Annotated in this window: 102 protein-coding genes and 1 tRNA gene (1 of these 103 only partly in view); 57 read left to right on the top strand and 46 right to left on the bottom strand. The window is 31.7% G+C overall.

What is annotated here, in order from left to right:
• The 7 genes from B2741_RS05600 to B2741_RS05570 form a co-directional block, all read right to left on the bottom strand.
• Window positions 1-2,426, bottom strand: the start of a protein-coding gene (locus B2741_RS05600; RefSeq protein ID WP_291136207.1) for a PAS domain S-box protein. Its footprint begins 2,524 nt before the window's first position; the window shows 2,426 of its 4,950 coding nt (coding positions 1-2,426); it begins with the start codon at window positions 2,424-2,426; the stop codon falls past the left edge of the window.
• A 158-nt stretch (window positions 2,427-2,584) separates the two neighbouring features.
• Window positions 2,585-2,971 carry a response regulator gene (locus tag B2741_RS05595; protein ID WP_291136205.1) on the bottom strand — a complete coding sequence of 129 codons (387 nt, stop codon included), beginning with the start codon at window positions 2,969-2,971 and terminating at the stop codon, window positions 2,585-2,587.
• A 15-nt stretch (window positions 2,972-2,986) separates the two neighbouring features.
• Entirely contained in the window at window positions 2,987-3,946 is a 960-nt protein-coding gene (locus B2741_RS05590; RefSeq protein WP_291136203.1) for a response regulator, read from the bottom strand.
• Between the two features lies 1 nt (window position 3,947).
• On the bottom strand, window positions 3,948-4,373 hold the full coding sequence (locus B2741_RS05585) for a response regulator (RefSeq protein WP_291136201.1): 426 nt from the start codon (window positions 4,371-4,373) through the stop codon (window positions 3,948-3,950).
• Window positions 4,374-4,518: 145 nt separating this feature from the next.
• Window positions 4,519-5,433, bottom strand: a complete 915-nt coding sequence (locus tag B2741_RS05580; RefSeq protein ID WP_291136199.1) for a sensor histidine kinase — start codon at window positions 5,431-5,433, stop codon at window positions 4,519-4,521.
• Between the two features lie 4 nt (window positions 5,434-5,437).
• Entirely contained in the window at window positions 5,438-7,042 is a 1,605-nt protein-coding gene (locus B2741_RS05575) for an ATP-binding protein (protein WP_291136197.1), read from the bottom strand.
• A complete protein-coding gene (locus tag B2741_RS05570) occupies window positions 7,039-11,031 on the bottom strand; it encodes a PAS domain-containing protein (protein ID WP_291136195.1) in 3,993 nt (1,330 codons plus the stop codon). Before B2741_RS05570 ends, B2741_RS05575 begins: the two co-directional genes overlap by 4 nt.
• Window positions 11,032-11,312: 281 nt before the next feature.
• Between B2741_RS05570 and B2741_RS05565 the strand changes: the two genes are divergently transcribed.
• From B2741_RS05565 to B2741_RS05535, 7 genes are all read left to right on the top strand, one after another.
• Window positions 11,313-15,317 carry a gliding motility-associated C-terminal domain-containing protein gene (locus tag B2741_RS05565; protein ID WP_291136193.1) on the top strand — a complete coding sequence of 1,335 codons (4,005 nt, stop codon included), beginning with the start codon at window positions 11,313-11,315 and terminating at the stop codon, window positions 15,315-15,317.
• A 131-nt stretch (window positions 15,318-15,448) separates the two neighbouring features.
• Window positions 15,449-16,381, top strand: a complete 933-nt coding sequence (locus tag B2741_RS05560; RefSeq protein WP_291136191.1) for a PorP/SprF family type IX secretion system membrane protein — start codon at window positions 15,449-15,451, stop codon at window positions 16,379-16,381.
• 12 nt (window positions 16,382-16,393) lie between these two features.
• Window positions 16,394-18,322 (top strand): OmpA family protein, encoded by a 1,929-nt coding sequence (locus B2741_RS05555; protein WP_291136189.1) that lies wholly within the window; start codon window positions 16,394-16,396, stop codon window positions 18,320-18,322.
• Window positions 18,323-18,350: 28 nt separating this feature from the next.
• A complete protein-coding gene (locus tag B2741_RS05550; RefSeq protein WP_291136187.1) occupies window positions 18,351-19,550 on the top strand; it encodes a sensor histidine kinase in 1,200 nt (399 codons plus the stop codon).
• Between the two features lie 57 nt (window positions 19,551-19,607).
• On the top strand, window positions 19,608-20,363 hold the full coding sequence (locus B2741_RS05545; RefSeq protein ID WP_291136185.1) for a LytR/AlgR family response regulator transcription factor: 756 nt from the start codon (window positions 19,608-19,610) through the stop codon (window positions 20,361-20,363).
• A 5-nt stretch (window positions 20,364-20,368) separates the two neighbouring features.
• Entirely contained in the window at window positions 20,369-20,761 is a 393-nt protein-coding gene (locus tag B2741_RS05540; protein WP_291136183.1) for a response regulator, read from the top strand.
• Window positions 20,762-20,829: 68 nt separating this feature from the next.
• Window positions 20,830-21,942, top strand: a complete 1,113-nt coding sequence (locus tag B2741_RS05535) for a glycosyltransferase (RefSeq protein ID WP_291136181.1) — start codon at window positions 20,830-20,832, stop codon at window positions 21,940-21,942.
• On the opposite strand, the gene B2741_RS13090 is transcribed toward B2741_RS05535, so the two are convergent.
• From B2741_RS13090 to B2741_RS05515, 5 genes are all read right to left on the bottom strand, one after another.
• Window positions 21,934-22,131, bottom strand: a complete 198-nt coding sequence (locus B2741_RS13090; RefSeq protein ID WP_414655302.1) for a DapH/DapD/GlmU-related protein — start codon at window positions 22,129-22,131, stop codon at window positions 21,934-21,936. The genes B2741_RS05535 and B2741_RS13090 overlap by 9 nt on opposite strands.
• Window positions 22,132-22,420: 289 nt before the next feature.
• Complete coding sequence (locus B2741_RS05525; protein ID WP_291136177.1) at window positions 22,421-22,966, bottom strand: acyltransferase; 546 nt, start codon at window positions 22,964-22,966, stop codon at window positions 22,421-22,423.
• A complete protein-coding gene (locus tag B2741_RS13085) occupies window positions 22,966-23,352 on the bottom strand; it encodes a GtrA family protein (RefSeq protein ID WP_414655301.1) in 387 nt (128 codons plus the stop codon). Before B2741_RS13085 ends, B2741_RS05525 begins: the two co-directional genes overlap by 1 nt.
• Window positions 23,333-24,295, bottom strand: coding sequence for a glycosyltransferase family 2 protein (locus tag B2741_RS05520; protein ID WP_291136175.1), 963 nt, complete (start codon window positions 24,293-24,295; stop codon window positions 23,333-23,335). The genes B2741_RS13085 and B2741_RS05520 overlap by 20 nt, the downstream gene beginning before the upstream one ends.
• A gap of 1 nt (window position 24,296) precedes the next feature.
• Window positions 24,297-25,445: a hypothetical protein gene (locus tag B2741_RS05515; protein ID WP_291136173.1), complete on the bottom strand. Its 1,149-nt coding sequence runs from the start codon at window positions 25,443-25,445 to the stop codon at window positions 24,297-24,299.
• Window positions 25,446-25,533: 88 nt separating this feature from the next.
• Here B2741_RS05515 and B2741_RS05510 point away from each other — a divergent pair, with 88 nt between their 5' ends.
• The 4 genes from B2741_RS05510 (at window position 25,534) to B2741_RS05495 (ending at window position 30,547) form a co-directional block, all read left to right on the top strand.
• Window positions 25,534-26,670, top strand: a complete 1,137-nt coding sequence (locus tag B2741_RS05510; RefSeq protein ID WP_349680400.1) for a glycosyltransferase — start codon at window positions 25,534-25,536, stop codon at window positions 26,668-26,670.
• Window positions 26,660-28,006, top strand: coding sequence for an O-antigen ligase family protein (locus B2741_RS05505; protein ID WP_291136169.1), 1,347 nt, complete (start codon window positions 26,660-26,662; stop codon window positions 28,004-28,006). Before B2741_RS05510 ends, B2741_RS05505 begins: the two co-directional genes overlap by 11 nt.
• Window positions 27,981-28,991, top strand: coding sequence for a glycosyltransferase family 4 protein (locus tag B2741_RS05500; protein WP_291136167.1), 1,011 nt, complete (start codon window positions 27,981-27,983; stop codon window positions 28,989-28,991). The genes B2741_RS05505 and B2741_RS05500 overlap by 26 nt, the downstream gene beginning before the upstream one ends.
• A gap of 173 nt (window positions 28,992-29,164) precedes the next feature.
• Entirely contained in the window at window positions 29,165-30,547 is a 1,383-nt protein-coding gene (locus B2741_RS05495; protein WP_291136165.1) for a sugar transferase, read from the top strand.
• Window positions 30,548-30,662: 115 nt separating this feature from the next.
• Here B2741_RS05495 and B2741_RS05490 read toward each other — a convergent pair whose 3' ends face one another.
• A complete protein-coding gene (locus B2741_RS05490) occupies window positions 30,663-31,784 on the bottom strand; it encodes a DUF4105 domain-containing protein (protein WP_291136163.1) in 1,122 nt (373 codons plus the stop codon).
• A gap of 289 nt (window positions 31,785-32,073) precedes the next feature.
• Complete coding sequence (locus B2741_RS05485) at window positions 32,074-33,063, bottom strand: PorV/PorQ family protein (protein WP_291136457.1); 990 nt, start codon at window positions 33,061-33,063, stop codon at window positions 32,074-32,076.
• Between the two features lie 268 nt (window positions 33,064-33,331).
• On the opposite strand from B2741_RS05485, the gene B2741_RS05480 reads away from it, so the two are divergent.
• Both B2741_RS05480 and B2741_RS05475 read left to right on the top strand, forming a co-directional pair.
• The gene (locus tag B2741_RS05480; protein WP_291136161.1) at window positions 33,332-34,075 is read left to right on the top strand and encodes a CDP-alcohol phosphatidyltransferase family protein; all 744 of its coding nucleotides are present in this window, start codon (window positions 33,332-33,334) and stop codon (window positions 34,073-34,075) included.
• Entirely contained in the window at window positions 34,075-34,926 is an 852-nt protein-coding gene (locus B2741_RS05475; protein WP_291136159.1) for a glycoside hydrolase family 25 protein, read from the top strand. Before B2741_RS05480 ends, B2741_RS05475 begins: the two co-directional genes overlap by 1 nt.
• Window positions 34,927-35,168: 242 nt before the next feature.
• Here B2741_RS05475 and lptB read toward each other — a convergent pair whose 3' ends face one another.
• The 4 genes from lptB to B2741_RS05455 all read right to left on the bottom strand — a co-directional run bounded on the left by lptB (window position 35,169) and on the right by B2741_RS05455 (window position 38,193).
• Complete coding sequence (gene lptB, locus B2741_RS05470; RefSeq protein ID WP_008254279.1) at window positions 35,169-35,966, bottom strand: LPS export ABC transporter ATP-binding protein; 798 nt, start codon at window positions 35,964-35,966, stop codon at window positions 35,169-35,171.
• An 86-nt stretch (window positions 35,967-36,052) separates the two neighbouring features.
• On the bottom strand, window positions 36,053-36,403 hold the full coding sequence (locus B2741_RS05465; protein ID WP_291136156.1) for a carboxymuconolactone decarboxylase family protein: 351 nt from the start codon (window positions 36,401-36,403) through the stop codon (window positions 36,053-36,055).
• Window positions 36,404-36,406: 3 nt separating this feature from the next.
• On the bottom strand, window positions 36,407-37,228 hold the full coding sequence (tatC, locus tag B2741_RS05460; protein ID WP_291136154.1) for a twin-arginine translocase subunit TatC: 822 nt from the start codon (window positions 37,226-37,228) through the stop codon (window positions 36,407-36,409).
• Window positions 37,228-38,193 carry a KpsF/GutQ family sugar-phosphate isomerase gene (locus B2741_RS05455; RefSeq protein WP_291136152.1) on the bottom strand — a complete coding sequence of 322 codons (966 nt, stop codon included), beginning with the start codon at window positions 38,191-38,193 and terminating at the stop codon, window positions 37,228-37,230. Before B2741_RS05455 ends, tatC begins: the two co-directional genes overlap by 1 nt.
• An 85-nt stretch (window positions 38,194-38,278) precedes the next feature.
• Between B2741_RS05455 and recQ the strand changes: the two genes are divergently transcribed.
• A complete protein-coding gene (recQ, locus tag B2741_RS05450; RefSeq protein ID WP_291136150.1) occupies window positions 38,279-40,474 on the top strand; it encodes a DNA helicase RecQ in 2,196 nt (731 codons plus the stop codon).
• A 100-nt stretch (window positions 40,475-40,574) separates the two neighbouring features.
• On the opposite strand, the gene B2741_RS05445 is transcribed toward recQ, so the two are convergent.
• Window positions 40,575-40,937, bottom strand: coding sequence for a DUF983 domain-containing protein (locus tag B2741_RS05445; protein ID WP_291136148.1), 363 nt, complete (start codon window positions 40,935-40,937; stop codon window positions 40,575-40,577).
• A gap of 89 nt (window positions 40,938-41,026) precedes the next feature.
• On the opposite strand from B2741_RS05445, the gene B2741_RS05440 reads away from it, so the two are divergent.
• Window positions 41,027-41,893, top strand: a complete 867-nt coding sequence (locus B2741_RS05440) for an AraC family transcriptional regulator (RefSeq protein WP_291136146.1) — start codon at window positions 41,027-41,029, stop codon at window positions 41,891-41,893.
• Here B2741_RS05440 and B2741_RS05435 read toward each other — a convergent pair.
• Window positions 41,890-42,129, bottom strand: a complete 240-nt coding sequence (locus tag B2741_RS05435) for a hypothetical protein (protein ID WP_291136144.1) — start codon at window positions 42,127-42,129, stop codon at window positions 41,890-41,892. The two genes, B2741_RS05440 and B2741_RS05435, sit on opposite strands and share 4 nt — an antisense overlap.
• A 57-nt stretch (window positions 42,130-42,186) precedes the next feature.
• Between B2741_RS05435 and B2741_RS05430 the strand changes: the two genes are divergently transcribed.
• The gene (locus B2741_RS05430) at window positions 42,187-43,233 is read left to right on the top strand and encodes a DUF2891 domain-containing protein (RefSeq protein WP_291136142.1); all 1,047 of its coding nucleotides are present in this window, start codon (window positions 42,187-42,189) and stop codon (window positions 43,231-43,233) included.
• A 47-nt stretch (window positions 43,234-43,280) separates the two neighbouring features.
• Entirely contained in the window at window positions 43,281-44,843 is a 1,563-nt protein-coding gene (locus B2741_RS05425; RefSeq protein WP_291136140.1) for an NAD(P)/FAD-dependent oxidoreductase, read from the top strand.
• 4 nt (window positions 44,844-44,847) lie between these two features.
• On the opposite strand, the gene B2741_RS05420 is transcribed toward B2741_RS05425, so the two are convergent.
• Both B2741_RS05420 and B2741_RS05415 read right to left on the bottom strand, forming a co-directional pair.
• Complete coding sequence (locus B2741_RS05420; protein ID WP_291136138.1) at window positions 44,848-45,726, bottom strand: phospholipase A; 879 nt, start codon at window positions 45,724-45,726, stop codon at window positions 44,848-44,850.
• Window positions 45,727-45,823: 97 nt separating this feature from the next.
• Window positions 45,824-46,270, bottom strand: coding sequence for a cold-shock protein (locus tag B2741_RS05415; RefSeq protein WP_133609769.1), 447 nt, complete (start codon window positions 46,268-46,270; stop codon window positions 45,824-45,826).
• A gap of 299 nt (window positions 46,271-46,569) precedes the next feature.
• Here B2741_RS05415 and idi point away from each other — a divergent pair, with 299 nt between their 5' ends.
• The 6 genes from idi to B2741_RS05385 all read left to right on the top strand — a co-directional run bounded on the left by idi (window position 46,570) and on the right by B2741_RS05385 (window position 49,531).
• Window positions 46,570-47,097 carry an isopentenyl-diphosphate Delta-isomerase gene (gene idi, locus B2741_RS05410; protein WP_291136136.1) on the top strand — a complete coding sequence of 176 codons (528 nt, stop codon included), beginning with the start codon at window positions 46,570-46,572 and terminating at the stop codon, window positions 47,095-47,097.
• A gap of 50 nt (window positions 47,098-47,147) precedes the next feature.
• Window positions 47,148-47,558 (top strand): 6-pyruvoyl trahydropterin synthase family protein, encoded by a 411-nt coding sequence (locus B2741_RS05405; protein WP_262318779.1) that lies wholly within the window; start codon window positions 47,148-47,150, stop codon window positions 47,556-47,558.
• 2 nt (window positions 47,559-47,560) lie between these two features.
• Entirely contained in the window at window positions 47,561-48,013 is a 453-nt protein-coding gene (locus B2741_RS05400; RefSeq protein ID WP_291136134.1) for a peroxiredoxin, read from the top strand.
• 74 nt (window positions 48,014-48,087) lie between these two features.
• The gene (locus B2741_RS05395; protein ID WP_414655300.1) at window positions 48,088-49,053 is read left to right on the top strand and encodes a type I phosphomannose isomerase catalytic subunit; all 966 of its coding nucleotides are present in this window, start codon (window positions 48,088-48,090) and stop codon (window positions 49,051-49,053) included.
• Between the two features lie 57 nt (window positions 49,054-49,110).
• Window positions 49,111-49,380 carry a hypothetical protein gene (locus B2741_RS05390; protein WP_291136130.1) on the top strand — a complete coding sequence of 90 codons (270 nt, stop codon included), beginning with the start codon at window positions 49,111-49,113 and terminating at the stop codon, window positions 49,378-49,380.
• A gap of 77 nt (window positions 49,381-49,457) precedes the next feature.
• A tRNA-Thr gene (locus B2741_RS05385) sits at window positions 49,458-49,531 on the top strand.
• A 40-nt stretch (window positions 49,532-49,571) separates the two neighbouring features.
• Here B2741_RS05385 and B2741_RS05380 read toward each other — a convergent pair.
• The 7 genes from B2741_RS05380 to B2741_RS05350 form a co-directional block, all read right to left on the bottom strand.
• Complete coding sequence (locus B2741_RS05380; RefSeq protein WP_291136128.1) at window positions 49,572-49,973, bottom strand: hypothetical protein; 402 nt, start codon at window positions 49,971-49,973, stop codon at window positions 49,572-49,574.
• Between the two features lie 80 nt (window positions 49,974-50,053).
• Window positions 50,054-50,779 (bottom strand): DUF4369 domain-containing protein, encoded by a 726-nt coding sequence (locus tag B2741_RS05375; protein ID WP_291136126.1) that lies wholly within the window; start codon window positions 50,777-50,779, stop codon window positions 50,054-50,056.
• Between the two features lie 155 nt (window positions 50,780-50,934).
• Window positions 50,935-52,794 carry a peptidase M61 gene (locus B2741_RS05370; RefSeq protein WP_291136124.1) on the bottom strand — a complete coding sequence of 620 codons (1,860 nt, stop codon included), beginning with the start codon at window positions 52,792-52,794 and terminating at the stop codon, window positions 50,935-50,937.
• Window positions 52,795-52,920: 126 nt separating this feature from the next.
• The gene (locus tag B2741_RS05365) at window positions 52,921-53,202 is read right to left on the bottom strand and encodes a TIGR03643 family protein (protein WP_111566856.1); all 282 of its coding nucleotides are present in this window, start codon (window positions 53,200-53,202) and stop codon (window positions 52,921-52,923) included.
• Window positions 53,203-53,340: 138 nt separating this feature from the next.
• Entirely contained in the window at window positions 53,341-53,943 is a 603-nt protein-coding gene (locus B2741_RS05360) for an alpha-ketoglutarate-dependent dioxygenase AlkB family protein (protein ID WP_291136122.1), read from the bottom strand.
• A 50-nt stretch (window positions 53,944-53,993) separates the two neighbouring features.
• Window positions 53,994-54,719 (bottom strand): aquaporin Z, encoded by a 726-nt coding sequence (gene aqpZ, locus B2741_RS05355; protein ID WP_291136120.1) that lies wholly within the window; start codon window positions 54,717-54,719, stop codon window positions 53,994-53,996.
• Between the two features lie 111 nt (window positions 54,720-54,830).
• A complete protein-coding gene (locus B2741_RS05350; protein WP_291136118.1) occupies window positions 54,831-55,739 on the bottom strand; it encodes an EamA family transporter in 909 nt (302 codons plus the stop codon).
• A 160-nt stretch (window positions 55,740-55,899) separates the two neighbouring features.
• Here B2741_RS05350 and B2741_RS05345 point away from each other — a divergent pair, with 160 nt between their 5' ends.
• Both B2741_RS05345 and B2741_RS05340 read left to right on the top strand, forming a co-directional pair.
• Window positions 55,900-56,496, top strand: coding sequence for a murein L,D-transpeptidase catalytic domain-containing protein (locus B2741_RS05345; protein WP_291136117.1), 597 nt, complete (start codon window positions 55,900-55,902; stop codon window positions 56,494-56,496).
• A 58-nt stretch (window positions 56,497-56,554) separates the two neighbouring features.
• Window positions 56,555-58,654 (top strand): TonB-dependent receptor domain-containing protein, encoded by a 2,100-nt coding sequence (locus tag B2741_RS05340; protein ID WP_291136116.1) that lies wholly within the window; start codon window positions 56,555-56,557, stop codon window positions 58,652-58,654.
• A gap of 90 nt (window positions 58,655-58,744) precedes the next feature.
• Here the strand turns inward: B2741_RS05340 and B2741_RS05335 are convergent, their stop codons facing one another.
• The 6 genes from B2741_RS05335 to htpG form a co-directional block, all read right to left on the bottom strand.
• Window positions 58,745-59,563, bottom strand: a complete 819-nt coding sequence (locus B2741_RS05335) for a hypothetical protein (protein ID WP_291136114.1) — start codon at window positions 59,561-59,563, stop codon at window positions 58,745-58,747.
• A 64-nt stretch (window positions 59,564-59,627) separates the two neighbouring features.
• Complete coding sequence (locus B2741_RS05330) at window positions 59,628-60,026, bottom strand: DUF2721 domain-containing protein (RefSeq protein WP_291136112.1); 399 nt, start codon at window positions 60,024-60,026, stop codon at window positions 59,628-59,630.
• 2 nt (window positions 60,027-60,028) lie between these two features.
• Window positions 60,029-60,955: a hypothetical protein gene (locus B2741_RS05325; RefSeq protein WP_291136110.1), complete on the bottom strand. Its 927-nt coding sequence runs from the start codon at window positions 60,953-60,955 to the stop codon at window positions 60,029-60,031.
• The gene (locus B2741_RS05320) at window positions 60,955-61,392 is read right to left on the bottom strand and encodes an SRPBCC domain-containing protein (RefSeq protein WP_291136108.1); all 438 of its coding nucleotides are present in this window, start codon (window positions 61,390-61,392) and stop codon (window positions 60,955-60,957) included. Before B2741_RS05320 ends, B2741_RS05325 begins: the two co-directional genes overlap by 1 nt.
• Before the next feature lie 92 nt (window positions 61,393-61,484).
• A complete protein-coding gene (locus tag B2741_RS05315; protein WP_291136106.1) occupies window positions 61,485-61,685 on the bottom strand; it encodes a hypothetical protein in 201 nt (66 codons plus the stop codon).
• Window positions 61,686-61,767: 82 nt separating this feature from the next.
• Window positions 61,768-63,654 (bottom strand): molecular chaperone HtpG, encoded by a 1,887-nt coding sequence (htpG, locus tag B2741_RS05310; protein WP_291136104.1) that lies wholly within the window; start codon window positions 63,652-63,654, stop codon window positions 61,768-61,770.
• A 171-nt stretch (window positions 63,655-63,825) separates the two neighbouring features.
• Here htpG and B2741_RS05305 point away from each other — a divergent pair, with 171 nt between their 5' ends.
• Window positions 63,826-64,302, top strand: coding sequence for a lipocalin family protein (locus B2741_RS05305; RefSeq protein ID WP_291136102.1), 477 nt, complete (start codon window positions 63,826-63,828; stop codon window positions 64,300-64,302).
• Window positions 64,303-64,308: 6 nt separating this feature from the next.
• Complete coding sequence (locus B2741_RS05300) at window positions 64,309-65,004, top strand: OmpA family protein (RefSeq protein ID WP_291136100.1); 696 nt, start codon at window positions 64,309-64,311, stop codon at window positions 65,002-65,004.
• A gap of 85 nt (window positions 65,005-65,089) precedes the next feature.
• Here the strand turns inward: B2741_RS05300 and B2741_RS05295 are convergent, their stop codons facing one another.
• Window positions 65,090-65,692 (bottom strand): hypothetical protein, encoded by a 603-nt coding sequence (locus B2741_RS05295; protein ID WP_291136098.1) that lies wholly within the window; start codon window positions 65,690-65,692, stop codon window positions 65,090-65,092.
• A 115-nt stretch (window positions 65,693-65,807) separates the two neighbouring features.
• On the opposite strand from B2741_RS05295, the gene B2741_RS05290 reads away from it, so the two are divergent.
• A complete protein-coding gene (locus B2741_RS05290; protein ID WP_291136096.1) occupies window positions 65,808-66,728 on the top strand; it encodes an ABC transporter ATP-binding protein in 921 nt (306 codons plus the stop codon).
• 54 nt (window positions 66,729-66,782) lie between these two features.
• Here the strand turns inward: B2741_RS05290 and B2741_RS05285 are convergent, their stop codons facing one another.
• Window positions 66,783-69,197 carry a prolyl oligopeptidase family serine peptidase gene (locus tag B2741_RS05285; RefSeq protein ID WP_291136094.1) on the bottom strand — a complete coding sequence of 805 codons (2,415 nt, stop codon included), beginning with the start codon at window positions 69,195-69,197 and terminating at the stop codon, window positions 66,783-66,785.
• Between the two features lie 131 nt (window positions 69,198-69,328).
• Here B2741_RS05285 and B2741_RS05280 point away from each other — a divergent pair, with 131 nt between their 5' ends.
• Together B2741_RS05280 and B2741_RS05275 are read left to right on the top strand one after the other, a co-directional pair.
• Window positions 69,329-69,661: a YegP family protein gene (locus tag B2741_RS05280; protein ID WP_291136092.1), complete on the top strand. Its 333-nt coding sequence runs from the start codon at window positions 69,329-69,331 to the stop codon at window positions 69,659-69,661.
• A gap of 116 nt (window positions 69,662-69,777) precedes the next feature.
• Window positions 69,778-70,785, top strand: a complete 1,008-nt coding sequence (locus tag B2741_RS05275) for a 3-oxoacyl-ACP synthase III family protein (protein ID WP_291136090.1) — start codon at window positions 69,778-69,780, stop codon at window positions 70,783-70,785.
• A 125-nt stretch (window positions 70,786-70,910) separates the two neighbouring features.
• On the opposite strand, the gene B2741_RS05270 is transcribed toward B2741_RS05275, so the two are convergent.
• Complete coding sequence (locus tag B2741_RS05270; RefSeq protein ID WP_291136088.1) at window positions 70,911-73,310, bottom strand: outer membrane beta-barrel family protein; 2,400 nt, start codon at window positions 73,308-73,310, stop codon at window positions 70,911-70,913.
• 180 nt (window positions 73,311-73,490) lie between these two features.
• Here B2741_RS05270 and argS point away from each other — a divergent pair, with 180 nt between their 5' ends.
• The 16 genes from argS (at window position 73,491) to B2741_RS05190 (ending at window position 90,956) form a co-directional block, all read left to right on the top strand.
• Window positions 73,491-75,269, top strand: a complete 1,779-nt coding sequence (gene argS, locus B2741_RS05265) for an arginine--tRNA ligase (protein WP_291136086.1) — start codon at window positions 73,491-73,493, stop codon at window positions 75,267-75,269.
• A gap of 65 nt (window positions 75,270-75,334) precedes the next feature.
• Window positions 75,335-76,786: a hypothetical protein gene (locus B2741_RS05260; protein WP_291136084.1), complete on the top strand. Its 1,452-nt coding sequence runs from the start codon at window positions 75,335-75,337 to the stop codon at window positions 76,784-76,786.
• On the top strand, window positions 76,776-78,200 hold the full coding sequence (locus tag B2741_RS05255) for a GDSL-type esterase/lipase family protein (protein ID WP_291136082.1): 1,425 nt from the start codon (window positions 76,776-76,778) through the stop codon (window positions 78,198-78,200). Before B2741_RS05260 ends, B2741_RS05255 begins: the two co-directional genes overlap by 11 nt.
• Window positions 78,200-79,714 carry an MBOAT family O-acyltransferase gene (locus tag B2741_RS05250; protein WP_291136080.1) on the top strand — a complete coding sequence of 505 codons (1,515 nt, stop codon included), beginning with the start codon at window positions 78,200-78,202 and terminating at the stop codon, window positions 79,712-79,714. The genes B2741_RS05255 and B2741_RS05250 overlap by 1 nt, the downstream gene beginning before the upstream one ends.
• 58 nt (window positions 79,715-79,772) lie before the next feature.
• Window positions 79,773-79,976 carry a hypothetical protein gene (locus tag B2741_RS05245; RefSeq protein ID WP_291136078.1) on the top strand — a complete coding sequence of 68 codons (204 nt, stop codon included), beginning with the start codon at window positions 79,773-79,775 and terminating at the stop codon, window positions 79,974-79,976.
• 130 nt (window positions 79,977-80,106) lie between these two features.
• Complete coding sequence (locus tag B2741_RS05240) at window positions 80,107-80,355, top strand: hypothetical protein (protein ID WP_291136076.1); 249 nt, start codon at window positions 80,107-80,109, stop codon at window positions 80,353-80,355.
• 62 nt (window positions 80,356-80,417) lie between these two features.
• Entirely contained in the window at window positions 80,418-82,016 is a 1,599-nt protein-coding gene (locus B2741_RS05235) for a hypothetical protein (protein ID WP_291136074.1), read from the top strand.
• 109 nt (window positions 82,017-82,125) lie between these two features.
• Window positions 82,126-82,332, top strand: a complete 207-nt coding sequence (locus tag B2741_RS05230; protein ID WP_291136072.1) for a hypothetical protein — start codon at window positions 82,126-82,128, stop codon at window positions 82,330-82,332.
• Between the two features lie 116 nt (window positions 82,333-82,448).
• Window positions 82,449-83,909: an NAD(P)/FAD-dependent oxidoreductase gene (locus tag B2741_RS05225; RefSeq protein ID WP_291136070.1), complete on the top strand. Its 1,461-nt coding sequence runs from the start codon at window positions 82,449-82,451 to the stop codon at window positions 83,907-83,909.
• 11 nt (window positions 83,910-83,920) lie between these two features.
• The gene (locus B2741_RS05220; protein WP_255471468.1) at window positions 83,921-84,052 is read left to right on the top strand and encodes a hypothetical protein; all 132 of its coding nucleotides are present in this window, start codon (window positions 83,921-83,923) and stop codon (window positions 84,050-84,052) included.
• 172 nt (window positions 84,053-84,224) lie between these two features.
• Entirely contained in the window at window positions 84,225-85,532 is a 1,308-nt protein-coding gene (locus B2741_RS05215) for a TolC family protein (RefSeq protein WP_291136067.1), read from the top strand.
• Between the two features lie 52 nt (window positions 85,533-85,584).
• On the top strand, window positions 85,585-86,667 hold the full coding sequence (locus B2741_RS05210) for an efflux RND transporter periplasmic adaptor subunit (protein WP_291136065.1): 1,083 nt from the start codon (window positions 85,585-85,587) through the stop codon (window positions 86,665-86,667).
• Window positions 86,668-86,713: 46 nt separating this feature from the next.
• Entirely contained in the window at window positions 86,714-89,911 is a 3,198-nt protein-coding gene (locus tag B2741_RS05205; RefSeq protein WP_291136063.1) for an efflux RND transporter permease subunit, read from the top strand.
• 44 nt (window positions 89,912-89,955) lie between these two features.
• The gene (locus B2741_RS05200; protein WP_291136061.1) at window positions 89,956-90,261 is read left to right on the top strand and encodes a hypothetical protein; all 306 of its coding nucleotides are present in this window, start codon (window positions 89,956-89,958) and stop codon (window positions 90,259-90,261) included.
• A gap of 11 nt (window positions 90,262-90,272) precedes the next feature.
• On the top strand, window positions 90,273-90,461 hold the full coding sequence (locus B2741_RS05195) for a YgaP family membrane protein (protein ID WP_262318732.1): 189 nt from the start codon (window positions 90,273-90,275) through the stop codon (window positions 90,459-90,461).
• 48 nt (window positions 90,462-90,509) lie between these two features.
• On the top strand, window positions 90,510-90,956 hold the full coding sequence (locus tag B2741_RS05190; protein WP_291136059.1) for a hypothetical protein: 447 nt from the start codon (window positions 90,510-90,512) through the stop codon (window positions 90,954-90,956).
• A gap of 62 nt (window positions 90,957-91,018) precedes the next feature.
• On the opposite strand, the gene B2741_RS05185 is transcribed toward B2741_RS05190, so the two are convergent.
• The gene (locus tag B2741_RS05185) at window positions 91,019-91,321 is read right to left on the bottom strand and encodes a YbjQ family protein (protein ID WP_008254165.1); all 303 of its coding nucleotides are present in this window, start codon (window positions 91,319-91,321) and stop codon (window positions 91,019-91,021) included.
• Window positions 91,322-91,529: 208 nt separating this feature from the next.
• On the opposite strand from B2741_RS05185, the gene ffh reads away from it, so the two are divergent.
• Both ffh and B2741_RS05175 read left to right on the top strand, forming a co-directional pair.
• On the top strand, window positions 91,530-92,876 hold the full coding sequence (ffh, locus tag B2741_RS05180) for a signal recognition particle protein (RefSeq protein WP_291136056.1): 1,347 nt from the start codon (window positions 91,530-91,532) through the stop codon (window positions 92,874-92,876).
• Window positions 92,877-92,994: 118 nt separating this feature from the next.
• Complete coding sequence (locus B2741_RS05175; RefSeq protein WP_262318730.1) at window positions 92,995-93,876, top strand: bifunctional 5,10-methylenetetrahydrofolate dehydrogenase/5,10-methenyltetrahydrofolate cyclohydrolase; 882 nt, start codon at window positions 92,995-92,997, stop codon at window positions 93,874-93,876.
• 47 nt (window positions 93,877-93,923) lie between these two features.
• Here the strand turns inward: B2741_RS05175 and B2741_RS05170 are convergent, their stop codons facing one another.
• Window positions 93,924-94,130 (bottom strand): hypothetical protein, encoded by a 207-nt coding sequence (locus B2741_RS05170; protein WP_290822632.1) that lies wholly within the window; start codon window positions 94,128-94,130, stop codon window positions 93,924-93,926.
• A gap of 51 nt (window positions 94,131-94,181) precedes the next feature.
• The gene (locus B2741_RS05165; RefSeq protein WP_291136054.1) at window positions 94,182-95,777 is read right to left on the bottom strand and encodes a peptide chain release factor 3; all 1,596 of its coding nucleotides are present in this window, start codon (window positions 95,775-95,777) and stop codon (window positions 94,182-94,184) included.
• Window positions 95,778-95,903: 126 nt separating this feature from the next.
• On the opposite strand from B2741_RS05165, the gene B2741_RS05160 reads away from it, so the two are divergent.
• From B2741_RS05160 to B2741_RS05125, 8 genes are all read left to right on the top strand, one after another.
• Entirely contained in the window at window positions 95,904-97,865 is a 1,962-nt protein-coding gene (locus B2741_RS05160) for a peptidylprolyl isomerase (RefSeq protein ID WP_291136052.1), read from the top strand.
• Window positions 97,866-98,717, top strand: a complete 852-nt coding sequence (locus B2741_RS05155) for a hypothetical protein (protein WP_291136050.1) — start codon at window positions 97,866-97,868, stop codon at window positions 98,715-98,717.
• The gene (locus tag B2741_RS05150) at window positions 98,701-100,056 is read left to right on the top strand and encodes a peptidylprolyl isomerase (RefSeq protein WP_291136049.1); all 1,356 of its coding nucleotides are present in this window, start codon (window positions 98,701-98,703) and stop codon (window positions 100,054-100,056) included. Before B2741_RS05155 ends, B2741_RS05150 begins: the two co-directional genes overlap by 17 nt.
• 95 nt (window positions 100,057-100,151) lie before the next feature.
• Complete coding sequence (locus B2741_RS05145) at window positions 100,152-101,105, top strand: AAA family ATPase (protein WP_262318019.1); 954 nt, start codon at window positions 100,152-100,154, stop codon at window positions 101,103-101,105.
• 39 nt (window positions 101,106-101,144) lie between these two features.
• On the top strand, window positions 101,145-102,254 hold the full coding sequence (locus B2741_RS05140) for an acyltransferase family protein (protein WP_291136048.1): 1,110 nt from the start codon (window positions 101,145-101,147) through the stop codon (window positions 102,252-102,254).
• Window positions 102,255-102,533: 279 nt separating this feature from the next.
• Entirely contained in the window at window positions 102,534-105,305 is a 2,772-nt protein-coding gene (locus B2741_RS05135; RefSeq protein WP_291136454.1) for a bifunctional aconitate hydratase 2/2-methylisocitrate dehydratase, read from the top strand.
• Window positions 105,306-105,427: 122 nt separating this feature from the next.
• Entirely contained in the window at window positions 105,428-107,692 is a 2,265-nt protein-coding gene (locus tag B2741_RS05130; protein ID WP_291136047.1) for an aconitate hydratase, read from the top strand.
• 188 nt (window positions 107,693-107,880) lie between these two features.
• Window positions 107,881-108,930, top strand: coding sequence for a peptidoglycan endopeptidase (locus B2741_RS05125; RefSeq protein WP_291136046.1), 1,050 nt, complete (start codon window positions 107,881-107,883; stop codon window positions 108,928-108,930).
• 54 nt (window positions 108,931-108,984) lie between these two features.
• On the opposite strand, the gene B2741_RS05120 is transcribed toward B2741_RS05125, so the two are convergent.
• From B2741_RS05120 to B2741_RS05100, 5 genes are all read right to left on the bottom strand, one after another.
• Window positions 108,985-109,221 (bottom strand): YdcH family protein, encoded by a 237-nt coding sequence (locus tag B2741_RS05120; RefSeq protein WP_291136044.1) that lies wholly within the window; start codon window positions 109,219-109,221, stop codon window positions 108,985-108,987.
• Window positions 109,222-109,300: 79 nt separating this feature from the next.
• Complete coding sequence (locus tag B2741_RS05115) at window positions 109,301-109,675, bottom strand: hypothetical protein (protein ID WP_291136042.1); 375 nt, start codon at window positions 109,673-109,675, stop codon at window positions 109,301-109,303.
• Between the two features lie 3 nt (window positions 109,676-109,678).
• Window positions 109,679-110,983 (bottom strand): 30S ribosomal protein S12 methylthiotransferase RimO, encoded by a 1,305-nt coding sequence (rimO, locus tag B2741_RS05110; RefSeq protein ID WP_291136040.1) that lies wholly within the window; start codon window positions 110,981-110,983, stop codon window positions 109,679-109,681.
• Window positions 110,984-111,181: 198 nt separating this feature from the next.
• Window positions 111,182-112,657, bottom strand: a complete 1,476-nt coding sequence (locus B2741_RS05105; protein WP_291136038.1) for an OmpP1/FadL family transporter — start codon at window positions 112,655-112,657, stop codon at window positions 111,182-111,184.
• An 18-nt stretch (window positions 112,658-112,675) separates the two neighbouring features.
• Window positions 112,676-113,662: a hypothetical protein gene (locus B2741_RS05100; RefSeq protein ID WP_291136036.1), complete on the bottom strand. Its 987-nt coding sequence runs from the start codon at window positions 113,660-113,662 to the stop codon at window positions 112,676-112,678.
• A 99-nt stretch (window positions 113,663-113,761) separates the two neighbouring features.
• Between B2741_RS05100 and proS the strand changes: the two genes are divergently transcribed.
• On the top strand, window positions 113,762-115,240 hold the full coding sequence (gene proS, locus B2741_RS05095) for a proline--tRNA ligase (RefSeq protein ID WP_291136034.1): 1,479 nt from the start codon (window positions 113,762-113,764) through the stop codon (window positions 115,238-115,240).
• Window positions 115,241-115,343 lie beyond the last annotated feature (103 nt).

The following is a 115,343-nucleotide window of genomic DNA, read 5'->3' as shown; positions in this document are numbered from 1 at the left end:
ACGTTTCTTATTTCTTCACGATTATCTGGATATATTAAGTATTGATATACTACACCAGGAATGTTGTCTGATAGATTTTGTAATCGGGCTTCGGCTTCTTTACGGTCGGTAATGTCTTGAAAACTACCTGTGAATTTTATGCACTTTTCTTCAATGTATTCTGGGTTTGCTATAACTCTAATCCATCTTTCTTTTTTGTTTTTAGTTATGATGATGGCTTCGTAATCTAAATAAGTTCCGTTGGCAATGCTATTGTTAATAAGCTCTGTAACATGTTCTTTATGTTCTTCTTTGTAAAATTCTATTGCTTTTGATATATCAGGAATAAAGGTATTAGGATTCGTTTCATGTAATTGATGAACTTCTTCAGACCAAAAGAGTTTATTTTCTAAAAGATCATAGTCCCAACCCCCAACTTTTGCAAGTTTACGAGTTTGTCTGTTAATTTCACGTAGTTTCTTCTCTTCAGTGATGTTTTTTGCGGTTGCATAAATAAGCCCTTCATCTTCAGATGAAGTAGATGTCCAGCTTAGCCAAATTACTTTTCCACTTTTAGTTATATATCTATTTTCGAAGCTAAACGTAATTTGTCCTTTAGTAATATTTACTAATTCATTTTTAGAAATTTTTTTGTCTTCGGGATGTAAAAAAACATCAAAAGGCTGATAAAGGATTTCTTCTTCTGTATACTCCAACATTTCACAACCGCCTTTATTTATTTTTAAAAATCTTCCATGAAAGTCTGTTATACATAGTATATCTGGAATGGTGTCGTACAAGCGGCGAAGGTCGTTTTCTAGTTTTTTACGGTTAATTTCTGATCCGATAAATTGCTCAAAGTGTTCAAATAGTTTGTAATATTTATTTAGTGCGTTTATTCCATTTTGAGTAGTTACTAATAACACACCTACCATTTGATTATTAAATATTAGTGGAATTCCAGCAGTGTTTTTAATTTTCGATTTTTCTGAACCCACAATGAGTTCAAAATCATCTTTATCACAAATATCTTCCCAAATTAATATTTTTCTTTCACTCCAAACAGCACCTTGTAATCCTCTGTCAAGTTCACAAGTTTTAAATGTATTAGTTGATTTATAAGAGTTAGTTGCATTTGAAGAATTTGATTTTTTAGCAATTAATTGCAATTGTGTTTTCTCAATATTAGGTAACCAAAGTTCTACAAAATCAAAGTAGCCAAATTCGGCTATTGTTTGACACAGTAAATTTGAAGTGGACGTTAAATCTTTTTCTGTTGAAAAGTTTAGACTTATTTTACTTAACAGTTCTTTTTCAAGTTCCTTGTTTTTTTGTTCCGTTACGTCTCTTTGTATAGCTATCCAATGTGTATAGGTACCTTTTTCATCGGCAACAGGTGAAACGGTAAAATTATTCCAAAACTCCTCTCCATTTTTTTTGTAGTTTAAGATAGTAATTTCACAGGATTCCCATTTCATTAAGGCATTGTTTAATTTTTTTAGTTCATTTTTGTCAGTATTAGGTCCTTGAAGAAATTTTGTTGTTTTACCGATTGTTTCAGAAGCCATATAGCCCGTCATTTCTGTAAAAGCATTATTTACATATATGATTTTAGGTCCAGACTGATCAAAAGGTTCAATTTCTGTAATTACAACACTATCCTTAGTATTTGTTATGACACTACTAAGTAATTTTAATTGGTGCTCTTCTTTTTTTTGTTTGGTAATATCTCTTGAGTTTGCAACTATTCCTTTAACTGCTGGATTGTCTAACATATTAGTTAGTACTGTTTCTATCCAGCGCCATTCATTTTTACCATCTTTAAATCTGAAAGGTTCAACAATTATTTTTTTTTCAGTAGTTATTCGCTGAATGTAACTAGTTGCCTTTTCAATATCATCTGGGTGAATAAAGTCAAAAATGGTATTTCCTTGAAACTCTTCTGGTGTAATTCCTAATATTGCGGTTGTGGTTGGGCTGGTGTAGCTATATCTACCATTGGTGTCAATTATGCTAATCATATCTCCACCTTCTTGTACTAATGCTTTAAATCGTTGTTTGCTTTGATATATTTGTTCTTCTTGTTCAATTCTTTTGGTAATGTCTTGACAAACAATAAGTATGCACTTACGATTATTAAAATCTAATTTATGTCCGTTAATTTCCATTTGGATTAGAGAACCGTTCTTTTTTTGATGGGTAAAAATGCCAAAGTAGATGTTTCCATTTTGGTTTTTTATGGTTGCAAGAGCATTAATAAGGTTTTCTATTTCTTGAGACGGTCTAATGTCTTTTATTGTTAGCTTAAGAAATTCTTCTCTGGAATATCCATAGTGTTCAATAGCAGCAATGTTTACATCTAGAATTTGAAGTGTTTGATAGTCGTATATCCACGATGGTAGTGGATTTAGATTAAAAAGATTAGAGTTTACAAGTTCTTGACTCATCATTAATTGCTTTTATATTGAACTGAAATTTCGAATTCTTAAATTAACAAATAATTTATTGATAATCAATTGTTTAATTTGAATTTTATTAAGATTTAGCTCAGAAAGTATTGTAGGTGAGTTTTGTTGAGATTTTTGGGGTATTTCTCTTTTTTTGTTTATAGTTTGTTCTTTTCTTTAATTTCTATTAAGACTTCTTTGCAAATGGGTTTAGATAAGTATTTTTTAATTAGTGGAAATTGCGTAGCTTTTTCCATATCTGCTTTATTTATTGATGATGTGAGTAAATAAATTGTTGTATTTTGCGATGTAATAAAAGGTTCAACTTTGCTTAGAAATTCCCAACCATTCATTTCGGGCATATTAATGTCTAGAAATATAACATATTTTTCATTTTTATGATATTCTTTTTCTAAATAATTAAAGGCGTCTTTACCATTGCTGAATGTTTCAATTTCTTGAGAAATAGCAATAAGTTCTAAATTCTTTTTTAGAATTATTATTGAAATCGGATCGTCATCTATTATGAAAATATATTTTTTCATAGGCAAGATTTTTAGTTACATATTATGTGTTTTATTTACTATTTCATTGATACTATTTTCTAATTCTATTACAGATTGGTTAAGGTGAAACAACAGTTCTTTGTCTTTTACTGATTCGGTTTCATTTATTAATTTTATCAAGCCTAAAATATTTGTAAGTGGCGCTCTTACTACGTGAGATTGAATCCAAGCAATATCTCTTAATTTTGTGTTTTGACTTTCAATTTCCTCTAGATGTTCAATGTTTTTTGTTATATCGTTACTTACAATAATAATAGCTTCTTTTCCATTATGTACGATTTTATTGTATTTAACTTCTGTTATGATTGAATCTCTATTCTTTTTAAAATGTTTTTGAGTTATAATGGTTTCATGATTATTAAAATCAATAGCATTTTCATTAAAAATGGTTCTAATGGGTTCATTAATTAACTCTTCTTTTTTAAAGCCATAAAGTTCTTCACAAGCTTTATTAATATCTATTATGAAATTTGTATCTGAGTCTATTACAAAAATAGGTTGTGGACTTAGTTGAAATAAATCGTTATATAATTGTTCAGATTCTTTAATTTTTATAATATTTTTAAAGCGTTCAATGTTGTAAACTAGGCTTTTGTATAATATGGCACTATTAATTTCATCTTTTAAAAGATAGTCAGAGGCACCAAGAGCTATTGCTTTCAATGCGAATGAAAAATCAGAATATCCTGTTAGTACCACAACAGGTATTTTGTTTGATATTTTTAAAACTTCTTCTACTAATTCAGTTCCACTTTTGTCTGGTAATGAGAGGTCCAAAAAAATTATATCACAATTATCAAGACTTTCATTTGTTTGTTTAAATTCGCTAAATCTTTCAAAATGCTTTATTGTAGGCAGTTTTATTTTTTCACTTAAATATTCTTCTAAAAGGAAAAAATCGCCTAAATTGTCTTCAATGACTATTATGTTATACTTTTTTTCGTCTACAATCATATCATTTTTTAGATGGTAGTTTACATATTTTAAACCAATAATTACTTAAAGTATTAATGGTTTCAAAGAAATCATTAATATCTGCTGGTTTTGTTATAAAACAATTTGCCTGGCTTTCATAAGTTAAGTTTATGTCGCTAATAGCTGAGGACGTAGTTAACATTACAACTGGTATATGTTTAGTTTTTTCGTTCTCTTTAATTAATTTTAAAACTTCATGACCATTTAATAGTGGTAAGTTAATATCTAAAAGAATGAGGTTAGGAAGTTCCGAATCATCTTGCTGATTAAACAAAATGTTGATGGCTTCTTTTCCATTTCTGGCTACCAGAATATCTGTTTTAAAATCGCATTCTTCAAATGCTTCTGTAGTAAGTACAATGTCTCCTTCATTGTCTTCTACTAATAAAATTTGATTTTTTCTCATTAGGGGTAGTAGTTTTGTGTTGTTTGTTTGTCATAAAGATACTTTAATTTTTTTAAAATATATTATAAATCTGACAAATTTCAATTAACACGATTTTCGAAGAGATTAAAATAATAATTTTAAAGTGTTTATAATTGTACTTTTTTTATGTTTTTTTTGGTAACGTAAAGGAGAATGTGCTGCCTTTATTTATAATAGAATCTATTTTTATTTTTCCTCCTAATATTTCAATTGCTTTTTTTGTTATTGGTAAACCAGCGCCAGTGCCTTGATTTTTAATGTTAAAGTTAATTCGTTGAAAGAGTTCAAATATTTTTTCGTGATATTCGGATTCAATCCCTATTCCATTATCTGTGCATATAAATACCCAATGGTCAAATTCTTCTTTAAAAGTAATTGTTAAAAGTAATTTTTCTTCCTGTTTTTTAAATTTTATAGCGTTTTCAATTAAGTTTTTAAAAATTAAATAAATTAAATTTTCATCTGTTTTAATAGTTGGTAAGTTTGAAAAAGTAACATTATAATTTTCATACTTATATTCAGTTATTATTTTTTCTAAAATAACATTCAAATCAACAGTAGAAATAATAATGTTTTTACCAATTTTCGAGTATTCTTGTAGATTCAAAATACTTTTCCTCATATAATAAGCACCTTCAATTGCAAACTTTATATAGCTATATCCTTGTTCATCAATACTATGCTTGTATTTCTTTTCCAAATTAGTCAAAAAACTGATGATAATTCGATTTGGCTCCTGAAGGTTGTGAGAAGCTAAAAAGAAATAATTTTCTAGCTCTTTATTTGTTTTTTCTAGTTCAAAAGACTTCTCTTTAAGTTCACTCATCTTTTGACGAATAGCTGTGTTGTGTTTTTTTAATAAAATATACAATAAAATTCCCGTCGAAATCACAAAAAATGTTCCTTTTATGTTTTGAAAATTTGTAATTTTTTCTTGGGTATTTTTCTCAATGAATAAAAGCACAAAATGGTCACTTAAGAATATCCATAATATCCCAATAACTATATATAGCAATGTTATCTTAAGTTCTGATTTCATGTTTTTATTCTTTTGGCAAAGTAAAATAGAAAGTACTACCTATGTTTATTTCAGATTCTACCCAAATTCTTCCGTTTAAATTTTCAACTATTTTTTTTACAATTGCTAATCCCATACCGCTACCTTTATCTTCTTCTCTTATATGTAGTCTTTGGAATAAAATAAATATTTTTTCAAGATATTCATTTTCAATTCCAATACCGTTGTCTTCTACTGCAATAGTTATGGTTTTTTCTGTTTCATCAACTACTTTTATGTTTACAATTGGAGTTGTGTTTTCTTTGGCATACTTGAAAGCATTACTTATTAAGTTTTGAAAAATTTGTTGAATAGGAGAGCGAAAAGAATGTATGGTAGGTAAATTTTCGTAGTTTATTTTTCCTTTTTCATTTTCCATTTTATAAAATATTTCAATTTCTTGTATTATTTTATTTAAATCGATACTTTCTTTTTTATCATTGTATTTTCCAACTCTAGAGAATTCTAATATATCAAGAATTATATTCTTCATTCTTTTTGCTCCATCAACAGCAAAAAATATGTATTTTTTTCCTTTTTCATCGATTACATCATTGTATTTTTTTTCTAACTGTGTTAAAAAACTCGTTATCATTCGCAAGGGTTCTTGTAAATCATGCGAGATAATGTAGGCAAAATATTCTAATTCTTTGTTTACTTTAGTTAACTCATTAGCTCTATTTTCTAATTCTAAATTTAATTTTTCTAAATCTGCTGTTTTTTTATCTACTAAAATTTCTAGTTTTAGCGGGTCTTCTGCAAGTTTTCTGAGGTATAAAGCGATTATTACGCTTAAAACGATACCGTAAATTAGAAACTCGATGGATCTATTTAAATATTTGGGTTCTTTTAATTTCACATACAAGTACCAATCTCCTGCAGGTAAAAAGGATTTATGAATAATTCCTTTGTTGAAATCAGCATCGTTTTTAAAAAATTTAGGTCCGTTTAAACCGCCATTTTTTTGTACAATTTGATATTCAAAGTTTGAAGTTGTTCCAAAGTCGTTTATGTGAATTGCTTTTAAAAAAGTGTCAGTCTTAATGATAACAGCAGAAAATCCCCAAAATTTACCATTTTTGTAAATAGGCTCTCTACCTACAATGCCCATGCCTCCTTGAATTAGCTGCAATGGTCCTTCAAAAAATATTTTGTTTTTTGTAATTGCATCTTCTGCTGCTTTTTTGTGAAGGCTGTCAGTACTAAGATTATAGCCAATAGTTTTTTCATTACCATTTAAAGGATATGTTTTTACAATTTTAAATCCTTTTACTAATTGAACAGCATCAATGTATCTGTTTTTCTCTATTAGACTTTTTGCAACGGCCCCAAATTCTTGATCTTCTAAGTTTTTTTCCGCAATAAAACTAATTACTTTAACTACGTTTGAACTATAGTTTATAGTGCTTTCTAGTTGGTTTTTTAACTTAAATGATTCTTCTTTAACTTTTATGAGCTCATTTGCATACTCATTGTTGTAAATTCTGTAGGTTAAGAATATACTAATGATAAGTAGTATGAAAAAGGATATTATGGCAAGTTGATTTGGCCAATAATCTAAACATTTATTTATTCTTCTTAGTAGGTTCATTTTTTAGGTAATGTAAAATGAAACGTTGAGCCTTTGTTTACTTCAGATTCAACCCAGATAGTTCCATTTAGGTTTTCTATTAATTTTTTTACTATGGCTAGACCAACGCCGTTGCCACCATATTCATTTTTTGTATGGAGTCTTTGAAAGATAACAAATATTTTTTCTAAATATTCTTTTTCCATTCCAATTCCATTGTCTTTTATGCTAAACAGCCAATTTTTATCATGTTCAGTAGCATCTATACTTATATTTGGGGGATTATTTTCATTTTGATATTTTAAAGCATTTCCTATAAGGTTATGAAAAATTTGGATTAAAGGTATTTTATATGAAATAATGACAGGCAAATTAGCATACAGAATTGTAGCTTTTGTTTCTTTTATTTTTTGATTATTCATTTTACATGCTTCATCAATTATTTTGTTTAAATCTATGCTTTCTTTTTCTTCTTCATTTTTTCCTATTTTTGAGTATTCTAATATGTCTAAAATTATATTTCGCATTCTGTAAGCACCATCAACAGCAAAATCGATGTATTGTTTTCCTTTTGCATCTAAGATATTATGGTATTTTTTTTCAAGTTGACTTAAAAAACTGGTTACCATTCGTAAAGGTTCTTGTAAGTCGTGAGAAGCAATATAAGCAAATTGTTCTAATTCTTGATTAGATTTAATCAATGCTTTGGTTTGAATTTGTAATTTTTTATTTAAAATTCTTAAAGAATCTTCTTGTTCTTTTCTATGTGTTATATCTTGAAGAGCTCCAACAATTCTAATCGCTTTACCTAGTTCATCTCTAATGATTACACCATTATTTACAATATAGGCGTAATTTCCGTCTGCTTTTTTATACCAATATTCTTTTTTCCAATCTTGTTTTTTAGGGTTGTTGATTGCTTTCACAAGAGAGTTAATAACATCGTCTGCTTCGTCCTCTTTGACTCTTGATTTTATTAAGTCTAAAATGTTGCTATTAAATATATAACTAGGCACTTTGTGTCCAAATGTTTTAAAGAATCCTTCACCTCTATAAAGAGTGTTTTTCTCTAAATTCCAATCCCAAATAGCATCGCTAGTAGCAGCAGTTGATTTTTCAAAACGATCGTTAGAAGCTTTTAAAGCATCTTCATGTTTTTTTGTGCTTGTTATGTCTTTATAGTAGATAGATAAACCGCTTTTCGATGGAGACGCTGTTATATCTAGCCATATTTTTAATTCTTCAAAATAATCTTGAAAATTAATTGCTTTTTGAGTTTCAAATGCTTCTTTGTAATTTTTCTCATAAATAGTTCCTAAGAGTTGTGGAAATACTTCCCAGAAAATTTTTCCAATTATTTCTTCCCTTTTCATGTTAACTATAATCTCCGATTTTTTATTCCAATAGTTAACTCTCCAATTTTTATCTAGCGAAATAAAAGCATCATCAATACTTTCTAGAATGTCGTTTTTTTCTTCAAGCGATTTTTTTAAAGCCAAACTAGTAGTTTTTCTTTGAATAGTAGTGGCTAAATTAAATATTATGTTTGATAGGAATGTTATTTCGCTAATTGTCCAAACACGTTCGTTGTAGCAATCGTCAAAGCCAATAAACCCATGAAGGCGATTATTTATGATTATGGGTAAAACTAAAAATGATTTAATATTTTGTTCGCTTACGTTTTTTTTAAGTTTTCCATCTGGTAATTGAGATGTAATTGCAGAAATTAATTCCCCATTCATTAAAGGATTGAAAAAATCTGTAAATTCTTCAATCGGAACATTTTGTAGTTTGGGATTTTCAATTTGAGAGTCAGCTTTATTTTTTGACCACTCAATTTTTTGACTACATGTTGCGCCATTATTATCGCCATTTTCATCTATTTCAAAATAATATACACGGTCTACATTTATAGTTTTTCCTGCAATTTGAAATACATTAATTAGTGACTCGTGCCAATCGTCTGAATAAATTAATTCGGTAATTACATTTGTAATAGAGGATAAGTAAATGTTTTTTTGAGCTAAATCTAATTCGTTACTTTTTTGAATCGTGATATTTTGAATACTGCCTAAAATTTTAGCTTCTTTGTTTGGCTTGTTAAATTCTGCTTTACCAATGCATCTTACCCATTTGAGGTTGTTAGAGGTAATGATTCTAAATTCTGTATCAAAATTTTCTCCGAATTTTATAAGGTTGAGAAATAATTTTTTTGTTTTCTTTTGGTCTTCTTTATGTGTGAAGTTTAATAAAAATTCTAAATTAATTTTTGCATCATCTTCTAATTCTAGAATATCTCTAACTACTTTCGAGAGAAAAAAATAAGGATTTTTATAATTGTTATTATATTCCCAACTTCCAATTTCTGCTAACTTTGCGGTTTCGTTAAAAAGGTGTTGTAATTCAATCATATCAGTTATGTTTCTTCCATAAGCGAATGACGATTTTTCATCTCCAAAAACTTCAGAAGAACTCCATGCTATCCATTTATATTCTCCTTTTTTTGTTCTATATCTGTTTGTAAAATTGTTAGCTCTTCTTAATCCAGAAATAGTTTCAGTATATTCAGTTTCTGTTTGTTTTAAATCATCAGGATGTAAAAAGTAAGTAAATTTGTTTTCTGTTAATTCTTTTTTAGAAAAACCTAATAGCTCGCAAAAAGCAGGATTAACTTTAGTAAAATACCCATTTGAATTTGCAGTTGCAATAATATCGGGAGCACTTTCAAACATTAATAAGTGCGTTTCTTCTTGTGTTTTTCGGGCTATTTCAGAGCCTAAAAATTCACTTAACGATAAGTAAGGCTCTATTTTTAACTGATCAAGAGTTAAGTCTTCTTTAGAAAAGAATATTAAACTCCCAATGAATTCATCATTGTTAAATAATGGGATTCCGAGTAATGAATTTACACCAATTTTTTTAGCACTAGGAGCTCTTAATAATTTCTCTTCAATTTCTTTTCCTCTCCAAAGTTGATGCTTTCTAGTTTTCCATATTATTCCCGGAAGTCCAACACCTTTTGCAAATTCAGTTTGTTTTTTTGTTTTAGAATAAAATTCTTCAACATTTTTATTTTTAGAATTCCATTTTTTTAGTTGTATACTGCTTTTACATGAGTTTAAAAGCCAAATTTCAGTTGTTAAAAAATCGTCATAAAGTGTTAGATAATTTAATATGTCATTTAAAATTTCATCTATTTTTTTATTTGCTTTGAACAATAGTGAGATTTGATTTTGTACTTTTTTTTGAATTTCAATTACTTTTTTTGAGGAAGTGTCTCTAAGAAGTCCAATCATCTTTATTGGTTTTCCTTCATTATTTCTAATTAAAATTGCATTTTCCTCTACGTAAGCATAGGAATTATCTTTTCTTTTGAATCTAAACTCTTTAGTCCATTGATTTTTCTTAGGGTCGTTTAAAAACAAGTCCCATTCATTTTTGTGTCTTTCGTTGTCTATTGGATGCATCAATTTTGACCAATCCATTAATTTAAACTTTATATTAGTAAAGTCGTACCCAAAAACTCTTTTAAAACCTTCACCCCAACTAAATAAATCGTTTAAAATGTCCCATTCATAAATAACGTCATTAGAAATTTTGTTTAGCAACTCAAATTTTTCACTGGTTTCAATAAATTCAGTAATGTCTTGAAAAACACCCACTATTTTGATAGGTTCTTGATTTTCATCTTTAATTACTTTACCTGAGGAAATAATGTGCTTAATTTTATTATTTTGAGTTATAAATCTCTTTTTAACTCGATATTCTATTCCCTCTTCAATTGCAAGTGTCATTTTTTGCAAGGCCAGTTCTCTGTCTTCTGGGTGAATAACTTCTAGTCCAATACTTATGTTTAACTCATTGTCTGTGGGTTCCATTTCTAATATACGAAATACTCCTTTAGACCAATATAACTTATTTGTAACAAGGTTTAATTCCCAACTTCCAGTTTTTGCAACAAATTCTGTTTGCTCTACTATTTCTTCGATATAATTCTGCTTTTCTAACATAATGTTAAGGGGTAAAAAGGTCTTTGAGTTATCAATAAGTTGATAGGTGAGAAGTTTTGGGTTTTGTAAATTTACGAAAAAAAGTTTTACAAAAAACAAGTGTTTTAGTGAATATGTGGTTATTGTAAGTGTTTGTATATCAAAGTATTTTTGGATATGGTTACTTATTTTACACTTATTAATAAAATCATTACAGTTATTACTTCTACTTAGGGAATCATAAAATGTTGAAGGACTTTTGTTTGAGTTCTAAGCTAAGTTTTTCCCTAAAATGTAGAATTATGAGAAAGTTAATGTTTGTAAAATTGTATGAAGTTGAAGTATATACTTTTTTTATTTTATTTTTATTTTGTTCAAATATAAGCAATGCACAATGTGTAAATGGTTCAATAAGACCAGCAGATAGTTTTACTTATACCTTATGGTCGCCTAGATGTTTAAATGGAACAGATGGTGAAATTAGATTGTCAAATATATCAAGTACTGCTGGTACAAATGATTTTACAAATCAAGGATATCAAGTTCGAATTTTAAGTGGACCAGGTGGAGCCAGAAATTTTCCAGTTTCTTTAAATGCAAGTACTTACACCATCACAGATTTAGCAGCAGGAACCTACATTGTAGATATTATTGATCAATGTGGAGGAAATAGCTCTGACAAGACTATTGTTGTTCCTAATGGTTTAAATAATACTACAATTGTATCAACCTCAATTGTACATGTTGATAGAAAAACAGGAACTACTTCTACTGCTTGTGGTGATATTTTAAAGTTTAGAATAAAAACTTCTTCTGGAACTACAAGTGGAAGTGTTACCTATAATTTCACAAATACATTAGGACAAAGTATTACTGTAGTAAATACAATACCACAGTCAGCGGTTTCAAATATTAGAAATTTTCTAACAGATTTTGAATTACCAATTTCATTTTTTAATAATACTGATATTACTTATTCTGCTTACAATGATTGTGGTTCTGTAAGAGGAGGAAGTTTAAGTTTGCCAACTGTTCAAGAATTGTTTTTTGATACTCCAAGAATTCAAACTTTTCCAGATCCTTCAAATCCTTGTACTGTTGGATATGATGTAAAGATATTTAGAAACAATTTAGTAAATCCTGTTTATGTTGAAGTTGAAGATGTAAATAATCCAGGACAGCCTGTTGTAAATATTTTTGGAAATACAATAATAGGTCATCACGTTGATTTGTCTCACTACAATAGTGTGTCTCAAGGAGCTTCAATGGCAATTAGTTTGGGGTTGAGATATGGAGTAAGTTATAAAATCACACTTACTGATGCATGTGGTTTTACAACTCAAAAAGAAATCAGACAAGATATTGCCTCTTTTCAACCTGAGATTGCTTGTACTACTTCTGCACGTGATGGTTCTGTTTTCTTTGATGATGTTTGTTTCTTGAATTTTAATGAAATGCAAGTTTCAAGTATGGCTACTGGACCCTTAACAATTACAGTTAATTCTGGACCATCAAATTACAGTACACAGTTTGATTCTGGAGTTTCAATTAATTCAAATCAAATTCAATATCCTTTTTCAATGGAGTTAAATAATCCGTTTGTTGCAAGTTTGTTAGCAAAAGATGGAGCAAAATCTTTTCCACCGGGTAATTATAATTTTACTGTAACAGATGCATGTGGTAAAACAAAAACATTTGATTTTGAAGCTAATTGCACACGAAGTACAGAAATGTCTTATGAATTAGGTAATTGTGGCGAAGTTCAATCTACCGTTTTGGTTTCTATGAGGGTCCCAACAGGGCTACAAGGAACTTTTGTAGCTATTTATAACTCGGATGGGACTATTCTTAATTCTGGTAGAATAAATAGTGGAGCTCCGTTCTTTTTTACTAGTGTTGCTGGTGGAACTATTAATTTTCAGGCGCCTATCAATGAAGATTATATTATTCGTTTCGGGGGAGTTACTGGTTTAAATAATAAAGTGCAACCTGTTCAATTTGGTGGTGTAAATGGGTTAACTAGATTAACAGATGGTTTTTTATATGAGTATGCTTTCAATACAACAATACAAACTTTCACTTTTGAATCTATAATAGCATGTGAAACCACAGTAAATATGGTAGCTACAGGAGGAAGAGCCCCTTATACTTACGCTTTGTATAATGATAATGGGAACCAACAAATTCATAATTACCAAAGTTCTTCTGTTTTTAGTGGGTTACAAGCAGGAAGTACTTATTTAGCTAAAACTATGGATGCTTGTGGTCGCGAGTTTGCTCAGTCTTTTTATGTATACAATGCTCCAAATCCTACTGTTTCAATAGCAAGTAGTGTGGGCTGTAATGGAACATTAGCTTCTGTTTTAATGTCTAATTTACCTAATCAATGGAAAATTCAAGAAATAGTATCAGGAACACAATATCAAGGAACTACATCAACTTTTTTGATTGACAATTTAAGTGTTGGAACCTACCAATTCATTTGTACCGATTTAACTACTCAATGCGCTAATCAACAGCAAATAGCAGTGGAAATTACAGCACCAACGTGTCCAGTAGCCAGTGATGATATTTTAGTTTATGCTCCTAATACAGAAGTTACTATTAACGCTTATCAAAATGATAATGCAGGAGCTGCCGTTAACCCAACAAGAATTCGATTTTTAGAACCTGTTAATGCTCTAAATAAAGAGTATTGTTTAGAAACTAATTTGATAGCATTTGATATGCCAAATGAAGGAAGATGGAGTATTGATATTATTTCTGGATTGATTCGATTTGTGCCTCAGGCTACTTTTTTTGGAAATCCTACAAGTGTAACTTATTTTATTAGAGATTATAATGAAAATATAAGCAATGAGGCTACAATAAGTTTTGACTTGTTGCCAGTTACACAATCTGATTTGTCAAATTATGTAATAGGCGAGTCGGTTACGATGAATTTAATCCAAAATGATACTATTGGTGATGTTGTAAATCCTAATACTATTGAATTTACAAATCCAACTGCACCTAATACAATAGTTAATGTTAGTGGAGCATCAATCTTAATGCAGGTTCCAGGTGAAGGTGTTTGGAATTTAAGTACAGTTAATGGTGAAGTGTCATTTACTCCAGAAGCTACTTTTACAGGAACTCCATCAATTCAATCGTACAGAGTTCAAGATTTTCAAGGTAATTGGTCTAATGTTTCCGACATTCAGTTAAGTTATAATTGTGTAGTAGATGTTGTTTGCCCTGTTTTTATAGATGAAATTGTTTCTTGTGCCTCAGAAATTCCTTCAGCTACTCAATTAGCCATAGCAGAATTTGAACAATTAGGAATCCATCCAGGAGAGATTATTGGCGAAGAGTGTAGTGATGTAGTTATTACCGCTTCAAATACTGGAGATACAGGTTGTGGAGGCGTTGTTGTAAGAACCTATACAATTACTTTTTATGATCCTCAAAATCGTGCAAATCAAGCTGTTTTAAATAGTTTTACTTGTAATCAAACTTTCTTAATTCAAGATAATGAGAACCCAACAATCCTTACTCAAATTCCAAGTAGTTTAACTTTGGCTTCAATAGACTTATTACCTACTTATACATTAGAAGCTACAGATAATTGTACTTCAGCAGTTGCAATAAGTTATGAAGAAGAGGTGATTTCAGGAACTTGTAGTTCTAATTCAGAAATTATTAGATATTGGCTGGCTACAGATTCTTGTGGAAATGTTGCAGAGTTGATTCAGCATGTGTATATTCAAGATACAACAATTCCGGAGTTTACATCATCTTTAGAAGCTGTAATTTATTCAGATTGTGAAAATTTACCAAGCGTTCCAGAAGTTGTTGCTGTAGATAATTCGAATACGGTTTCTATTACTTACGAAGAAACTCAAGAAGCAGGAGATTGTACAAGTCAATCAAAGATTTTTAGAAAATGGACAGCAATTGACGCTTGCGGAAACATTGCTTATCTGAATCAAGAAGTGGTGTTAAATTGTGGTGTAAAAATTTACAACGCTTTAACTCCAAATGGCGATGGTAAAAACGATTTCCTTTATTTAGAAGGAATTGAATGTTACCCAAACAACAAAGTGGAAATTTTTAACCGCTATGGTGCTAAAGTTTATGAAACTTCTAGCTACGATAATGTTACAAATGTTTTCAAAGGAGCTTCAGATAGTTCGATTAACGTATCAAATGGAGCATTACCTCAAGGAACTTATTTTTATGTGATTTCATACGATTACATTATTAACAATATAAACGATTTAAAAAACGTACAAAAAACAGGATACTTATATATAGCATCCAATTAGGCATTCATTTTATGGATATTTTGGGGAAGCTTATTACTCTGAAAGGAGTTTCTATAACTCCTTTCTGGTAGTAAGTATCAACTTTACCCAAATATTATAAAATTCTCATCATTAAATCCCCTAAATATAAAATGAGAAAGTTAATTCAAATTCTGGTAGCAACTCCAATGTTGTTGCTGTTTACTGCAGAGTCTGTGTTTTCACAACAAGACCCTCAGTTTACCAATTACATGTACAACACTACTGTTATTAATCCTGCTTATGCAGGTACTAGAGATGCTTTGAGTGTTTTAGCTTTGTACAGAACACAGTGGGTAGGATTGGACGGCGCTCCAATTACTGCCGCTGCAACGGTTCATTCTCCCATGACTAATTCTAATTTAGGATGGGGTTTGTCGATTATAAATGACGAAATTGGTCCTTCAGTTGAGCAAACACTTTCAGCCGATTTTTCTTATCGTATTACATTTGCTAATTTGTCTAATTTGTCTTTTGGATTCAAAGCTACAGCAAATCTATTGAATGTTGATTATTCAAAGTTAAGTATTTATGACCCTACTGATCCTGACTTGCAAAATAATGTGGATAATCGATTTTCTCCTAATTTTGGAGCAGGATTTTACTGGTATTCTGATCAATATTATTTAGGTCTTTCTGTGCCTAATTTCCTAGAAACTAAGCATTATGATGATAATACAAGGTCGTCAAGCACTAAAGAGAGTATGCATTACTATTTTATGGGAGGTTATGTTTTTGATTTTAGTGATACAGTAAAATTTAAGCCTGCTTTTTTAACTAAAATTGTTTCTGGTACTCCATTACAAGTTGATGTAACAGCTAATTTTTTGTTCTATGACAAGTTAACAGCTGGTGCCGCCTATCGAATTAATGGTTCAGTAAGTGCTTTGGCTGGTTTTCAAATTTCTGACACTGTTTTTGTAGGATATTCTTATGATATGGAGGCTACTAAATTGGCAAATTACAATTCGGGTTCTCATGAATTCTTTTTGCGTTTTGAAGTGTTTAAATCAGAATCAAAGATTTTTTCTCCTAGATTCTTTTAAAAAATGTGTAGTATGAAAAATCTCTTTACTTATTTTGTTTTCATGCTTTGTTTTATTGGATTTTCACAAGAAAAAAAGTTAAAAGAAGCAAATGACGCCTATGAAAAATTGGGTTATATGAATGCTATTTCCATTTTTATTCAAATAGATAAAAACGGATATGGTTCTCCTGATATTTATAAGAAAATAGCCGATTCGTATTACTTTAATGCAAATTATGTTGAGGCAAATATTTGGTATGAAAAATTAATAAAGTCAACAAAAAATATTGATTTTGAATATTATTATCGCTATTCTCAAACACTTAAAACGGTACCTGATATAGAAAAATCTAATTATTTTTTTGCTATATTTTCTAGATTAAAACAAGCTGATTCTCGAGGGCAACAATATGAAAGTAATTCCAATTACCTAGAGCAACTTTCGAAAGATAATCAACGTTATACAATTTCTACTTTAGATATAAATTCTTCTTTTAGCGATTATGGTGTTTTTGAATCTAATGAAGGAATTCTATTTACTAGCACAAGAACACATGATCATTTAAAAGTTGATAGCTGGACAAATCAATCTTTTTCTAGATTGTATGAATCTAAAATTGTAAAACCCAATTCATTTTCGAATCCAGATGTTTTTCTTAAAAATACAATTTTTAATGCTAACGAGTCAACTGCAATAGTTACTAAAGATGGATTGACTCTTTATTTTACTAAAAATAATTTCAAAAAAAACGCCAATAAAAAAAACGCAAAAGATGAGGTGTCACTTAAAATTTACAGGGCAAGTTTTAAAAAAGGACAATGGACAGATGTTACTGAATTACCCTTCAATAGTGATGATTATAATTGCGCTCATCCTGCTTTGAGTCCTGACGAGAAGATGCTTTATTTTACTTCCAACATGCCTGGTAGTTTTGGACAATCTGATTTGTATCGTGTAGCAGTTTTAGGAAATGGAACATTTGGTACTCCAGAAAATTTAGGAAACACTATTAATACTGAAGGAAGAGAAACGTTTCCTTTTTTATCGTCTGAAAGCGAATTGTATTTTGCCTCTGATGGTCATTTAGGATTGGGAGGGTTAGACGTTTTTATTTCTAAAATCAATGCTGATGCAACTTTTTCAAAACCTATTAACCTAGGAAATCCAATTAATACTGCTTTTGATGATTTCTCTTATGTTGTAAACTCTCAAACCCATGTAGGCTATTTTTCTTCAAATCGACTAGAAGGGAAAGGAAGTGATGATATTTATAAATTTACCGAAGATAAATTTTTGGTTGAAGAAAAAGAAAAAGTGTTTTCTGGAAAACTAGAAGATGCATTATTTGGAACTCCAATTGCGAATGCCATTGTAACATTGTTTGATGATGATAAGAAATTGATTGATAAAACAACTACTAATGCAAATGGTGAATTTTTCTTGAATAATAATTATTCAGATAATGGTTGGTATGTAAGATACGAACAAGATTTGTATGCTACAAAAGAAGATTATTTTAGAAGTACATTGTTTTCTAACTCAAATGAATCCATTGTTATGTTACCTAAAAATATAAAACTACAAGAAGGAGTCGATTTGGCTAAATTCTTTTCCATTCAAAATATTTATTTTGATTTGGATCAATGGGAAATAAATGAAAAGGCAGAAAAACAAATTGCTATTTTACTTTACGTAATGCAAGAAAATCCAACAATTAAATTAGAAATAAAATCGCATACCGATAGTAGGGCTTCAGTCTTATATAATTTAGAGTTATCTCAAAAAAGAGCGGAAGCTACGCTTAATTGGTTAGTAAAAAAAGGAATAGCTCAAAATAGAATTATAAGTAAAGGATTGGGAGAGTCAGAACCAGTTAATCGCTGTGTTGATGGTGTTAAATGTTCAGATGAAGAACATCAAATGAATAGAAGAAGTGAATTTATTGTTTTAACTCATTGAAAAACCTTATTTTTATAAAAAAGAAAAAATGGATCCAAATAGAGAACAGCAATTTCGGTTAAAAGCTCTAGAAGAATATAAAATTCTAGATACTTTACCAGAAAAAATGTATGATGATATCGTTACGATAGCCTCTCATATATGTAATATGCCCATAGTATTGCTTAGTTTGGTAGATGATAAGCGACAGTTTTTTAAGTCTAAGGTTGGTATTGATATAGCCGAAACACCAGTTGAATATGCGGTTTGTTATCACGCTATTTTGTCTCAAGAAGAATTATTTGAAGTTCCTGATTTGCGTGAAGACGATCGTTTTAAAAATAATCCATTGGTTACAGGTGGACCAAAAATGGTTTCTTATTTTGGAGTTTCTCTAAAAAATTCTGATGGTATTTCTTTTGGAACTTTATGTGTAATAAGTCAGGATAACCCAAGATCAATTTCAGATGATCAAAAACTTATTTTGAAAAAGTTAGCTAACCAAGTAATTCATTTGCTTGAACTTAGGAAGCAGAATTTTGAACTAAAAAGATATCAGGAGGAAGCAGCTTATTATTCATCTCAGATGGAAGATTTCGCTCACACTGCTGCACATGATTTGCGTGCTCCATTGAGAGCTGTGAAATCTTTTCTACAATTAATTGAATTAAAAAGAGTTGATGATGTTGATGAAAAGGAGAAGAAATATTTTGAATTTATTTACACTAATGTTGATATGATGAATCAATTAATTATTGATTTATTAGATTATGCAAAATCAGATAGTAAAATTGATGAAAAAGAAGTTATTGATTTGAATGTTTTTATAGCGCAAATTTTTAATAGTTTGGTTGAACATCATCATTTATCTAGTTCAATGTTACATCTTAAACAAATGCCTACAATTCATTATTCAAAGTTGGCATTGCATATGATTTTTTATAATTTAATTGATAATTCACTAAAATATAGAAATCAAGAAAGAGTTTTAGAACTAAAAATTAGCTATAAATCAGATTTATTTCATTATTACTTTGAAGTTGAAGATAACGGAATTGGTATTTCAGCAGAATACTATGATATTATCTTTAAGCCTTTTAAAAGATTACATGCAAAGTCTGAATTTGTTGGGAGCGGGTTAGGGCTAGCCTCCGTGAAAAAGATTACACAAAAATTAGGAGGTACAATTTCAGTTAAATCTACCTTAGGTAAGGGAACTAAGTTTACTATCACAATTCCGAAAGAATAAGTAAAGTGTTATAATAAAATTAATTATCTTTATAAGATATAAAGTTAAATTAACGAGATGAGATTAATAAAAGCCATAGTTGTAGATAGTAATACAGATGTAATCAATCAGCTTTCAAAATTTGCTGATGAAAATGCTATTATAATTGATGTTTGTGGTTTTTGCGATAATTTAAAACAAAGTATTTCATTTATTAAGGAGCATAAGCCCGAGTTGATTTTTTTACAACCAACAGCTGATAATTTAGCTTCATTTAGTTTACTAAAAGAATTAGATTTTAATATTCCTAAATTCATATTTATTTCAGATGATCTTACTAATGCCTATGATGCTTACAAGCATAATGCAGTTGATTTTCAAAAAAAACCATTAGATTTTAACGAACTCATAATTTCTATTTACAAAGTAATTAAATTAATAGAAATGGAAATTAGTTTTCAAAATCAGAAAGTAAATCAAATAAAAAGTCTAAGTGTTGAAAACAGTGATAATGGGTTTATCGCTATTTCTTCTTCAGATAAAATCGAATTGATAAAATTAGAAGATATTGTTTATTGTAAGGCAGAAGGTAAGTATACTGAGTTTGTTTTGTCAAATAAACAAAAAATACTTTCCAGTAAGAATTTGGGTGAATATAGCTCTATTTTAATAAGTAATTATTTTTTCAGAATTCATCATTCCTATGTTGTGAATGTTAAGCAGATAATTAAGATTACAAAAAAAGACGGTTTATATTGTGAGTTTGCTCATGGAATATCACTTCCAGTGGCAAAAAGACGACAAGAAGAATTTGTGAAATTTATTAAATTGTAACGTTAATGAATACTAAAGTTAAAAAAGTAATGATTGTCGATGATAATGAGTTTGATTGTTATATAACATCGAAAATCATAAATAATTTAGACCCAACAGTCGATATCATGGAGTTTAATTCTTCATTAACTGCGATTGGATATTTAGAAGAATTTCAAAATTCTCCTGAAAAATTACCTAATTTAATTTTTTTAGATATCTATATGCCAATTTTAGATGGGTTTGATTTTATAGAAAAGTTCAATGAGTTATCGGGTGTTATTAAAGAGTATACTAAAATATGTATTCTTTCTACAACTGTAGATGATTTATATATTCATAAAGCAAGAGTTAACGAATCAATACTCTTTACAAGCAAACCAATTACTAAAGAATTTATCCAAGGTATTTTCAATTAGATTTAACTTGGACAAGTTTCCTTGGATTTTTTGTGCATAATTGTATATTTACATTTTATCTTAATAGAATGAAATTTGCAATTATAACTCATGTACAGCACATCAAAAATGATAATCAATATTTTGGTTATGCTCCTTATATTCGAGAAATGAATATTTGGTTACAATATGTGGATGAGGTAATTGTAGTAGCTCCTTTAGTTGATAAAGAGCTAAATCCTATTCACGAAAAGTACAATCATTTAGGTGTAAGTTTTCATCAAGTGAAAGAGTTTGATATAACTTCTATAGCTAATATATTCAAAACTATAACTAGGTTACCTAAGATAATAACTCAAGTTTATAAGGCTATGTCTCAAGCCGACCATATTCATTTGCGTTGCCCAGGAAATATGGGATTAATCGGAGCTATGGTTCAAATTTTATTTCCTAAAAAACCTAAAACAGCTAAATATGCTGGCAATTGGGATCCAAAAGCCAAACAACCTTTTACATATAAACTACAACGTTGGATTTTATCTAATACTTTTTTAACAAAAAACATGCAGGTATTGGTGTATGGAGATTGGGATAACCAAACTAAAAATATAAAACCATTTTTTACGGCAACATACTCCGAATCGGATAAAAAAGCAATACAACCAAAAACATTAGAAGAATATATTGTTTTTTTATTTGTTGGAACATTGTCAAAAGGAAAACAACCCTTATTTGCTATTCAATTGGTTGAAAAATTATACCAACAAGGAAAAAAAGTTCGACTGAATTTGTATGGAGATGGGATTTTGAGACCAACTTTAGAAACGTATATAGAGGAGAATAATTTACAAGACATTGTTGTGTTGAGAGGAAATCAGTCAAAGGAAACGGTTTTAATATCCTATCAAACTAGTCATTTTTTAATTTTACCATCAAAAAGTGAAGGTTGGCCAAAAGTAGTTGCTGAAGCTATGTTTTGGGCATGTGTACCGATTGTTTCCAAAGTGTCTTGTGTGCCTTATATGTTAAATCATGGAGAAAGAGGAATTCAATTAGAAGATCAATTGGAAACCGATGTAAGTCAAGTAATGTGTTTGCTAAATGACCAATTGTTGTATCAAAAAATGGCTTTGGAAGGACAAAACTGGTCACGCCAATTTACAACTGATAAATTTGAAGAAGAGATTAAGAAGTTACTCTAAACTTTTACTAAAATCTTTTGTATACCCAATTACTGTTGCAGGATTTCCTCCGACTATAGTTCCTGGCAATACATCTTTAGTTACAACTGCACCAGCACCAATTACTGCACCTTTGCCAATTGTTACGGGTTTGATAATTAGTGCATTCATGCCTATAAAAACATTGTCTTCTATAATTACATTGCCCATACTAAACTCAGAAACACCTTCTGGGGTAATAATTGGAAAATGATTTAAAATTTTTGCTCCAGAAGTAATTAAAACATTATCTCCAATAGATGTAGAAACGTTTTTTAAATTGTCGAACAATACATTAGTTCCAATAAAAACAGTTTTGCGATTTTTAAATTGAATACCGTATAATTTTAGCAATTTAGTTCGCAATGAAGGCGGAACAAAAAATTGCATTGAAAGGTGAAGTAAAATAAATTTAAAACCTTTTTTAAAGAAAGAAAGAGAAAGTTTATTCCAAGTAGCACTATGCTTTTCCATAATTTATTTTATTTCTATACTTTAAATGCTTCGCAGGAACACCTGCAACAATGCTGTAATCTTCAACATCTTTAGTTACAATCGAGCCCGAGGCAATTACAGCTCCTTTACCAATTTTGTTTACACTATTTGTAATAATTACATTATTGCAAACCCAAACTTCATCTCCTATTTCTAAGGAAGATGATGATGTTTTGTTTTCATACAAACTAAAACCATCATATTCGTGTTTATGGGTTTGTATTGTAACATGGTCAGAAATAGTGACATTTTTTCCCATAACAATACCTCCACAAATATCTACTTCAATGTTTCTAGATAACACACATTTTCCTAAAAAAGTAATTCCTGAATTTTGATTAGGCTTATCAAAATTAGTGATTACAACATTATTAGTGGCTTCAATGTAAGTTGTTTTAAAACGTATAAAAAAATAAGCTTTTTTAATTAATTTAATTATTGGAAAAGTAAACAACAACGAAGTTAAAAATCGTTGTAAAACATAATCTATTTTGTATAAAAATTTCTGCATTATTTATAGACGTAGAATTTTGAAATAATAAATCGTAAAGGTGTTAAAATCAAAATAGTTATAAAAGTACTTATCAAATAATTTATTTCAAAATAATTAAAAGTATTGTATAAAACATTTGCTAATACGTAAAAGAAAACTAAGCTTAAACAAAACTTAATTAGTTTACTGTTACTATGAGTGGTTTTAAAAAGTAACCTTAATTGAAGCGTATAAAGCATTAAGTAAGAAATCCCATAAACAATCATGAATGCGATTGATTTATTGATTTTTAGAATATCAACAAAAACATATAACGATACAAATACAAAACCATAACCAAAAAGACTAATGATAATGTATTTTAAAACTTGAGATTGTAATTCTTTATTTTTTAGGATCTTCAAAATGCGTTTGTTTTAAGAAATATAATATTTTTTCTTGGTTTTTTCTTATTCGTCCTAACATATCAGCCATGAAAGCAAAAATGGTGATAATAACGCTCATGCCCAAAAGAGACAATCCTATGATTCCAAAACTTTTGTAAGGTGTTATTGTATTGTAGATAATCCAATGTAATAAAGCCCATCCGCCAAAAAACATAGCAATTAGAAAAATAACGGTTGCAATTCCTAGGAAAAACTGTAGCGGGCGATAATCTTTTAATGACTTGAAAATTATTGACGAAGTTTTGTAAGCATATTTAAAAAGATTGTTAGCTACTCTGGAAACTCTATCTTCAAAATATAAAACGGTAATTGGAATTTGGGCTACCTTAAAGCCTTTATCTAATAAATCCAGAATTGTTTCATGTGTGTAAGTGAAACTTCCATGTAAGTTCAAACTTAACAAAGTGTCTTTTGAATAAGCTCTAAAACCACAAGATGCATCATAAATTTTAGTTTTACTTACAAAACTTACAATTTTATTAACTTGTTTATTTCCCCAAAATTTTATTCCCGGCATATTATCTGGTTTTCCGCCAGAAAATCTAATGCCTAAGCAAAAATCAGCTTGCTGAAGAACTATTGGATTAATTAATTCAGCAATTTGATTTACATCAAACTGCCCATCAGCATCAATACTTACTAACACATCCGCTTTTGTTTTTAAGGCATAATTAAGCGCTGTTTGAAATGCTTCTCCAACTCCTTTATTTTTATTGTGACTTAATACTGTTGCGCCTGCTTTTTTTGCTTCTTCAACGGTATTGTCTGAACTCCCATCATTAATGACCAAAACTTCGGTTAGCTTAAAACCTTCATAGCTTTTTGGTATAGATTGAATGACCTTAAAAATTGTTGCTTCTTCATTTAAAGCAGGCATGTAAATGACAAGTTTTTCTAACATCTTAGATTATTTTTTTTATCAACAATAAGGTAATTCGGAATTCGTTAAGCAACAAAACAATAAAAAATAAGTTACTTGCATAAATAAAGTAGTTCCCGTTTTTTATAAATAAAGTATAAATATAATAAAAACTTAAATAGATAATAGGTAGTAATACCAACCAATAACGACTAAATCCTGTTCCGGCTAATACAAAACCTAAAAACACTAATCCAAATGCAATACTTAACTGTTTAGTTATTGGGTTCTTCCAGTTCTTATAAAGACCAAAAAATACAGCTAACAAAAGAACTAAACTAATAGCAAAATTTCTAATTCCTGTTACTGGAATAAAAAGTGATATAAATGCAGGAATGCCATTAACTCTATTTACTTGATAATGTTGCTCCAATCCCAACCCACATTTAATGTTATACCATAGTGGATTTTCGTCCATTTTATAACGACTAAAATAGCTTATTTCGCTTAAATTTTGAGATTCAATATTATAAACATATTTAAACCAAAAGAGTAGAGGAGTGGTTATAATTATTGAGTAAAGAATTATTTTTCCAAAGTTTTTTCTATCCTGTTGGAAATAAGAATAATAGTAAAGTAATACCATTAAGCCTAAAATGGCATAAACATATCGGGTAAAAACCAAAAGAATAAAAAGAGCAAAAAGACGCTTAAAGTTTGAAAGGTTTTTTTTTGAGTTTAGATAATAAATGAATCCCCAAAATGTTACAAAAACAATTGCTTCAGGATATAAGGAAGGCAAAAAAGATAAAAACCCCGAAGAAACACATGTTAAAAGCAATAATGTGTAAGTAATTGTAGGTTCTAAATTGAGTTTTTTGAAAGTTAAGAAAGCAAATCTAATACCTAAAAAGCAAAGACCTATGTGGAATAACTTATGCAAAGCAAAACCTAACAGAGGAATTTTTGGAGTTGAAAAAAAAGCCATTAAAAAAGGAACAATAGGAATAACCGAAGAGGGGTTTTTAGTTTGATAATACTTACCTTCTAATACATTTTGAGCAATTTTGTTATAGGTGAGTTCATCCCCTTGCAAGGGTAAAAATAAATTCCTCAAAGAGAGTAATATAAGTATACCAAAAAGAATGTAATATAATCTTTTACTTTCTAATATTTTTTGTAATTGATTCATATAGGTTTGTTTTCATTGGTAAAAATAGTATTTTTTACTAATTAATTGCCTAATGATTGATTAAACATAGGTTTTATGTCTGAGATGAATAAAAGAAAAGATTATATTTGTCGATGAATTTAATTGTATTTCAGCTATTAAAACAGATATCCGCATAATTCAACTTATCGACAGCCTTGAAGCAGGTGGTGCCGAGCGTATGGCTGTTAGTTATGCTAATGCGCTTCAAAAAAGGGTCACTTTTTCTGGTGTAGTGGTAACGCGTAATGAAGGTAGTTTGCAAAATCAATTAGACAAAGATGTTTCTTATTTGTTTTTGGCTAAAAAGAGAGTTTTAGATTTAAAAGCATTATTTAAACTAAGAAGTTTTTTGAAAGCAAATAATATACAATTCATTCAAGCCCACAGTACCTCTATATATTTTGCCTTTTTAATAAAATTAGTACTTCCAAGTATTAAAATTATTTGGCATGATCATTATGGTAAAAGCGAAATGTTAGAAAAAAGAAAGTCTTTTGTGTTAAGGATAATTTCTGCTTTTATTTTTGGAATTGTAGCTGTAAATCAGAAATTAGAAACATGGTCAAAAAGTAATTTGTTTTGTAAAAAAGTAATTTATTTGGCTAATTTTACGGTATCAGCTAATGAAACTTCATTTGTAAAGACAAAATTAAAAGGAACTATAGGAAAGCAAATAGTTTGTTTAGCAAATTTAAGACCTCAGAAAAATCATATCCTTTTGTTAGAAGTAGCAGAAAAATGTAAAATAAATTATCCTGATTGGTCTTTTCATTTAGTTGGAAAAGATTTTCAAGATTCTTATTCTGAAACGATTAAAAATTTAATTATAGAAAAAGGGCTTCAAAAAAACGTTTTTTTATACGGTTCATGTGATGATGTTACTTCTATTTTGCAACAATGTCAAATAGGAATTTTAACATCAGATTCTGAAGGGTTACCCGTAGCACTTTTAGAATACGGATTTCAAAAATTAGCAGTAGTTTCAACCGATGTTGGAGAAATACCAGCGGTTATTGACGATAAAAAAAGTGGGTTGTTAATTCGTCCTAAAGATGCATTATCATATTCAAATGCTTTAATTGAATTAATAGAGAATAATACTTTACGACTTTTGTTAGGGGAAAATTTAAAAACAACTATTTTAAATACTTACTCAGAAGAAAAAGTGTTGTTAAAATATATAAATTGGGTAAATGAAAAATAGTCAATTAACATATTTTAATTTAATTATAGTACATGTAATTATTGGATTTGTAATTTATTTATTGCCATTCTTGGCAAAGTTATATGCTGTTTTTGTCTTTGTTTTTGGTGTTATGTACATGCTAAGAACTAAAAATAAGAATAACGAGGCTTTGCTTATATGTGGTTATATCGTAGGGGTCGAAGTTTTTCTGCGAATGACAGAAGGAAATCCAATACACGAGTTATCCAAGTATTTAGTTATTGTCTTTCTCGTTTTTGGAATGATTTATAAAGGATTTTCAAAGAATTCATTTATTTATATTGTTTTCCTATTATTGTTAATTCCCGGAATTATTATTGGTGCTAATGAATTAAGTTTTGATACTAATGTTAGAAAAGCAATTGCATTTAATATTTCTGGTCCTGTTTGTTTAGCAATTGCATCTTTGTATTGTTATCAGCGAGTAGTTACAAAACAGCAATTGTTCAAGATGTTTGTTTTTATAGGGTTACCTATATTAAGCATGACTATTTATTTGTTTTTGTTTACACCAAGTAATAAAGAAATTTTTATCAGTACGCAATCAAATTTTTCCGCCTCTGGAGGATTTGGACCTAACCAAGTATCTACATCTTTAGGTTTAGGTATGTTTGTTTTTTTTGTATTAGCATTACTTTATTCAAGTACAAAAAAAATGATTATCATAAATTTAATAATTTTTGTATTAGTTTCTTATCGCGGAATCTTAACTTTTTCAAGGGGAGGAGTTATAACAGGGATAGCAATGATTGTTTTTTTAGTGTTAGTTTTATTTTATTATTCGGGTCCAAAAGTTAAGAGTAAATTGTTGACTATAATATTGTTTTCTGTAATTGGAGGCGGTTTGCTGTGGTCTTATTCTGTTTATAAGACAAATGGTATGATTGAATATCGCTATGCAAATAAAGATGCTAGAGGAAGAGATAAAGAAGATAGGCTTGGGGGGCGCGAGGCAATAGCAGGAACAGAAATAAGTGCTTTCAAAGAAAATCCTATTTTTGGTATTGGAGTGGGTAAAAACGCAGAATATAGAGAAGAAATCATAGGGCATAAAGTTTCCTCTCATAATGAAATTACACGTATGTTGGCCGATCATGGCTCATTAGGATTGCTTGGCTTACTAATATTGTTTATAACTCCAATTTCTTTGTATTTTGGAAATAAGCAAAATGTGTTTTTGCTTTCCTTTTTTGTTTTTTGGGCACTAACCATTAATCATGCTGCCATGCGAACCGCAGCACCCGCATTTATATACGCCTTATCACTTTTAAAAGTTAAATTTGTAGATGATGAAAAGCCTGTTATACATAGGTAACCAGCTGTCTAAACACGGATATAACAAAACTTCTATTGAAACACTGGGAGTTTTTCTTGAAGTTGAAGGATATAATGTTGAATTTACTTCTGATAAAAAAAATCAGTGGTATAGAATGTTGGATATGGTATGGGTTACCCTTTTAAAAGTAAGAAAGGTAGATTTTATATTAATAGATACTTATAGTACTTCAAGTTTTTGGTATGCTGTAGTTTGTAGTCAAATAGCTCGTGTTTTTAAAGTTAAGTATGTTCCCATCTTAAGAGGTGGTGATTTACCAAATCGTCTTAAAAACAATCCCAAGTTATGCCGAATGGTGTTTGCTAATGCGTATCAAAACGTTGCGCCTTCCGCATATTTAAAACAGGCGTTTGAAAGTGCTGGATTTACAAATGTAATTCACATCCCTAATTCTATTGAAATAGATAAATATGGGTTCAAATCAAGAGAAAAAATAACACCAAAACTACTTTGGGTACGCGCTTTCGCATCTATTTATAATCCTGAAATGGCGGTTAAAGTGCTGCAACAATTGCAAGAAAAACATCCTTCAGCTTCTTTAACTATGGTAGGTCCTGATAAAGACGGAAGTTTGCAAACTACAAAAGCATTTGCCAAATCTATTGGAGTCGCTGTAAATTTTACAGGGCAATTATCAAAAGAAGATTGGTGGCAATTAGCCTCAGAACACGATGTTTTTATCAACACTACCCATTTTGATAATACACCTATTAGCGTAATGGAAGCGATGGCTTTAGGGTTGCCTGTAGTGAGTACTGATGTAGGTGGGATTCCATATTTATTGACCGATAAAGAAAATGCTTTGTTGGTTCCTGATAATGAAGATAAAACGATGACAGAAGCAATTTTAGATTTGTTAAATGATGAAATAAAAGCCAATCAGTTGTCTAAAAATGCTAGAATTTTTATAGAGCAAATGGATTGGCAAGTAGTGAAACAAAGTTGGATTTCGTTATTGAAATAGTTTAAGATACTTTTGAATTGATTTTTAAGTTTCTTTATTAATCAGTTAAAAAACCCTCTTTTAACCAAACTTATGAATGATAAAGCGTTACTATATTATCAAATTAATAAAAAAGCGACACGAGTTTTCTTATTTCTTTTAAATTCGTTACTTTGCATTAGAATAATAATAGAATGAGTACCTCCCAAAAAATACATTTTGAAATTTCCGAACGCAAAATCTTGTTGCGTGTTATGGATGTTGTATTTACGGTGCTTACATTAGCATTAATTGGACATTACACACAATTCGATTATTTCAGAGTTTCGCAAACTAGTTTTTATTGGACTATTGTATTAGCACTCTACATCGTTTTCTTTGGAACTATATTTGAAATGTACAATTTGCAAACCGCAAGTAACCGTTTTCAAATTTCAAAAAGTATTATTCTTACTACTTCTGTTACGGTGTTATTCTATTTGTTAACGCCATTTTATACGCCAGTACTACCTTCTAATCGTTTGCAGATTATTTTGTTTTTCTTTTCTATTTTAATTTCATTGTCAGTTTGGCGCTACTTTTATATTGTTTTCTTAGCTTCGAATCGTTTTATGAAAAAAGTGCTTTTTGTAGGATGTAGTAAGGATGTAGATGGTTTGGTAACCGAATTAGCCAAATTTAATCCACATTATAAAGTGGTTGGATATATTGCTATTGATGAAAATCCAAATAAAACTCAAGTAGAACGAATATCAACAGAAGAATTAGATGAGTTTATACGTTTGCAATATGTTTCTGAAATAGTAGTTGCGAATATAAAAAACAAATTAACATCGGTTGATTTATATAACCAGTTATTACGATTATTAGAGAAAGGAATCGTTATTAGAAAATACAATCAGGTATACGAGCATAGTACTTATCGTTTACCTATACAATTTGAAGATAGAGAATTGTACAAGTTTTTCCCATTTAGTAGAAGTAATCAAAACAAGTTATACATGTATTTTACTCGTCTTTTTGATCTTGTTTTTGCGGTTTTTGGGTTGTTAGGATTCTTTTTGATTGCACCTCTTTTATGGATTATTAATCTTTTTGTAAACAAAGGAAGTTTCTTTTATACGCAAGAGCGCATAGGTAAAAACGGAATTCCATTTACCATCTACAAAATGCGAACTATGGTGCAAAATGCAGAACAAAACGGAGCTGTTTTTGCTACTACAAATGATAGCCGAATTACTCCTTTCGGGAAATTTCTACGTAAAACAAGATTGGATGAATTGCCACAATTTATTAACGTTTTAAAAGGCGAAATGGCTATTATTGGTCCAAGACCAGAACGACCAGTTTTTGTAGATCAAATTGCAGCTTCTATTCCGTTATATCAAACGCGTCACGTTATTAAACCAGGACTTACAGGTTGGGCACAAGTGAATTATCCATATGGTTCAAATCTTGACGATAGTTTGATGAAACTCCGATACGATTTGTACTACATCAAACACAGAAGTTTGTTTTTAGATGTAAATATCGTAGTAAAAACATTGAGTACGGTATTGTTTTTTAGAGGACAGTAATTAGTGTTCGGTTATTAGTTGTTAGTCTTCGGTTGTTGGAGTTTGAGAGTATATGAAGAAAAAATTAATTGATAAAAATCTGTGTATTTCAGCGTTTCGCAGCAGCGAATCAGTTTTATCCGCGTGCTGTGCTTGATTTCTTAATCTGTAAAACAATTTTCCCAACCCAATATAAATGTAAGACAATAAAAGGCCAAACAATTCCTAAATGAATTTTTGTAGTCATATAAGCTAAATAAACTAATAGCATTGCTAAAATTATTTTTCCTAAAAGCAGTATTTTGTCTTTAATTCCTTTCTTAATGTACCAAGCCAATACTAATAAAAGAGGATTGAATAATAAAATGTTATAATTCCATAATATCTCTTCATGTAATGAGTATAGTCCTACCAAAGAGAAGAAAAGACCTAATAATCCGGCAAAGATAAAGTAGCTAATTTTTATCCACTTCTTATTTAAAAGTGCTAAAATTAAAAGCGCCGTAATTAAAGAATAAATCGAGTTTAACCAATTAAAAGGAATTTCAGGTTTGGTTACTTGAAGAATTTTTGAATCACTCTTTTCAATTTTATTTCCATTTATTTTGGTAACCGAAATCGCATCTTTGAATTCATAAGGTAAAAATAGGCGAGTGGCTGGTTCATCTACTTTTGCTCCAAAAATCAATTGAATTCCTAATTTCATGTAAAAATCGCTCATGTATGGATACAGGATTTCTCTATACGATTGGCTGTAAGTGTCCGATTTTATGTATTCTTTACCTAAAATTCCATTGATTTTGTCCACCACCATCGTAGTACAATTTCTATCAATAAATTTATAAGTGTAATAACGTTCATCACTATAAACCGAATGATTTAGTTGTTGGAACAATGTATTGATTTGTGCTGGAGTTAGTACTAATTCTTGCTCAATTATTTCGCGATTTTCTGCTTGATAATTGTAATAGAAATCTATGAAACTTCCATTGGTAACAAAATATTGTAAATCGCCTTTTATAAATCTACCAATGAAATTAGGCGTACTAAAGTCAAAAGCACCATAATTGTAAACCACATCAATAGCATGAATACTATCTTGAATACGAATGCCAGTGTGGCCATACATAGCATACGATTCTGGCCCTAAACCACAAGTTAAAATACTAACTTTTGCTTTTTCAGAAAGAGTGATGTTTTGGGTAAACCCATTAAAAGAAATTAAAATAAGTAAAGCGAAAAGTAGTTTTTTTGTCATTCTATATTTTGTTTCAAGTTTCAGGTTTCAAGTTTTTGGTACGCGGATGAAACGGGTTTGCTTACGCAAATCGCTGGTTTAAGCGGATTTTTTCAACACATAGACACATTAGGATTTGCTTTGTCTATATTTTAAGCGTTTCACTTGACATAATTCACATTAGATTTACGATTTGTTTGTCATGCTATTCAAGTTTCTTTTATGAACTTATTCAATACTTTCCAATTTCCATATTTAAAAACTTTTATGACTTATATGTTTAGTTTCAGCATCCACTATTCATCTTCCATCATCTAAACAATTCCCAATCTACTTTTATGGAAAAAATGTTGGAATATAAAGCCGCACTTTGGTCACCTAAATCTGTTAAAGCATAGTCAACTTGAATGCCTTTGTATTTGAATCCTAATCCAATATTCGGTTGAAAACTTAATTTTTTAGAATCGTCAATTTGCGTAATTTGCTGAAAATTTCCAACACCCGCTCTCAAATAAACCAAATCGATATAACCAAATTCCAATCCAAGAGCAGGATCAATACTTACTGTGTTCGTTGAAATAATATCATTGGTTCGCGTAAATTGCATGTTTAAATTGGTCGCCGCTAACAAACTATAATCGTAACGAATAATCCATTTTTTTGACATTCCTAATTGTGCTTTTGGAAGCGTAATCTCACTAGTTTCTGGTAATTCTTGATTTTCACCTGGAATGGCATCGGCAATTTCTTGAAACTTCTCTTCATCTATGGTCCAAGTATTGTAAGTAGTGGTAATATCGCGAATCATTAAACCAAATTTCCAATCTTCGTCATCACTGATGTACTGAATTCCTAAATCCAATCCAAATCCCCAAGAATTAGCAAAATCCCCAATAATTCTTCGGATTACTTTCGCATTTACTCCGTAATTTAATCCTTCAATGGGTAAACTTCTAGCATAAGAAACGGTTAAGCCATAATCGGCAGTAGAAAAAAGCGAAATTCTGTTGTAGTCGATGTTTCCTTCGCTATCAATTAATTGTGTGGTGTTTAAAATATCATCAACTCCAAAACGAATTAAGGAAATTCCAACCGCACTTCGGTCGTCAATCGGCATGGCAAAACCTGCATAATCGTATTGTGCTATATTGGCAAAATAATTAGCGTGCATCAATGAAAACTGTTTGTCTTCTAGTTTCAATAATCCAGCAGGATTCCAATAGCCGGAATTTACATCGCCAGTATGCGACACGACAGCATTAGACATTCCTAAAGCAGCTGCATCAACGCCAATATTCATAAACTCATTTGAATATTTTCGTACGGTTTGCCCATAGGTTGTCCCACAAAAACAAATTAAAAGTAGTAAAATGGTCTTTTTCAATGCCAATTTTTTTACAAAGATGAAATAAATTTCTCAAATAGTAAACTCTAAAAGTATTAACTTATTGTATTACATTTGCTGTAAATTAGGGAAGGCTTTTTTTTAGGTCTTTTTTAGTTGTAATTTTGCAATTCGTTTTAGTTGTAATACTAATATTAAATTAAGAGTTTTAAAGTCACGTTATATGAATATCAAAAAACACATTCCCAATCTAATCACTTTGCTAAACTTAGCAGCAGGATTGTTAGCTATCATCGCTATTTTTAAAGGCTATTATGATGAAGCGTTTATTTTTGTTTGTTTGGGTATTTTCTTTGATTTTTGGGACGGATTTTTAGCTAGAAAATTCAATGTGGCCGGACCTTTAGGTGTGCAATTAGATTCTTTAGCAGATATGGTGACTTGCGGTGTGGTGCCTGGATTAATGATGTTTGTGTTGTTTCAAAATATTCAAGAAGATTCTACTTCGGTTTATTATTTAACAGAAGAGTATTTTTATATGGGATTTGTGCCTTATTTAGGCTTCTTAATTACGTTAGCGTCTTGTTATCGTTTGGCAAATTTTAATATCGATACACGTCAAACCGATTCTTTTATAGGATTGCCAACACCTGCCAATGCATTAGTAATTATGAGTATTCCTATGATTCAATATGCTAATGACTTTGAAGGATTGACTACAGTGTTGTATAATCCTTATGTATTGTTGTTTATCACGATTTTGAGTTCGTATATTTTAAATGCCGAAATTCCGTTGTTTTCATTGAAAATTAAAGAATTTACTTGGTCGAAATATAAAATGCAAATCTTGTTTTTAATCGGTTCTTTATTGTCCTTTTTTATTTTAGGATTTTTGGCGATTCCATTGATTATCATTAGTTATGTGCTGGTTTCGGTAATCAGTAATAAAACGATGGCTAAGGCGTAATGGCGTCCAAAAATTACAGACGAAAACCTACTACAAAACGAAAATCCAACACTAAGAGTAAATGGATTTTCTACCTAATTTCTTTCGTTTTATTGCTATTTGTTGCGATTGGAATTTATAAATTCCGAGATGGTTTCTTGTATTATTTAGGTTTTAAAACCGATAAAAATGTTGAAACTTTATCCAAAGAAGAGCGAAAATTAGCCGATATCCGAATTTACGAAGTATTACACAAACACGATGACAAAGCCATAGGTTTTGATGTGTCGGAATACCAAAGTGAAATCGATTGGGAACAAACCTATCATATTGATGAATCATTTGAATTGTCTTTTGTTTTTATCAGAGCTACAGCTGGAAAAAATAAAACAGACAAAAGATTCAAAGAGAATTGGAAAGCTTCAAAAGAACGAGAACTTATTAGAGGTGCTTACCATTATTATCGTCCTAATGAAAATTCGATTGCTCAAGCTGAAAATTTCATCAAAAATGTAAAACTAGAAAAAGGCGATTTGCCTCCCGTTTTGGATATCGAAAAATTACCAAAATCCCAATCAATAGATAGTTTAAAAGTAGGATTACGTCGTTGGTTAAAAAAGGTAGAAAAGCATTATAAAGTAAAACCAATTATTTATTCAGGCGAAAGTTATTACACCGATTTCTTAAAAGAAGAATTTTCAGATTATCCACTTTGGATTGCTAATTATAATTTTTGGCGTAATCATTTAGAAGACGATTGGCTATTTTGGCAATTCACCGAAAAAGCTCAAATTCAAGGTATTGAAGGAATGGTGGATGTGAATATTTTTAATGGTAATAAAAATAAGTTGCTGTTGAAGTGTATTCGTTGATTTTTAACCACTAAGGTTACAAAGAATGCACAATGCACACTATTTATTTAAACACATAGTTACAATAGTTTTACTTTGAGTTGATTAAGTCCGAAGTTTCGGACGTTGCACTTTGCATAGTTCATATTAGACTATACGTATAGTTTGTCATGCTGTTAAGCATCTCTTGAATAATAAGAATACTTTAATAAACCTTGTGTGACTTCGTACTTAACTTTGAGAAACTTTGTGCAACAAAAAAACTACTCTTTATTCAAATTTAATTCTCCTTTACCATGAATGATGGTTGTTTTCGGAGCATCAAAATCAATTTTTGTTTTACGTAATTCGAAGTTTTGTCCAAGATAAACACGTCTTACCATTTCATCTGCTACTAATTCTTCTGGTTTTCCGGCTTTTAGAATGCCTCCTTCAAACATTAAGTAAGTTTTATCGGTAATCGCTAAAGTTTCTTGAACGTTATGGTCAGTAATTAAAATTCCGATGTTTTTATTTTTTAATTGCGCTACAATTCGCTGAATATCTTCTACTGCAACAGGGTCAACTCCGGCAAACGGTTCGTCCAAAAGAATGAATTTTGGATCAGTTGCTAAAGCACGTGCAATTTCTGTACGACGACGTTCTCCACCTGAAAGTAAATCACCACGATTGGTACGAATATGTTCCAATGCAAACTCCGCAATTAATTCTTCCATTTTAGCTTCTTGTTCAGCTTTTGAAAGTGTGGTTAATTGCAAAACACTCAAAATGTTATCTTCGATACTTAATTTTCTAAAAACAGAAGCTTCTTGTGCCAAATAACCGATTCCGTTTTGTGCACGTTTGTACATTGGGAAGTTGGTAATATCCATATCGTCAAGATAGATATTCCCGCTATTTGGTTTTACTAAACCTACAATCATGTAGAACGAAGTGGTTTTACCAGCACCATTTGGACCCAATAAACCCACGATTTCCCCTTGATTAACTTCCACGGAAATTCCTTTTACTACACTTCTTTTTTTATAGGTTTTAACTAAATTTTCTGCTCTTAATTTCATTCTAAGGTTTACATGTTTAGAAGTTGAATTGTTTAATCGATTTACAAATAAACGAATAAACAATTTAACAATTTATCTTTTAACAATTATTTAGTTTGCTCCTCTAAAGCTTCCCAAAACTCGTAAGCTCTTCTTAAGTGAGGAATTACAATGGTTCCGCCTACTAAAGTAGCAATTCCCATGCTTTCCATCATTTCTTCTTTAGTAACGCCGTTTTTGTAAGCCGTTTCTAAATGATATTTGATACAATCATCGCAACGTAATACCGCTGACGCTACTAAGCCTAAAAGTTCTTTAGTTTTTACGTCTAAAGCGCCTTCCATGTAAGCATTAGTGTCTACATTGAAAATTCTTTTGATGACTTTGTTGTTATCGGCTAATAATTTTTCGTTCATTTTTGAACGATAATCATTGAATTCTTTTACTAAATCTGACATAATTTATGCTTTTAATTTTTCTCTTTCTTGACTTTTTACAACTAAAACACTAATCAAAATACTAGCTTCGTACAATATCATAATTGGAATCGAAACTATGATTTGACTTAAAACATCTGGCGGTGTAATAACTGCTGCCACAATTAACACGATAACCAAAGTATATTTACGGTATTTTCTTAAAAATTCAGGAGTTACTAATCCTATTTTTGTAAGGAAGAAGATTATAATTGGTAATTCAAATAATAGTCCACTAGCTATAGCTGATGTTTTCATTAAACTGATATACGAATTAATATCAATAGAGTTGCTAATTTCAGGACTCACAATATAACTGGCAAAGAATTGAACAGATAATGGAGCAATTAAATAGTAGCCAAACAGTACTCCAACAAAAAACAAAAGGGAAGAAACAATAATGAATGATACTGCATATTTTCTTTCTTTTTCATACAAAGCAGGACTAATAAATTTCCAAATTTCCCATAAAATAAATGGAAAGGCAAAAATGAATCCTACAGTAATGGATGTCCACATGTGCATCGAAAACTGTCCGCCCATTTCCCTGTTTTGAATTGGAAGGTTGATTTCGGTGATGCATAAAGTTTCTTGTAAATCAAATTGTTTTCCTAATTCACAAAATAATTGGTAAGTGATAAAGTTTGGATTCTTAGGGCCAAAAATAATTTCATTGAAAATAAAATCGCTAAAAAAGAAAGCGACTATTCCGCAAATAATAATGGCTGCCGAACTTCTAACTAATAACCAACGTAATTCTTCGAGATGGTCTAAAAACGACATCTCTTTTATGTTTTTATCTGCCATTATACGATTCCTTCTTTTAAAATATCGTGTAAGTGAAGTATTCCTTTGTATTCGTTGTTGTCAATTACAACTAACTGCGTAATTGAATTATTCTCTAAAATATCCAACGCTTCTGAAACTAAAATACCAGAATTAATGTTTTTGGGATTTTTGGTCATAATATCTTGAGCTGTTAAATCGGAAAAAGTATCACGGTTGTTCAACATGCGACGAATATCTCCATCTGTTACAATTCCCACTACTAGATTATTTTCAATAACTGCTGTTACACCTAAACGTTTTTCTGAAATCTCCATAATCACTTTTTTGATAGAAGCATCTGGAGTTACCATTGGTTTGTGCGTAGTGTCCAACATATCTTTTACACGAAGTAATAATTTTTTTCCTAAAGCGCCGCCTGGATGATAAACGGCAAAATCTTCACTTTTAAAATTACGCATTTCCATTAAACAAACAGCTAATGCATCTCCTAATACTAATTGAGCCGTAGTACTATTTGTTGGTGCTAAGTTATTCGGGCAAGCTTCACTTTCTACATAAGCATGTAAAATATAGTGTGATTCTTTTCCTAAGAACGAATTTTTATCTGCTGTCATTCCAATTAAGGTATTGCCAAAACGTTTTAATAACGGAGCCAATACTTTAATTTCCGGACTGTTGCCACTTTTTGAAATACAAATGATGATATCTTCGGGTTGTACCATTCCTAAATCGCCATGAACGGCTTCTGCTGCGTGTAAAAACATAGAAGGTGTTCCCGTCGAATTTAAAGTGGCTACAATCTTTTGAGCGATTAAAGCGCTTTTGCCAATTCCAGTTACAACCAATCTTCCTTTGGTGTTGTAGATTTCGGTAACACTTTTTGCAAAGTCATCATCTAAGTAATTTACAAGATCTGCGATGCTCTTACTTTCGGAAAGTAAAGTTCGTTTTGCGGTAGCTAAAATCGTTTCAGTTGTGCTCAAAATAGAAAAATTAAAAAATTTGTATGTGTAAAAGAAAGTCGTATCTTTATGTTTGCAAATTTAGGTAAAATCATATTAATAGAGAATGAATCCACACGAAATTGATTTACATAAAGAATTAAAGAAATATTTTGGTTTTAACCAATTCAAAGGACTTCAAGAACAAGTAGTTAAAAGTATCATCACAGGTAATAATACCTTTGTGATTATGCCTACTGGTGGAGGAAAATCGCTTTGTTATCAGTTGCCAGCATTGGTATTAGACGGGACCGCGATTGTGGTTTCTCCGCTGATTGCTCTAATGAAAAACCAAGTAGATGCTATTCGAAGCTTAAGTTCTGATCCAGGAATTGCGCACGTTTTAAACTCTTCTTTAAATAAAACTGAGATTGCCAAGGTAAAAAAAGACATTACTTCGGGCATAACTAAACTATTATATGTAGCACCAGAATCCTTAACTAAGGAAGAATATATCGAATTTTTAAACAGCGTTCCTATTTCTTTTGTAGCGATTGATGAGGCGCATTGTATTTCGGAATGGGGACATGATTTCCGTCCTGAATATCGTAATTTGAGAAATATTGTTCGTCTTTTAGGTGATGTTCCAATGATTGGTTTAACCGCAACGGCAACTCCAAAAGTACAAGAAGACATCTTGAAAAACTTGGATATGCCTGATGCCAATACATTTAAAGCATCATTTAACCGACCTAATTTATATTACGAAGTACGTACCAAAACTAAAAATATCGAATCGGATATCATTCGATTCATCAAACAACATAAAGGAAAATCAGGTGTTATTTATTGTTTGAGCCGTAAAAAAGTGGAAGAAATTGCCCAAGTTTTACAAGTAAACGGTATTAGCGCTGTTCCGTATCATGCAGGTTTAGATGCTAAAACGCGAGCAAAACATCAGGACATGTTCTTAATGGAAGATGTGGAAGTTGTAGTTGCAACCATCGCTTTTGGTATGGGAATCGACAAACCAGACGTTCGTTTTGTTATTCACCACGATATTCCAAAGTCATTAGAAAGTTACTATCAGGAAACAGGTCGTGCTGGTCGTGATGGTGGTGAAGGACATTGTTTGGCGTATTATTCGTATAAAGACATTGAAAAATTAGAAAAATTCCTTTCTGGAAAACCAGTTGCCGAACAAGAAATTGGTTTTGCGTTGTTGCAAGAAGTGGTGGCGTATGCCGAAACTTCGATGTCACGTCGTAAATTCTTATTGCATTATTTCGGTGAAGAATTTGATGATGTTAATGGAGATGGTGCTGATATGGATGACAATGTTCGCAATCCTAAAAAGAAAGTCGAAGCACAAGACCAAGTGGTTACTTTGTTAAAAGTAGTTCGCGATACGAAACAATTGTTTAAATCGAAAGAAGTCGTTTTAGCACTTGTAGGTAAAGTCAATGCAATTATTAAAGCACAAAAAATTGATACGCAACCTTATTTTGGAAGCGGTGCTGATTTTGATGAGAAATATTGGATGGCTTTAATTCGTCAGGTTTTAGTAGATGGATTGTTAACAAAAGATATTGAAACTTATGGTGTTTTGAAAATGTCAGAAAAAGGAGATGCGTTTATCAAAAAGCCAGTTTCTTTTATGATGTCGGAAGACCATGAATACAATGAAGAGGAAGATGAAGCAATTGTAACCGCGGCAAAATCTACAGGAACAGCTGATGAAGCTTTAATGAGCATGTTGCGCGATTTACGCAAGAAAGAAGCTAAAAAGTTAGGCGTTCCACCATTTGTTATTTTCCAAGATCCTTCTTTGGAAGATATGGCTTTAAAATACCCAATTTCTATAGATGAACTAAGCAATGTTCATGGAGTAGGAGAAGGAAAAGCTAAAAAATACGGTAAACCATTTATTGATTTAATCAATAGATATGTAGAAGATAACGACATTATTCGTCCTGATGATTTGGTGGTAAAATCTACTGGAGCCAATTCTGGATTGAAGTTGTATATTATTCAAAACGTAGATAGAAAACTAGCTTTAGATGATATCGCAAAAGCAAAAGGTTTAGATATGGATGGTTTGTTGAAAGAGATGGAACAAATTGTTTATTCTGGAACCAAATTGAATATCCGCTATTGGATTGACGAAATTTTAGATGAAGACCAACAAGAAGAAATTCACGATTATTTCATGGATTCTGAATCGGATAATATCAAAGACGCTTTAAAAGAATTTGATGGCGATTACGATATCGAAGAACTTCGTTTAATGCGAATTAAGTTTATTAGTGAAGTAGCGAATTAATTCTCATTTTTTTGGAATAAAGAACACAGATTGTAATAATTTGAGAAATTCTAAAAATAAAAAATCCAAACTCCATTTTAAAAAGAGTTTGGATTTTCTTTTATACAGAATAATCCTTAAACATATAAATCCAAATAATTCGCGATAGTTTTATGTTGACTAAGGTTAAACTTAAAATCACAATTCCAATAATCGGAATGATTCGTAAATCGAAGGTTTCTTCAAAAAACGGCATGCAGATAAAGTAAGTAATTAAAGCTTCGCCAACACCTAGTCCATAGCTTACAAACATTGCTCCGAAGAAAAAGCCAGGTTCTTTTTCAAATTTCGTACCGCAATTTGAACAGTTTTCATGCATTTTCGGAAAACTAAAATTAAAATGCAATAATCCTTTTTCAAAAATCTTCCCTTTGTTGCAATTTGGACATTTGTTTCCAAATGCATTTATAATGGTTTTTAACATTTGTTTTTATTTTCAGCAAATTTAGAAGATTATAATTTAAAATTGGTTTCGTATTTTCGCTTATTATAACACAAAAAGGACATTTGATTATGGAAAGAGATGAAGTTTACGAAATTAAGAAGTTCAAACGTAATTTCTTTCATCATAATTTATACGTGAATACGTTTCAAAATCACTTGAAAGAACACCGTTTTATAGAGTCGTTGCACCGACACGATTTTTATGTTTTGGTTTTATTCACAAATGGAACTGGATTACATAAAATTGATTTTGATTTGTTTGATATTAAAAAAGGAAGTCTTTTTTTGATGCAACCTGGACAAATTCATTTGTGGGAACTTTCTTCTGATATTGATGGTTATATTGTTTTCTTTTCTAAAGAGATTTATAATTTGCATTTTAGAGATAAGAAAATTGAGGAATATTTGTTTTTTCAATCGTCTAAAAATAAACCAGAATTGGTTTTGAATATTGATGAAATGAAACAAATTCAACCTTATTTTGAATTAATGGTAAATGAAAATCAAGAAGATCAACTTCAAAAGAAAGATAAAATGCTTAATTTATTGGATTGTATCTTAGTTGAAATTTTAAGGATTTACAATATAGAATCCAATCATTTAACTTCAACATACAATCATAAGTTAAAAGAATTTGAAATACTATTGGAGCAATTTTATAAAACCGAAAAATCGCCTTCGTTTTATGCTGATAAAATGGCTATTACATTAAAACATCTCAATAGAATATGTAAAAATATATTGAATATAACTATTACGGAGTTAATTACAAGAAGAGTAATTTTAGAGAGTAAGCGAATCATGGTTGATAAAAACAGAAATATTGCTCAAATTGCTGATGAATTAGGCTATTCCAATTATTCTTATTTTTCAAAATTGTTTAAAAAGAATGTTGGGATGACTCCAACAGAATTCATTAATCAATTGAAAAATTAATCTTGGTAAACTTCTCCTCGATGAGGTTTTAAAATGTCTCTGAAGGTAATCATGTCTTTTTCTTCTACCACAATGAAAGCAATTGCGTGCATTTCATTTATGATTTCAAATCCCGTTTTTTCTAACGTTATTTTTTCCTCATCTAAATATTCTTTTAAATGAATATCGTGATGTTCTGCTGTTTTTGAAGCTGCTTCTCCTCTAAAATCCCAAATTAGTTTTATTTTTCTAGACATTGTAATTAACTATTTTTCAAAGGTAAGTTTTTACTAAATTTGAAAAAACTATTTGTTATGAAAAGTGTACTTTTTTTTCTGGTTAGTAGTGTTGCCCTCTCGCAAAATTTGACAATTGAGCAAGCCAATCATTTGGCGAGTTTGCCTGTAAAATGCTTACAACAAGAATATCCCAATAAATTAAATCAACTTTTACTGAATGAAACCGAATTGCTTTCTCCAAAAGCATTACATCCTGCTTTTTATGGTTGTTTTGATTGGCATTCTTCGGTACATGGACATTGGAGTTTAGTGTATTTGTTATCAAATTTTAAAGACATTAAAAATAAAGAACTCATTATAGAGAAGCTTAAAATTAATCTTTCCAAAGAAAATATTGATAAGGAAATTGCCTATTTTGAAAAAACACACGAAAAATCTTTTGAAAGAACCTATGGTTGGAATTGGCTATTAAAATTACAACACGAATTAGAAATTTCAAATGATTCGTATGCAAAAGAATTGGCTGATAATCTGCGTCCTTTAACGGATTTAATTATCAAACGTTATATCGAATTTTTGCCAAAACTTTTATATCCTATTCGTGTTGGAACCCATTCTAATACTGCTTTTGGACTAACAAATGCTTGGGATTATGCCATTTTTTCAAAAAACATTCCTTTGCAAAACAGTATTAAAGAAAATGCTAAACGTATGTTTCTAAAAGATGAGAATTGTCCTTTTAATTGGGAGCCAAGCGGTACTGATTTTCTTTCTCCTTGTATGGAAGAAGTAGCCATAATGCAACGAATTCTTCCTCAAAAAGAGTTTCTTTCATGGGTTAAAAAATTCGCACCTCAATTATTCTCTAAAAAATGGAAATGGGATGTCGCAAAAGTGTCAGACAGAACCGATGGACATTTAGTACATTTAGATGGACTTAATTTTAGTAGAGCTTGGAATTTGTATGATTTGATTCAACAATATCCAAAACAATTTTCTCACTTGAAACCAATGGCAGATGCTCATTTGTCTTTTTCATTACCTTCCATTGTTGATGGAAATTATGAAGGCGAACATTGGTTGGCTTCATTTGCTTTGCGAGCATTTGCATCTAAAAAATAGTTTCAAATGATTACTTTTGCAAAATAATTCATTTTTAAAACCAATTTATGCCACGCGAATTTCAATTTCAAGTTTCACCCGAAGTAGCGGCAAACGAAAGTTTGTTAGCTCAACATGTTGCTAAGTTATTTCAGGTAAGTACAAAAGAAATTCAAAAAGTGGATGTTTTAAAACGTTCTATCGATGCGCGTCAGAAAGCCATTAAAATGAATATTAAGGCGAATGTTTTTTTGGTTGGAGAAGAATATGAAGCGCAAAAAATAGAATTACCTGATTATCCAAATGTTGCCAACAAACAAGAAGTAATTGTAGTAGGAGCAGGTCCGGCTGGATTATTTGCTGCTTTGCAATTAATTGAATTAGGTTTAAAACCAATTGTTTTAGAACGAGGAAAAGACGTTCGTGGTCGTCGTCGCGATTTAAAAGCGATTAATGTGGATCATATTGTAAATGAAGATTCCAATTATTGTTTTGGAGAAGGTGGTGCAGGAACATATTCGGATGGAAAATTATATACACGTTCTAAAAAACGTGGTGATATAGACAGAATTTTAGCGCTTTTAGTTGGTTTTGGAGCTACGCCAGATATTATGGTGGAAGCACATCCGCACATTGGAACTAACAAATTGCCACAGATTATTCAAGATATTCGTGAGAAAATCATTGAATGTGGTGGACAAGTATTGTTTGAAACTCGTGTGACCGATTTTGTAATCAAAAATAACGAAATGCAAGGCGTTGTGGTTCAAAATGGGGATGTGATTTCGGCTAACAAAGTGATTTTAGCTACTGGACACTCGGCTCGTGATATTTTTGAATTGTTACATAAAAAAGGTGTTCATATTGAAGCAAAGCCTTTTGCTTTAGGTGTTCGCGCAGAACATCCACAGGAATTGATTGACCAAATTCAATATTCATGTGACTTTAGAGGTGATTATTTACCACCAGCGCCTTATTCGATTGTAAAACAAGTGAATGGTCGTGGCATGTATTCGTTTTGTATGTGTCCGGGTGGTGTTATTGCGCCATGTGCTACAGCTCCAGGAGAAGTAGTTACGAATGGTTGGTCGCCTTCAAAACGTGATCAAGCAACGGCCAACTCAGGAATTGTAGTGGAATTAAAATTAGAAGATTTCAAACCTTATGAAAAGTTCGGACCGTTAGCTGGAATGGAATTTCAAAAAGCAATTGAACAAAAAGCATGGTATTTAGCAGGAGAAACTCAAAAAGTGCCAGCGCAAAGAATGATTGATTTTACTCAAAATAAAGTTTCAAAAGACATTCCTAAAACTTCTTATGTTCCTGGTACCGCTTCAGTGGAATTAGGTCAAGTTTTTCCTGGATTTTTATCACAAATCATGCGCGAAGGTTTTGTGCAATTTGGAAAAGCCATGAAAGGTTACATGACTAACGAGGCTATTTTACATGCGCCAGAAAGCAGAACGTCTTCTCCAGTGCGCATTCCAAGAGATAATTTTTCATTAGAACACGTTCAAATCAAAGGTTTGTACCCTTGTGGAGAAGGTGCTGGTTACGCTGGCGGAATTATTTCAGCGGCAATTGATGGTGAAAAGTGTGCTTTGAAAATTGCGGAGAGTTTAAAAGTTTAAATTTCTACCAATCAGCAAAAGAAATTCCTATTCCTAAAGTAGTTTGTCTGTGGTTATAATCAATCATGGTTTCTCCATATCCGTCAAACAATTGTACTTGACCACGTAAATGTCCTTTTATTGGGAATACATAATTCAATTGAATGCTTCCGCCTTCCCAACTAGAAAATGGGTGTGTAATGATGGTGTAAAATTGATGTCTGTTGTAGGTATAAGCCACATTTAGTTCTCCATCTCCAATATATTTGGTAATTTTTGGATTTTCATCTTCGTCATCCGATAGTCGAATCCAAGGATTTAATGTTATAATCCAATTGTCTATTTCGAATCCGGTATGAAAAATAACTCGATTCCAACTTCTGGAAACAGGGAGATTTTTTCCGTTCGATTGATGATTTAAAGTAACGCCTACCGATTTGAATTGTCCTCCAAAAAAATTAAATCGCAAAGGATATTTAAAAATAATTTCCGGTTCGTAATTTAATTCTCTAAATGCTCTCGAAATATCACTATTGTACACTTGCCAATGCGCTTTTTGAGTATATCCTATCCAAATATCCCCTTTTCCCCACAATAAGTCTTGAACCACTTTTGTTTTAAAACTCAATTGAAATTTTGCTTCAACATTATTATAAGGCGAACTTTCGGTTGCAGAGTAATCCGGATTTTCGCTTTTTGGTTGTTTGTTTGGATAACTAGAAATTCTTCCAGCAGTAATGTAAATAGGTTTGTACGACATTAATCGAAAAGTTCCATTTTTGTCAGCTTCATCTAATTCCCATCGTTGCGAATATGTTTTGGTAATTATAGCGGTGTCTTTGCTAATATCTTGACTAAATGTTGCTAAAGAAAGAAGAAATACAAGCAAAGTTAATTTGTACATGAGTTTTTTAATTAAATTCTAATTTGCAAAATAAAAGGTTTTTAAATAAAAAAATCACAGCTTGAACTGTGATTTTAATTTTTGGGATAAAAAGGGATTATATTTTTTTAACGTTTACAGCATTCATGCCTTTGGCGCCTTTTTCTAAATCGTAAGTTACTAAGTTACCTTCTTTTACATCATCTAGTAAACCACTAATGTGTACAAAGTATTTTTCTCCTGTTTCAACAGCTTTAATGAAACCAAAACCTTTAGAATCATTGAAAAAATCGATTGTTCCTCTGCGTTCCGTTGGTGCTTCATCTTCCTCAGTTCTTCTTGAAGTACCAATTTCGATGCTTTCTACATCAACAATGATTTTTTTAGATGGATCTGGAGGTGTGCTGGTTAAGTGACCATTCTCGTCTACATAAACATATAAATCTTCTCCCGATAATTTAGGGTTTGATTTACGTGCTTCTTTTTTCTCTTGTTTCTCTTTTCGTTTTTTAGCACGAAGTTTTTCTTGTTCTTTTTTGTTAAAGGTTTCCTGCGGTCTAGCCATTAAATTTTAAATAATTTAAATTAATATTTGTTTTAAAGTAAAAGGATAAAAACACACAAGCGAAATAAACAAGAAATTTATAAAGTACTTTTATTCAAAGTATTGCGAGAAGAAATTATTATCATTACCAATGTGACAAAGGTAGTGAAAAAAACGTTCACTTCTATAAAACCCGCCAATTTTAAGTTTCGATTGTTCTTTTTACTTTGGAATTCAACACAAGTTAAACTTATCACAAACTCAAAAACTAGTTTCCAATCCTTTCTTTTTTTGTATTTTTGACAAGCATTACAAATCCTATGAAAGAAGAACAAGTAATATTAGTCAACGAACAAGACGAGCCTATTGGGCTGATGAATAAAATGGAAGCCCATGAAAAAGCAGTTTTACACAGAGCTTTTTCGGTGTTTATTTTGAATGATAAAAATGAAGTGATGTTGCAACAACGCGCACATCACAAATACCATTCACCACTTTTGTGGACTAATACTTGTTGCAGTCATCAACGTGCTGGTGAAACCAATATTGAAGCTGGAAAACGCCGTTTGTATGAAGAAATGGGTTTTGAAGCTGAACTGAAAGAACTATTTCATTTCATATATAAAGCACCTTTTGATAACGGCTTAACCGAACACGAATTAGATCATGTAATGATTGGCTATTACAACGGAGAACCTGTTATTAACGATGATGAAGTAGAAGGCTGGAAATGGATGACCATTGAAGCGATAAAAGAAGATATGATAGTAAATCCAGAGGCTTATACCGTTTGGTTTAAGATTATTTTTGATGAGTTTTATCACTATCTAGAAGAGCATAAATTATAAATTTGCAAACCACTAATTACTGAATTCAAATTTCTAAATTCTAAATTGCCATGAGAGTAACTGTTTCAAGAAAAGCCCATTTTAATGCTGCGCATCGTTTGTATCGCAAGGATTGGTCTATGGAAAAAAATCAGGAAGTGTTTGGAAAATGTAACAATCCTAACTTTCATGGTCATAATTATGAATTGATTGTTTCGGTAACTGGTGAAGTGGATAAGGAAACGGGTTATGTAATTGATACTAAAATTTTATCCGATTTAATCAAAGAACATATCGAAGAAGCTTTTGATCATAAAAATTTAAATGAAGATGTTCCAGAATTCAAAGATTTGAATCCTACAGCCGAACATATCGCCTATATTATTTGGAATAAACTTCGTGTTTTGATAGCTTCTGATAAAGAATTAGAAATTACCTTATACGAAACTCCGAGAAACTTTGTAACCTATAAAGGAAACTAATTATGGCAATTCAAATAGGAGATAAATTACCAAGTTTTAAAGCAACAAAACAAGATGGAACTGATTTTGAAAGCGCTTCAATTCATGAAAAACCAGTTGTAATTTACTTTTATCCAAAAGATTTTACGCCAGGTTGTACTACTCAAGCGTGTAGTTTTAGAGATGCGTATCAAGATTTCCAAGATTTAGGTGCCGAAGTTATTGGTGTTAGTGGTGATTCGGCTACTTCGCATCAGAACTTTCAGCAAAAATATAAATTACCCTTTATTTTACTTTCCGATGCCGACAGAAAATTACGTCGTTTGTTTGGCGTTCCAAATGCGCTTTTCGGATTGTTACCGGGACGTGTAACTTATGTTTTTGATGCTAAAGGATATTGTATTTATATTTTTGATAGCATCAGTGCTAAAAATCATATTACAAAGGCTTTAGAAGCTATTCAAAAGACGAAATAAAATAAATTTTTACAAAGTAAGACTTCCAATTTCTGTAATTCGTTAGAATTTTTTGCATCTTTGTACTTCACTATTTGACTATGAAGTTTTATCCTTTAACCTTTACACCGATACTTAAAGACCGCATTTGGGGCGGTACGAAGTTGAAAACCTATCTCAACAAACCTATAGTTTCTGAAACTACTGGCGAGAGTTGGGAGATCTCAACCGTGCCTGGCGACATTAGTGTGGTTGCTACTGGTGTTTTGAAAGGAAAGAATATCAACGAAATTATTGATTTATATCCTGAAGAAATTTTAGGAAAATCGGTCATTGCTCGTTTTGGAAAACAATTCCCATTGCTTTTTAAATTTATAGATGCCAAGGAAGATTTATCTATTCAATTGCATCCGAATGATGATTTAGCTAAAGAACGCCATAATTCTTTCGGGAAAACCGAAATGTGGTATGTAATGCAAGCAGATGAATCGGCTCGTTTGGTGGTTGGGTTTAAGAAAGATTCTAATCAAGAAGAATACTTAGCACATTTAGAAAATAAAAATTTAGTGGCTTTATTGAATGAATCTCCAGTAAAAAAAGGCGATGTTTTCTTTTTAGAAACTGGAACTATACATGCTATTGGGGCAGGAGTAGTAGTGGCAGAAATTCAACAAACAAGTGATGTTACTTACAGAATTTACGATTGGGATAGGGTTGATGCTAAAGGTCAAGGCAGAGAATTGCATACCGAATTAGCTTTAGATGCAATTAATTATAATGCAACTGATTCTAAAATAACATATAAGGAAGAGGCTAATCAAAGTACTTTGGTGGTAGATTGTCCTTATTTTATCACTAATATTATCGCATTACAAGATCGTTTTATTTGGAAACGAAAGAAACAAGCTTTCACCGTTTTTATGTGTACTAACGGACAATTTGAAATGGTAATGAATGGCGAAATCTTGCGATACCGAATGGGAGATACGATTTTGATTCCGGCTTGTATTGAGAATTTAACCATTAAAGGAAAGGCTACATTGTTAGAAATTTCCATATAATGTATTGAGAACAAAATATATTATGTAATTTTGCTTCAAATTTTAAATTTATACAAAATGGCAAGCGTTAAAAACTTGAAAAAAGAAATCAACTACGTTTTAGGTGATATTGTAAACATCGTTTACATTTGGGAAATGTCTACAACAGGAAAACCAACTGAAGCATCTGATAAATTAATTGATGAAATCTACGAAACTTTCGATGCTTTAATGACAAAAGCAAATCAAAAAGACGTTGAGAATAAAAAAGCACATTTTAAACAAATTCGTAGAGAATACGAAGCGGCTGCTAATCAATTTGTTGCGAAAATAAACGAATTAAATTAAAAAAATCAATAAAAAAAGTGCAAAAAATATTTGGAAATTAAAAATTCACCCTTATATTTGCACTCGAAATTTGAGTTGCCAGCGTAGCTCAGCTGGCTAGAGCAGCTGATTTGTAATCAGCAGGTCGTGGGTTCGAGTCCCTCCGCCGGCTCAAATTAAAAACCATCACAGAAATGTGGTGGTTTTTTTGTTTATCTACATTTTGTAAAAGTAAATATCTCTCCTGTATCATCATAAATAAGCTCTACTTTCAAAGATTTAGACGTATCGATTAATTTATAAAAGTCTTCTTCTTTGAAATTTTGTTTCATAAAATTTGTTGTTCTAATACTGAAACGACATGTGTCCTTTTCATTGTAAAGAATAACATCGTGAGTTACAAATATTTTTGTATCATTGATATAAAAGTTTATATGACAAAAAGAATCAGAGATTTTATCTTGATATTCTTTAGATAATTTTGCTTTGAAAGTAATATTGTCTGGAGCAGGTGCATCATAAGTTCTTTTGATAACAAAATCTTTTACACAATTTTCTGTTTTCTTGCATGATATTGTTAAAAAAATTATTATTATCAAAAGGAAATGTTTCATGAATTATTTAATTGAGTATTAATAAAAAGTTTTGAATATTATAAAGATAAAAAAAAGCGGTCAATTACTGACCGCTTTTTTTATTTCTGTACTTCTAAAGTTTTTCTTTCCTTAATATGCTCGTTAAGCATTTTGCCGTATTTTGATTTGGCAACTTCTGGTGTTAAGCTTTTTTGAATGGTGTCTAAATACGTTGTGTTGATATCTGCAATTTCTGAAAGTGCTAAATAAGGCGCTATTTCTTTATTTCCGTTTGTAGCGGCAAAATGTGCCGTGTAGCGATATTTTCTCGTTAATAAGCTTTTATATGCTTTTTCAATGCTATCTGTAGTGGTTGGGTTGGGTTTGTATTCGTTTTTTAAACGTTTTGCCATTAAGGCTAAGTTTTGATCTCTGAATTTACTATTAATGCTATCAAACTTTTTCCATAAATCATGATTTTTAGAACCTGATATTTTCGCATCAGCAAAAAAATGTTTTAAGGTAGTTTCAATTTTAATATTTCCAGGCTCAGCAAAAAACGGTAAGCTGTTATCAATAGAATTGGTTTGTCCTCTGTCTAAAAATAAATACAACATTTCTGGACTATCAAGTTTAATATGACTCTCAAATTTTGAATCTCCGTCAACAATAATACTATCCAACATTACTAAAGCTGAATCTTGTATTTTTTGTAAGTATAATTTTCCTTGGCTTAAGCCTTTTACATCTCCAGTGATATGAACGTTAGCATCTGAATTTTCTTCGTTTTTATTACATGAAATTAATGTGATAACGGCAATTACGGCTAAAAATATCTTCTTCATTCTTTTGTTTTATTTTATGTTCGCAAAGTAAATAAAAAAATCCTCAAAATACTAAGTACTTTGAGGATTTTCAAGTGCAATATCAAATGCAAATTTCAATATCAAATTTTAAAATACTTCCAAAATCTAAAATCAAAATTCAACAATCTAAAATCTTAACCTCTTAACCAAGCTTCTCTAACTGTTTTTTTAGCCTCGTCAGTTGCTTGATATCCTTCTTGTTTTTCTTTTGGCATCATAACTTTCCCTTTTACAGTTTGTTCTTTACCATCTCTTTTGAATTTTACGGTTATAGCATCACCATCTTTCCAGTTCATGCTTGCCATGATTAAATCGTAAATATTATCTAAATTATAGTCTTTACCGTTGAAAGCTAAAAGTGTATCATTGTTTTTTAAACCTAAAGTAGTCATGAATACATTTAATTCTGTATCAGGTAAAATCATGATTTCTTTTGTAGCAGGATTTACCGTGATATAAGGTTGTGTTTGTCCTTTTAAGAATGGATTTCCAGTAATTTCTATCGTTGCTTCTGTAACTCCCATTTTAGCAAAATATTGCTCGTAAGGAATTGGAGTTTCACCAGCTACGTGATTTTTTAAGAATTCACCTACCGCTGGATAGGTTAATGCTGTAATTTTATCAAATAACTCTTCGTCTTTGAATGCTTTTGTTGTTCCGTATTCTTTAGATAATTCTTGCATTAGGCTTAAAATTCCTTTTTGACCATTGCTATTTTCTCTAATTAAAATATCCATACACATAGCAATCAAAGCTCCTTTTTGGTATACGTTTAAGTATTGCTCTTTGTAAGGAGGATTCAATACGTTTTTACTCATTTTAGTAAAACTCATATTGTCGTTCATCTGGCGCGATTGTGCAATTTTGCCTGCCATTCTTTCGAAGAATTCTTTTTCGTCAATTAAACCTTGATTTACTTGAAATAAATTAGCAAAATATTCAGTTACTCCTTCATACATCCATAAATGTTCCGACATTTGAGGATTATTAAAATCAAAATATTGAATTTCGTTTGAGTGAATTGTTAATGGCGTTACAATGTGAAAGAATTCGTGAGAAACTACGTCTTTTAATTGTTCTTGTAACATTTCTAATCCCATCATTTCTGGCATAACTACTACAGTTGATGTTGGGTGTTCTAATGCTCCAAATCCTTTTGCATCTTTAGCTGCCATATCAGACAAGTACAATAAGATGGCGTATTTTTTTGTAGAGTTAATTGGTCCTAAGAAACGTTTTTGTGCCTTCATCATGTTTTCCATGTGAGGTGTAATTTGTTTAGCGGTATATTTTCCTGTTGGAGAATACACACTGATGATAATTTCCATATCATCTACCATGAAAGAAGTGAAATCAGGTTTAGAATACATGATTGGCATTTCAACCAAACTTGCATATTTTGACATTAAAAATACATCTGAAGTAGCACTTGCATCTGTATCTATCATAGCCGAAACACCTAATAAAGTTTCAGGGTGTGTAACGGTTAATTTGTATGGTGTTTCTTCTTTTCCTTTGAAGTATCCAATGAATCCATGCGTGTTTAACATGAAGTTTGTTCCAGCATTAATATTTGTTCCTGAAGGAGAGAATATATCTTCGCTTTCACCAAATCCAGCACCACCTTCTGTATCAAAAGAGTCATTAACTAAGTATGTGATTTTTGATAGTTTTTTAGCATCTGAAATCGTATATGAATTTTCGTCAATTTTAGCTACTTTAAGTGTATTTCCTTTAGCATCAAATGCTTTTACATTTTCAATAAAACGACCGTAATCGTCTTCTGAATAGGTTCCAGGAACAGTTTTAGGGAAATGAAAAGTTACAGTTTCACTTGTAAAAGTTGGAGGCGTAACGGTAACCATTACTTTATCGTCTTTAACATTAATTAAATCGATTTTTACTGCTACATCATTTTGTTTAGCAGTTGTTTGAGTTGGGCTACAACTCCATAAAAATCCCACTAAAGAAAGGGAAAGAATTATTTTTTTCATTTTATCAAAATTGAATTAGATATAAGTAGAGAAAAATAGATGTTTGTTACAAATTTTCTTTGGAAATTTTATTAATCAAATTAATGTCAATAAAAAAGCTCTTATTTTATTTAAGAGCTTTAGTTTTTAGTCGAATTTATTTTTGAAGTAATATTTACTATCTAAATCTTCATCTTCTAATTCGTTGTACTTTATGGGTTTTGGTTTTGGCTTACTTGCCGTAACTTTCTTTTTCCAAAGCTCAAAATTGTCTTTGGATAATCGTTTGCGCATTAATTCGGTGACTTCGTTTTCAGTCACTCCAAATTCCTCTTTTAAAACTTCAAAAGGTTTTTTTTCCTCTTGAGCCATAGCAACAACTCTATCTAGTGTTTCGTTGTCGAATTCTGAAATTTTCTTCTTTCTCATCAGATGAATACTAATTCTAACTTTTTTATTGGTTTATAATTCAATATTAGTAAAAAAATAAATTCAAAAAATGTGCCAATTGCTTTTTTAGGAATTTTTAAAATTTTCTAAAACTTGACATTGTTTTTTAAATAATAATTACAAAATTGTTCGAAACGTTAAATTTATTCTCGCATTTTTGGGTTGGGTAGCTTTTGGAATTTGATGTTTGTAATGAATTTGGCTACCTTCTTTCATTACTAATAAACTTCCGGGGTTTAAATTAAGCGTTAATTTTACGTTATTATCTGAAATGTGTTTCAATTGAAATTTACGTTCTTCCCCAAAACTTACAGAGGCAATTATCGGATTTCTGCCTAATTCTTTTTCATTATCGGCATGCCAACCGTTGCTATCTTTTTCGTTTCGGTATAAATTGGCTAAAACGGTTGTGAAATTTTGTTCGGAAATTTGTTCTACTTTATCTTTAATAAACATCATAGTAGGATTCCAAGCATGAGGTTGCATGGTTAAACCCGAATAGGAATAAGGTTTGCCTTCGTTTCCAAAAAGACAAGTTAATCTAGGTTGGGCAATTTTCTTTCCAAAAATAGTGATGTCATCTTGTTGCCAAGGGGTTTCATTCATGAGTTTCTCAAATAACATTTCCGCTTCTTCTTGATTGAAGAAATTTGGATAAAATTCAAAAACCGCATCAGGTAATGGTAGAATAATTTTCTCTATTGGGAATAAGTCGAGCATAAAAAAAAGCGATGATTAACATCGCTAATTTACTATTTTTATGGGGAATATTATTTGTTGTCTTGTAATAAATTTTTATAAATAAAGCCTGCTAAAATGGCTCCAGCGATTGGTGCTACCCAAAATAACCATAATTGGCTCAAGGCTTCACCTTGTACAAAAAGAGCCTGAGAAGTAGAACGAGCAGGATTTACAGAAGTGTTGGTTATTGGAATACTAATTAAGTGGATTAAGGTTAAAGCCAAACCAATTGCAATTCCTGCAAATCTACCGTTGGCTAATTTATCTGTTGCGCCTAAAATGATAATTAAGAAAAACATAGTTAATATGAATTCAGCTAAAAATGCTGCTCCCATTGAAAATCCAACACCGTTATAATATGTTTTCGGATCAAATGCGTTAGATTCATAGAAATTTGATGCAAAAGCACCAGCAGAATCAGCTGCAAATTCAGTTCCGCTACCGCCACTTAAAATTAAGTATAAAACACCAGCTGCGGCAGTTGCACCAATTAGTTGTGCCCCAATGTAAGGTACAATTTCTTTTGATGAAAAACGTCCGCTTGCCCATAATCCAAAAGTAACTGCAGGATTAAAATGTCCGCCAGAAATATGACCTACAGCATAAGCCATAGTTAAAACGGTTAAACCAAACGCTAGTGAAACACCTGCTAATCCAATTCCAATATTTGGAACGCCAGCTGCAAAAACTGCAGCGCCACATCCACCAAATACTAACCAAAAGGTTCCGAAAAATTCGGCAAATAATTTTCTCATAGTTAAATAGTTTTAATTACAATTTCTTGTAAAGGTTATTTAACTAAAATTACTAAAAAAAGAATGCTTATTAAATGGTTGGAAATAAAGTTATTAACAGTGTAATTCTTGCTAATTTTTTTTCTTAAACTGAATGTTCATGATAATAATTGCAGCAATTATTAACACAATTCCAATCCATTGAATTAACAAAACTTGTTCATTCAATAAAAAATAAGCCATCATAACCGAAACTGGTAATTCAAGTGAAGAAACAATACTTCCTAATCCAATTCCAGTATGAGGAAATCCTGCGTTTAATAACAAAGGAGGAATGATGGTTCCAAATAATGCTAAAACAATTCCCCATTTAGCAAAAATTTCAAAGTTAAAGGGCGTTGTTTGTGTATATAAACTAAAGCCAAAAACTATTACAGCTCCACCTAAAAGCATGTACAAACTTCTTTGTGCTGAAGAAATTCCTAATGCGACTTTGTTTGCAGTAAACATAGTTGTAGTAAAAGAAGCAGCTGCTAAAATTCCCCAAAATAATCCGTTTGCCCAATCAATTGTTGGGTTGTTAAAATCTATTTTAAAGATGTTAATTGCTAAAGCCGTTCCGATTAAAACAATGATTACAGAAATTATTTTTTGAGCCGATGGCGCTTTTTTATCTAAAAACCATTCTAATAAAACACCCATCCAAACGGTTTGCATTAATAATACAATTCCAATTGAAACTGGAATATATTTTACTGCTAAATAGTAGAAAACACTGGTCATTCCTAAAGAAGTTCCAGCTAACATTAAATGAAAAATGTTCTTTGGTGTTGCTTTTACAGCAGTATTTTTATTTTTGGTTCTTTGGAACAAATTGATAATTAAAATTCCAATGATACCTAAAATGAATTGGGAAGAAGTTACCTCGGCAGTTGTGAAATTTTCTTTGTATGCTAGTTTTACGAAAGTGGCTAACATTCCGTAACTTGTTGCTCCTAATGCTACAAGAAAAACTCCTTTTATGATATTGTTGTTCGACATTTCCTAAATTTTTAAGGGGCGCAAAGATAGGGTAAAAAGAAAAAAGAGAATAGATAAAAGAAAAAAGATTTTTTGGATGGTTTAATTTTAGTAAGAATTTAACAGCATACCCTTAAATAAAAATCAAAAAGTGGAGTTATATCATTTTAATCCCATTTCTATGAAACACTTTTTGCTATTGATTGCGGTTTGTTTTTTTTGTTGTAATAATTCGGAGGTCGAAACCTTAACGGTAAAAGATTACAATTCCTATCATAAAGAAGCAAAAACCTTTTGCAAAGAGAATGATTATAATGAGTCCTATTATTTTTTAGTTGATTTAAGTATTCATTCGGGTAAAAACCGATTTTTTATTTATGATTTTAAAACTAAGAAAGTATTGGATAGGAATTTGGTTACTCACGGAAGTTGTGACCAATTTGAAGAAAATCCAGACAAGTGGAAAAAAGTGAAATTTGATCATCGAATAGATAGTCATTGTTCTATGAAAGGAAAGTATAAAATTGGTAATCGCGACTATAGTTCGTGGGGAATCAACGTAAAATATTGGCTTCATGGACTAGAATCAACTAATAAAAATGCTGAGAAAAGAGTAGTGGTTTTACATTCGTGGAGTGCTGTTAAAAATAAAGAAGTGTATCCAAAATACTCACCATTGAGTTGGGGTTGCCCGGCGGTTTCTGATGCATTTATGGGAAAATTAGATGAACGTTTACAACAATCAGAAAAACCAGTTTTGTTGTGGATTGTAGAATAAAAAATTTTATTTGTAACAAAAAAGAAAAAAGCCTACTAATTGCAAATAAATTACTACAATGAGAAATTTTTTAATTTGCCTTTCTTTTTTAACCTTTCAATTTTCAATTGCTCAAGAAGAAACACCTAAAGATAGCGTAAAAACCACCGAATTAAATGAAGTTGTGGTGCAATCTAAAAAGAAAAGTATTGAACAAAAAGCCGACAGAACCATATTTGATTTTTCTGAACAAAGCCATTTGAATTCGGGTTCTGTGATGGAAGGATTAAAAAAACTACCTGGATTAATCGTTTCTGATGTAGCTGGAATGATGTATCAAGGAAAACAATTAGAAGTGTTTATGGACGCCAGACCATTGAATATTTATTCTAACGAATTAACTTCCTATTTAGAAAGTCTTCCTGCAAATTCTATTGAAAAAGTGGAAATTATTACGCAACCTGGAGCCGAATTTCCTGCAACTTCTGGTGGTGCAATTATAAATATTGTTACTTCAAAAAACGCTAAAAAGTATCTTTCGGCAACGTATTCAAACGGATATAGTTATACAAAATATGATAAATCACGCCATCGATTTAACAATAGTTTATTGGTAAATGCTAAAAATAAATGGTTTGGTTGGCAAGTACAATTGGGACAAAACTTTAACCAAGGTTATCAACGCACAAATTTTCAAAATGAAACTACTGTACTTTCTAAAAACACAACTGATAGAGAAAATCGTTTTTACTTTTTTAAAACCGGTTTAAAGTTCGATTTTAAAAAAGATAGATTTTTGGTCAATTACGATTTCACCACTTCAAATAATAATGCTTTAATTGATGCTAGTGGTTTTGGATTTAATACTAGCGATAAAAGTAAAAATAAACTCAACAGAAATGATGTTGCTCTAAATTATCAAAAACGATTTGATGATGCAACTAAAAAATTAGATTTTAGATTTAATGTGAATTCGGTTAATAATAATTTTGATTTAACGAACAGAGTTTCTGGAAATTCAGTATTAGATAATGGTTATAATCAATTGTTTTATCAGTTTAAAACCGATTATTCCCAAGAATTTTCATTTTTAGAGAAAACTAAATTTTCTACTGGAGTTTTAGCCGATAAATTAGAATTTGAAGCGCAAAATTTAGGTGTAACTAATTTAGATTATCAACGAACCACTTTAGCAGCTTATACTGAATTTCAATCTACCTATAAAAAGTTTGATTTTATTTTAGGAGGAAGACTAGAGTCCTATGCTATTGATGGAAATACAGATACGGATGAATTAATCCCATTTAATCAAACCCGATTTTTTCCAAATGCAAGCATTCAATACAATATAATTCCACAAGTTTTTGTGAATGCGAATTATAATAAAAAGATTAGCTTACCCAATACATCTGCTTTAAATCCGAACAATACCAATTATCAAAATCCAAATGTTTCGTTTTTTGGTAACCCAAATTTAGAACCTACCATTTTTGATAATTATGAGTTTAAAATAAGTGCTTTTGAATACTTTTTCATTGGTTATTCTCGTAGCGATGCCAATAATCAGGTAATGAACAGAATAATTACTGATGGCGATGGAGCTGCAAGTGTTTCAGAAAATATCCCGCAAGTAACCATTCATAATTTTAATTTGGGCTTGCCTGTTCCGTATATGTTATTTACAAAAGGATTAAAGGAAACCTTGAAGTTTGATTTTAATCCAGATGAGATTAATTTTTTATACTTGTATGTTGGACATCAAAAGCACATTTTGCCTGATGTTAGCGGAAAAGGTTTGTGGTTTTTTAATGCTATGTCTCAAATTGTTTTGCCAAGTAAAATTAAGTTTACGGCAAATTATAATACTTCATCAACAGGAGGAAATTATTTCTATTATGAAAATCGAGCGCCGTTTAGTCAACAATTTGATGTTACATTTGCTAAGAAATTCTTAAACAATAATTTATCGGTTTCTGTTTATTGTAACGATATTTTTAACACCAATAAACAAGGATTTAATGCCTTAGGAACGGATTTAGTTTATGAAAGTAAAAACGATTCAAGAAGAGTAGGAATCACATTAAATTATAAAATTCCGACTAAAAATAAATTAGCAAAAGAAGAAGGTAATATTTTAAATAATGATAAAAAAGAAGATCAGCCTGCTATTGGTAATTAATTTGAATCATCATAAGGCATTTAATAAAAAAATCTCGTTTAAAATTGCTTTAAACGAGATTTTACTACAAATTATATAATAAACCAATCCTTATCTTCTACCACTACGACGTTTTGTTTTTACCACGGTAGTTTTTCCTCTTTTGTTTTTGTGTATTACTGTAGTTCCTCTTCTGTTATGTACTACTACAGTTGATTTGCTTCTTCTAGGTGTATATACTTTTCTAGCAACAACAACTCTGTGTGTTGTAGTTTTTCGATAATACACACGATGATGTGCACATTTTCCGTAAAAAACAGAATATCGATAGGGTTTCCATGGTTTCCACCATCTTGGATAAAATCCCCAACGGTGAGGAGAAACCCAAACTACATACCCAGGCGCATATAAGAAACGAACACTTGGCCAAAACCAAACATTTACTACTACACCGGTTGGTGTAATTTCAGGAACATTTGGTCCGCCTTTTGATTTTTCAATTTTTTCATCGACTTCAAAAGGTTCAACAATAGTATTTTCTGCATATAATTCTGAATCGCCTTCAATCTGTAGTATTGCCGATTCATTTCCTGTTTTTTCTATCCCAATTGTTGCAATGTCTTGTTTTTCTTTTTCACTTAAATACGTGCTTAAAACAATTACATGCGTATTATTCTCTTGAATATCTTGCACCACAATGTAATCAATTTCACCATCATTGTTTAAATCAATATTGTTAACATTATTGTTTTCTTCATTAATCAATTTTTCAAATTCTTCTAGTGATTTTGCTTGCTTAAATAGGGCTAAAGCACCTTCTAAGCTAAAATTCTCACCTGTAAATTCAGGAAAATCATCTTTGCCATTTTCTTGACCATAGCTTGTTGTAATTCCAAAAATTAACAACAAAAGAAAGGGTAATCTTTTCATAATTAATGTTTTTTATTACTATTTGACATCTTAAAATATAAAAGGTTTAATAAAAATTAAAACTTTATTCAACATCTTCTGATAAATCTTTCAAATGAACTCTCAAAGCATTAACGGAAATACTGATTTCCCAAAACGAGATTCCCAAAGAAATCAATAAACAAAGTAAACTAGATCCAAAAAAGTAAATACCAAGATTTTCTTGATTTACATAAAGTAATAACATCGCAAAAACCGATAAAAACAAACACATTACGCCAAACAATTGCATGTAACGAATTAATGTTAATCGTAAATTCAGATTTTTGATTTCTAGAAGGATGTTTTTATTGTGATTGTCGTCATAGTTTTTCTTTAAATTACGAATGATCTGTGCAATCGTTAAAAATCGATTTGTATAGGCTAAAAGAATCAACGATGTTGCTGAGAATAATAAAGCTGGAGTTTCTATAGATAGTGCCATGATTATAACTTTACTTGATATTTGTAAATTCTACTAAATCCGTTTTCATAACTAGAAATTTCGGTTTCAAATTCTTTTAAATTAGTGAATGTTTTATCAATTACAATCATTCTTTTACTCGTGAAGTAGAGTGTTTGTGTAGTTGCATCGTAAAACGGACAATAATCCATTTGCTTGGAATTGATTTTTTCTCCTAAGTTCTTTGGTTCATCCCAATTTCCTTTATTGTTCTTGTAACTGATATATAAATCGCCACTTCCTAAACCGTCTGGTCTTCCGTAGCAAGTATAAATAATGAATTCTTCATTCGGACTCACAAAAGCGTTAAATTCATATCCTGTTGAATTGATATTCATGCCTAAATTTTCAGGTTCGGTATATTGTTTTCCGTCCCATTTGCATACTAAAATGTCATCTTTTCCAAACGTTTTTATTGCATCTGAAGTAAAATATAAATTTCTATTTGCTGTGACGCAAGGATAAAATTCATCTTTAGCAGAGTTTACTGGAGCACCAACATTTATTGGTTTCGACCATTTACTTTTTAGGTCTTTTCGTTCTACGTACCAAATGTCGTAATCTTTCGCTTTTGTTGTCGTATCGTCAATAGGTCGGTTCGATGCGAAATACAAACGTAAACCATCTTGCGTTAAAAAGGGTTCGATGTTTCTATAGTTTCCAGAAAACGTTGTCATTTCGGGTTCAGACCATCTTTTTTTCTTTTTCTTAATTACGGCAATTACAGCTCGTTCTTCGGAAGGATTTTGAATGGTGAAATAAATTTCATCTTGAGATGTAGAAATAGTAAAATCACGAACGTTTTGATATTTTTTTAAAATGTCAAAACCCGGTATTGGTTTTATATGTTCTTGCGAAAAACCAAAAATTCCCAAAAGCAGAACAAAGATGATTTGAAATGGTTCTTTCATTATTTCTCAGCGATTTCTTTTATGGTTGCTAATCCTTTTGGAAAAGATTCTAAAAAGAAATTAGCGTATTCATCAACTATATCAAGTGTTACTAAAACTTTTAAAGTTGCTCCGTTTGAAATTATAGTGTATTTTTCTTGTGCTCCTGTCCAAGCTTTTGTAGCTTCGTCTAAAGGTTGTTCTTCAAAGTTTTTAATATTACCAAGATGAGTAAAAAACATTTTTTCATTCGGAACTAAAGTAGATATTTCACTGTACATACCATTTCCGTTTGGATCTAAAAAATGAATACGTTCGCCTTGTTTCCATGAAGACTTTGCATACGAACCTTCGCAAAAAGCGGCTGTCCATTTTTTATAATTTTCTTCAGTCCACATGGCGTTCCAAACTTTATCAGCAGAAGCGTTTATTTCGATTTCGAATGTTAGATTTTTCATGATATATTTCTTATAATTCAAATTTACAAAAAAAAACCTACAAGGATTTCAAATTCCTTGTAGGTTTTGTAGTTATAGTGTTGAATTTATTTTTAGATTTTCAGAATATTCTTTTTTGCAAATGCATAACTAAAATAAATTATAGAAATTAAGGTAAAAACAATTCCGGTCATCATAAAAAATTCGAAAAATCGCATTATAACGTTTGGTTCTTTAACATCGCCATCTGCAATAAAACCAATAGTGGTGATTATTGATGCAATTGTTAAAATATTTAAAATTTTTTTCTTCATAATTGGTGTGTTTAATACCTTGTTAACGATATAAAATTAACTTTAGTATGTTTTTTTGAAAATAATATTTCTGAAAATCATATTATTTCAACGTTTCAAAACTTCTCTTCACAAAAGCAGTCAACTCTTCTCCTTTTAGCAATCCTTGTGAAATTTTTGCTAAATCTAAAGCTTGTTTTACTAATAATTCTTGTGCCGATTTATCTTCGGTTTGTAGAATAGTTGTTGCTAAATTTGAGTTAGAATTCACTACCAAATTATACATATCTGGAAAATTACCCATACCAAACATGCCACCACCGCCAGAAGCACTCATTTCTTTCATTCTTCGCATAAATTCGGGTTGCGTAATCATAAATGGTGCAGCGTTGCTATCCATTGGTTCTAATTGAACTGTGTAGTTTGCTTTTGGAACAATTGCTTCTAAAACCGATTTTAAATTGGTTTGTTCATCTTCGCTTAATTTTGAAATTTGAACATCATCTTTTTGAATCAATTTGTCAATATGATCTGCGTCTACACGTGCAAAAGTTACATTCTCGTTATCAGCTTCTAATTTTTGAATTAAATGTGATACAATTGGTGAATCTAACAATAACACTTGATAGCCTTTTTCTTTTGCAATGTCAATATAACTGTGTTGCGCGTCTTTATTTGAAGCGTAAAGCACAACTAATTTTCCATTTTTGTCGGTTTGATTGTCTTTTAAATTTTCTTTTAATTCGGATAATGTAAAGTATTTATCATCAGTAGTTGGATACAATACAAAATCGCCTGCTTTTTCATAGAATTTTGGTTCCGAAAGCATTCCGTATTCCAATACAATTTTGATGTCGTTCCATTTTTGCTCGAAATCTTCACGATTTTCGTTGAATAATGATTTCAATTTGTCCGCTACTTTACGAGTGATGTAGTTCGAAATTTTCTTCACATTGCCATCCGCTTGTAAATACGAACGCGATACGTTTAACGGAATATCTGGCGAATCAATCACACCTTTCAACATTCCTAAAAACTCAGGTACAATTCCTTCCACATTATCGGTAACATATACCTGATTTTGGTACAATTGAATTTTATCTTTTTGTAATTGTAGATCAGCTCCCATTTTTGGAAAATATAAAATTCCTGTCAAGTTAAACGGATAATCTACATTTAAGTGAATGTTGAATAACGGCTCTTCAAACTGCATTGGATACAATTCGTGATAGAATTTTTTGTAATCTTCATCTGTTAAATCCACAGGCTGTTTAGTCCAAGCAGGATTTGGATTGTTGATGATGTTGTCTACTTCTTGGTATTCTGTTTTGTAATCTTCTGGAGCATCTTCTGGTTTTGGAAGTGCTTCTTTTTTCGTTCCAAATTTAATTGGCACCGACATGAATTTGTTATATTTAGTTAACAATTCACGGATTTTATATTCTTCTAAAAATTCAAGTGAATCTTCTGCAATATGTAAGATGATTTCAGAACCTCTTTCTGTTTTGTCATGAGGTATTAAAGTAAATTCCGGACTTCCATCGCATGTCCAATGTGCTGCGGGTTCGTCTTTGTATGATTTTGTAATGATTTCCACTTTTTCTGCAACCATAAAAGCAGAATAAAATCCAAGTCCAAAATGACCAATTACACCTGAATCTTTGGCAGAATCTTTATATTTTTCTAAAAACTCTTCTGCACCTGAAAAAGCAATTTGGTTGATGTATTTTTCCACTTCATCGGCACTCATTCCTAATCCTTGGTCAATGATGTGTAGTTTTTTACCTTCTTTGTCGATTTTTACTTCGATGATTGGATTGCCATATTCTACTTTAGCTTCGCCAATACTGGTTAAATGTTTTAATTTTAAAGTAGCGTCGGTCGCATTCGATACTAATTCACGAAGAAAAATTTCGTGGTCGCTGTACAAAAACTTTTTAATTAAGGGAAAGATGTTTTCTACTGAAACATTAATTTTTCCTGATGCCATATTTTAAAATTTTTTAGTTAAACAATTGAATCTTGAGTAATTCAAATTCAATACCAAAACTAAGAATCTGCCAAATTGACGTAGTACATGTACTAAGGTTCTTTTATGAGATTAAAATTACTTTTGCCAATTAAATAGAGTAAATTTGTAGATAAGTAAAAAAATAAAAAAATGAAAAAAAGTGCACTAATCTTATTGTTAACAATTGCTTTCTTTGGTTGTAAACCAAAAGAGACAGTTACGAGTACGAAATTGGATAACAAAACCGAAGTCGCTATTAAAGGAAATTGGAAAATAGCTTCGGTAACATTTCCAGGTTCAGATTATTTGAAGGTAACATCATTTAACATTGCTGATGCTAAGTGTTTTGAAGGAAGTCAATGGAGTTTTGTTTCTAACAACAACAAAGGAAACATGCTTTTAGACAAAGTTAATTGTCCATCTTACAGCAGTAACATTACTTGGTATGTAAATAAAGAAGGTTTTATGGTCGTTAAATTTTTAGCCGAAGGTGTAAAAGCAAAACATACAGATTCTGGTTATATTTTAAGAGTGGCCAATGTAAATGAAACTACTTTTCAGTTGATTGACAAGGTTAATGTTGGCGGAAAATTTGTTGATGTAGTATATAATTTTGAAAGAAAATAGAAGAATATGAAAAAGGTAGCAATTTATTTAGTAGTAAGTACATTTATTGGGAGTGTTATTTTATCAGGATGTAATTCTGTAAAAAATGCTAATAATACTCAAAAAGGTGCTGTAATTGGAGCTGTAGGTGGAGGTGTTTTAGGTGCAGTTTTAGGAAACAATTTAGGAAAAGGCGGCAACGGAGAATTAGGAGCTGTTTTAGGTACTGTAATTGGTGGAGTTGCCGGTGGAGTTATTGGTAATAAAATGGACAAACAAGCTCGAGAAATTGAAACTGCTTTGCCAGGTGCTCAAGTGGAAAGAGTAGGAGAGGGAATTCGATTAGTTCTAGGTGAAAATTCGGTAAACTTTGATTTTAACAAAGCTACTTTAACCACTAAAGCGAAACAAAATTTAGACAAATTAGTTCCAGTTTTTAAAGAGTATGCAGATACTGATATTAAAATTTATGGTTTTACAGATAGTAAAGGCGCCGATGATTATAATTTAAATTTATCTAATCAGAGAGCTACAGCTGTTAAAAATTATTTAGCAAGCAAAGGATTGGTTACAAGTAGATTTTCTGTTGTAGGTTTAGGAGAAGCTGAACCAATTGCAACAAATGATACGGATGCAGGTAGAAGTTTAAACAGACGTGTTGAATTTGCTATTTTAGCTAATGATAAAATGATTGAAGATGCTAAAAAAGAAGCTGGGAAATAAATAATAAATTGATAAATAAAAAAAAGACTGCTCTAATGCAGTCTTTTTTTGTTGATAAAATTATGTTATTAGCTAGGACTGTTTTTTAGTATATCTCATTGAATTTGTAAATAATTCCTCCGGTAACATTGTATGTAATTCCTGTAAAAGAATTTACCGCTTCTGTATATGAAAAGCTTCCATCAAAATTATAATGTTGCGAAACATTAAATATAACTGAGGTATCTATTGCAAAATATAATTTATCTGCAATTTTAAATCGAGGAGTTAAGCCCATTACAATATTTACCAAATTGTCATTTCCAGCATTGTAACTCGATTTAACTAATGAATACCCAGCACCAGCATGAGCTATTAAATTAAAGAAATCATAACTTTTAGATCTTGTAAATGCAGTAGTAATATTCATTGTACCTTGAAGTGAGATTCTGGTAATATCAATTCCTGTCTCTTCAGTAAATAAAAGGTTTTTTGTTCTAAATTTATCAGAAGCGAAATCAATTTTCATTCCGTAAGTCTCATCAAAATCATAAGAAATTGCTCCTCCTAGGTGAGACAAATCATTAATACTTGGTTCAAAAACGCCATTAAGTCCGTAATTTACCTCTACACCAATTTGTGCATAAGTACTTTTTGACAACAATAAAAAGCATAGCAAAGTTGCTAGGATGAAGTAAGTTTTTTTCATTTGTATTTTAAGGTTAATTTGGGTGTTGCAATATAGAATTAAATTGAAGTTTAAAAAATATTTTTTTTAAAAATTTTAAAAGGTTGGCTTTTATAATTTACTTTGTAAAAAAAAGATGTTACGAGTTAATGAAATATATTTTTCCTATCAAGATAAATTGGTCATAAAGAATGTAAGTTTTTCTTTAACAAATGGGAAGAATTTAGCATTAATAGGTGAAAGTGGTTGCGGAAAAAGTACCTTACTAAAACTGATTTACGGTTTGTATGATTTAGATGAAGGACAGATTTTTTGGAATGAAACCGAAGTACTAGGTCCTAAATTTCACTTAATTCCAGGGATGTCTTTTATGAAGTATTTGGCACAAGATTTCGATTTAATGCCATTCATTACAGTTGCTGAAAACGTAGGTAAGTATCTTTCAAATTTTTTTCCAGAAGATAAACAAGCCCGTATCTCGGAATTGTTAGAAATCGTAGAAATGACTGAATATGCCAATGTAAAAGCTAAGTTTTTGAGTGGTGGACAAATGCAACGTGTAGCCATTGCCAGAGTTTTAGCGTTAGAACCTGAGGTGTTATTGTTAGACGAGCCTTTTAGTCACATTGATAATTTTAGAAAAAATAGTTTGAGAAGAAAGCTGTTCGGTTACCTAAAAGAACAAAAAATCACTTGTATTGTTGCAACTCACGATAGCACCGATGTTTTGGCTTTTGCTGATGAGGTAGCGATTATTAAAGATGGAGAAATCATGGAAAGCGGAATTCCAAAGTTTATCTATGACAATCCAAAAAATCGATATATAGCTTCTTTGTTTGGAGATGTAAACGAAATTGAAATTGATGGAGAATTGAAATTTGTTTATCCGCATCAATTAAAAGTTTCGATTAATTCCGATATAAAAGTAGAAGTTGTAAATTCTTATTTTAGAGGAAGTCATTATTTGATTGAAGCGAAATTTGATAATCGAATTTTGTTTTTCGAAAATGATGAGTTACTTGAAAATGGGGAAGTGGTTTGTTTGAAAATAAAATAGACCTTCAAATCTTTCAATTCAAAGGTCTATCTTCTTTATTCTATGTTCTTTTTTCTAATTCTTTAAATATTTTTCTAAGAATTGGTCTTGTTCCCATAATAAATGTAGAATATTTTCTTTAGCTACATAACCATGACTTTCTTTTGGTAAAATTACCAATCTTGCAGGACCACCTAATCCTTTTAACGCTTGGAAATAACGCTCCGATTGAAGTGTGAAAGTTCCAGGATTGTTATCAGCTTCACCGTGAACTAATAATAAAGGTGTTTTCATTTTTTCTGCATTCATAAATGGCGACATTCCGTTGTAAACTCCCGGAACATCCCAGTAATTACGTTGCTCGCTTTGGAATCCGAAAGGAGTTAATGTTCTGTTGTAAGCACCACTTCTGGCAATTCCACACGCAAATAAATTAGAATGTGTTAACAAGTTAGCCGTCATGAAAGCTCCATATGAGTGACCTCCAATAGCTACTTTTTTACGATTGATATAGCCTAATTTGTCTACAGCATCAATCGCAGCTTCAGCATTTGCAACTAATTGTGGAATAAATGTATCGTTAGGTTCTGTTGTTCCTTCACCAATAATTGGGAAAGCAGCATCATCTAAAACGGCATAACCTTTGGTTACCCAATATACAAATGAACCATAGTTAGGGAATGTAAATTCATTAGGGTTTTTATCACTTTGTCCAGCTGAGTTTTTGTCTTTGTATTCTGCTGGATAGGCCCAAATTAACAAAGGCAATTTCTCTTTTTTCGTTTTGTCATAACCCACAGGTAAATACAAAGTTCCTGATAATTCAACACCATCTTTTCTCTTGTATTTGATAACTTCTTTGTGAACGTTTTTAATACTTTCGAATGGGTTTTTGAAAGCGGTAATTGGTGTTAATTTGTTTTTTGATTTGATGTTTCTAAAATAGTAATTTGGATACTCATTTTTAGATTGAATCATTACCAATACTTCTCCTTTTTTGAAATCTTCAATTGATAATAAATCTTCTTTTTTGTCTTTCATGTTAGAAGTGTACAATCTCGTTTTTTTCAAAGTAGAGAAATCGTATTCATCAATAAAAGGGAATTGTCCGTCTTTAGTATTTCCAGCACCAATTAAGTAACCTTTGTTGTTTTCAATTGCAATTACATAACGTCCAAACGTATTCTTTTTCATTTCAAAATTTCCAGGATCCGAGTAAATATCTTGCGAATTTCTATCTTCAATAATTTTTGGAGCAATAGCTAAATTAGATGGATTAAATAAATAGGCTTTTGTGTTTCTAGTATCGTACCAAGAATCGGCAACGATAGCAATGTTTTCGTTTGCCCACATAATTCCCGCATAACGTTGTTGTGTTTTAATTAAGCTTGTAGGATTTGAAGAAAATGGTGCTTCCCATAAGAACACTTCGTCTCTGAAATCTACTTTTACGGCTTGATCTCCACCATCTAAAGCTTCTACAAAATATAAAGTTGCTGCTTTGTCAGATCTCCATCCCATACTTCTTTTTCCTTTTCTTACAGATGAAAAACCTTTAGGCATAATTTCAGTTAACGGTACTTCATTCACCACTTTCACTTCTTTTCCGTTAACATCATAAATCGTAGTTTTTTGTGGAAAACGACTTAATGGTACAATGTAAGAATATGGTTTTTGAATAGTTGTTACCATCAAATAATTACCGTCTGGAGAAAAACTCTCGCCCGCATAAATGTCAGCTGTTTTAAATAAAGTAGTATTTCCAGAAAGAGAAACTTTATACAATTCAGATGTCACTAAAGCATCAAAATTTGCTTCGTCTGTTTTGTTTTTCAATAAATCTTGATAGGTTCTATTTTGTGATTTTGAACCGTCGCTTAAAGAAACAGTTGGTCCTTTTGGTAAATCTTTAGTGCTATTAATTAATGCCGGACGGTCTTTTGGAAGAACCTTTACCAATAGTGTTTCGTTATCTTTCATCCAGTTGAATGGATTTCCTAAATTTGCATTCAAATTATCAGCAGTTAATTTTTTAGCTGTAGCCGAAACTACGTCTAAAACCCAAAGTTCAACTCCTTTATTGGTAGTATTGGTAAAAGCAATTTTCTTTTCGTTTGGCGACCAAGAAACATTGGTAATTCGAGCGTTTTCTGGTAACCCTTTCACTTGAATTTCCGCTTTATCTTTTATTTTTCTAACTTTTAGATTATTAATATAAGTTACCGTGCTTGAAATATTGGTTATTGGATTAATTCTTAAGCCGCCTAATTTCATTTCTTCTTGATTTAAATCATCAAGTGTTTTGTAAGTATTTCGATAACTCAAAAGCATGTACTCCTTTTTAGTGTCCATACTTACAGATGGTGCTCTTTCGTAATCTGCTAACGCTAAAATCTCGGGAGAAGGTTTTTGATACGTTACATTTTCTTGTGCCGATGTACTTAAAAAAGTTCCCAAAAACGCCACAAATGTCAATAATCTTAATTTCATGTTTGTTGGTTTGAATATTAAGCTCTAAAATTAATTTTTTAGATTTTAGAAATTTTAAATTATATGTTAATTTTTTTTGTAACTTTATGATTCGTTTGTAAATAAAATAGTTCAAAATAAAATTTTAAAACATGGGAAAATTTGTAATTACGACAAGAAAAAACGGAGAGTTTCAATTTAGCTTAAAAGCTGGTAATGGTCAAGAAATCTTGGCAAGTGAAGGTTACACTACAAAAGCGGCTTGTTTAAACGGAGTAGAATCGGTTAAGAAAAATTCACAAGATGATGCTCGTTTTGATCGTTTGGAATCTAAAAACGGAAAGTATTATTTCAATTTAAAAGCGACTAATGGTCAAATCATTGGTACAAGTGAAATGTATGAAAGTACAGCTTCTAGAGACAACGGAATTGCTTCTGTAGCTAAAAATGCTCCAGATGCAGAAACGGATGATCAAACAGCATAAAGTATAAAAATTAAAAAAGTCCAACTTATTTTTAAGTTGGACTTTTTTTTATATGCTCAACAAATACGCTTAAAGTTTGTATTTTTGCAGGCTAAATTTAATTAAAGAAATAAATTATGTTTCATTCCAAAATATCAGGATTAGGCTATTACGTGCCAGATAATATTGTTACCAATGATGATTTGGCCAAAAAAATGGACACCAATGATGAGTGGATTCAGGAAAGAACCGGAATTCAAGAACGTCGCCACATCATAAGAGGAGAAGATACAACCACATCAATGGGTGTAAAAGCGGCTAAAATTGCCATTGAGCGTTCAGGAGTAGCTAAAGAAGATATCGATTTTGTCATATTTGCAACCTTGAGTCCTGATTATTATTTTCCAGGTCCAGGTGTTTTAGTGCAACGCGATTTAGGTTTAAGAACGGTTGGCGCTTTAGATGTTCGTAATCAATGTTCAGGATTTGTATACGCTATTTCAATTGCGGATCAATACATTAAAACCGGAATGTATAAAAATGTTTTAGTAATCGGTTCTGAACTACACTCAACAGGTTTAGACATGACAACTCGCGGTAGAGGAGTTTCAGTAATTTTTGGTGATGGAGCTGGAGCAGCCGTGCTTTCAAGAGAAGAAGATTTGTCTAAAGGAATTTTATCTACACATTTACATTCGGAAGGACAACACGCAGAAGAATTATCATTAATTGCTCCAGGAATGGGAAAACGTTGGGTAACCGACATCATTGCTGATAACGACCCAAATGACGAGAGTTATTATCCATATATGAACGGACAATTCGTATTTAAAAATGCAGTAGTTCGTTTTAGCGAAGTAATCAACGAAGGGTTGCAAGCTAATAATTTGCAAGTTTCGGATATTAATATGTTGGTGCCACATCAAGCGAATCTGAGAATCTCACAATTTATTCAACAGAAATTCCGTTTAACAGATGACCAAGTATTCAACAATATTCAAAAATACGGAAATACAACTGCAGCTTCCATTCCAATAGCTTTAACTGAAGCTTGGGAACAAGGTAAAATCAAATCAGGCGATTTAGTGGTTTTAGCTGCTTTTGGTTCTGGATTTACTTGGGGAAGTGTGATTATAAGATGGTAATTAGAAGTTAGAGAAAAGAAGCAAGAAGCAAGAAAAAAGATTATTATTAAAAAAGCGTTCTGAAATTTTCAGAACGCTTTTTTAATGGTTTATAAATTCCCCTCCTTTGGAGGGGTTAGGGGTGGCTAGAACATTCCACCACCACTTTGAGTTTCGTTAGCATCTCTTTGTTTTCTAGCTAGAGCACGGTTTTTTCCACCACCAAAAATGTAATTGAATCCTACGTAAAAAGTTTGACTTTCCCAATAAAATGCTCCTTGTTGTCTGAAAGGGATATTTCCATCAAAAGCAAAACGCATATTTTCAAAAACGTCGTTGTAGCGAGCTGTGATAGTTCCTTTTCCTTTTAAGATGTTGTAGGTTGCTCCAAAATCCATTTTGTACATTTCTAACCTGTCATATTGTAATCCTCTGTCTTTTCCTCTGTACATTCCAAATAATTGAAAACGTAAATCTTTAGTAACAGTAAATGTATTATTCATTCTAACATTAAAAGTTACGACATCAACTTCTTTGTTTTCAATTGCGTTAGTGTTTGCATTTTGTACGGTTCCTTTTGCAGTTTTAAAATAGACATCTGAACTAGCATTAACCGCCCACCATTTTGCAAATTTTAAATTTCCTGAAGTTTCAATTCCAAAAGCATCATTGTTATCAAAGTTGTCATAAGATAAAATATTACGGTTTGTATTGTTAGGGTCGTTGAAAACCACTCTCGAAATTTCATCAGAAATACTTCTATAAAATACACCACTTGTAATTGAACCAATTTTTGTAGTTCTAGTATAATTTATTTCAAACGAATTGGTGAATTGTGGAACTAAAGCTGGATTTCCTCTCGATTCCATTAAAGGTGTTGTCCATTCTCTAATTGGGCTAATTTGTCCAATACTTGGTCGGTCAACTCTTCTTGAATAATTGAAATTAAATGAGTTTTTATCGTTAGCTGTATACGTTAAAAATGCTGATGGATAAGCTGTAAACAAATCGTCAGAAATACTTTGAGTATCGTTGAAAGTTGGATTTGTTTCATTAATCGAAAAATTAGCATCTAAATCAAAATATTCTAAACGAACACCAAGTTGACCACTCCATTTTCCAATTTGTTTCCCTAAATTAGCATAAGCCGAATAAATATTTCTTCCAAATTCAAAAGAATTATTAGCGCTTATAGCACTAGGGTTGTCGTCATAAAAACGGTTTCCCGAATTTTGAATTCTTGTTTCAACTCCTAATTCTAATTTTGTAGTTTCAGTTATCGGATTTACATAATCGGCATTAAACTGAAAATAATCTGTTGTTCCAGGAACTATGTTAGTTCTATCCAAGCTTGATGTTTCCTCGTAAACGGTGTTTTCATTATTTTCAGTGTGAGAATAATTTAATTGAAGCTCTAAATTTTCGTCTTTTTTATCAAAATCATGTTTGTAAACTAAATCATAGGTTTGGTTTTTATTATCACCTTTGCTATCAAAATACTGAATTACATTATCGTTTGCAACAGGATCGTCATAAATAATAGTTGTTAAACCTGTGCCAGAACCATAAGTAAAACTTTGGTTAGTATAAGCGGAAATTGTGTTTTTATCGTTGATATAATAATCCATTCCTAGTTTTAATAGATGCGAATTATTTTTATTTCGGAAATTAAAATCTTGACGATTTTCTTCATTAGTTCTTTCGCTTTCAACATAACCATTGTTAGCATTAATTCCGTGATTAAAACCATAATTAGTATAAAAATTCACTTTACCTACACGGTAATTCATGTTCAGAGCCGAGTTTGTTTTTGGAGTAATTCCGAAAGTAACTCCTGTGTTTAAGGAACCATTAAAACCATCTTGCGAATTTTTATGCAAAATAATATTGATAATTCCGCTCATTCCTTCTGGATTGTATTTTGCAGATGGATTCGTAATCAATTCAATTTGTTTAATGGATGCCGAAGGAATTTGTTGTAACAATTGCTCCACTGAAACATTCGAAGGTTTTCCGTCGATAAGTACGCGTACATTGGTGTTTCCTCTCATACTAATTTCTTTCGTTTGAGGGTCAATACTTACGGTTGGAATATTATTCATAATTTCAGAAGCTGTAGTTCCTGATGCGATTAAATCTTTTCCAACATTAATTACTTTTCTGTCGATTTTTTGCACCATGTTAGAGCGTTCAGCCACAACTTCTACGTCTTTTAATTCTGAAACGTCTTCAGAAATAGCTATTGTTCCTAAGTTTTGATTGGCATCAGCAGTCAAATCAATGTTTTTAATAACGGTTGTGTAGCCAATAAATTGAATTTCAACTGTGTATTTTTGTAATGCTAATTTGTTAACTGTAAAATTTCCATCTTCTGTGGTTACACCTCCTGTAACAATCTTGTCATTATCTTTAAGAATAATGTTCACGTAAGGTAAAGGCTCATTTGTTTTTTTGTCAACTACTTTACCTTTAATGCTTCCTGAATTTTGTGCAAATCCAAAAGCAATTGAGCACAAAAAACAGGTGATAATTAATTTAAGTTTCATTTGTTTGTTTTTAATTAAAATGATTGATGATTGTGCTTAATAGACTTCAACAATTGTTAAATGTTACAGTATTTTTGCTAATTATATTTTTTTTAACATTTGAAGGTGATTTCTGAAATTTTATTTCATCATTCTATTGTCAAAATTCTTACCTTTGCACGTTCAAAAAAATAAGGTAAAATGACATTACATCACACATTAACAACACACATCCAAAAAGCGGTTCTTGAATTGTTCAATATTTCTATTGAAAAAGTTGAATTTCAGGCAACTAGGAAAGAGTTTGAAGGTGATATTACTATGGTAGTTTTTCCTTTAGTAAAAGCATTAAAAGGTAATCCAGTTGAAATCGGAAATCAGATTGGAAATTACTTAGTAGCGAACGTAAATGAAGTGGCTAAGTTCAATGTGGTAGGCGGATTTTTAAATATTGTGATTTCGGATGCTTTTTATGTGGAATTTTTCAATTCAATTAAAAACAACGAAACCTTTGGTTTTGTAACTCCAAAAGTAGGTGAAAAAGCGGTAATGGTTGAATATTCTTCACCAAACACGAACAAACCGTTGCATTTAGGTCATATTCGTAACAACTTATTGGGTTATTCTGTTGCCGAAATCATTAAAGCTTCTGGAAAAAAAGTATATAAAACTCAAATCATCAACGATAGAGGAATTCACATCTGCAAATCAATGTTAGCTTGGCAAAAATTCGGAAACGGACAAACGCCAGAATCAACAGGATTGAAAGGTGATAAATTGGTTGGGAATTTCTACGTTGAGTTTGACAAACAATACAAAAAAGAAATTTCAGAATTAATCGCTCAAGGTAAAACTGAAGACGAAGCAAAAAAACTAGCACCATCTATTTTAGAAGCACAACAAATGCTTTTAGATTGGGAAAATGGAAAACCAGAAGTTATAGAACTTTGGAAAACCATGAACCAATGGGTGTATGATGGTTTTGAACAAACGTATAAAAATCTTGGTGTCAATTTTGATAGCTATTATTATGAATCAAACACGTATTTACTAGGGAAAGAAGTAGTGCAATTTGGTTTAGAAAAAGGCATTTTCGAGAAAGATCCAGATGGTTCGGTTTGGATTGATTTAACGGCGGATGGTTTAGATAGAAAAATCGTGCTTCGTTCTGATGGAACAGCGGTTTACATGACACAAGATATTGGAACTGCAATCCAACGTGTGAAAGATTTTTCAGATGTAGGAGGAATGGTTTACACCGTTGGAAACGAGCAAGATTACCACTTCAAAGTGTTATTCTTAATCTTGAAAAAGTTAGGATTTGATTGGGCTGATAGCTTATATCATTTATCATACGGAATGGTAGAATTGCCTTCGGGAAAAATGAAATCTCGTGAAGGAACAGTTGTAGATGCAGATGATTTAATGGCAGAAATGACTACAACAGCACAAACTATTTCGGAAGATTTAGGGAAATTAGAAGGTTATTCTGAAGATGAAAAAGCGGTTTTGTTCAAAACAATTGGTTTAGGAGCTTTGAAATATTATATGTTAAAGGTTGATCCGAAAAAACAAATGATGTTCAATCCAGAAGAATCAGTTGATTTTGCAGGAAATACAGGGCCATTTATTCAGTACACTTACGCTCGTATTCAATCGATTTTAAGAAAAGCTGATTTTGATACTTCAATTTCGATTTCGGGATTAGAATTACACGAAAAAGAGAAAGAATTAATCAAGCAAGTACAATTATTTCCTGAAGTCATTCAAAATGCGGCAGAGAATCATAGTCCAGCTTTAATTGCGAATTATACTTATGATTTGGTTAAAGAGTTCAATTCATTCTATCAACAGGTTTCAATCTTGGGAGAAGAAAATCAAGATAAAAAAGTGTTTAGAGTACAATTGTCAAAATCAGTTGGAAACACAATAAAAAATGCATTTCAGTTATTAGGAATTGAAGTTCCTGAGAGAATGTAAACAGAGTTACGAGTTTGAAGTTATCCTTGATTTTTGAATTTGCACTTGAAATTGAAATTTAATAAATGAACACATCAAAATATTTTTTTCAAACTTTAATCGTGGTAATCGTTTCTGGATTGTCTTTTTTGGCTTTCAAAACGTTTTTACCTAAAAAGTTGTTTACGGAAAGTACTTTTAGTTCTAAAAATGTAGTGGTTGATAGTTTGCTTTTAGAAGCTATTGCCGAAGATGAAGGAGAAGTTGTAGAAGATTCTATGGCTAAAACCGTAATTGATTATAAAGTGGTAAACGGAATTCAATTTCCACCAGAAACATTCGAAGAATATACCGGAAATCAATATTTAGCAACATTTTTTGAAAAACTTTTTCAACTAGAAACTAAAAAAGAAGGCAATGTTCGTATTGCTTATTTTGGAGATTCGATGACGGATGGCGATTTAATTGTAAAAGATTTTAGAACCTATTTACAAGAAAAATTTGGTGGTCAAGGTGTGGGATTTGTCAATATTACATCAGAATCAGCTACTTCTAGGAGTTCTGTTACTCATGAATTTTCAGGAAATTGGAAAACCCAATCGTATTTAAAAGTAAAGCGTCCATCCAATCCATTTGGTGTAAACGGACATGTATTTTATGCGAATGATACGGCAAATGTAGCATGGGTAAAATATAAAGCCAATAAAACAAGATTTGCCTCAGAATTACCTCGCCCAACCTTATTCTACGGAAGCTCGTCGAATAAAGAAGGAAAAGTGTTTTATACTTCTGGCGCAGATACTATTGTTAAAAAACTGACACCTAATAAGTTAGTTAATACATTGACTTTATCAGAAGGGAATTTAAAAAGTATAAAAGTTAATTTCAAAAAAGCCGATTCTATTCCAATTTACGGATTCAATTTCGATGACGGGAAAGGTGTTCATGTGGATAATTTCTCAAATAGAGGAAATTCAGGTTTGCCAATTGGAAGTTTTGATGTGGCAACCATGCGTGCATTTCATTCGAAATTAGATTACGATTTAATTGTGTTGCAATACGGAGCCAATGTTTTGAATTATGGTTCGTTGAATTACGGTTGGTACGAAAAACGAATGGCAAAAGTAGTAGCGCATTTGAAAGAATGTTTTCCAGGAGTGTCTATTTTGATTGTGTCAACTGCTGATAAATCTACCAAATACGATTTAGAAATGAAAACTGATTCTGCTGTTGTTCCTTTAAATACAGCACAAAAACGATATGCTATTAAATCGGAATCGAGTTTTGTAAATATGTACACGCTAATGGGTGGCGATGGTTCTATGATTCAATGGGTAGAACAAGAGCCAGCTAGAGCTAATAAAGATTACACGCATTTTAATCACAGAGGAGCGAAAGAAGCTGCAAATTTAATTTTTACTCAATTAAATCAAGGCTATGAAACCTATAAAGGATTGAGAAAGAAGCGTAAAAAACCAGTAGTCCCTATCAAAAAAGATAGTGTCATAATCAATAAAGATTCCGTTTATGAAGAATAGATTTTTGATGCTTTTGTTTGGGATTTCTTTTTTAGGATTTTCTCAAGATACTTTATTGGTACCAATGGACTCGGTTTATGTAGATATTCCCGTAATTGATTCTATTGAAGTTACTTTCACAGGAAACGACATTCACAATCCGAATGCGCTTTTGGTGTTCTATGAGAAAATGTACCAATTAGAGCAAAGTAAATCAGGAAAAATTAATATTGTTCATATTGGCGATTCGCATATTCAAGCGGATTTATTTACAGCCAAAATTCGTACTCAATTTCAAAAAGTGTATGGGAATGGTGGTTTTGGATTTACTTTTCCATATAGCGTAGCTAAGACAAATAACAGCGCTCCGATTCGCTATTCAGCCTCAGGGAATTTTCAAAGTTTTCGAAATTTATATGCCGATGCTAATCGTCCCGTTGGATTGAGTGGTTTTTCTATGGAAACGACTTCAAAAGATTTTGCGATTCAATTGAATGTAAAAGATGCACAATATAATTTCACAAAATTGAAAGTGATTACACCTCAAAATGTAAATTTGTTTGATGTTTCAGTATCTAATAAAAATATTGTCATTGAAAGAAAAGTTCCGAAAAAAATCACTCATAAAGTAAAATCTGGTGAAGTTTTAGGGGGAATTGCCGATAAATATAATGTTTCTTTAAAAGCTTTGAAAAAAGCAAACGGTTTAAAAAGTGATATGATTCGTGATGGAAAAGTTTTGACGATTCCAACTAAAGGAACACAATCGAAAACCAGTACAAAAACGGAATATATTCCAATTGAATTGCAACCTTCACCATTTTCAAACGATTACATTTCGGAAACACCTTTAGATAAAATTGCGATTGTTCCAAATCAAGAAATTGATGATTTTGCTTTGAACGGATTGGTTTTAGAAAATGACAATTCAGGTGTTATTTATCACAGTATTGGTGTAAATGGTGCGAAAGCTTCTGATTACAATAAATTCAGATTGTTCAATGAGCAATTACCCGCTTTAAATCCAGATTTAGTGATTATATCTTTGGGTACTAATGAGAGTTTTGATAAACAATCTGGCGACCAATATTTTGCTCATTTGGACCAAATGATTCAGGGAATTAAAGATAAAAATCCACAAGCTTGTGTTTTGGTAATGACGTCTCCGCCTTCGGTTTTACATCGAAAATATAAAAATACATTTATTGAAAAATATGCCGAATTCATTGAAGAAAATGCGCATGTGAAAAATTATTCCGTTTGGGATTTACTTCAAGTTTTTGGAGGTAATAAAGCAATAAGTAGAAATGCAGCAAAAGGATATATGGCAAGAGACAAGGTTCATTATTCAAAAGCAGGATATGAAAAACAAGGCGAATTGTTTTTTGAAGCTTTTTTACAATCATACGAATTATTTAAATCGACAAAACAATAGTGAGGGCACTTTTTAGCATACAAAATTGGTTTCTTGAAAATGTAGGGAATATCGATTTAGCAACAATAGAAAATTGGTTTACTTATAATCCAAAACAACCGTTACTGTTTAACAGTGCTTTGTTTTTAGGATTGTTTTTGATTTTTTATGTGATTTATATTTTATCACGTAAAACCCATTATTTCCGCATTACTTATGTGGTGCTGTTTTCATTGTTTTTTTATTACAAATCGAGTGGAATCTATTTTGGATTGTTGATTTTTTCATCTGTTGTTGATTATGTCTTATCACGATTAATTTACGAAGAAGCCAAACAAGGTTATCGTAAATTTTATATGATATTGAGTTTGTTGATTAACCTTGGGATGTTGGCCTATTTTAAATACACCAATTTCTTCATCGATAATTACAATTCGCTTTTCGACGGCACAATGAAGTTTGAGGATATTATTCTACCAGTCGGAATTTCATTTTATACGTTCCAAACGTTAAGCTACACCATTGATGTTTACCGAAGAGAATTAGAACCAACGAAAAGCTTCATGGATTTCTTGTTCTTCGTTTCGTTTTTCCCACAATTAGTAGCGGGACCAATTGTAAGAGCAAGTGATTTTATTCCGCAGATTTATGAGAGATTAAAGCTTACGAAAGAAGATTTCAATCGAGCTTTATTCTTAATTATTGGTGGATTAATCAAAAAAGCCGTTATTTCGGATTACATTTCAAGCAACTTTGTTGATCGCGTTTTTGATGCACCGAATAGTTACACTGCATTCGAAAATTTAATGGCTTCTTATGGTTATGCTATTCAAATTTATTGTGACTTTTCTGGATATTCAGATATTGCAATTGGACTAGCTTTATTAATGGGATTTTGGTTGCCTGATAACTTTAGAACACCATATCAATCAGGTTCTATCACCGAATTTTGGAGAAGATGGCACATTTCGCTTTCTACATGGTTACGTGATTATTTGTACATTACCTTAGGTGGAAACCGTAAAGGAATAATTAGAACGTATTTCAATTTGTTCATGACCATGTTACTAGGCGGATTATGGCACGGTGCTTCATGGAAATTTGTAGTTTGGGGCGTTTTGCACGGATTGGCTTTAGTAGTAGAGAAATTTTTTGGTCAGTTTATTAAGTTACCAAAAAATGTTTTTGTTAGAACTATACAAGTTATTTTAACCTTCCATTTTGTAGTGTTTTGTTGGTTGTTTTTTAGAGCAAAAGATTTCGCAACAGCATTTCAAATTGCAGATAATATTACCAAATTAACTTTCGATTTAAATCAATGGCAAACTATTATTTTAGGGTATAAAAACGTCTTTTTATTAATTGCTATTGGGGTGGTTTGGCATTTTGTTCCAGTGAAAACTTTAGCTGGCATGCAAAAAACATTTTCAACTCTACCACTAGTGGCAAAAGCTGTTTTGTTAGGATTGATTTATTGGGTTGTTTATGCTACGGCTTCTGCAGGTGCGCAACCGTTTATTTATTTTCAGTTTTAAGTAACTTTTGTTACCAATTCGCTTTCGTACGAATTGTAACTTTGTTTTTTTAAATAAAATGAATAAAAAAGAAATCATTATTACTACTATTGGAGTTGTCTTCGGATTAATTTCTGGTTATGCTTATTACCATTATGTTGGATGTGTTTCAGGAACGTGTTCTATCACTTCAAAACCATTAAATAGTACTTTATGTGGAGGTATATTAGGAGGATTACTATTTAACATGATTAGTGATTTCTTCAAAAAGAAACAATCCTAATTTCTTGTGTAACAAATGTTACCAAATGTTTTTAAAGTTTGTATATATTTGTTAAATGAAATTTTTAGTTCACATCCTTTGTTTTTACTTATTGCTTCTGGTGACTTTGCCATCAGTTCGAGCAGTGAAAATGCTTGCGAATGAAAATTGTGAACAAACTTGTAATAAATCAGGTTCAGAATCTTCAGGTTGTGAGAAAGGAAAAATCATTATGAGTTTGAATTTTAGTCCGGTTCAGTTTGTAGCTGAATTAGATTTTAAACCAGAAATTTCATTTCCCGAATTCAAAATAGAAAAAGAAAAATCGAACTACGAAAAAATCTTTATTTCTAAATACCAACATTCCATTTGGCATCCGCCGAAGTTTTCCATTTCATAACTTAAAAAAAGTTGATTTTTATGTTTGTGTTTTTACACAAGCTTAACTTATAATGGAATAAAATGAAAAATATTTTAATCGTGTTTTTGTTGGCTTTTTTTCAGTCAACAACAGCACAAAGCACCTTTGCATACGATGTGGTGTTAACTCCGGTTTCCGTTTCAGGACTACCAGGATTGCATTCTTATGCTTTTGCGCAACACAATGGAAAATGGTTAATCATTGGTGGTAGAAAAGATGGTGTTCATGCACGTCAGCCTTTTAACGCTTTTCCAGGAGCTCAAAATAATACGGATATGTATGTGGTAGACATTGCAACGCAGCAATCTTGGTCGGCTTCCGTGAATTCACTTCCAACAGGAATTAAAGAGCAATTGCAATCTACGAATATGAATTTTTATCAAGATGGTGATGCTTTGTTTATTATTGGAGGATATGCTTATTCAACAACAGCTGCTGATCATAAAACGTTCAATAATTTGACTTCAGTTGATGTGCCTAATTTGATAAATGCTATCATTGCAGGAACTCCGATTACATCTTATTTTAAGCAAATATCTAATGATGTTTTTGCGATTACGGGCGGACAATTGGCAAAAATTGGCACTACGTTTTATTTGGTAGGCGGTCATCATTTTGACGGAAGATACAATCCAATGAACAATCCAACATTTACCCAAACTTATTCAAATGCTATCCGAAAATTTACAATTGATAATTCGGGAGCAAGTTTGAGTTATGCCAATTATGAAGAAGTTGTAGATGCCGTTCATTTGCACCGTCGCGATTATAATTTGTTGCCTCAAGTGTTTCCTGATGGTGAATTAGGTTATACGATTTCATCTGGCGTATTTCAAATTGCAGTGGATTTGCCTTTTTTATATCCAGTTGACATAAAATCATCTGGTTATTTTCCACAAACCCAATTCAATCAATATTTGAGCAATTATCACAGCGGAAAAGCGTGTTTGTATGATGCTACTTTAAACCAAATGCACAATTTGTTTTTTGGAGGCATGAGTCAATATTACTATCAAGCTGGAAATTTAATTCAAGACAATACTGTTCCGTTTGTGAAAACAATTAGTAGAACTACTCGAACAGCAACAGGTGATTTGTATGAATACCAATTGCCTGTTGAAATGCCAAATTTAAAAGGAGGTGGAGCCGAATTTATTCCGAATGAAAATTTACCGCATTATTCAAATGAAGTAATTCAATTATCGAATATTTCGGCGGACGAATTTGTAATCGGACATTTATTTGGAGGAATCCAAAGTTCATCTCCTTCAGCTTTTACGGATAATCAAACCAATTTAACGAGTGCTGACCCAACGGTTTACCAAGTTAAATTAGTGAAAAATCCGTTATTAAGCACGCCCCAAATTGATGGTAAAAATCCATTTTCGTTTACGATTTCTCCAAATCCAACATCAAATGATACGGTTAGAATTCAATTTGATATGGCTTATTCTGCTAAAGTCAATTATATAATATCGACGTTAGATGGTAAAATAGCAGAAGAAGGAGAAATAGAAGATGTAATAGAAGGAATAAACAACATGAACTTTAGTTTGGCCGCTGCTAATTCAGAGTTTGTGATTATAACTTTTATTTTTGATGACAAATTTTATGTTTCTCAAAAAGTAATAAAAAAGTAATAACTGTTAAATTAATAAAAAATTAAGAGTACTATTTTTAAAATTATATATATTTGTGATAGTACAATACATACAAAAAAGAATAAATAACAATTTAAAAATACAAAAAATGAAAAAATTAGTTTCTATCATGGCTGTTGCCGCTTTTATGTTATCAATGAATGTTAATGCTCAAGAGCCAAAACAAAAAGCGAAAAAAGAAAAAGCAAAAACTGAAAAATCTTGTTCAACTGCTGAAAAAAAATCTTGTGGTTCAGAAGCTAAATCAGGTGGATGTTGTTCATCTAAAAAAGCTACTGAGAAAAAAGCTGAATAGTTTTAAATCTAATATTTTAAAGACGCCTCGATTATATCGGGGCGTTTTTTTATGTAACAAATGTTGCTGTAGTACAAATACATAACAACTAATTTTGAATTATTAAACTAATCAAAATGTCAAAAATAGTTGTTTTAGGAGCTGGAATTTCGGGTCATACTGCAGCCGCTCATTTAAGAAGAAAGCTATCCAAAGAGCACGAAGTGATAGTAGTTTCACCTAACAGAAATTACCAATGGGTGCCATCTAATATTTGGGTAGGAATTGGAAGAATGAAATCAAAGGAAGTAATTTTTCCTTTAGAACCATTATATAAAAGAAAAGGAATTGGCTATAAACAAGCCAAAGCCGTATCCTTTCACCCCGAAGGCGATAGTTCAGAAGCAAAACCTTATATTTTAGTAGAAGGTGTTTTTGGCGATAACTTAGGCAAACAAGAAAAAGTAACCTATGATTATTTAATTAATGCTACAGGTCCAAAACTTGCTTTTGATATGACCGAAGGCTTACAACCTGCAACTAATAAAGTATATTCGGTTTGTACTTATGATCATGCTGAACACGCATCGGAGGCACTTCACAAACTAATAGACCAACTAAAAAAATCGGATAAAAAAGCGAAAATTTTAATTGGAACAGGTCATGCAAAAGCTACTTGTCAAGGTGCTGCATTTGAATATATTTTGAATGTAGAAAAAGAATTGCAAAAGTTTGGCGTTCGTGATAAAGCAGAAATTACTTGGATTTCAAATGAATACGAATTAGGTGATTTTGGAATGGACGGTATGTTGATGGAATACAACGGTTTCAATATGAAATCTAAAGATATGGTGGAAATGATTTTTGAAGATCGTGACATCAAATGGATTTTAGGAGCTGGAGTAACAAAAGTCGAAGATGGATTAGTACATTATGAGAATTTAGAAGGCGAATATAAAACTGAAACTTTCGATTTTGGTATGCTAATTCCCGCTTTTTCAGGACATGGTTTTCAAGCGTATGACAAAAATGGGCAAAATATTACCGAAAAATTATTTAGAGGTTTTATGGTAGTAGATGCTGATTATACACCAAGACCTTATGAAGAATGGACGGTTCAAGATTGGCCAGAAACCTATCAAAATCCGAGTTATCCAACTATTTTTGCACCCGGAATTGCTTTCGCACCGCCTCATACCATTTCAAAACCACGAAAAAGTAAAAACGGAACCGAAATTTTCCCATCGCCACCAAGAACTGGAATGCCTTCTGGAATTACAGCAAAATTAGTGGCAGATAACATTATTGATTCCATTAAAACAGGGAAAGAATCCTTGCATCACAAAGGCTCTATGGGAAATATGGGAGCTGCTTGTATCGCATCAGCAGGTTACGGAATGACACAAGGAAGCGGTGTAAGTATTACAACCTATCCAATTGTTCCCGATTATAAAAAATATCCAAATACAGGTGGTAGAGATATTAAAAAAACTTTTGGAGATATTGGTTTAGCGGGTCACTGGGTAAAATTATCCTTGCATTACGCTTTCCTTTACAAAGCAAAAATGAAACCTTTTTGGTGGTTAATTCCTGAATAAATTTTAAAATTATGACACAAAGAATATCAAACGCACAGCGTTCCAAAATGCAAAATCCATTGATTCAATTATTCAAATTCTTTTATTTAAACATTAGAATTTTAAAAATTGTGGCAGGTGGACATGGTGGAACAAGAAAGTAATAATCATTTTGAAGATGATGATTGTTTTTAGTTTTATTGGTTAGCAAAAGAGCATCTGAAGAGATGCTCTTTTCATTTGTAACAAGTATTGCAAACCTGTGTAACTCTTGTTACCGACTACCTTTTTTTACGAATGTACATTTGTAACATAAAATAAGAATAAAACTATACTATGAAAAAAGTCAATTTATTAATCGTATTAGGAATGGTAACTGGTGCTACTTTTGCACAAGATACGCTGACGATTTCAAAAAATGATTTGTTACAAAAAGTCACAGAGAACAATTTACAAATCAAAGTGGCTGAAAAATCATTTCAATCGGCTAAAGCAGATTATCGTCAATCAAATGCACTTTTTTTGCCTAATATCAATGTTTCGCATACTGGAATTTCTACAACGAATCCGTTAATGGCTTTTGGTTCGAAATTAAATCAGGAAATTTTAACCGCTTCCGATTTTAATCCTGCGTTGTTGAATGATCCTGAAAAAACGCAAAACTTCGCAACTAAAATCGAAGTACAACAACCTCTTTTTAATTTAGATGGTTTATATGGAAGACAAGCCGCTAAAGCAAAAATGGATGCTTTTCAATTACAAACTGAACGAACTAAAGAATATTTAGAATTGGAAGTTTCAAAAGCATATATGCAATTGCAATTGGCTTATAAAGCAGTGAAAGTCTTAGAAAAAGCGAATGCAACCGCACAAGGCAATTTAAAAATGGTTGAAAACTACTTCAAAAACGGAATGTTGCAAAAAACCGATTTGTTAAACGTTCAAGTTCGTGTGAATGAAATTACAAATCAATTACAATATGCCAAATCAAATGTGCAAAACGCATCCGATTATTTAGCGTTTTTATTGAACGAAGATATGGCTGGAAAAACCTATAAGCCAGCAGAAGCTTTAGATAATTCAATTGCAATTGAAAGTATCAATACAATAATTTCTGATTCCAGAAAAGATATTCAAGCGATGCAAAAATCGTCTGAAGCGTATAAAAAAATGTTTCAATCTTCAAAATTTGGATTCTTACCTCGATTAAACGCTTTTGGAAGTTATGAATTATATGATCAAAATATTTTCGGAACTTCAGCTAAAGGGTATTTAGTGGGTGCGCAATTATCATGGAATGTTTTTGATGGATTTAAAACTATTGGAAAAACGCAAAAGGCAAAAGCTGATTTTGAAAAAGCCGAAATTGAAACTGAACAATACAAAAAGCAAAGCCAGTTAGAATTGAGTAAAACCAATCGTCAATTGCTAGATGCAGAAAACAAAGTGAATTTGTCCAAATTAGCTTTTGAACAATCGCAAGAAGCTTTTAGAATTCGCCAAAATAGATTCACACAAGGATTAGAAAAAACAACCGATTTATTAATGGCTGAAACGCAAATGGCACAAAAAGAATTAGAGCATTTGCAAGCCGTTTTCGAATATAACTTTACCAAACAATACTTACAATTTTTAACTAAGTAAGAGTAAGAGTAAGACTAGAGTAGTAAGAATTAAGACTAAAAACAACAACATTATGAAAAAAATAATAGCAATACTAACAATCGCATCACTAATCTTAACATCTTGTGGAAGTGATAAAAAAGAAAATGTAGCTGATTTACCTGCAATTCCTGTAAAAGTGGCTGGAAATTCTGGAAACTCTAATAGTCCATACATAACGGCAAGTGGAAAAATAGAATCGGAAAACAGTGCGAATTTAAGCACCAGAATGATGGGATATGTCACCAAAGTGAATGTAAAAGTGGGACAAAATGTATCGGCTGGACAACTTTTGGTAAGCATTAATAACACCGATTTGCAAGCTAAAAAAGCACAAGTTGACGCATCCATCACACAAGCAACTGCAGGGTATAACAATGCTAAGAAAGATTATGATCGTTTTGTGAATTTGTTTGCACAACAATCAGCTTCGCAAAAAGAATTGGACGATATGACAGCACGCTACGAAATGGCAAAAGCAGGTTTAGAAGCAGCTAAACAAATGCGTAATGAAGTGATGGCGCAGTTTTCGTATTCAAATATTACAGCTCCATTTTCAGGAACGGTAACTAATACTTTCGTAAAAGAAGGCGATATGGCCAACCCAGGAATGCCTTTGGTAAGTATTGAAGGCGCTTCAAGATTACAAGTAACGGCAATGGTTTCAGAAAGTGATATTTCGAATGTAAAAAACGGAATGCCAGTTAAAATCAACGTGAAATCATTAAACAAAGAAGTTGCTGGAAAAGTTTCTGAAGTGAGTCTATCCGCAAAAAATACGGGTGGACAATATTTGGTGAAAGTAACTTTAGACAAAATGGATAAAGAAATTTTATCTGGAATGTTTGTCAACGTTCAATTTCCAACGGCTAAAAAAGAATCAACCGCTGTAAAATCAACTGTAGTTATGGTTCCAGAAAGCGCTTTAGTAGAACAAGGTCAACTGACTGGAATTTACACCGTAGGAAGCGGCAATGTGGCTATACTAAGATGGTTACGAATCGGAAAAACATTTGGTAATCAAGTAGAAGTTTTATCAGGATTATCAGCAGACGAACAATATATCGTTTCAGCTGAAGGGAAATTATTTAACGGAGCAAAGGTTAGTGTTCAGTAATCAGTGTTCAGTAAAAAGAATGCTATAAACATTTAAACTTAAAAAAATGCAAGAAGGTATATCAGGTAAAATAGCCAATTTTTTCATCAACTCAAAACTAACCATTTTATTGATGGTAGCGTTGATGATTATTGGTACATACAGTTCGTTCTTAATTCCAAGAGAAGAAGAACCTCAAATTAATGTTCCTATGGCCGACGTAATGGTGGGTTATCCAGGAGCAAGTCCAAGCGAAGTAGAAAGCAGAGTAATTAAACCGCTTGAAAAAGTAATTTCAAACATCAAAGGAGTAGAGCACATTCATAGTATGGCAATGAACGGTCAGGCAATGATGGTCGTACAATTTTATGTGGGTGAAAACAGCGAAGATTCGTATGTAAAATTATACGACGAATTGATGAAACACCAAAATATGTTTCCGCAAGGTGTTTATCAACCCATGGTAAAAACCCGTTCTATTGACGATGTTCCGATGTTAGGATTAACGCTTTGGAGCGAAAAATATGATGATTTTCAATTGCGTCAAATAGCAGAAGAAGTTACTTCGGAAGTTGAAAAAGTAAAAGACGTTGCGATTACAAAAGAAATTGGTGGAAGAACGCGCGAGCTAAAAGTAGTTTTAGACAAAGATAAAATGGGCGAAAATGGTGTAGATGCGTTGAGCATTATGCAAATGATTCAAGCCAATAATGGAAGTTCGCAATCAGGAAGTTTTGTGCAAAATGACACCGAATATTTAGTCACAACTGGTAAGTTTTTATCCACTTCTGAAGATGTAGAAAACTTGGTTGTAGGCGTAAATAACAATATGCCAGTTTATCTAAAACAAGTCGCATCTATCCAAGACGGCCCACAAACACCAAAGAATTATGTTTCTTTTGGATACGGAAAAGCGAATGAAAATTTCGCAAAACACAATTCGGAGTATCCAGCCGTAACCATTTCGATTGCAAAAGTTAAAGGTGCAGATGCGATGAAAATTTCAGAGAAAATTCTGGAACGAGTAGAAGCTTTAAAGAAAAATGTAATTCCAACTGATGTACATGTTGAAGTTTCCAGAAACTATGGAGAAACAGCATCGGATAAAGTAGGAGAGTTGTTGTTACACTTAGGTGTTGCTATTATTGCAGTAACTGTTTTAGTTATGTTAGCAATGGGTTGGAGAGGCGGATTAGTAGTGTTTTTCTCCGTTCCATTGACTTTTGCATTGACTTTATTTAGTTATTATTTATTGGGATACACCTTAAATCGAATCACGCTTTTTGCATTAGTTTTTGTTGTAGGAATTGTGGTCGACGACAGTATTATTATTGCCGAAAACATGCACCGACATTTCAAAATGAAGCGACTACCGTTCAAACAAGCGGCTATTTATGCGATTAACGAAGTTGGAAACCCAACCATTTTAGCGACTTTTACTGTAATTGCAGCTATTTTGCCAATGGCTTTCGTATCAGGAATGATGGGGCCTTACATGAGTCCGATGCCGATTGGTGCTTCGATTGCGATGATATTATCGTTGTTTGTAGCTTTGACCGTTACACCTTATTTGGGATACCATTTATTACACGAAAAAGACGAGCAAGAACACAAAGAAGAACAAGGTTTAGAAACCTCATGGATTTATAGAATTTACAAAAAAATTGAAGAACCACTTTTAGACAATTCTAAAAAGCGTAATCTAATGTTTTTGATAACAGGCGTTTTGTTAATCGGTTCGGTTTTGATGTTTTTTACGAAATCAGTTGCGGTGAAAATGTTGCCTTTTGATAATAAAAACGAATTCCAAGTCGTAATCGATATGCCAGAAGGAACTACGTTAGAACGAACTGCTGCGGTTACTAAAGAAATTGCGCAATATCTTTCAACTGTTCCAGAAGTGGTGGATTATCAGAATTATGTAGGTGCATCAGCTCCAATTACATTCAATGGCTTGGTACGTCATTATGATATGCGTGGCGGAAGTAATATGGCGGATATTCAGGTGAATTTACTACACAAAGAAGATAGAGATTTACAAAGTCATGATATCGCAAAAGTAGTGCGTCCAGAAGTACAAAAAATTGCAAAAAAATACGGTGCGAATGTGAAAATCGTTGAAGTACCGCCAGGACCACCGGTTTTATCTACGTTAGTTGCTGAGGTGTATGGACCAAATTATGAAGACCAAATCAAAGTTGCGAACCAAGTTAAAACCATTTTGGAAACTACTTCTGATGTAGTAGATACCGATTGGATGGTAGAAGCACCTCAAGTAGAATACAAATTAGAAGTTGATAGAGAAAAAGCCATGTTGAACGGAATTGCTCCACAACAAGTAGTAGGTAATTTGACGTATTTGTTAAGAGAAATGCCAGTTTCTAACTTGTACGATGAACGTTCGAATAATCCTGTAGGTATTACGCTTTCATTAGAAGACAAAGACAAAACTTCGATTCAAGATATTCAAAATTTAAAAATCAAAGGTAGTCGTGGCAATGTGGTTCCTGTGAGTGATTTGGTTAAAGTCACTACAGATACGTTACAAAACACGATTTATAGAAAAGATCAAAAGCGTGTGGTTTATGTATTGGCAGATATGGCGGGAGCATTAGAAAGTCCAGTTTATGCTATTTTGGGAATGAATGAGAAGTTAGAGAAAATGGAATTACCAAAAGGTTACAAAGTAAACGAATTGTACATGGATACTCCTTCAGATGAGAGCGATTTCACCGTAAAATGGGATGGTGAATGGCAAATAACCTTAGAAGTATTCCGTGATTTAGGTGCAGCGTTCTTAGTTGTAATTATTGTGATTTACATGTTGATTGTAGGTTGGTTTCAAAACTTCAAAACACCATTAGTAATGATGGTGGCAATTCCGCTTTCATTGGTTGGAATTGTATTAGGTCACTGGGTTTTAGGTGCTTTCTTTACAGCAACTTCGTTCATTGGAATGATTGCATTAGCCGGAGTTATGGTTCGGAATTCGGTCTTACTGATTGACTTTATCGAAATTCGTTTGAACGATGGAATTCCAATGAAACAAGCCATCATTGAAGCTGGAGCTGTAAGAACTACGCCAATTTTATTAACCACTGGAGCGGTTGTAATAGGTGCTTCAATCATTTTGTTTGACCCAATTTTTCAAGGATTAGCGATTTCGTTAGTTGCAGGTGCCATTGTTTCAACATTACTAACATTAATAGTTGTTCCATTGATTTACTACATCACGGAACGCAAAAAATGGGAGAAAAATAATTAAATTATGTCATTCTGAACTTGTTTCAGAATCTAAAAAATAAAAACATGAAACTAGTAGTAATCACAGCAATAGCAGAATTTGAAAAAGACATCAAAAAAATGCTAAAAGAAGCCAAAGTTAAATCGTATTCCTACAGAGATGTAAAAGGTTTTAGAGATGCTTCAGAGGAAAGTGTAGAATCTAATTGGTTTGGTTCAGAAATGAATGAAACAGAATCAAACGTTTTTTATGCTTATATTTTAAAAGAGAACGTGACTATTTTGTTTGATTTAGTCAGTAAATTTAATACACATCAAGAGTCAACTTCACAGGTTCATTTGGCCGTTTTAGCAGTAGAACAATATAATTAAAATCAAAGATTATGATAAACAGATTAATAAGAGCAATAGCAGGAACCTTTATTATTTTAAGTGTGCTGTTAGGAATGTATGTTAACGAAAATTGGTTTTGGTTTACCATTTTTGTTGGAGCCAATTTATTACAATCCTCCATTACCAAATGGTGTTTAATGGAAGATATTTTGAGAAAAGTATTTAAGATTCAAGATTAATGGCATACTTTTTTTTATAATTTAGCGTTACTAAACAAAACAAAAATCATGAAAAAATTAAAATTAATCTCAATTTTATCTTTGCTATTTGTGTTAAACGTAGCATCGATGTGTAGTGATGACGATGATACTTCTACACAAATATCAAATCCTACAGAAATTACTTCGACTGTAACTGACGGTCAATGGGTTGTGACTTTTTATAAAGAGAACGATGTAGTACAAACCAATAATTATTCAGGTTACAGTTTTACCTTTGGAGCTGATGGTTCTTTAACAGCAACCAATGGTTCAACAACTCAATCAGGCGACTGGAGTACTTATACCGATAGCGGTTATACTAAATTAGATATGATGTTTACTGCACTTGATGGTCCATTTGAAGAAATCAGTGAAGATTGGGATGTTATTTCCAGAACTACAACTAAAATCGAATTAAAACACGTAAGTGGTGGCGATGGAAGTATTGATTATTTAACTTTTGAGAAAGATTAACAAAATTCAAATAAAATTAAAACCAGCTTTTACGGCTGGTTTTTTTTATAATAATAGCTTAACTATCTTTTAATAATACTAACAGCTGTCCCTGTTATAGTTACTATGACATAATTGCTTGTTGTCAATTCAATATCCACATTAATCCCCACAACTGCATTGGCATTTAATTTTTCTGCATTTGATTTTAGTTGCTCAAAAGCTTGGTCTTTGATTTCAGAAACACTTTCGCTTATGCCTGCGTAATATTTTTGCATGTTGAAAGTCATTTTCATTTTTTGCATATTTACTGCTGTTCCAGAAACAATGCCTCTGTATTCTGCAATACTAAAACCATCAATAGAATTGGTTGTTGTTAAGATCATGGCTAATTAGTTATAAATTGATTATGTTTTAATTAGACTAACAGTATTCTATTTTGTTACATAAAAACCAATGCCTTCCAAATTTAAAATTCAGTCAGCTCATTATTCCTAAAATTATAATTCAAGAAAACATTTTTTAAGTAAACTACTATTTTGCGACTTTATAACTTTATCTTATCTTTGCACTTCATTACACAAATTCAAAATTATGTTTGATAATTTAAGCGATAAGTTAGATAAAGCCCTACATCTGTTAAAAGGTCATGGTAAAATTACCGATGTAAATGTTGCCGATACTTTAAAAGAAGTGCGTAGAGCATTATTAGATGCCGACGTTAACTTTAAAATTGCCAAAGATTTTACTACAAGAGTAAAAGAAAAAGCAATTGGTGAAAACGTATTAACTACGTTACAGCCAGGTCAGTTAATGGTGAAAATTGTTAAAGATGAATTGACCGAATTAATGGGTGGTGATGCCGCTGGAATTAATTTATCAGGAAACCCAACTGTGATTTTGATGTCGGGTTTACAGGGTTCTGGTAAAACTACTTTTTCTGGAAAATTAGCCAACTTTTTAAAAACTAAAAAGAACAAAAAACCTTTATTGGTAGCTTGTGATATCTATCGTCCTGCGGCAATCAATCAGTTGCATGTAGTAGGTGGACAAATTGGCGTTGAAGTATATTCAGAACCAGAAAATAAAAATCCAGTTGAAATTGCTCAAAACGCTATCAAACATGCAAAAGCAAATGGTTTTAATGTTGTAATCGTCGATACCGCAGGTCGTTTGGCAGTGGATGAGCAAATGATGAACGAAATTGCAAACGTTCATAAAGCAATTGAGCCACATGAAACTTTGTTTGTTGTGGATGCCATGACAGGGCAAGATGCAGTAAATACAGCAAAAGCCTTTAATGATAGATTAAATTTTGACGGAGTTATCTTAACGAAGTTAGATGGTGATACTCGTGGAGGAGCTGCCATTTCGATTAAATCGGTGGTAAACAAACCAATTAAATTCATCGGTACAGGTGAAAAAATGGAAGCTATCGACGTGTTCTATCCAAATCGTATGGCGGATAGAATCTTGGGAATGGGAGACGTTGTTTCCTTAGTAGAAAGAGCACAAGAGCAATACGACGAAGAAGAAGCAAGAAAATTACAGAAGAAAATCGCTAAAAACGAATTTGGTTTTGACGATTTCTTAGCGCAAATTCAGCAAATCAAGAAAATGGGGAACATGAAAGACCTTGTTGGAATGATTCCTGGTGCTGGAAAAGCATTAAAAGATGTTGAAATTGAAGACGATGCATTCAAACATATTGAAGCTATTATTCAATCAATGACACCAATTGAAAGAAGCAAACCATCCTTAATCGATGTAAAACGTAAAACCAGAATTGCAAAAGGTTCGGGAACAAAAATTGAGCAAGTCAACCAATTGATGAAACAATTCGACCAAATGAGCAAAATGATGAAAATGATGCAAGGCGGTGGCGGAAAAAATATGATGAAGGCTATGGCTGGAATGAAAGGCGGAATGCCAAAAATGTAAATTACAGTTAAGGTTTAAATTTTCGAGTTTAAGCCTTATTTTTTTAAATATACTAACTATTTGTTTTGGAAAACACACAACTTTAATTCCAAAACACTAAACCTGAAACAAAAAACAAATGCAAATTTTAGACGGAAAAAAGGTATCGGAAGATATTAAAAATGAGATTGCTGCTGAGGTAGCTCAAATGAAAGCTAATGGAGAAAAAGTTCCTCATTTAGCAGCCATTATTGTTGGTAACGATGGAGCGAGTTTAACTTATGTTGGAAGCAAAGTAAAATCCTGTGAAAGAGTTGGTTTTGAATCTACTTTGATTAAAATGCCAAGCACAACTTCTGAAACTGAATTGTTGAAAAAAATTAAAGAATTGAACGAAAATGATGATATTGATGGATTCATTGTTCAATTGCCGTTACCAAAACAAATTGATACACAAAAAATCATTGAAGCTATCGATCCAAGTAAAGATGTAGATGGTTTCCATCCAGAAAACTTTGGAAAAATGGCTTTAGATATGTCTACTTTTATTCCAGCAACACCATTCGGAATTTTAGAATTATTAGAAAGATATAATGTTCCAACCGATGGAAAACACACTGTAGTTATTGGAAGAAGTCATATCGTTGGTAGACCAATGGGAATTTTAATGGGAAGAAAAGGATTTCCTGGAAATTCAACGGTAACGGTTACACACAGTCATTCTAAAAACATCAACCAAATTACATCTCAAGCGGATATTATTATTTCTGCATTAGGAGTTCCAAATTTCCTAAAAGCAGAAATGGTAAAAGACGATGTTGTAATAATCGACGTAGGAATCACAAGAGTAGAAGACGAAACTACTGAAAAAGGCTATAGAATTGTTGGTGATGTAGATTTCGAAAATGTATCTAAAAAAGCATCCTACATTACGCCAGTTCCTGGAGGAGTAGGACCTATGACAATCGCAATGTTGTTGAAAAACACTTTGTTAGCAAGAGAACAAAAGAGAAATAGATAATAGTTGAATAAAAAAAGACCTGAAATTTTTCAGGTCTTTTTTTATTTTTAGTTTTGACTTGTAGTCTTAGCTTGTTTTCTAAAATAAAAGTAAACAAAGATAATTCCTGCAACTGCTAACCAAATTAGTTTTGTATTAATTGGTGCTGGTGGTGGATCATCATCCGCAGGTGGATCAATTGGATCCGCAAAACTTAAGAAGCTTACAAAAGCCATCATAAGTGTTGCATAGAGTTTAAATAGGTTTGATTTCATATTTTTAAATTTGGGGACTTTATTAATAATTAGTGCAATTATACTAATAAATTATCTTTTTTGAAAATCTGAAGTAAAAAATAATTCAACCGTTGGGTATTTTTGTTGCGTCATTTGAATAGAGAAGTCACTATCGGCTAAGAAAACCAATTGTCCGTATTTATCATGACCTAAGAATTTTTGCTTTACACGTTTAAATTCCGCAAATTCAACATTTTTAGGATCTTGAGGTTTTACCCAACATGCTTTAAATGCAGGGAAGTTTTCATACGTACATTTTGCTCCATATTCATGCTCCAAACGATATTGAATTACTTCGTATTGAAGTGCTCCAACAGTTCCAATTACTTTTCTGCCATTCATTTCTAAGGTAAACAACTGCGCTACACCTTCGTCCATTAACTGGTCAACTCCTTTTTCTAATTGTTTCGATTTTAATGGATCAGCATTATTGATATATCTAAAATGCTCTGGTGAGAAACTTGGAATTCCTTTAAAATTCATGATTTCGCCTTCGGTTAATGTGTCTCCAATTTTAAAATTTCCAGTATCATGTAAACCTACGATATCACCAGGATACGAAATATCTACAATCTCTTTTTTCTCAGCAAAAAATGCATTCGGACTCGAGAATTTTAAATTCTTTCCTAAACGAACGTGTAAATACGGTTTGTTCTTTTCAAACGTTCCCGATACAATTTTTATGAATGCCAAACGGTCTCTATGTTTTGGATCCATATTGGCATGAATTTTAAATACAAATCCACTTAATTTTTCTTCTTCAGGATGAACTAATCTAGTATCTGATTCTTTAGCTCTTGGTGTTGGTGCAATTTCAACGAAACAATCTAATAATTCACGAACACCAAAATTATTTAAAGCCGAACCAAAGAAAACCGGCTGTAAATCGCCTTCTAAATATTCTTCACGACTAAATGCTGGATATACTTCTTCAATTAATTCTAATTCTTCACGTAAGCGATTTGCTGGTTTTTCACCAATAATTTTTTCTAATTCTGGATTATTGATGTCATCAAAAGCAATCGTTTCTTCAATATTTTTACGGCTATCACCTTCAAAAAGGTTGATATTCTTTTCCCAAATATTGTAAATTCCTTTAAAATCATATCCCATTCCAATAGGAAAACTCAGTGGAGTTACGCGAAGTTTTAGTTTTTGCTCCACTTCGTCCATCAAATCAAAGGCATCTTTACCTTCACGGTCTAATTTGTTAATGAAAACAATCATCGGAATGTTTCGCATTCTACAAACTTCTACTAATTTTTCGGTTTGTTCCTCAACCCCTTTTGCAACGTCGATTACAACGATAACACTATCAACAGCAGTTAAAGTTCTAAAAGTATCTTCTGCAAAGTCTTTGTGACCAGGCGTATCTAAGATGTTGATTTTTTTATTTTGATAGTTAAAAGCCAAAACAGAAGTCGCTACCGAAATTCCTCTTTGTCTTTCAATCTCCATGAAATCGGAAGTAGCTCCTTTTTTAATTTTATTACTCTTTACAGCTCCAGCTTCCTGAATTGCTCCTCCAAACAACAATAATTTTTCGGTTAAAGTCGTTTTACCAGCATCGGGATGTGAGATAATTCCAAAAGTTCGTCTTCTTGCTATTTCTTCTATAAAACTCATTATTCAAAATTTTGTGCAAAAGTAACTTTTTTTTGCAGAATTTTCTGTTAATAGTCGCTTATAAATGTTGTGAAATAGTCTCGAATTGTTATTTTTGTCGATTACAACTTAAAATGTATGATTTATATGAAAATTAGTCGCCTACTTATTTTTGTTTTTTTAATAGCTCCGAGTTTTTTATTGGCTCAAACTAAGGAAGTTTTATTTACTATTGATAATCATCCTTATTACACAGATGAATTCGTTAGAGTGTACAATAAAAATTTAGATTTAGTAAAAGATGATTCTCAGAAAGATTTAGACAAATATTTAGATTTATTTTTGGGATATAAATTAAAAGTTGAAAAGGCAAATAAAATTGGTTTGCAAAATGGTACAAATTATCAGAACGAATTAAAATCGTATAGAAATCAATTGTCAAAGAATTATGTAAATGATTCTAAAGTTACCAACGAATTGGTGCATGAAGCTTATGATAGAATGCAACAAGAAGTTAGAGCTTCTCATATTTTAGTTTTAGTTGATGAAGGCGCATCGTCTCAAGATACTTTAAAAGCTTATAATAAAGTTCTTGATATTAAGAAAAGATTAGATGCTGGTGAAGATTTTATTAAAGTAGCACAACAGTTTTCTGAAGACCCTTCAGTAAAAGAAAATAATGGTGATTTAGGTTATTTTTCAGCTTTCAGAATGGTATATCCTTTTGAAAATGCAGCTTACAAAACTAAAGTAGGTCAAGTTTCTAAGCCATTTCGTACTCGTTTTGGATACCACATCATAAAAGTTGTTGATAAGAGAGTAAATAGAGGGGAAGTTACGGTGGCACACATTATGATTTTAAAGCAAAATGATGCTGCTCAAAATGAAAAAGCTAAAACAACTATTGATGATATTTATAAAAAAATTCAACAAGGAGAAAATTTCGAAAGTTTAGCACAACAATTTTCTGAAGACAAATCATCATCTGCTAAAGGTGGTGTTTTGCAACGTTTTGGTTCTGGACAGTTGAGTTCAGAAGAATTTGAAAATGTAGCTTTTGAATTAAAAGATAAAAATCAAATTTCAGTTCCTTTTCAATCACAGTTTGGATGGCATATTGTTAAATTAATTGAAAAGCATCCAGTTCGTACGTTTGACGATATGAAATTTGAGTTAGAGGATAAAATCAGAAAAGATGAACGTTCTTTGTTGATTACTAATTCTTTGGCTAAAAAATTAAGAGCAAAATATACATTTACTAAAGACTCAAAATTAATTGTGACAATAAAAGGATTAGTTAATGATGAGTTTTATACTCAAACTTGGGTTGTTCCTGAAAAATCAAAAGATTTAAATGGTATTGTTTTAACAATTAACAAAGAAAGAAAAATCAATTCTAAAGTGTTTTTAGATTTTATTGCTTCAAAGCAAAAGTCAAACATTAAAACAAAACCTGTTGCTAGATTAGTAGACGAATTGTTTGAAAAATTTGTTGACGAGCAATTAATAACTTATTACAATGATAATTTAGAGAATGAATTTTCAGAATTTAAAAATGTAATGGATGAATACAGAGACGGTTTATTGCTTTTTGATTTGATGGAAAAAGAGATTTGGAACAGAGCTAAAAACGATACTATAGGATTAAACGATTATTTTAAAAATAACATCAAAAACTACCAATGGAAAAAGCGATATAGTGCTGATATTTTATCATCAACAGATAGTAAAGTTATTGAGAAAGCTCAAAAATTTTTGAAAAAAGGAAAATCATTAGAATACATCAAAGAACAATTAAATAAAGATGGTAAAGTAAATATCATGTCAAAATCAGGTATGTATGAAGAAGATTATGATATTTTATCTCAATTTAAAGACTTGCCAAAAGGTGTCACCACTATTGTTTCAAAAGATCAATACTTTTTTGTTGTAAACATTTCGGATGTAAAGCCTGCTGGTTCAAAAGAACTGTCTGAATGTAAAGGAAAAGTTATTAGCGATTATCAGCAATATCTAGAGAACAATTGGGTAGATGAATTAAAGAAAGAATTTACTATTAATGTAAATCAAGATGTTTTTGCCAAAGTTAAAAATCAGTTGCATAACTAAATGAAGTACTGGATTCAAATACTTTTACTTTTACTATTGGTTTCTTCGTGCGATTATTTCAAAGCACCTAGAGAACCAAAAGCTATTGCGCGGGTAGGTAAAAGTTATTTATACGAATCCGATATCTTAAATTTAGTCCCAAAAGGAACATCAGAACAAGATAGTATTGCTATTGTAAAATCTTTTATTGATCGATGGGCAACTCAAAAATTGCTTTTTGAAGCGGCAGAAAAAAACATAGGGAAAGATCAATTAGATGAATTTAATGTTTTAATTGAACAATATAAAGTTGATTTATACACCAAAGCTTACTTAGAAAATTTGGTAATTAGACAAGTAGATACTTTGGTAACAGAAGATCAGATAGTAGATTATTACAATAACAATAAGCAATATTTTAAGAATTCATCAGAGTTAGTAAAATTGAGATATATCAATTTAGTTAAAGAAAATCCAAAATTTGCGAAAATTAAATCAAAGTTTAGTTCCTTTACAAAAAAAGATAAAAAGGAGTTAGAACAAATGGCGGTTCAGTTTAAAAGCTATGCTTTTAATGATTCCATTTGGGTAGATATTAATCAGGTTTATGAAAAAATTCCGTTTATTAATTTAGAGAATAAACAGAAATATGTTTCAAGTGGAATGAATTTTCAGTATCCCGATTCAACAACTATTTGGCTGGTAAAAATTAATAATGTTTTACCAAAAGATAGTGCAACACCTTTAGAGTTTTTAAAACCTACAATCAAGCAAATTATTATTAATAATAGAAAATTAGAATTAATTAACACTTTAGAAAAAGAGATTACGAATGACGCAATCAAAGACAATAAATATGAAATTTATAAATAAAAGATTACTTTTTGCATTACTTTTTATTACATCAACAACAGTATTTGCACAGCCTAAGAAACAAAAAGTAGATGGAGTTGTAGCAGTGGTTGGTGATTATGTTGTATTGGATTCCGATATCGATTTGGATTACATTACATTAAAAGCACAAGGAGTTGACGTTAAAAATATTACTCGTTGTGAACTTTTTGGTAAACAATTAGAAGATAAATTATATGCTCACCAAGCTATTCAAGATAGTATTGTAGTTACAGATGCAGAAGTAAATGCCTATTTAAGTGAGCAATTAGATGCTGCAGTGGAACAAATTGGTTCAATGGAAAAAGTAGTTAAATATTACAACAAAAAAAATGAGGAAGAGTTAAGAAATCATTTTTTTGATGCTGTAAAAATGAACAAGCTTACCACGCAAATGCAGAAAAAAATTGTTGATGGAGTAGAGATTACTCCTGAGGAAGTTAGAAATTTCTTCAAAGGAATTCCAACTGATGAAATTCCAACATTTGGTGCCGAAATGGAAGTAGCTCAAATAGTTGTAAAACCAGTTATTTCTGAAGACGAAAAGAAGCGAGTAATTGACAAATTAAAAGAAATTAAACAAGATGTTTTAAACGGTTCTAGTTTCTTTAGTAAAGCGGTTTTGTTCTCTGAAGACCCGGGTTCAAGTTCAAATGGTGGTTACTACAAAATGAATCGTAAAACAGCATTTGTTAAAGAATTTAAAGATGTGGCTTTTAGTTTAGCTGAAGGTGAAATTTCAGAGCCTTTTGAGACAGAATTTGGTTATCATATTATAATGGTTGATAAAATTAAAGGTCAAGAAGTAGAATTGCGTCATATTTTAATTGCTCCAAAAGTTTCAACTCAAGCAATGAAAGATGCAAAAATTAAAATTGATCAAATAAGAACTAAAATTATAAACAAAGAAATTACATTTGCTGATGCAGCTAAATCATCATCAGACGAAAAAGAAACGCGTAACAACGGTGGGGTTTTATTAAATCCAAGAACAATGGAGCCAAGATTTGAATTAACCAAAATGGATCCAGCTTTATACGCTCAAGTTTCTTCTTTAAAAGATGGTGAAGTTTCGTTACCAATTTTAGATGAAGAAAGAGGTTCAGGCAAGTTTTATAAAATAATTACTGTTAATAATAGAATTGAAGAACATCAGGCAGATTTTTCTAGAGATTATCTTAAAATTAAAGAATTAGCTTTAAGAGATAAGCAAATCAAAGAAATTGCTAAATGGTCTGAAGAAAAAATCAAAGAAACTTATATTAAAATAAGTGATGATTATAAAGATTGTGAATTTACCAACAATTGGTTAAAAAAATAAATTAACTAACCCTTTGAATTTTCAGAGGGTTTTTTATTATTTTAGGGGTTTAATAATTAAGTTTAATTTTACGAATTCTAAATTCTAAATTCAATATGTCAGACGTAGCAGCCATTCAGGAATTAGTTCAAAGACAAAAAGCATTAAAACAAGAAATTGCTAAAGTAATTGTAGGTCAGGATGAAGTAGTGCATCAAATTGTGATGAGTATTTTTTCAGGAGGTCACGCTTTACTTATTGGTGTACCCGGATTAGCTAAAACTTTAATGGTAAATACGATTTCTCAAGCTCTAGGGTTGAATTTCAAAAGAATTCAGTTTACACCCGATTTAATGCCTTCTGATATTTTAGGAAGTGAAATTTTAGATGAAAATCGTCATTTCAAGTTTATTAAAGGTCCGATTTTCTCTAATATTATCTTGGCAGACGAAATCAACAGAACGCCTCCTAAAACTCAAGCAGCATTGTTAGAAGCTATGCAAGAGCGAGCTGTTACTGTTGCAGGCCATCATTATAAGTTAGATTTGCCATATTTTGTATTGGCAACCCAAAATCCAATTGAGCAAGAAGGAACATATCCGTTACCAGAAGCGCAATTAGATCGTTTTATGTTTGCCGTAAAATTAGATTATCCAAGTTTTCAAGAAGAAGTTGATGTGGTGAAAGCAACAACATCCGATTTTAAACCAGTGGTAAATCCTTTATTCACGGCTCAGGAAATTATCGATTTTCAAAATGTAATTCGTAAAATTCCTGTGGCCGATAATGTAATTGAATATGCAGTTTCGTTAGTAAGCAAAACACGTCCGGATAATCCGCTTTCGAACGAATTTGTAAAAACGTATATCGATTGGGGAGCAGGACCAAGAGCTTCTCAAAACTTAATTTTAGCAGCAAAAACCAATGCCGCTTTTAATGGAAAATTTTCTCCAGATATCGAAGATGTTCAAGCGGTTGCAACTGGAATTCTTCGTCATAGAATTGTAAAGAATTATAAAGCCGATGCCGAAGGAATTTCGGAAGACGATATTATTAAAAAGCTGTTTTAGACAGCTTTTTTTATTACTTTAGTAAATCAATAAAGGAATTTGGAACTCAATTTTAAACAAAGAATCTTCGGTTTAGATATATTACGAGCAGCTGCAATTATAATGGTAGTGTGTTCGCATGTACTTTGGATTTATCCCAAAAGCAACGCTTTCATCCCGACATTATTCGAACTTTTTGGTTTTTGGGGTGTAGAGCTTTTCTTTGTTTTGAGTGGTTTTTTGATTGGTTCAATTCTGTGTAAAACATTTATCAACGAAAATTTTACTTTAAAATCAGTTTTTCATTTCTTAAAAAGACGCTGGTTTCGAACATTACCTAACTATTATTTGGTATTGATTTTAAATATTTTGATTGCTTTTTTTCTTGGATTCTCGATTGAAAACACAGGAAGTTATTTTCTCTTTTTGCAAAATTCAGCATCAAAATCACCTGGTTTTTTCCCGGAATCTTGGAGTTTATCTATTGAAGAATTTACATATTTGCTTTTGCCATTATCATTATTTTTTGTGGGATTAAGTAAGGTAAAAAACAAGGAAAAATTGTTTTTATTGGTAATTGTAGCTTTGATTTTGGTTTTCTGGATGAATAAATTTTATTATCATTCCCAACATAAAATTTCAAATTTGTCAGATTGGAATTTAAATTTAAAATCGGTTTTGATTTATCGAATAGATGCTATTTTAATTGGGGTTTTAGCCGCGTGGTTTTCTTTTAATTATAATAGTATTTGGAAACATTTTAGAGGGATTTTTGCTATAATAGGCTTTGGAATTTTATTCTTTTTAATGTTTGGAATTATTCCACTGAATTTAACAATTGAACAAAATCCGTTTTTTTGGAATGTTTTGTATTTGCCAATTACTTCATTCGCTTTCGCGTTTTTGTTACCTTTCTTCTCCGAATGGAAAACGTACACTAATCCAGTTTTGTATCCTGTTGAATTGATAAGTAAAATTTCATATTCTATTTATTTACTTCATTACAGTATTATCTTACAATTAATGAAGTATTTTGTTGATACGACTGTTTTATCATCTTCTGAAAGACATTTTTTTACTTTAATTTATCTAACCATAACTTTTTTATTGTCCTACATTTTGTACAGATTTTACGAAAAACCAATGATGAATTTGAGAGATAAACAGTAATTTAATTCACTTGTTTTGTGACTCTCATAAAATTGAATATCGTTTTTTGATAATTTAATAAAACTTTCATTTTAAATTACGAATTATTCAATATGTTTTCATTTTATTCATTTTTATTGAAAAATAAACATCAAAATAGAATCTTTATAAATAATAATTCTTCTATTTAGGCTTTTTATTAAAAATTTTTAAATCTGATTAAGATTTATTAAATTTGTGCCACAAAAAAATACAACAAACACTAATTAACTTATTTATAGTATGGCATTAGCTACTGAAATGAATCTTTATAAAGAGTATATTAAAGAAATTGAAGAAAGAAAAGGTCAAGGATTACACCCAAAACCAATTGATAGAGCTGATTTGTTAAACGAAATCATTGCTCAAATTAAAGATGCAAACAATGCAAACAGAGAAGATTGTTTAAAGTTTTTTATCTATAACACATTGCCAGGAACAACTCCTGCAGCTGGAGCAAAAGCAAAATTCTTAAAAGAAATTATTCTTGGTCAAGAAGCGGTTGCTGAAATCACTCCAACTTTTGCTTTTGAATTGTTATCACACATGAAAGGTGGGCCTTCAATTGAGGTTTTATTGGATTTAGCTTTAGGAAATGATTCAAATATTGCAAATCAGGCAGCGGATGTTTTAAAAACGCAAGTCTATCTTTACGATGCAGACATGGCTCGTATTAAAGATGCTTTTGAAAAAGGAAATACTGTTGCAAAAGAAATTTTAGAAAGTTATGCTAAAGCAGAATTCTTTACAAAACTTCCAGAAATAGCTGAAGAAATTAAAGTTGTAACATTTATTGCTGGTGAAGGGGATATTTCAACCGATTTATTGTCTCCAGGAAATCAAGCGCACTCGCGTTCTGACCGTGAATTACACGGAAAATGTATGATTACGCCTCAAGCACAAGAAGAAATTAAAGCGTTACAAGCGCAACATCCAGATAAATCGGTAATGTTAATTGCTGAAAAAGGAACAATGGGTGTAGGTTCTTCTCGTATGTCGGGTGTAAATAACGTAGCACTTTGGACAGGAAAACAAGCAAGTCCTTACGTGCCATTCGTAAATTTTGCTCCAATCGTAGGTGGAACAAACGGAATTTCTCCAATTTTCTTAACTACAGTTGATGTAACTGGTGGTATCGGTTTAGATTTGAAAAACTGGGTAAAAAAGACAGATGCTAATGGAGAAGTAGTTCGTAATGAAAGTGGTGATCCAGTTTTAGAAGAAGTATATTCTGTAGCAACAGGAACGGTTCTTACCATCAATACAAAAACAAAAAAATTATACAACGGAGATAAAGAATTGATCGACATTTCTAAAGCATTCACGCCTCAGAAAATGGAATTCATTAAAGCAGGCGGTTCTTATGCGATTGTTTTCGGTAAAAAAATCCAAACTTTCGCAGCTAAAACACTTGGAATTGAAGCTCCATTAGTTTACGCGCCTTCAAAAGAAGTTTCAGTTGAAGGACAAGGTCTTACGGCAGTTGAAAAAATCTTCAATAGAAATTCGGTAGGAACAATTTCCAAAGAAGCATTACATGCAGGTTCTGATGTTCGTGTAACTGTAAATATTGTAGGTTCTCAAGACACTACTGGTTTAATGACTGCTCAGGAATTAGAATCTATGGCAGCAACTGTGATTTCTCCAATTGTTGACGGAGCTTATCAATCAGGTTGTCATACAGCTTCAGTTTGGGATAAAAAAGCACAAGCTAATATTCCTAAATTAATGCAATTTATGAACGACTTCGGTTTAATCACAGCTCGTGATCCAAAAGGCGTTTATCATGCGATGACAGACGTTATTCACAAAGTATTAAATGATATTACGGTTGATGAATGGGCTATCATTATTGGTGGAGATTCTCATACAAGAATGTCTAAAGGAGTTGCTTTCGGTGCAGATTCAGGAACGGTAGCTCTTGCTTTAGCTACGGGTGAAGCTTCAATGCCAATTCCAGAATCAGTAAAAGTGACTTTCAAAGGACAAATGGCAAGTTATATGGATTTCCGTGATGTAGTGCATGCTACACAAGCGCAAATGCTACATAAATTTGGTGGAGAAAATGTTTTCCAAGGAAGAATTATCGAAGTGCATTTAGGAACATTAACGGCTGACCAAGCGTTTACCTTTACAGATTGGACTGCCGAAATGAAAGCAAAAGCTTCTATTTGTATTTCTGAAGATGAAACGTTAATCGAATCATTAGAAATTGCAAAAGGAAGAATCCAAATCATGATTGATAAAGGCATGGACAACAAAAACCGTGTACTTCAAGGATTAATTGACAAAGCAAACAAACGTATAGCTGAAATCAGATCAGGTGAAAAACCAGCTTTACGTCCAGATGCTAATGCAAAATACTACGCAGAAGTTGAAGTGGATTTAGATCAAATCGCTGAACCAATGATTGCTGACCCAGATGTAAATAATAAAGACGTTTCTAAAAGATATACGCACGATACAATTCGTCCACTTTCTTTCTACGGAGGTGACAAAAAAGTAGATTTAGGATTCATCGGTTCGTGTATGGTTCACAAAGGCGATATGAAAATCTTAGCGCAAATGCTTAAAAATATCGAGAGACAACAAGGTAAAGTGGAATTCAAAGCGCCATTAGTAGTTGCTCCTCCAACATACAACATTGTTGATGAATTAAAAGCAGAAGGTGATTGGGAAGTATTACAAAAATATTCAGGTTTCGAATTTGATGATAATGCACCAAAAGCTGCTGCTCGTACAGAATATGAAAACATGTTGTATTTAGAGCGCCCAGGTTGTAACCTTTGTATGGGCAACCAAGAAAAAGCGTCTAAAGGAGATACAGTTATGGCAACATCAACACGTTTATTCCAAGGAAGAGTTGTAGAAGATACAGCAGAGAAAAAAGGAGAATCTTTATTGTCATCTACTCCAGTAGTAGTTTTATCTACGATTTTAGGTAGAACACCTTCAATTGAAGAATATAAATTAGCTGTTGAAGGAATCAACTTAACTAAGTTTGCACCATCTCACAAGCTATTAGTAGGATAATATAATGAGTTTTTATAAAATAAAAAAGTCTAAGTTATGCTTAGGCTTTTTTTGTTTTTTATCTGTTCATTTTTTTGTAAATTAGCAGGTTTAAAATAACATAACTAAATAAAATAATTACTATGGCATTCGATATTGAAATGATTGAAAAAGTGTACGCTAATATGGCTGCTAGAGTGGATAAAGCTCGAGACATTGTTGGACGTCCATTAACGTTGTCTGAGAAAATTTTGTATTCGCATTTATGGGAAGGGATGCCAACTCAGACATTCACAAGAGGTAAAGATTATGTTGACTTCGCTCCAGATAGAGTGGCTTGTCAGGATGCAACTGCACAAATGGCTTTATTGCAATTTATGCACGCTGGAAAAAAGACAGTTGCAGTTCCAACAACGGTGCACTGTGATCACTTAATTTTAGCAAAAAATGGTGCTAGAGAAGATTTGGCATTAGCAAATAAACAATCCAAAGAAGTTTTCGATTTCCTTTCGTCTGTTTCAAACAAATACGGAATTGGATTTTGGAAACCAGGTTCAGGAATTATTCACCAAATCGTTTTAGAAAATTACGCTTTCCCGGGTGGTTTGATGATTGGAACTGATTCTCACACTGTAAATGCTGGTGGTTTAGGTATGTTAGCCATTGGTGTTGGTGGTGCCGATGCAGTTGATGTAATGTCAGGAATGTCTTGGGAGTTAAAATTTCCAAAATTAATCGGGGTAAAATTAACAGGTAAATTATCGGGATGGACCGCTCCAAAAGATGTAATTTTAAAAGTAGCTGATATCTTAACTGTAAAAGGTGGAACGGGAGCTATCGTCGAATATTTTGGTGAAGGTGCAGAAGCAATGTCTTGTACGGGTAAAGGAACCATTTGTAACATGGGTGCTGAAATCGGAGCAACAACTTCAACTTTTGGTTACGATGATTCTATGCGAAGATATTTAGCAGCAACAGGTCGTCAAGATGTTGTAAATGCTGCCGATAAAGTAGCTTCTTATTTAACAGCTGATGCGGAAGTGTATGCAAATCCTGCTCAATATTTTGATCAATTAATCGAAATTAACTTATCAGAATTAGAACCACACATTAACGGACCTTTTACACCTGATAGAGGAACGCCTGTTTCTAAAATGAAAGAGGAAGCAGCTCAAAACGGTTGGCCTTTAAAAGTGGAATGGGGATTAATTGGTTCTTGTACTAACTCTTCTTACGAAGATATGGCACGTGCTGCTTCTATTGTAAGACAAGCGGTGGAACACGGCATCACTCCAAAAGCAGAATTCGGAATTAATCCAGGTTCAGAGCAAATTCGTTATACTATTGAAAGAGATGGCATTATTGCTGATTTCGAAAAAATGGGAACTAAGGTATTTACAAACGCTTGCGGACCATGTATTGGACAATGGGATAGAGAAGGAGCAGATAAACAAGAAAAAAATACTATCGTACATTCATTTAATCGTAACTTTTCTAAAAGAGCAGATGGTAATCCAAATACGCATGCTTTCGTAACATCGCCAGAAATGGTAGCTGCTTTAGCAATTTCAGGTCGTTTGGATTTTAATCCGTTAACTGATACGTTGTTGAATGATAAAGGTGAAGCAGTTAAATTGAATGCTCCATTTGGTGATGAATTGCCAAAGCGAGGTTTTGATGTAGAAGATGCAGGTTTCCAAGCGCCAGCAGCAGATGGTTCTAGCGTTCAAGTTGCCGTTTCTGAAACTTCAGATCGTTTGCAATTGTTGGCACCTTTTGACGCTTGGGATGGTAAAAATTATACAGGAGCCAAATTATTAATTAAAGCTTTTGGAAAATGTACAACAGACCACATTTCGATGGCTGGACCTTGGTTGCGTTTCCGTGGTCACTTAGATAATATTTCAAATAATATGTTAATTGGTGCAGAAAATGCATTCAATGGAAAAGCAAATTCCGTTAAAAATCAATTAACGGGAGCGTATGATGCAGTTCCTGCGGTTCAAAGAGCTTATAAAGCAGCGGGTGTTCCTTCCATTGTTGTGGGAGATCATAATTATGGTGAAGGTTCTTCACGTGAGCATGCTGCTATGGAACCACGTTTCTTAGGTGTGAAAGCAGTTTTAGTGAAATCATTCGCACGTATTCACGAAACGAATTTGAAAAAACAAGGAATGTTAGCTTTAACGTTTGCTAATGAATTAGATTATGATAAAATTCAAGAAGATGATACGATTAACTTCTTAGATTTAACTGAATTTGCGCCAGGAAAACCATTAGCATTGGAATTTGTTCACGCTGATGGAACAAAAGATATAATTTTAGCAAATCATACCTACAACGATAGTCAAATTGGATGGTTTGTGGCTGGTTCTGCTTTAAACTTAATTGCGGCTGGTAAAGCCTAATTTAGTTTTGAATTTAAAATAATGTTAAAACTCCCTCTTTAAAGGGAGTTTTTTTTATCTTGCAAACCTTAAAAATAGCTATAACCCATCTAAACTAATTCTAAATGAGATTAATACAAATTGTAACTTTTTTTCTTTTCTTCTGCAGTAGTATAGTTTTTTCACAAAAGACTATTAAACACACTGTCGTGGAAGGAGAATCTATTTATTCCATTGCTAAAAAGTATAAAGTAAGCGAATCGGATATTTATGAATTAAATCCTAAATCGAAAGGCGCTTTGTTACAATTAAAGACAGTTTTGTTAATTCCGAATAAAAAATCAAAATCAAAATCAAAAGATAAGAGAGAAGTTAATTCATCTAAGAATTTAAGTTCCGAAACTCATATCGTAGAATCAGGTGAATCGCTTTATAAAATTGCAAAAAAATACGATATTAGTCTGGAAAAATTAAAAGAATTAAATCCTGATATCAAGCCAGAGGCGATTCAAATCGGTGATAAAATAGTTATTTCTGCTAAAAAAGAATCTCCAAAAGAAAAAAAGCCTAAAGAGACAAAAATAGTTGTTGCTGAAGTTTTAAATCCAACTAATATGGATGCTAATTTATGTACCGATGAGCTAGGAAATAAAGTGCATACGGTTACTAAAGGAGAAACTTTATATAAACTTTCGAAAAAGTACAAAGTCAGTGTTAAAGATTTAGAAGAAATGAATCCTGAAATCGTAGCGAACTTGCCTATTGGTTATGAAGTTATTGTTAAGAAGGGAAATGTCGAATTAGAAAAAAATCAAAATATTGTAGTTGAAGCTTCAAAAGAAATTGAAGAGCTTTCTCCAGAAAATATGTCTAAGGCTGAATTCTTAATAGCTAAGGCATCACAATATATTGGAACTCGTTATAGAGGAGGAGGAACTACAAGTGCTGGTTTTGATTGTTCGGGTTTGATGTTTTCTACTTTTAAAAATATTGATATGACTTTACCTCGTTCGTCAAGTTCAATGGCTGTTGGTGCTGGTTTTAAGATTGATAGAAGTCAAGCGCAAAAAGGAGATTTGATTTTCTTTACTACAAATGGTAGAGGAAGTATCAATCACGTTGGAATGATTACCGAAATTAACGGCGATGAAATTAAATTTATTCATTCTTCAGTTCAAGCAGGCGTAATTATTTCTTCTACTGAAGAGCCATATTATAAAAGACGTTTTGTTCAAATTAATAGAGTTTTAGAAAACTAGAGATTATTAATAAAACAAAAACCGCTTTTAAAGCGGTTTTTTGTAGAATATTTTCTAACTATTTTTTAAAAAAGTATAAATTTCATCTTTTAAAAAAACTCTATCTTTTCTCAAATGACTTAATTCGTCATCCATAGCAAGCTCTTCATCGGTTTCTATTTTGTAAATTTTGTTATCTAACTCTGCGTAAGAGTTTAATAAAACCTGAAATTCATCATTATTATGAAACAGGACTTTAATCTTGTCTGCGTGTTCAGGGAAATCTTGGTAAATAGGATGTTTAGTTATCATAATGCTGGTTTTAAATTTCTATACTCAAAGTTAGTAATCAATTCTAAACAGGTATATGATATTTATCATTTTCGAGGATTTATCTTTTATTTTTTGAAATGAGTTTTTCGTATTTTTCTATCTGTTCAGGAAGCAATATTTTTTTAATTTCCGTATTAAATTTCTCTCCTAGCTCTGTGAGTAGGTTTTTCTTTTCTATATCACTATAACTAACAGCTTCAATTATTTCTTTTGATTTAGCTTGATTGTCTTTAACTAGATTTCGCACTATAGCTTCTTGAAAACCATCTAAATTTAATTTTTCTTTTAGAGATTCTACAGAAGTTTCAACTAAATCAACTTTTTTATTTTGGTTTCCATTTTTGTATTGACCTGTGCCAATCCGCCTGTCTACTTGTGCATTTGAATTGAAAAATGAAAAACCGATAAGAATTAAAAAGAATATTTTTTTCATAGTTTATGATATTGGTTCGGCATACAAATCAAATTCTGTAGCATCTGTTATTTTTAAGTTTACAAAATCACCTGTTTTCAAATAGTATTTTGAAGCATCTACCAATACTTCATTATCTACATCTGGGCTATCAAATTCTGTTCTTCCAATGAAATATTGACCTTCTTTTCTATCAATTACACATTTGAAGGTTTGACCAATTTTTTCCTGATTCAAATCCCATGAAATTTGCGATTGTAAATCCATGATTTCAGCGGCACGAGCTTGTTTTACTTCTTGAGGAACATCGTCAACTAAAGCAAAAGCTCCTGTGTTTTCTTCATGTGAGTAGGTAAAACATCCTAATCGTTCAAATTTCATTTCTTGAACCCAATCACGTAGAATTTCGAAATCTTTTTGAGTTTCACCCGGATAACCTACAATTAAAGTAGTTCTAATTGTCATTCCAGGAACACGCTCTCTAAATTCTTGTAATAATTTTGTTGTTTTTTCTTTTGTTGTTCCACGTTTCATCGATTTCAAAATATCATCTGAAATGTGTTGCAACGGAATATCAATATAATTACAAATTTTTGGTTCACGTTTCATCAAATCTAAAACGTCCATTGGAAAACCACTTGGAAAAGCATAATGCAAACGAATCCATTCGATACCTTCTACTTTAGCTAAGTTTTCAAGTAATTCGGCAAGATTACGTTTTTTGTATAAATCTAATCCGTAGTAAGTTAAATCTTGGGCAATTAAAATTAATTCTTTTACACCATTTTTAGCCAAACCTTCTGCTTCTCTTACCAATTTTTCAATAGGTTGCGAAACGTGTTTTCCACGCATCAAAGGAATTGCACAAAAACTACAAGGTCTATCACAACCTTCAGCAATTTTTAAATAGGCGTAGTTTTTTGGCGTTGTAGTTAAACGTTCACCAAGTAATTCGTGTTTGTAATCGGCACCTAAAGCTTTCAATAAAAGTGGTAATTCTGTAGTTCCAAAATATTGGTCAACATCTGGAATTTCTTTCTCTAAATCTGGGCGATATCTTTCAGATAAACATCCGGTAACGAATACTTTATCTACTAAACCTTGCTCTTTTTTGTCAACATATTCCAAAATCGTATTTACCGATTCTTCCTTTGCATTATCAATAAAACCACATGTGTTAATTACTACGATATTGCCTTCTTGTTCATGTGCTACATCTTTTCCGTTGGCTTTTAGTTGTCCCATTAAAACCTCACTGTCGTAAGTGTTTTTAGAACATCCAAGTGTAATTACATTGATTTTATTTTTCTTTAACGATTTGGTTCTCATGCTTTTAAATTTGAGGTGCAAAATTACATAAAATAATCAGTAGAAGCACCAGCGTTTGGAAATTTTTTAATGTTTTTGGTCCCGCTGTCCGCTATATCTGAAAAGGCGTGATGTCGCTTCCATCGGGGCTAGTAGTTATGGTTTGGGTATAAAAAAACCACTTCGGTTGAAGAAGTGGTTTAATATGTTTTTTCTTTCTTAGAAGTTTATGGAATAAGTTAATGATACATTGTTTTGAACATTTCTAATTCTTGCAGTATCTGTCATTCCAGAAGAAATCAGATTTTGATTGTAATTTCTGTGTGAATTGGCATAAGATAAATCTAACTTACTTTCACCAAAATTGTAACCCACACCTGCAGAATACCCAGTTAAATCTCCAATAACATCTCCTGTTTCATAAGGACTTTCTTCAAAACGATAACCTCCTCTTAAGCTCCATTGTTTGATTTTATATTCACCACCAATTCTTATTTCGTAAGCATTTTTTAATTCTGTGCTCATTTGAGAGTTTAAATCTCTAAAATTGTTTTGATTAGTGTTTTTGTATTCAATATTACTGTAATCTTTCGTTGCCACATCAATACTAATTAATCCTTTTTTATTAATAATGTAAGCAGCGCTACCTGTGATTTTGCTTGGGGTTCTTAATCTGTAAGTAGGGAAAACAAAAATAGGACTTCCGTAATAGCGACTTTCATCTCCAGAAGGAACATTCACATTTCCATAAGTATATAAATCTTGAACTAATTCATCGTTTAAATTATACCAAGTTGGCGATTCATAAGAAGCTCCTAATCTTAAAGATTCGTTTACTTTATATATAGCACCTAAATTAAATGAGAAACCAGAGCCATAGGTGCTTAACTGATTATCGAAAACTATATTTCTAATTGTAGGTTGTGTACTAGGGTTTTCTGGATTATCATTGTTTTCATATAAACTTGTAGTTAATACATAATCTGTAAAATGAGCGTTAAGGTTTATTCCTAAAAACAATTTGTCTTTGTAACTTGTAGCAACATTAGCAGTTAGTTTTCCGTTGTATCCATTTGAAGTTGCAAAATAGTCTTGATAATAATTTCCTCCAGGCGATACATTAGAAACATACTGATTTGGTGTTGTTGGATGCGGATCTATAATGTAAGTTTCGAAAGCCATATCAAACTGATAATCGTTGAAAGGAGTATCAGCAAAAAAGTTGGCTTGGTCAACAAAATAGTTCGAAATAGAATTAAATGGGTTTATTCCCGAAGTAAATATACGGTTGTCAAAATTATTCGTGTTGTCATAATTTAATGCAACTGAAATTTTATTCCATTCAGATTTTCCAGAAGTATCATTAAAAACTAATACAGCACCAATCTGATTTAAATCTAATGTGCTAAAATTTTCTTTGTTTTTGGTTCCAAAGTAATTAGCATTATTACTATTATTAAAGCTTGAAATAGTAGCACTCGCAAAATTATTGTTAAAAAATAAGGAACCCGCTGGATTAATGTTGATAGCTGATAAATCGCCACCAACTGCTCCAAAAGCGCCACTCATTCCTCTGAAGCGAGCGGTTCCATTCATATTTTCAACGGCATATCTAAGTGCATCATTTGTAGTCATTTCTTGAGCAATTGAAAAGAATGACAAGTTAAGTGCTATTACTAAAAATATCTTTTTCATATGTAAATACAATTTTAATTAACCTCTACCCCCTCTAGATCCTCCACCTCCAGAACGACCTCCGCCTCCTGATGAGCTGCCTCCAAAACTACCTCCCGAAGAACTTCTTGGAGTTGAATAGTTATTATTGCTTCTTGGAGTTGAATAGTTATTGGTTCTTGGTGTAGAACTATTGCTTCTTGGAGTAGAATAATTGTTGTTTCTTGGTGTTCCTGTTGAGTTTTCTCTTGGAGTATTTCTAGGATTAACCGAAGGTCTAATTCCGTTATTTTGTGTTCTAGGATTATTTCTAGTGCCGTTAAAGTTTGGTCTAGGCGTGTTTGTTCTTCCATTAGAATAATTATCTCTTCCTCTGTTAGATGGATTATGGTATCCTGTGCCGCCTCTTCTTCCACCATTGTATACTACATCTCTTCCATAGTAGCCATTCCATCCCCAATTATTGCCATAATATCCGTTCCATCCCCAATTATTTCCATACCAGTTATTCCAACCCCAGCCCCAACCTGGGCCGTACCATGAGTTCCAACCCCAACCCCAGTTTGCTCCATACCAAGAATTCCAACCCCAACCAGCTCCCCAGCCAATGTTAGAATAACCCCAATAAGGAGAGTACCAGTTATTCCAGCCCCATCCATTATCATAATAATTTATGGTTACATCAGATGAGTTATTTCCCCATCCGGCGTAATTGTTGTTAGATTCGTTTCTGTAAACGGTTACTACAGTATCTTGTGTTTGAGAATTATAATTGTCAACATCAGTAAAGTAAGAATAATCTTCTTGCATAGCTTTAAACTGCTGTGCGTATTCATTCGATTTTTCTAAATTTTGTTCAGAATATTTGTTTTCTACCTGAGTGGTAGGTCTTTCAGAACCGTAAACACCATCATTATCGTAGTAAGATGAGTTTTGATAGGAACCACATGAAGTAGTTATTATTGCTAGTAATCCCATTAAGGAAAATGCAATATTTTTCGAATTAATTGGGTAAAAAGTTTTCATAGCTCTTTTTTTTATTGTTGGACACCTCAAATTTAACTATTTTTGCCGAACAAATTAGTTAAAATTTATACAAACAATTTTTGTGCCAAAATATATATAATGAGCAAGAACTTAACAACAAGAGCAGAAGATTATTCCAAATGGTATAACGAACTAGTCGTAAAGGCTGATTTAGCAGAGAATTCTGGAGTAAGAGGATGTATGGTAATCAAACCATATGGCTATGCAATTTGGGAAAAAATGCAAGCCGAATTAGACAGAATGTTTAAAGAAACCGGACATAGTAATGCTTATTTCCCCTTGTTTGTGCCAAAAAGTATGTTTGAAGCAGAAGAAAAAAATGCGGAAGGCTTTGCTAAGGAATGTGCTATTGTGACACATTATCGTTTGAAAAATGATGAGGAAAGACCGGGAAAATTGATGGTAGATCCAAATGCTAAATTAGAGGAAGAATTAATTGTTCGTCCTACAAGTGAGGCAATTATTTGGTCAACATATAAAGGTTGGGTACAGTCTTACCGTGATTTACCTTTACTTATTAACCAATGGGCAAATGTAGTGCGTTGGGAAATGAGAACACGTTTGTTTTTACGAACAGCTGAGTTCTTATGGCAAGAAGGTCATACGGCTCACGCAACTCGTCAGGAGGCGATTGAAGAATCAGAAAAAATGATGCATGTATATGCTGATTTTGCTCAAAATTTCATGGCAATTCCGGTAATTAAAGGTTTGAAAACCGAAACTGAACGTTTTGCTGGAGCAGATGAAACCTATTGTATTGAGGCTTTAATGCAAGATGGAAAAGCATTGCAAGCGGGAACTTCACACTTTTTAGGTCAAAATTTTGCCAAAGCTTTTGATGTGAAATTTGCTAACAAAGAAGGAAAACAAGAACATGTTTGGGGAACTTCTTGGGGAGTTTCAACGCGTTTAATGGGTGCTTTAGTAATGACGCATTCAGATGATAAAGGTTTGGTTTTACCTCCGAATTTAGCACCAATTCAAGTGGTTATTGTACCTATATATAAAACAGATGAGCAGTTTGATGCGATTTCAGAACAAGTGAATGGTTTAACTGCTGAACTTAGAAAATTAGGTATTTCAGTTAAATATGATAATAGAGATACACAAAAACCAGGATTCAAATTTGCAGAATGGGAATTAAAAGGAGTTCCAGTTCGAATTGCCCTTGGACCAAACGATTTAGAAAATGGAACTTACGAAATTGCTCGTAGAGATAATTTATCAAAAGAAGTAGTTTCTAAAGAAGGTGTAGCATCGTATATTCAAAATTTATTAGAAACTATTCAAAATGATATGTTTGCTAAAGCATTGGAATACAGAGATACTCATATAACTGAAGTGAATTCTTTTGAAGAATTTAAAGAGCTATTGGAAACCAAAGGAGGCTTTTTAGCAGCTCATTGGGATGGTACTGCTGAAACGGAAGAAAAGATAAAAGAACTTACAAAAGCCACTATCAGATGTATCGCTTTAGATAGAGTAGAAGAAGCGGGAAGATGTATGTTTACTGGTGCTCCGTCTAAAGGAAGAGTTCTTTTTGCTAAGGCATACTAAAAAAAAATAAAAATTTTTATACAAGGTCTTGCAGAAATCAAAATTAGTTGTATTTTTGCACTCGCATTACAAAATTAATGTAATGGCCCGTTCGTCTATCGGT

The organism is Flavobacterium sp. UBA7663 (assembly GCF_002483315.1).
Classification (GTDB): Bacteria; Bacteroidota; Bacteroidia; order Flavobacteriales; family Flavobacteriaceae; genus Flavobacterium.
This window is presented reverse-complemented; position numbering and strand designations above follow the sequence as displayed.

What these genes read in the sequence shown, in the direction of transcription:
- B2741_RS05185 (WP_008254165.1), bottom strand. Translation starts at nt 91,321, where the DNA reads ATGATCTTAACAACAACCAATTCTATTGATGGTTTTAGTATTGCAGAA.
- B2741_RS05560 (WP_291136191.1), top strand. Translation starts at nt 15,449, where the DNA reads ATGAGAAAGTTAATTCAAATTCTGGTAGCAACTCCAATGTTGTTGCTG.
- B2741_RS05295 (WP_291136098.1), bottom strand. Translation starts at nt 65,692, where the DNA reads ATGAAAAAAACTTACTTCATCCTAGCAACTTTGCTATGCTTTTTATTG.
- idi (WP_291136136.1), top strand. Translation starts at nt 46,570, where the DNA reads ATGAAAGAAGAACAAGTAATATTAGTCAACGAACAAGACGAGCCTATT.
- B2741_RS05350 (WP_291136118.1), bottom strand. Translation starts at nt 55,739, where the DNA reads ATGTCGAACAACAATATCATAAAAGGAGTTTTTCTTGTAGCATTAGGA.
- B2741_RS05495 (WP_291136165.1), top strand. Translation starts at nt 29,165, where the DNA reads ATGAGTACCTCCCAAAAAATACATTTTGAAATTTCCGAACGCAAAATC.
- B2741_RS05590 (WP_291136203.1), bottom strand. Translation starts at nt 3,946, where the DNA reads ATGATTGTAGACGAAAAAAAGTATAACATAATAGTCATTGAAGACAAT.
- B2741_RS05415 (WP_133609769.1), bottom strand. Translation starts at nt 46,270, where the DNA reads ATGGCTAGACCGCAGGAAACCTTTAACAAAAAAGAACAAGAAAAACTT.
- B2741_RS05500 (WP_291136167.1), top strand. Translation starts at nt 27,981, where the DNA reads ATGAAAAGCCTGTTATACATAGGTAACCAGCTGTCTAAACACGGATAT.
- htpG (WP_291136104.1), bottom strand. Translation starts at nt 63,654, where the DNA reads ATGGCATCAGGAAAAATTAATGTTTCAGTAGAAAACATCTTTCCCTTA.
- B2741_RS05545 (WP_291136185.1), top strand. Translation starts at nt 19,608, where the DNA reads ATGAGATTAATAAAAGCCATAGTTGTAGATAGTAATACAGATGTAATC.
- B2741_RS05550 (WP_291136187.1), top strand. Translation starts at nt 18,351, where the DNA reads ATGGATCCAAATAGAGAACAGCAATTTCGGTTAAAAGCTCTAGAAGAA.
- B2741_RS05170 (WP_290822632.1), bottom strand. Translation starts at nt 94,130, where the DNA reads ATGAAATCAAACCTATTTAAACTCTATGCAACACTTATGATGGCTTTT.
- B2741_RS05400 (WP_291136134.1), top strand. Translation starts at nt 47,561, where the DNA reads ATGGCAATTCAAATAGGAGATAAATTACCAAGTTTTAAAGCAACAAAA.
- B2741_RS05565 (WP_291136193.1), top strand. Translation starts at nt 11,313, where the DNA reads ATGAGAAAGTTAATGTTTGTAAAATTGTATGAAGTTGAAGTATATACT.
- B2741_RS05475 (WP_291136159.1), top strand. Translation starts at nt 34,075, where the DNA reads ATGGCGTCCAAAAATTACAGACGAAAACCTACTACAAAACGAAAATCC.
- B2741_RS05440 (WP_291136146.1), top strand. Translation starts at nt 41,027, where the DNA reads ATGGAAAGAGATGAAGTTTACGAAATTAAGAAGTTCAAACGTAATTTC.
- B2741_RS05240 (WP_291136076.1), top strand. Translation starts at nt 80,107, where the DNA reads ATGCTTGCGAATGAAAATTGTGAACAAACTTGTAATAAATCAGGTTCA.
- B2741_RS05215 (WP_291136067.1), top strand. Translation starts at nt 84,225, where the DNA reads ATGAAAAAAGTCAATTTATTAATCGTATTAGGAATGGTAACTGGTGCT.
- B2741_RS05330 (WP_291136112.1), bottom strand. Translation starts at nt 60,026, where the DNA reads ATGGCACTATCTATAGAAACTCCAGCTTTATTATTCTCAGCAACATCG.
- B2741_RS05115 (WP_291136042.1), bottom strand. Translation starts at nt 109,675, where the DNA reads ATGAAAAAAATATTCTTTTTAATTCTTATCGGTTTTTCATTTTTCAAT.
- B2741_RS05365 (WP_111566856.1), bottom strand. Translation starts at nt 53,202, where the DNA reads ATGAGAAAGAAGAAAATTTCAGAATTCGACAACGAAACACTAGATAGA.
- B2741_RS05490 (WP_291136163.1), bottom strand. Translation starts at nt 31,784, where the DNA reads ATGACAAAAAAACTACTTTTCGCTTTACTTATTTTAATTTCTTTTAAT.
- B2741_RS05465 (WP_291136156.1), bottom strand. Translation starts at nt 36,403, where the DNA reads ATGTCAGATTTAGTAAAAGAATTCAATGATTATCGTTCAAAAATGAAC.
- lptB (WP_008254279.1), bottom strand. Translation starts at nt 35,966, where the DNA reads ATGAAATTAAGAGCAGAAAATTTAGTTAAAACCTATAAAAAAAGAAGT.
- B2741_RS05290 (WP_291136096.1), top strand. Translation starts at nt 65,808, where the DNA reads ATGTTACGAGTTAATGAAATATATTTTTCCTATCAAGATAAATTGGTC.
- B2741_RS05540 (WP_291136183.1), top strand. Translation starts at nt 20,369, where the DNA reads ATGAATACTAAAGTTAAAAAAGTAATGATTGTCGATGATAATGAGTTT.
- B2741_RS05205 (WP_291136063.1), top strand. Translation starts at nt 86,714, where the DNA reads ATGCAAGAAGGTATATCAGGTAAAATAGCCAATTTTTTCATCAACTCA.
- B2741_RS05575 (WP_291136197.1), bottom strand. Translation starts at nt 7,042, where the DNA reads ATGAACCTACTAAGAAGAATAAATAAATGTTTAGATTATTGGCCAAAT.
- tatC (WP_291136154.1), bottom strand. Translation starts at nt 37,228, where the DNA reads ATGGCAGATAAAAACATAAAAGAGATGTCGTTTTTAGACCATCTCGAA.
- B2741_RS05570 (WP_291136195.1), bottom strand. Translation starts at nt 11,031, where the DNA reads ATGTTAGAAAAGCAGAATTATATCGAAGAAATAGTAGAGCAAACAGAA.
- B2741_RS05380 (WP_291136128.1), bottom strand. Translation starts at nt 49,973, where the DNA reads ATGAAACATTTCCTTTTGATAATAATAATTTTTTTAACAATATCATGC.
- B2741_RS05335 (WP_291136114.1), bottom strand. Translation starts at nt 59,563, where the DNA reads ATGAAAAGATTACCCTTTCTTTTGTTGTTAATTTTTGGAATTACAACA.
- B2741_RS05190 (WP_291136059.1), top strand. Translation starts at nt 90,510, where the DNA reads ATGAAAAAATTAAAATTAATCTCAATTTTATCTTTGCTATTTGTGTTA.
- B2741_RS05505 (WP_291136169.1), top strand. Translation starts at nt 26,660, where the DNA reads ATGAAAAATAGTCAATTAACATATTTTAATTTAATTATAGTACATGTA.
- B2741_RS05135 (WP_291136454.1), top strand. Translation starts at nt 102,534, where the DNA reads ATGAATCTTTATAAAGAGTATATTAAAGAAATTGAAGAAAGAAAAGGT.
- recQ (WP_291136150.1), top strand. Translation starts at nt 38,279, where the DNA reads ATGAATCCACACGAAATTGATTTACATAAAGAATTAAAGAAATATTTT.
- B2741_RS05210 (WP_291136065.1), top strand. Translation starts at nt 85,585, where the DNA reads ATGAAAAAAATAATAGCAATACTAACAATCGCATCACTAATCTTAACA.
- B2741_RS05155 (WP_291136050.1), top strand. Translation starts at nt 97,866, where the DNA reads ATGAAGTACTGGATTCAAATACTTTTACTTTTACTATTGGTTTCTTCG.
- B2741_RS05100 (WP_291136036.1), bottom strand. Translation starts at nt 113,662, where the DNA reads ATGAAAACTTTTTACCCAATTAATTCGAAAAATATTGCATTTTCCTTA.
- B2741_RS05235 (WP_291136074.1), top strand. Translation starts at nt 80,418, where the DNA reads ATGAAAAATATTTTAATCGTGTTTTTGTTGGCTTTTTTTCAGTCAACA.
- B2741_RS05485 (WP_291136457.1), bottom strand. Translation starts at nt 33,063, where the DNA reads ATGAATATTGGCGTTGATGCAGCTGCTTTAGGAATGTCTAATGCTGTC.
- B2741_RS05320 (WP_291136108.1), bottom strand. Translation starts at nt 61,392, where the DNA reads ATGAAAAATCTAACATTCGAAATCGAAATAAACGCTTCTGCTGATAAA.
- B2741_RS05370 (WP_291136124.1), bottom strand. Translation starts at nt 52,794, where the DNA reads ATGAAAAAAATAATTCTTTCCCTTTCTTTAGTGGGATTTTTATGGAGT.
- B2741_RS05260 (WP_291136084.1), top strand. Translation starts at nt 75,335, where the DNA reads ATGAACACATCAAAATATTTTTTTCAAACTTTAATCGTGGTAATCGTT.
- argS (WP_291136086.1), top strand. Translation starts at nt 73,491, where the DNA reads ATGACATTACATCACACATTAACAACACACATCCAAAAAGCGGTTCTT.
- B2741_RS05580 (WP_291136199.1), bottom strand. Translation starts at nt 5,433, where the DNA reads ATGAAATCAGAACTTAAGATAACATTGCTATATATAGTTATTGGGATA.
- B2741_RS05315 (WP_291136106.1), bottom strand. Translation starts at nt 61,685, where the DNA reads ATGAAGAAAAAAATTTTAAATATTTTAACAATTGCATCAATAATCACC.
- B2741_RS05435 (WP_291136144.1), bottom strand. Translation starts at nt 42,129, where the DNA reads ATGTCTAGAAAAATAAAACTAATTTGGGATTTTAGAGGAGAAGCAGCT.
- B2741_RS05445 (WP_291136148.1), bottom strand. Translation starts at nt 40,937, where the DNA reads ATGTTAAAAACCATTATAAATGCATTTGGAAACAAATGTCCAAATTGC.
- B2741_RS05230 (WP_291136072.1), top strand. Translation starts at nt 82,126, where the DNA reads ATGAAAAAATTAGTTTCTATCATGGCTGTTGCCGCTTTTATGTTATCA.
- B2741_RS05515 (WP_291136173.1), bottom strand. Translation starts at nt 25,445, where the DNA reads ATGAATCAATTACAAAAAATATTAGAAAGTAAAAGATTATATTACATT.
- B2741_RS05480 (WP_291136161.1), top strand. Translation starts at nt 33,332, where the DNA reads ATGAATATCAAAAAACACATTCCCAATCTAATCACTTTGCTAAACTTA.
- B2741_RS05245 (WP_291136078.1), top strand. Translation starts at nt 79,773, where the DNA reads ATGAATAAAAAAGAAATCATTATTACTACTATTGGAGTTGTCTTCGGA.
- B2741_RS05130 (WP_291136047.1), top strand. Translation starts at nt 105,428, where the DNA reads ATGGCATTCGATATTGAAATGATTGAAAAAGTGTACGCTAATATGGCT.
- B2741_RS05280 (WP_291136092.1), top strand. Translation starts at nt 69,329, where the DNA reads ATGGGAAAATTTGTAATTACGACAAGAAAAAACGGAGAGTTTCAATTT.
- B2741_RS05220 (WP_255471468.1), top strand. Translation starts at nt 83,921, where the DNA reads ATGACACAAAGAATATCAAACGCACAGCGTTCCAAAATGCAAAATCCA.
- B2741_RS05345 (WP_291136117.1), top strand. Translation starts at nt 55,900, where the DNA reads ATGAAACACTTTTTGCTATTGATTGCGGTTTGTTTTTTTTGTTGTAAT.
- B2741_RS05425 (WP_291136140.1), top strand. Translation starts at nt 43,281, where the DNA reads ATGCCACGCGAATTTCAATTTCAAGTTTCACCCGAAGTAGCGGCAAAC.
- B2741_RS05525 (WP_291136177.1), bottom strand. Translation starts at nt 22,966, where the DNA reads ATGCAGAAATTTTTATACAAAATAGATTATGTTTTACAACGATTTTTA.
- B2741_RS05340 (WP_291136116.1), top strand. Translation starts at nt 56,555, where the DNA reads ATGAGAAATTTTTTAATTTGCCTTTCTTTTTTAACCTTTCAATTTTCA.
- B2741_RS05325 (WP_291136110.1), bottom strand. Translation starts at nt 60,955, where the DNA reads ATGAAAGAACCATTTCAAATCATCTTTGTTCTGCTTTTGGGAATTTTT.
- B2741_RS05195 (WP_262318732.1), top strand. Translation starts at nt 90,273, where the DNA reads ATGATAAACAGATTAATAAGAGCAATAGCAGGAACCTTTATTATTTTA.
- B2741_RS05165 (WP_291136054.1), bottom strand. Translation starts at nt 95,777, where the DNA reads ATGAGTTTTATAGAAGAAATAGCAAGAAGACGAACTTTTGGAATTATC.
- B2741_RS05300 (WP_291136100.1), top strand. Translation starts at nt 64,309, where the DNA reads ATGAAAAAGGTAGCAATTTATTTAGTAGTAAGTACATTTATTGGGAGT.
- B2741_RS05145 (WP_262318019.1), top strand. Translation starts at nt 100,152, where the DNA reads ATGTCAGACGTAGCAGCCATTCAGGAATTAGTTCAAAGACAAAAAGCA.
- B2741_RS05175 (WP_262318730.1), top strand. Translation starts at nt 92,995, where the DNA reads ATGCAAATTTTAGACGGAAAAAAGGTATCGGAAGATATTAAAAATGAG.
- B2741_RS05105 (WP_291136038.1), bottom strand. Translation starts at nt 112,657, where the DNA reads ATGAAAAAGATATTTTTAGTAATAGCACTTAACTTGTCATTCTTTTCA.
- B2741_RS05555 (WP_291136189.1), top strand. Translation starts at nt 16,394, where the DNA reads ATGAAAAATCTCTTTACTTATTTTGTTTTCATGCTTTGTTTTATTGGA.
- B2741_RS13090 (WP_414655302.1), bottom strand. Translation starts at nt 22,131, where the DNA reads ATGGGCAATGTAATTATAGAAGACAATGTTTTTATAGGCATGAATGCA.
- B2741_RS05200 (WP_291136061.1), top strand. Translation starts at nt 89,956, where the DNA reads ATGAAACTAGTAGTAATCACAGCAATAGCAGAATTTGAAAAAGACATC.
- B2741_RS05520 (WP_291136175.1), bottom strand. Translation starts at nt 24,295, where the DNA reads ATGTTAGAAAAACTTGTCATTTACATGCCTGCTTTAAATGAAGAAGCA.
- proS (WP_291136034.1), top strand. Translation starts at nt 113,762, where the DNA reads ATGAGCAAGAACTTAACAACAAGAGCAGAAGATTATTCCAAATGGTAT.
- B2741_RS05585 (WP_291136201.1), bottom strand. Translation starts at nt 4,373, where the DNA reads ATGAGAAAAAATCAAATTTTATTAGTAGAAGACAATGAAGGAGACATT.
- ffh (WP_291136056.1), top strand. Translation starts at nt 91,530, where the DNA reads ATGTTTGATAATTTAAGCGATAAGTTAGATAAAGCCCTACATCTGTTA.
- B2741_RS05270 (WP_291136088.1), bottom strand. Translation starts at nt 73,310, where the DNA reads ATGAAACTTAAATTAATTATCACCTGTTTTTTGTGCTCAATTGCTTTT.
- B2741_RS05120 (WP_291136044.1), bottom strand. Translation starts at nt 109,221, where the DNA reads ATGATAACTAAACATCCTATTTACCAAGATTTCCCTGAACACGCAGAC.
- B2741_RS05535 (WP_291136181.1), top strand. Translation starts at nt 20,830, where the DNA reads ATGAAATTTGCAATTATAACTCATGTACAGCACATCAAAAATGATAAT.
- B2741_RS05255 (WP_291136082.1), top strand. Translation starts at nt 76,776, where the DNA reads ATGAAGAATAGATTTTTGATGCTTTTGTTTGGGATTTCTTTTTTAGGA.
- aqpZ (WP_291136120.1), bottom strand. Translation starts at nt 54,719, where the DNA reads ATGAGAAAATTATTTGCCGAATTTTTCGGAACCTTTTGGTTAGTATTT.
- B2741_RS05405 (WP_262318779.1), top strand. Translation starts at nt 47,148, where the DNA reads ATGAGAGTAACTGTTTCAAGAAAAGCCCATTTTAATGCTGCGCATCGT.
- B2741_RS05360 (WP_291136122.1), bottom strand. Translation starts at nt 53,943, where the DNA reads ATGCTCGACTTATTCCCAATAGAGAAAATTATTCTACCATTACCTGAT.
- B2741_RS05375 (WP_291136126.1), bottom strand. Translation starts at nt 50,779, where the DNA reads ATGAAGAAGATATTTTTAGCCGTAATTGCCGTTATCACATTAATTTCA.
- B2741_RS05420 (WP_291136138.1), bottom strand. Translation starts at nt 45,726, where the DNA reads ATGTACAAATTAACTTTGCTTGTATTTCTTCTTTCTTTAGCAACATTT.
- B2741_RS05150 (WP_291136049.1), top strand. Translation starts at nt 98,701, where the DNA reads ATGAAATTTATAAATAAAAGATTACTTTTTGCATTACTTTTTATTACA.
- B2741_RS05285 (WP_291136094.1), bottom strand. Translation starts at nt 69,197, where the DNA reads ATGAAATTAAGATTATTGACATTTGTGGCGTTTTTGGGAACTTTTTTA.
- B2741_RS05595 (WP_291136205.1), bottom strand. Translation starts at nt 2,971, where the DNA reads ATGAAAAAATATATTTTCATAATAGATGACGATCCGATTTCAATAATA.
- B2741_RS05225 (WP_291136070.1), top strand. Translation starts at nt 82,449, where the DNA reads ATGTCAAAAATAGTTGTTTTAGGAGCTGGAATTTCGGGTCATACTGCA.
- B2741_RS05305 (WP_291136102.1), top strand. Translation starts at nt 63,826, where the DNA reads ATGAAAAAAAGTGCACTAATCTTATTGTTAACAATTGCTTTCTTTGGT.
- B2741_RS05160 (WP_291136052.1), top strand. Translation starts at nt 95,904, where the DNA reads ATGAAAATTAGTCGCCTACTTATTTTTGTTTTTTTAATAGCTCCGAGT.
- rimO (WP_291136040.1), bottom strand. Translation starts at nt 110,983, where the DNA reads ATGAGAACCAAATCGTTAAAGAAAAATAAAATCAATGTAATTACACTT.
- B2741_RS05390 (WP_291136130.1), top strand. Translation starts at nt 49,111, where the DNA reads ATGGCAAGCGTTAAAAACTTGAAAAAAGAAATCAACTACGTTTTAGGT.
- B2741_RS05275 (WP_291136090.1), top strand. Translation starts at nt 69,778, where the DNA reads ATGTTTCATTCCAAAATATCAGGATTAGGCTATTACGTGCCAGATAAT.
- B2741_RS05430 (WP_291136142.1), top strand. Translation starts at nt 42,187, where the DNA reads ATGAAAAGTGTACTTTTTTTTCTGGTTAGTAGTGTTGCCCTCTCGCAA.